The organism is Microbacterium sp. Leaf159 (assembly GCF_001423615.1).
In the GTDB taxonomy this organism is placed as follows: Bacteria; Actinomycetota; Actinomycetes; order Actinomycetales; family Microbacteriaceae; genus Microbacterium.
The window spans coordinates 2,459,867-2,553,346 of the sequence record NZ_LMOU01000001.1; the positions used below are offsets into that span (position 1 = coordinate 2,459,867).

Here is a 93,480-nt window from a genome sequence, read left to right on the forward strand (position 1 = left end):
TTAGCGCAACCGAGCAGCACGGAATAACTGCCGCCCAACCATCCAGCAGCTGTGGTCGCAGTCGGCCCAGAACGAAAATGGAACCGGCCCGCCAGTGCCGGACATCTCTCTATATGAGGTCCACTGATCTGGCTGCGATGCGGGAGCGATGCGTCGCGCTCATCGAGATCCACCACAAGAACCCCGAGGTCAGCCCCGTGTGGCTCGCGCAGGAGCTCTTCGTTTCCAGGCGGCAACTGGACCGAGCCTTCAGCGGCGAGCAAGGGGTGGCCGAAGTCCTGGCACGCCGTCGTCTGAGCCAGGTCGTGGTCATCGCGGCCCGCCATCCCTCGATTCCCATGTCTGCCATCGCAGAGCACTGCGGATACGGAACATACGAGACATTCCGGGCACAGTGCCACCGCTACCTGAACCGCACCCCCCGAGAAGCCCGCCGCGACCATCGACGAATCCTCGCCGTCTCCCTCGCCGCGTAGCCAGGCTCCGCTCCCTCGCGCCGCGTAGACTCGTCTGAGGTCAGGACATCGACCGTGACGTGTGAGGTGAGATCGTGTCGGAACCCGGTGGGCCGAGCGACGGCGAACTCCTTTTCCGCCTCTCGCGCGGCGACGAACCGGCCTATCGGATGCTGCACGACCGGCACCAGATGCCGGTGTTTCGGCTTTCGCTCGTGCTCATGCACACCAGCTGGGACGCGGAAGAAGTCGCGGCGACCGCGTTCTTCGAACTCTGGCGACGGCGTGACAAGGTCCGCATCGTCGACGGATCCGTCCTGCCATGGCTCTTGGCGACCACCTCTTTCGCGGCGAAGAACAGCTTGCGCTCACGCCGTCGATATCAACGACTGCTGCATCGGATCCCTCACGACGGAGCCGTTCCCGATCACGCAGACGAAGTCGCTCGCGCGATGGACTCACTCAAGATCACGGAGAACGTACGCGAGGCTCTGCGCGAGTTGAACCCGCGCGAAGCGAGTGTCGTGATCCTCTGCATCGTCCATGAGGTTCCGATCGCGGAAGCAGCCGTCGTTCTCGGCATTCCGGAGGGGACCGTCAAATCGCGATTGTCCCGCGTGAAGACGCGGCTACGCGGAGAACTGCATGAGTATGCTCCGAGATCAGAGGAGGCGAACGCATGAGTGACCGGATGCCGCACCACCGGGAAGTGCAAGACCTCCTCATCGAGCAGATGCGCCGCGATCTCGCGCGCCCCAATTGGTGGAAGACCATCTGGGGTCGCGTCACCGTCGCCGGCGGGATCCTCGCGGTAGCGGGAGCGGGCGTCGCTGCGGTCGTCCTCCTCGAGGAGCGCCCGGTCAGCGAGACCAGCGTCGTGCACTGTCTGGAAGGCCCGTACCGGAACCCCGACGGCACGCTGTCCGGTGCAGCGGCGAGTGTCGCCACACCGGACGGCGTCATCGCCATCGAGGATGCTGAAGCTCTCTGCACTCAGATGTGGGAGGGCGGGGCGTTCGCTGACAACGACGAGCTCTCCGCCTCCCCCACTCCGGGATCAGCGCCCTCTGAGTTCACGACCTGCGTCACCGACGAGGGTGAAGCCGCCGTCGTCCCCGGTCGAGTCGAGTGCTCGGTCCTCAGGCTGCATCCGTTCCAGGATTAGGCACGATCAGTCACCCCCAGGTCCCTGCGGGGCGGTAGACGATCGACGAGGTCTTGCCTGCCAGTGCCCCCATGGTCGCGCAGTAGGGCGTGCATGTCAGCTTGCCGCCGGTGTAGCTTGTGCCGTCGTACTGTGACGACCAGCAGTTGTTCAGGCCCTCGGCGGAGCGGACGTTGTTGTCCCATCCGGACACGATGCTCGGGAACCCGAATGTCACGCCGTAGCAACCGCTGCCGGCACCGTAATGAATGAGGGCGGAACCGGACCGAGACGCCCCCGTCCATGCCTTCCCGACGATGACGGTCGACGCTGCCGCGACCGCTGAACGCGACGACACTCCTGCGGATTGCACCTGCTCGAGGTCGCCCGGCGCACCGTCTTCGATGAACTGCTCCGCCTCCTCTACGGAGTCGAAGCAGGAGATCACCGTCGGGATCTGTTCGGGGACGGGCGCAGCGTCCGGGACAGCGACGCCGGCGACGGTGCATGCTGCGGGACCGTCGTCTGCTGCAGCCGCAACGGCAGACATGGGGGTGGCAAGTGAAAGCACCGCGACGAGTGCTGCGGATACGAACCAGGGGCGTGGGGACACGGGAAGCTCCTCCGATAGGGGTTGGATTCGCTTCGGTATGTCCAACCCGTGTTCGGGGGTTCCCGCGTCAGGGGAGAGAGCCGCGTGTTTACGCGGATGTAGAGAGAAAAGCTGTCGCGATGTCTGCGAATCGCAGGGTCGGATTCGCCGTCATTCGAACGGACGACGCTCGGACCGTCGAGGATCGTCGTCTGGCCCTGCGCGCTGCTTCAGGAGAGAGGTGCGGGCTGCAGTGACTCGCAGGCGGGGGCGATACCCGGGCGGTGTCCCTGGATGCCTCAGGCCTCGACGGGATACAGAAAAGGCCCGGTTTCACAAGTGAAACCGGGCCTTTGTCGCAAACAGTGTCGGGTGATTCTTACAAACACACCCTCTGTGCGCGAGGGGGGACTTGAACCCCCACGTCCATAAGGACACTGGCACCTGAAGCCAGCGCGTCTACCATTCCGCCACTCGCGCGAGTCTGTCGGGCTCCGAAGAACTCAACTTCCCAAAGATATCACGCGTTGCACCCCACGAAGAAACCGAGGCCGCGGCGGGCTCAGCATCCCCGGGAGGACTTTTGCCCCTGGGGAGGAGGATCACCCCGGATTCGTCCTCCCCAGACGCAGATCTCCTCCCGAACGGCGCACGAACCGCGCCCCCACGACCACGGCGAGACCCCACTACGAGGCGCCCGCACCCTCCCCCACTCCCCCGGAATCTCGGGGTTCTCCCGCCCTGCGAGGGCGTTCACCCAGAACACCTGGCTACGATGTCCCTACCGGTCGGCATGCCAGAGGAGCCCAGTGGGACTACTTGACAGCTTTGAGAAGGGTCTCGAGCGCGCTGTGAACAGCGCCTTCGCGAAGACCTTCCGCAGCGGCATCCAGCCCGTGGAGATCGCTTCTGCCCTTCGGCGCGAAGCGGACACCAAAGCGGCTGTGGTGAGCAGGGACCGCATCATCGCGCCCAACAGCTTCGTCGTGCGCCTGAGCACCGACGACGCCGACCGCATGCTGAGCCTCGGCGGGGCGCTCACAGACGAGCTGCACGCGCTCCTCACGAAGCACGCGAAGTCGCAGGGCTACAGCTTCTCGGGTCCGCTCTCCATCAATCTCGAGGGCGACGACAAGATCCCCACCGGCACGATCAACGTCAGCTCCGGCACGGTCGAGGGCCGCGTCAACTGGCAGGCCGTGATCGACGTCGACGGACGCCGCCACTCGCTGACCCGCGCCCGCACGGTCATCGGCCGGGGCACGGATGCCGACATCACCATCGCGGATGCCGGATCCAGCCGCAAGCACGTCGAAGTCCTCTGGGACGGCGAGCGCGCCATGATGCGCGACCTCGGCTCGACCAACGGCACCAAGGTGAACGGCGACAAGGTGCGTGAAGCCGCACTCCCCACCGACACCACCATCACCATCGGACGCACCGATCTGGTGTTCCGCATCGTTCCCGTCGCCTCTCCGTCACGCCCGCCGCGGCCGCGTGACGACGATGCGACCCGTGCGTTCGGAGCCCTCTCGTGAGCACTCCCAGTGAACTCGTCCTCCTTCTGCTGCGCATCGGCTTCCTGCTGCTGCTGTGGTTCTTCGTGTTCGGAGTCGTCTACTCGCTCCGGGCCGACCTGTTCGGCATGAAGGTGCGCAAGCTCCCGGCCGAGGCCGCTGCGGCGACTCCGGCGTCCGCGCCGGCACCGGCAGCCGCCCCCGCGGCATCGCGCCCCTCGTCGGCGAAGCCCAGCACCGGTCCCGCGACCGTCGCGACCGCCAAGCGGCTCGTGATCACCTCGGGCCCCAAGGCCGGGCTCGAGCTGCCTCTGGGCACCGACACCCTCACGATCGGCCGCTCGAGCGAGTCCGCCCTCGTGATCCGCGACGACTACACCTCCAGCCACCACGCACGTCTGCTGCTCCGGGGCGACAGCTGGGCCATCCAGGACCTCGACTCGACCAACGGCACGTTCGTCGCAGGTCAGCGGGTGACCGGCGGCCCGGTCGGCCTCGCTCTCGGCACCCCGATCAAGGTGGGCGCCACGACCTTCGAGCTGCGAGCCTGACCCCGGCATGGTCTTCGAAGGCTCGAGCGCCGCGATCTCCCATACCGGGAAGGTCCGCTCCAACAACCAGGACTCCGGGTACTCCGGCGCCAACCTCTTCGTCGTCGCCGACGGCATGGGCGGTCACGCCGGCGGTGACGTCGCCTCCAGCATCGCGATCCACCGGATGGAGCCGCTCGACCAGCCGTACACGTCGGTCGAAGACGCGCAGGCCTCGCTGCAGGCCGCAGCGACCACGGCTGCCGGCGATCTGATCCGCGCCGCGAAGGACCGCCCAGAGCTCGCGGGCCTCGGCACCACGCTGAGCGCGATCATCATGGTCGACGACTACGCGGTCATCGGCCACATCGGCGACTCGCGCATCTACCTCTACCGTGACGACGCGGTGACGCAGATCACCGCCGACCACACCTTCGTGCAGCGTCTCGTCGACTCGGGGCGCATCACGCCCGAAGAGGCCCGCTACCACCCGCGCCGTTCGGTGCTCATGCGCGTGCTCAGCGACATGGATGCCGATCCGGAGCTCGACAACTTCGTCATGCACACCCAGCCGGGCGACCGCTGGCTGCTGTGCTCCGACGGTCTCTCGGGAGTCGTCGACGAGGCGCACATCCTCAAGGCGATGCGAATGGGCATGGCCCCGGGGCGCACGGCCGACAACCTGCTGAAGCAGGCTCTCGACGGCGGAGCACCCGACAACGTCACCATCGTCCTCGTCGAGGTGGGCGGCCAGCACGCCATGCACTCGGGCACGGCGACGATCGTCGGCTCGGCCTCGAACCCCGCCAACGTCTCGGTGCCGCCGGTGCGCGCGCCGCGCGGCAACTGGCTGCACCCGGTGCGTCAGGCCGCGAACGAGCCCAGCCACTTCGAGCCGGCCCCCGAGTACCTCGAGGAACTCATCGAAGAGGATCGTCGGCGCGCCAAGCGTCGCCGCTTCGGATGGATCGCCGGGATGCTGGTCGTCCTCGCCATGCTCGTCTTCGCCGCCTTCGCCGCCTACAGCTGGACGCAGACCCGCTACTTCGTCGGCGCTGACGAAGACAGCGTCGTGATCTACCAGGGCGTGCAGCAGAACATCGGCCCGATCACCCTGTCGACTCCGCTGCGCGACACCGACATCCTGCTCGCGAACCTGCCTCCGTACCAGCGTGACTCGGTCGAGCGCACGATCACCGCCCGGTCGTTCTCCGACGCCGAGGCGATCGTCGCCAGGCTGCAGGCCGGCGCGGACCGCGTCATCGGCGAGACCCCGCTGCCCACTCCCCTGCCGACTCCGACGGAGGACGCAGGATGACCACCGACGTCACGGCCGACACAAGCGTCATCAAGGCGCTCAAGCGCATGCGGATGCCGCAGACACAGCGCAATCGCGAGTTCTGGCTGCTGCTGTTCGCCGTCGCGATCAGCGGTTCCGCACTCACCCTCGTGCAGCTCGGCTCCCTCGGCGTCATCGACCCGATGATCCTCGCGATCGGCGGCGGTCTGGCCGTTCTCGCCTTCGCCGTGCACTTCGTGCTGCGAGCCGTCGCCTCGGCCGCCGACCCGTTCCTGCTGCCCATCGCGACCCTGCTCACAGGCCTCGGCATCGCGATGATCTACCGCATCGACATCGCCAAGTCCCTCACGGGCTGGAACGCGTACTCGACGAAGCAGCTCGCCTGGACCGCCATCTCACTGGCCGGCGCCATCACCGTCGTGATCATGCTGCGCAACTACCGGGTGCTGTTCCGGTACACCTACATCTTCGGGCTCTCGGGAATCCTGCTGCTCCTGCTGCCGTTCGTCCCGGGCCTCCGCATCCCCGATGCGAACGCCGCTGTCTGGGTGTCGCTGGGTGGCATGTTCGCCTTCCAGCCGGGCGAGCTCGCCAAGATCTGCCTCGCGATCTTCTTCGCCGGCTACCTGGTGCGCACGCGAGAGAGCCTGACGTCGGTCGGCACGAAGTTCCTCGGCATCACATGGCCGCGCATGCGCGAGCTCGGGCCGGTGCTCGTGGTGTGGGCCATCTCGCTCGGCATCATCGTGATCCAGCGCGACCTCGGCACCGGAACGCTGATCTTCGGCATGTTCGTCGCGATGCTCTACGTCGCCACCGGCAAGACCAGCTGGGTGCTCATCGGTCTCGCGCTCGTCGCCGCCGGCGTCGCGGTCGCCACGCAGATCCTCAGCTACGTGCAGGGTCGTTTCGTGAACTGGCTGTTCCTCTTCGACCCCGACAAGGTCGACCCCGACGGCGCCGGATTCCAGCCCATGCAGGGCCTGTTCGGCCTCGCGCATGGCGGTCTGCTCGGCACCGGCTGGGGTCAGGGTCGCCCTGACGTGACGCCGCTCGCACACAGCGACTACATCATCACCAGCCTCGGCGAGGAGATCGGGCTGATCGGGCTCTTCGCCATCCTCTGCCTCTACATGGTGTTCGTGAGCCGCGGCGTGCGCATCGGACTCGCGGGGCAAGACGACTTCGGCAAGCTGCTCGGCATCGGCCTCTCGTTCACGATCGCCCTGCAGGTGTTCATCATGGTCGGCGGTGTGACCCGGGTCATCCCGCTCACCGGTCTGACCACCCCGTTCCTCGCCGCCGGCGGTTCCTCGCTCGTGGCCAACTGGCTGATCGTCGCGATCCTGCTGCGCATCTCCGACGGCGTCCGCAGCCAACCCAGGGCGGTGATCGGCTGACATGACCAAAGAACTCCGCCGTCTCAGCATCGTGATGCTGTTCATGTTCATCTCGCTCTTCGCAGCGACCAGCTGGATCCAGGTCGTCGAGGCCGATTCCCTCGCGCAGAACCCCAACAATCGCCGCACGCTGCTCGACAGCTACGAGATCCAGCGTGGATCGATCATCGTCGACGACGTCGCGATCGCCTCCTCGACCCCGTCGGACGACAAGTACCAGTTCCAGCGCGTCTACACGGATGCCTCCGTCTGGGCGCCCGTGACCGGGTACTTCAACCCCGCTCTGCAGTCGGCCACCGGCATCGAGCGGGCCATGAACGCCGACCTCTCCGGTACCGGATCGAGCGCGTTCTTCGCCGAGATCGAGCGGATCCTGTCGGGCCAGCCGCAGAGCGGATTCAGCGTCGAGCTGTCACTCGACACGGCGGCGCAGACCGCGGCGTACCAGGCCCTCGACGGACTCAACGGCGCGGTCGTGGCGATCGAGCCGAAGACCGGACGCATCCTCGCGATGGTGTCGACCCCCGGGTTCGACACGAACCAGCTCGCGACCCACGATGCGGATGCCGCGAACGCGACCTACGATCAGCTCGTCGACGACCCCACCAAACCTCTGTCGAACCGGGCGATCGCCGGCGACCTCAACCCTCCGGGGTCGACGTTCAAGCTCGTCGTGGCCGCCGCAGCATACGAGTCCGGCAACTGGACTCCCGACTCGACCCTGCCGAACCCCGCGCGCTACACGCTCCCCGGCTCCACGAACACCGTGGCGAACGCCTGGGGCGGCACATGCGGCAGCGGCGACACCGTGACGATCTCCGAGGCCATCCGACTGAGCTGCAACATTCCGATGGCCGAGCTCGCCGTCGAGCTCGGCGACGATGCGATCCGCGAGATGGCGGAGAAGTTCGGCTTCAACAAGAGTTTCTCGACGCCGCTGGAATCCACGCCGTCGAGCTACCCCCGGGCACTCGACGACGCGCAGACCGCGCTCACCGGCTTCGGTCAGGGACAGGTCACCGCGACGCCGCTGCAGATCGCGATGGTCGCGGCCGGAATCGCCAACGACGGCGTCGTCATGAACCCCCGTCTGGTCGACACCGTGATCGGCAACGACCTCTCGGTCGTCAGGGCGTACGACGACTCCGAGTTCGGCCGCGCGTTCGATGGCACGATCGCCGATCAGATCACGGCGTCCATGGTCGCCAGCGTCTCGAACGGGGCTGCGCAGGGTGCAAGAATAGACGGGGTCGATGTAGCCGGGAAGACCGGTACGACCGAGAACGGGAACAAGCCTTACACGTTGTGGTTCACCGGCTTCGCGCCGGCGAACGACCCCGAGGTGGCAGTAGCGGTCCTCGTCGAAGACGGCGGTGGACAAGGGCAGTCAGGATCCGGCGACACCATCGCCGCTCCGATTGCAAAGAAGGTCATAGAGGCGGTGCTGGGCAGATGAGACCGACGCAGGGTGTGTCGTTCGGTGGTCGCTACGAGCTGCAGTCGCGTATTGCGATCGGCGGCATGGGCGAGGTGTGGGAGGCGACGGATCACGTCATCGGACGCACCGTCGCCATCAAGATCCTCAAGGACGAGTACATGGGGGACCCCGGGTTCCTCGAGCGGTTCCGCGCTGAAGCGCGCCACGCCGCACTCGTGAACCACGAGGGCATCGCGAGCGTCTTCGACTACGGCGAGGAGAACGGCAGCGCCTACCTCGTCATGGAGCTCGTGCCCGGCGAGGCCCTGTCGACCGTCCTCGAACGCGACGGCGCGCTGAGCGCCGACAAGACGCTCGACATCGTCGCCCAGACGGCATCCGCTCTGCAGGCCGCCCACGCGGCCGGTCTCGTGCACCGTGACATCAAGCCGGGAAACCTGCTGATCACGCCCGACGGACGCGTGAAGATCACCGACTTCGGCATCGCCCGCATCGCCGACCAGGTGCCTCTGACGGCCACCGGCCAGGTCATGGGCACCGTGCAGTACCTCTCTCCGGAGCAGGCCTCAGGACACCCGGCCTCCCCCGCGACCGACACCTACTCGCTGGGAATCGTCGCGTACGAGTGCCTCGCGGGCAAGCGTCCGTTCACGGGTGAGTCGCAGGTCGCGATCGCGATGGCGCAGATCAACGAGCAGGCTCCGCCGTTGCCGCCGACCGTGCCGATCCCGGTGCAGAACCTCGTCATGGCGATGATCGCCAAGAAGCCGGCCGACCGGCCCTCGTCCTCCGCCACGGTGGCCCGCGCCGCCCAGGCGCTGCGACGCGGCGACCTGAACTCCGCGGCAATCGCCGTTCCGGCCATCGCGACCGGTGGTGTCGCCTCCGACGACGCCACCCGACTGCTCACGGCATCGGGCGACGACGGCACGACCCGCATCCTCCCCACGACGGCTCAGCTCCCCACGGGAGAAGAGGTCGACGAGGACGGCGAGAAGAAGAAGAAGNTCGTGCTCGGCGGAACCGTCTTCGCACTGATGAACCAGGGCGACGCCGACCCGAAGCCGACCGATTCGGCGACGACCAGCCAGACGCCGAAACCGACTCCGACCGAGACGCCGACGGAGGAGCCCGAGCAGGTGAACGTCGACGGCCTCGGCCTCGAGGGCATGCAGTGCGAGGCTGCGCGTACCGCTGCGGTCAACGCGGGCCTTCAGGCCGAGTGCGTGGTCGGCAACACCGTCGCCCCGAGCGCCAACCAGGTCGGGACCGTCGAATCGGTCACCCCCGGTGGGAATGTGCCTGAAGGGACGCTCCTCACCCTCACGACGTTCAAGGAGCAGGTCCAGGTCGGCAAGCCGACCGGAACGCCGACCATCGCGGGCACCGCGACCGAGGGCCAGCCCGTCACGCTCAACTGGCCGAGCTTCGAGTGCCCGTCCGGCACTCCGGCACGCTCCGCCTTCGAGGTGACGCTGACCAACGCGACGTTCTCGGGCGGCAACCCCGGCGAGTCCATCCGCAGCTTCGGTCCGAGCGTGCTGTCGACGCAGATCATCCCCGGCACCGCCGGGCAGAGCATCACAGCCACGTACCGCGTCTTCTGCGGAAGCGACATGCCGTCCGCGCAGTCCGACAGCATGCAGGGCGTGATCATCCTTCCGGCTGCGCCGACTGACGGCGAAGACGAAGGCTGATCCGCCGCACGCAACGTAGTCTGGGACAATTCATCAGGTCGTAATCAGGGGGTCAGTACGTGTCGACAGAGCAACGCGTTCTCGCGGGTCGCTACCGCGTCGACGAGCTCATCGGTCACGGTGGCATGGCGAAGGTGTACCGCGGGTACGACCTGACCCTCGGCCGCGCCGTCGCCATCAAGATCCTCGACCCCGAGCTCGCCCGCGACACCGCCTTCCGCACGCGCTTCCGTCTGGAGGCGCAGTCGGCATCCCGCATGTCGCACCCGTCGATCGTGCGGGTCTACGACGCGGGCGACCCGTCGACCACCGACAGCAGCACGGATGAGCCTCCGTACATCGTGATGGAGTTGATCAGCGGCACCCTGCTGAAGGACATCATCGCGAAGGGCCCCGTGCCCGTCGACGACGCCGTGCGCTACGTCGACGGCATCCTCGAGGCTCTCGACTACTCGCACCGCGCGGGCGTCGTGCACCGCGACATCAAGCCGGGCAACGTCATGGTCACCGACAAGGGCCAGGTCAAGGTCATGGACTTCGGCATCGCCCGAGCCGTGTCGGACTCGTCGTCCACGGTCGCCGAGACCACTCAGATCATCGGCACCGCCGCGTACTTCTCACCCGAGCAGGCGAAGGGCGAGCCCGTCGATGCACGGGCCGACCTCTATTCGACGGGTGTCGTGCTCTACGAGCTGCTCACGGGACGCCAGCCGTTCCGCGGCGAATCCCCCGTGGCCGTCGCCTACCAGCACGTCAGCGAGACCCCGATCCCGCCGACCGAGGTGAACGAGGACTCCCCCGGAGCCCTCGACCCGATCGTGCTGCGCGCCCTCGCCAAGGATCCGTACCAGCGGTATCCGGATGCTGCGCACTTCCGCGCCGCGCTCGACTCGGCGGTCTCGGGCCACGCGCCGAGCCGCAAGGAGCTCGGCGCTCTCACGAGCGAGCTCTACGGCCCCAGCCCGCGTGCGGCGCAGGAGACGGCCCGCTCGCTGCGGCAGCTCAGCACCGACACGACCATGGCGCGCACGCAGTCCGGTCCGCCTGTCGCCTGGATCTGGGCCGGTGTCGCACTGCTCGCCGTGCTGCTCGCATCCGTGCTCTTCTGGGTGTGGACGATCAGCATGCGTCCCGACGAGGTGCCGTCCAGCTCACGTGTCGTGCCGGACCTCGTCAACGTCTCATCCGAGCGCGCTCAAGAAGATCTGGGCAAGCTCGATCTGACGGCCAAGCTCGTGCTCGAGTCGAGCAGCGACATCGTCGAGGGCAACGTGATCCGCACCGATCCCGAAGGCGGAACGGCCGTCAGCGAGGGCGATTCCGTCACGGTCTACGTCTCGTCGGGCAAGGAGACGGTGGTGGTCCCCGTGTTGGAGGGCCTCTCACTGTCCGCGGCCAAGGATGCTCTGGCAGCCGCCGGGCTCCAACTCGGCACGGTGATACAACGCAACGACAAGGGTCTCGCGGCCGACACCGTCATGGAGGCCAGCGAGACCGCTGAGAGCGAGGTCGCGCCGAAGACGGTCGTGAACCTCGTCGTCGCGAGCGGTCGCGTGACGCTGACCGACGTCACCGGCTGGACGATGGAGGCCGCTCAGGCCGAGCTCGAACGCATCGGCCTGACCGCGAGCCCCGTCGAGCTGACCGACTGCTCGCCGACGAACCCGCCCACGGTGGCGTCGATGTCGGCCGCCCCCGGTGACGTGGCGATCGGGTCGACTGTCGAGCTGCGCTACTGCGTCGCCGCGGGCTGATCAGGCTCGCGACAGCGGATGCAGATCGGCTGAGCGCGCCACGGCATCACCGTCGCCGCACGACTCGAGCCAGTTGGCGAGCAGCCGGTAGCCACCCTCGGTGAGCACACTCTCGGGGTGGAACTGCACACCGAGGATGGGCAGCTCGGTATGGGCGAGCGCCATGACGGTTCCGCTCTCGGTGCGGGCGGTGACGACCACGTCGTCCGGGAGAGCCGATTCGGCGAGCGCGAGCGAGTGATAGCGTCCGACGGCGAACGGCGAGGGGATCCCTGTGAACAGCGCCGAGCCGTCGTGGGTGGCCTGCGACACCATGCCGTGCATCAGCTCAGGCGCCTCGGTCACCGGAGTGCCGAACGCCTCGCCGATCGCCTGGTGCCCGAGGCACACGCCGAGCAGCGGCATCCGGAGTCGCGCGGCGATGCGCACGGCGTCAAGCGACGCTCCGGCGTCTGCGGGCCTGCCGGGCCCCGGCGAGAGCAGGAGGGCCTCGAAGCCGGGGAGCATCTCTTCGAGCCCCGCGGCGTCCGTGGCATCCGCCTCGATCAGAGTGACGTCGGCGCCGAGCTCGCGGAGGTACCCGACGAGGGTGTGCACGAAGCTGTCATGGTTGTCCACGACGAGCACGCGGGTCATTCGAGGTCGACCTCACCCGGCGTGATCAGAGGGCTCACCCAGGGGAACACGAACCAGAACAGGCCGTAGAGCACGGCGGCGATCAGCACGAGCAGGAAGAAAAGCTTGAGCCACCACGGGCCGGGCAGCAGGCGCCAGAGTGCGGCGTACATGGGTCGTCTGGTTCCGTTCGGCTAGATCGACGGCGCAGCCGGCGGAGGGGGCGGGTCGGTGAGGGCCGCGGGCGGACCCTCGGCCCGGGGCTGGAAGCTCTCGTACACCCCGTAGGCGACGATGCGCTCGGCGAGCGAGTAGAGCGGGGAGCAGGCGGTCAGCGTGATGTACTTCTCGCCCGTCGCGACTCCGGGCATCTGCGGCACGTCGAGGAGCACCTCGGTCTGCGTGGGCTTGACGTATTCGAGTGTGCGGAAGCGGTAGGTGAACCAGCCGTCGGGCGTCTCGACGACGATCGCGTCGCCGACCTGCAGCTTGTCGAGCTGGTTGAACGGCTTGCCCCAGGTGGTGCGGTGGCCGGCCATGGCGAAGTTGCCGACCTCGCCGGGCATCTTCGAGTCCGTGTAGACGCCGATCCCGAGCTTGTCGAGCGTGCGGGCACGGCTGGTGCCGCCGTAGATCCCGACGTTGTACTCGGAGCCGAATCGCGGCACGTGCATCTGGCCCAGCAGCTGGGTGTCGGCCGGAGGCGCCGGGATCACCGGCTCGTACGTCGTCGTTCCGTCGTCGGCCTCGACGACCGGAGGCAGCTCGGGCGCCGGTCCACTCGCCCACTCCTGCGAGACCGCTGCACCCTCGTCGTTCTTCTGAGCGCTGATGATGATGTCGCCGATCCACATCTGCCACGCGACGAACAGGAGCACCAGCACGCCTGCGGTGAGCAGGAGCTCACCGAGCACGCTCGTGAAAGTGGCGCGCGATCGAGGGCGGCGGCGGTGTGCACGTCGCTCCCCCGAGACGACGGATGCAGTCATGGCGCGATCTTATCCCGCTGACCTGAAGTCCAGCCCTGGTCGCCCGATTTTCCGTGGGATATAGGACTTTTGGGTACACTGTGGGAATGGCACGCGACCGCAAGACCGAAGAACCCGAAGCTCCGCGCAGCGAAGGCGAAGCCGCGCCCAATGCCGTGTGGTTCAAGCCGGTGATGGTCGGCTTCATGCTGTTGGGTCTGGCGTGGATCCTCGTGTTCTACATCTCGGGCATGCAGTTCCCGATTCCAGGGCTCGACAACTGGAATCTCGCGATCGGCCTGGGCATCGCCCTGATCGGCTTCCTCATGACGACCCGCTGGCGCTGACGCCCGCTCCTCTTCTTGACAGAAGGCCCCCTCGCTTCGGCGAGGGGGCCTTCTGTTGTTCCACCGATGGGGAAGTTATCCACAGGTTATCCCCAACATGGGGAGAATTACACAGATGTTATTCACACCCGTTAACAACCCTGTTAACAACCCTTGATCAGGAGTAAACCGTCGTGATCAGGAATGGGGGCAGGAAGGCGACGATCAGAACCAGTGCCACGACGACGGCTGCGAGCAGCACAATCTGCAGTGTGCGCTGCGCTCGACGACGCGTGCGGGTGAGGATGAACGCGACGAGCGCGCCGACGATCACACCGCCGAGGTGCGCCTGCCAGGCGATGTTCTGTTGGAACACGAACCCGATGACGAAGTTGATGCCGAGGATCACCAGGATCCCGGTCACGTTCGCTCCGATGTGTCGGCCGATGATGAGCAGGGCGGCCATGAGGCCGAAGACCGCTCCGGAGGCGCCGACTGTGGCCCCCGACGGGTCGAGCACGGCGAGCGCGACCGAGCCGCCGAGGCCGCTGATCAGGTAGAGCGACAGGAATCGCACACGACCGAGCATGGGCTCGAGGCTCTGCCCCAGCATCCACAGGGCGAGCATGTTCAGAGCGAGATGCAGGAACCCGCCATGGGCGAAGACGGCCGTGAGAAGTCTCCACGGCTCGAAGGGGAGGAGCGAGAGATCGGGGTACAGGTACCTCGGCGCGAACAGCAGCTGCTGCGTGATGAGGTCACCGACACCGGGGATCAGCTGAAGCAGCCCGATGAACGACGTGACCGCCAGCAGCACATAGGTGACGATCGGCCGACCGCTGCGCACGGTGGCTGTCGCGGTGTTGCGCCCGCCCCAGCGGCGTTCGGCCTTCTTCTGGGCAGGGGTGCGGTTCTTGCGCTCTGCCGCCATGCACTCGGGGCAGATGACCCCGACGGCTGCCTGTGTCTGGCACTCGGGGCAGATGGTGCGCAGGCACCGCTGGCAGAGCACGAAGCTCTGCCGATCCGGATGCCGGTAGCAGAAGTTGTCGCGGTTGTCCGCGAACTCAGGCGTCGTCATCCGGATCGGCCAGCGTCGGCGTCAGGCCGCGACGATGTCGATCGACTGCAGCACGACGGGCTCGATCGGGCGGTCGCCCGCGGCGGTCGGCACGGCGGCGATGGTGTCGACGACGGCCTTGGAGGCGTCATCGGCGACCTCGCCGAAGATCGTGTGCTTTCCCTGGAGCCAGGGGGTGGGGTCGGTCGTGATGAAGAACTGCGATCCGTTGGTGCCCTCGGCCTTGCCGGTGATGGCGTTACGACGCAGGCCCGCGTTGGCCATGGCGAGGATGTAGGGCTCGTTGAAGTTGAGCTCCATGTTGATCTCGTCGTCGAAGTTGTAGCCGGGGCCGCCGACGCCCTGTCCGAGCGGGTCGCCGCCCTGGATCATGAAGTTGGGGATGATGCGGTGGAAGACCACGTCCGAGTAGAGCGCGCCCTCGCCCGGCTTGCCGGTGGCGGGGTCGGTCCAGGACTGGGTGCCGTCGGCCAGGCCGACGAAGTTCTTGACCGTCTTCGGAGCGTGGTCGCCGAAGAGGTTGATGACGATGTCACCGTGGTTGGTGTGCAGGGTTGCGACATGAGAAGCGTGAGCCATGCACTCATTCTCGCAGAGCTTCCCATGAGTTGGCCCGCCACTACCGCTGTTCAGCCCTCGGCGCAAGGGTTCGGCGATTCCCTCCCCCCATCCAGGGTCGCGTGGCAAGATGGGGAACCCGTACTCCAATCGACAGGAGAGCATCGTGAGCATCAGCCGCAAGCGGAAGAAGGAACTGCGTCGTCTTCAGGCCGACGCTAACCAGCTGTGGGAGAACCAGCAGGTCCTGGTCGGCCACGCCGCCGACGTCGCCCGCGAGGCCGGACGCCAGCTCGGCCACTTCGGCCGCGAGCAGGTCGGTCCTGTCGTGCAGGACACCTACAACCGTCGCGTCGCGCCGGTCGTCGACCGCGGAGTGCGCTTCGGCCACCACGTCGTCGATGACAAGGTCGTTCCGATCGTCGGCGGCGTCGTCGGCACCGCGCTCACCGCGTGGGACGTCGCGAACGCCAAGCGCGAGGGTGTCGTCAAGAAGGTCAAGAAGGCCACCCAGCCCGAGCCCAAGGGCCCGAGCGTCGGTTCGGTCATCGCCCTGATCCTCGGAGTCGCCGCCGCTGCGGGCGTCCTCTACGCCGCCTGGCAGGCACTGCGCGCCGATGACGAGCTCTGGGTCGCAGACGACCCGCTCTCCGCTCCCGACGCGTGACCTCGACATCGGAGTCCCCGGCCGCTGTGCCGGGTGATCTCCATGCTCGGGTGAGGGATGCCGCGGCTTCACGCGGCCTCGACATCGAGATCCGTGAGCGGCCCGCCGCTCGCAGTCTCTTCGAGGCCGCGGAGCTGCTCGGCATCCTTCCCTCCGGAATCGTGAAGACGCTCGTCGTCAAGCGATCCGACGACACCTACCTGTTCGCGCTGGTTCCAGGCGGCCGGTCGATCTCGTGGCCCAAGCTGCGTGCGGTCGTCGGTGTCAACAAGCTCCGTCTGCCCGAGCCCGATCTCGCCCTCGCGGCGACGGGCTACGAGCGCGGCACGATCGTCCCGATCGGCAGCACCACCGACTGGCCCGTGTTCGCCGACGAGACCATCGTCGGCCAGCGCATCGCGATGGGTGCCGGAGCACACGGGTACAGCCTGTTCGTCGACGCCGACGACCTCATCGCGGCCTACGGCGCGACCGTCGCCGACATCTCAGTGCCCGAAGAGCCCCGCGACTGACCTCTGTCGCGCGCTCTCGTCAGAGGATGCCGGCCATGCGCAGCGCGATGTCCACGAGTTTGACGCGTTGCAGCTCGGAGACCGACTTGCGGGTGAACCACTCCGCCATGTCGGTGGAGCCGTCGGTCTCGAAGCGCAGCTTGCCTCCGCTCACCGTCGCCCGATAGACGATGCGCAACGTGTGCAACGGCTGATCGGACGCGGTCACCCGCTGGCTCGCCGGGATCACCCGCGAGTGGATGCCGAGCAGCTCGCCGACCTTGACCGTGTATCCGGTCTCCTCACGGAGCTCCCGCCGAACCGCATCCTCCGGGGCCTCGCCGGGCTCCAGACCGCCGCCCGGCATGGTCCACGCGACTCGGCGCCCCTCGATCCAGCGCGCCAGAAGTATGCGTCCGTCGTCATCGGTGACGACCGCGTATGCCGCGACCCGCATGTCCATGCCCTCACCCTAACGCCACACCCCTGCCCTCACGCGACGTGTGTCGGCGGCCCGCACCGGACGTTCCAGGATCGATCAGGAATCGAGAAGCACTGCGGGCCACCGAATCCGTAGTGTGAGATCCATCGCAGATCACCCCGTGAAAGGAGTCGGCCATGGCTGACAAAGACAACAACTTCAGTGCCGAAGAACGCGAGGCCATGAAGGAGGCTGCTGCAGACAAGCGCAAGTCACGCTCGCGGGCGAAGAAGACCCCCGAAGAGGTGCGCGCCGAGGGTGTCGCCGATCTCGAGGCGGCCATCGCGAAGCTGCCCGATGACAAGGATCGCGAGCTGTCGGCGGCACTGCACGCGCTCGTGACCGAGGTCGCCCCCGAACTGCTGCCGCGCACCTATTACGGCATGCCGGCGTGGGGCAAGGACGGCAAGGTCCTCTGCTTCTTCCAGCCGGCGAGCAAATTCAAGGTGCGCTACGGCACTTTCGGTTTCGAGCCGATCTCGAACCTCGACGACGGCACCATGTGGCCGACCGCCTACGCACTGCTCGACCTCACTGCCGCGAACCGCGCCGTGCTCGCCGACCGCATCCGCCTCGCCGTGAGCTGAGACCCATTCACGGGTGGCGGTGCGCGCAGTAGCGTGGATGCTGTGAGCACACTGCCGTTCCCCGCCTCCGTGTACGCCGCCCGACTCGACCGCGCAGCATCCCTCGCCGCCGACGCCGGTCTCGATGGGATCATCGTGGGTCCTGGGCCCGACCTGCAGTATCTGGTCGGCGTCGAGGGTGACACGATCGAGCGGCTCACCACCCTGGTGCTCGGACCTGGTCTCGCACCCACGATCATCGTGCCGCGGATGGAGCTGGCGAAGGTGCGCAGCACCGCTGTCGGCGAGCTCGGTCTCGCCGTGTCGGACTGGGTCGACGGTGACAATCCGTACGACCTCGTGGCCGCAGCTCTCGGCGCCGTCTCCCGAGTCGGCGTCTCTGACGCCCTGCCCGCCCTGCACGTCATCCCACTCGCCGAGCGGATCGGTGTGCGCGTCGAGCTCGCGACTCCGGTGCTGCGCGAAAGCCGAATGATCAAGGATGCTGCCGAGATCGCTGAGCTGCGAAAGGCCGGCGCGGCGATCGACGCCGTGCACCGGCGCGTGCCCGAGTGGCTGCGCGCCGGGCGCACCGAGCGAGAGGTCGCCGCGGACATCGCCGAGGCGATCGTCGCCGAGGGCCATCGCACGGTGGAGTTCGTGATCGTCGGCTCGGGTCCGAACGGTGCAGATCCGCATCACGAGGTGTCGGACCGGGTGATCGACGACGGTGACATCGTGGTCGTCGACATCGGGGGTGCGGTGCCCAGCGGGTACAACTCCGACAGCACCAGGACCTATGCGGTCGGGACGCCCGACAGTGCCGCTGCCGAGCGGATCGCCGTGCTCGTGCGCGCGCAGCAGGCCGCCATCGATGCCGCTCGCCCCGGTGCGACGGCGGAGGAGGTGGATGCGGCGGCGCGCCAGGTCCTGACGGATGCCGGGCTCGGCGAGGCGTTCCTGCACCGCACCGGTCACGGCATCGGCGTCTCGGTGCACGAGGAACCCTACATCGCACCCGGCAACGACCTGGTGCTGCGCGAGGGCATGGCGTTCAGCATCGAACCCGGAATCTACTTCGCAGGGGAGTGGGGTGCGCGCATCGAGGATATCGTCGTCGTCACCGCCGACGGGTGCGAGCGGCTGAACGTCGCGCCGCACGACCTCAGAGCCGTCTGACGACACAGGAGTCAGCGAGTCAGCCCCGCAGCGCCGCCAGCGCCTCGTCCGCAGACACCAGATCAGCCATCGTCATCGGCTGCGGCGCGGCATCGACCGCCCGCTCCGCCGCGAGAGATGTCAATCGTCCGGTGGCCTCGGACTGGCCCCGTCCGCTCGCCTGCATCCGCGCGCCCGACTGCCGGGCCTGGACGATGATGTGCCAGGCATCACTGCCGACGTGCGGCGCCGCGGCGAGCGCGCCTCGGAGCACCGGCATCCTCCCGACGAGATCCAGGGCAGCGGTCATCGGCGCCGCGCCGAGCGTCAGATAGGTGCGGAATCCGCGATCACGGGTTCCGAGGAGCAGGTGGTCGGGGAAGTCTGCGCGCAGATACCGACGGCGCCGCCCGTCCGGACCCACAGCTCGCCTGCTCTCACGGAAGTTGCGCACACTCCCTCCTTCGGGTGGCCCGTAGAGGTCCGCGCCGACGAGTGCAGCGGTCCAGGCCACCGCAGCCGGCCCGTGCTTCTCTCCGGTGCCCAGCATCACGAAGATATCGATGTCGCCATCCGACTCGGCCGCGAGCGTGCGCGCGAGCACGGTGCTGAGCCCCGGCACGAGGCCGGCTCCGAGGACGACCGGCCCGCGCGCCGCCGCTCGCAGCGCGTCGAGGTACGAGCCGGTGGCGGAGATGTCGACCAGGGGGATGCCGTGCACGGCCGCCGCGAGATCTGCCCTCTCCACCCCTGATGCGTTGACGATCACGTCGTGATCGGCGGCGATCCGAGTCAGTGAGCGGAGGTCGCCGTGCAGGTCGATGCGCGCACCTCCGGCCTCGGCGCGACTGGCGGAGGTGACGTGGTGACCGTGCCTCTGCAGCTCTCGGCGGATCACGGAGCCCACCGCGCCGCGGGCTCCGAGCAGCAGAGCCCTCATCGGACCGGCTCGAGAATGTGCGCTGCGATCATGGTCTTCCTCCCTCGACGGCGGTGATCCGCCGACATCCATCGTGGTTCTGCGGAGAACCTGCCACCCCATCCGGTTGCGGATTCTGCAAAGATGACCGGATGGATGCCGAGATCGACGCGACGCTCGCCGCGATCGGCCCGCGTCTGCGTCAGCTGAGGCAGAACCGCGGGCTCACCCTGGTGGCCGTCGCCGCACTCACCGGACTCTCCGTCAGTGCGCTGTCGCGCATCGAGACCGGGCATCGCCAGCCCACGCTCGACGCGCTGATCCCCCTGGCGCGCGCATACGAGGTGACGCTCGATCACCTGATCGCCGCGCCGCAGACCGGGGATCCTCGTGTGCACCTCGAGCCGCGGCGTCTCGCGACCGGAGGTGTGGCGGTACCTCTGACCCGGCATCCGGGAGGGGTGCAGGTGTTCAAGCACGTGCTCGGACCGAGGGAGCCTGCGCTCGTGTCGCACCAGGGCCACGCATGGATCTACGTGCTCGCCGGCCGACTGCGGCTGCTGCTCGCGGGCGACGAGCACATGCTGCATCCGGGAGAGAATGTCGAGTTCGACGCCTCGACTCCGCACTGGTTCGGGCCCGCCGACGATCTCGCGGTCGAGATCCTGCATATGTTCGGTCCTGAGGGGCAGCGTCCTCTCACCCGCATCATCGACTGACCCGCCCCTCCGTGCTCGTCAAGACCCTGGAGAGGTAGGGCGCGACGGAGGCAGACTGCTCGCATGGCAGCAGACAGCGGCGCACCAGGTGGCGAGGAACCCGGTCCCGAGCGCACAGCCGACGGTCATCACGTGATCATCGACGGCAGGCGCTGGAGGGCCACAGACCCCTCGATCCCCGACGGATTCCGTCAGGAGCTGGTGGACGAGCTCATGGCGGCGCGGCGAGCGGTGAAGTCGTCGGAGGTCGATGCGAGGCGACGGGTGCACGACGCGAAGACCGCGCTCGGGGAGCGCGGGGCGCCATGGTGGGAGGACCGCACCGGTGACGATTTCGACGAACGCATCGCGGCTGTCATCCGATCTCTCACTCGAAAGCGCGAGCAGTCCTCGATCTGCCCGAGCGACGTCGCCCGCACGGTCGGCGGCAAGTCCTGGCGCTCGTTGATGACCGATGTCCGTCGGGTGGCCGCAGAGCTCGCCGACCGCGACGAGATCGTGGTCACCCAGAAGGGTGAACCCGTGAGCATCCGCGAGGCTCGCGGACCCGTGCGGATCGTTCACGGACCGAAGATCTGAACGATCTCCCCGTAGGCAGTCGTCCGCGGCGCCTTCAGTGCCGCACGACCGCGGCCCGACCACGGGTCGAGAGCGACACCGGTCGCGTGACTTCCAGCGGCCCGGCGGCAGCCATCGTGGTGACCGGATCGAGAGCCGCTCCCCTCCTGTGGACGATCCGCAGAAGCTCGGTGAACTGATCCGGCGGGAGGGACGGATGCTCCGGATGCCACTGGACACCCAAGAACGGCAGCGATTCGTGCTCGACAGCCTCGACGACGCCGTTGCGGGAATGGGCGATGGCGCGCAGTCCGCGCCCGAGCTCATCGACGGCCTGATGATGCGTGCAGAGCAGAGGTTGCCGGAGCCTCGGCGAGACTGCCCGGAGGTCGTTCAGATCTGTCGCGACGAAGGGATCGGCTCCCGTGCTGCGGTGCCCGCCGACGTGCTGATGGAGCGTGCCACCCAGCGCCACGTTGAGCAGCTGCATCCCCCGGCAGACCCCGAGCAGGGGGCGCCTCGATCGCACCGCCTCCATGACGACGGCGATCTGCGTGCGGTCCGCGCGGCGCTGGTAGGCGGTGTGCTGCGGACGGCGGTCGGACTGGCCGTAGAGCAGGGGCTCAATGTCGTCACCGCCGAGGAGCACGATGACATCCGCCTCACGCGACGCCCGTCTCAACTGCGGCTCTGGGGCCTCACCCGCGGCATGCAGCGATGCCGTCCAGCCCACCCGCTCGATCGCCGCGACGGCTGAGGCGTTGAGGCTGTCCAGGAGCGACTGATAGGCGGCTGCGGCCGCCTGACGTCGGGTGCGCACGTGGAAGAGGGCAACATGCACGCTCATGCTGCGACCCGGGGTGCGGTCATGGTGCTGATCCCTCCATCACGTACTGCTTACAGGTAACGCCCCGCGACAATCCCAGGTCAAATACGTTTTTCCCGTCGGATTGATAGCGATTTGCTCGCAATGCGCGCGTAACGCCGCGGTAATACATCGCACGTATCGTTCCGAGATGGAACTCCGTCAACTGCGCTACTTCATGGCGGTCGCCGACGAGCTCCACTTCGGGCGTGCAGCGCGACGGCTGCACATGTCGCAGCCGCCGCTGAGCGTGCAGATCGGTCGCCTCGAGCGAGAGGTCGGTCTGCCCCTGTTCGACCGCAGCACCCGACGGGTGACACTGACACCGGCCGGCCGCCACCTGCAGGAGCGCGCGAGGAGGATCCTCGACGAGGTCGACGCCGTGCGCGCCGAGATGCGCGACTACGTCGATGGGCTCGCCGGCCAGCTCACGGCCGGTTTCGTGAGCTCGGCGAACTACACGGTGCTCCCCGAGGTCGTGAGGCTGTTCCGATCGCGTCGTGACCGCGTCGCACTGTCTCTCGTCCCGCTCACGTCGGGGGAGCAGATCGACCGCCTGCGCGACGGCGCTCTCGATGTCGGCCTCGTGCGAGACGAGTTCCCGCGCTCGGGTGCGAACTCACCCGAGCTGATCGCCGAGGTCGTGTTCGAAGAGCGCCTCGTCCTGTGCGTGCCGATCGCCCATGCTCTCGCGACCCACTCCGAGGTGACCGCCGAGCAGGTGCTCGACGTGCCGATGATCGCCTACCCGCGCTCGCTCATGCCCGGATACGTCGATCGGGTGCACGAGGTGCTGGGGATCACCCCGGGTGCCATGCGGATCGCGGAGGAAGTCGTGCACCAGGAGACGGCGCTCGGTTTCGTCGCGGCGGGCGTCGGCGCGAGCATCCTGCCCGAATCGGTGCGCCAGGTGGTGCCACCGTCGATCGCCGTGATTCCGCTCGCCGGGTCGCCGACGACGCGGCTCCTGGCTGCCCGGCAGGTTCGAGCAGACGAGAGCGCGATCTGCGCGGCCTTCATCGAGTGCCTCCACGACGCGGCTGAGGCACTCACCACCGCTCGACCCGCCTGAGCAGCGAAGCTCAGAGCACGTCGTAATACCCGCTGTACGGGAAGTCGATGTCACCCGTGTCTCGAGGGTCGTACGCCACCGTCGAGACGCTGATGGCCACTCGTGTCGTCGGCGTGATGAGCACGCTCACCGCCCGGTTGCCGACGACGACGACATCCACGAATGTGCCGCCGATCCTCGCGGCGTCCTCGATGCGATGTCGGAGGTCTCCGACATCCTGGTCCTGGGCGAGCAGATAACTCGTCCCGTCGAAGACCACCTCTGTCTGGATCATCGTCTTCGCGTCGCTCATGCCCGGCACGCTACGCCGGGGCTCCCGACCTGAAAAGGGGGGTTGCGAACCGGCCGCTCCCGTGAGACGGGGTCGATGCGCAGCCTCGGAACATCGGGGGCCCTTCCTTTTCGTAGGTCGTCCGAGTTGTTAACAGATCCATCCACACCTGTGGAATCAGAAGTCAGTTCAGGCGCGCGGTCTCGGCCACCAGGTCGAGCCGATCGAGCAGCAGCTCACCGGCGCCTTCCATGACGGTGAACGCGTACGCCGTGACGACGATCGCGATCAGAGCGAAGAAGATCACGCCGGGGATGCTGCGGCGAGAGACCACCGTGATCACCAGTGCGGCCACCGCGCCGCCGATGGCGATCGTCTGCCCCGCGACGGTCGCGAATGCCATCCGGATCGCGCTGTCTGCCGTGAGGGGTCCGTAGCTGTTGAGCAGCGCCGAGATCACGAACGGGATCACGAACAGGCTCATGAGCAGCACGACCCGGCGACGCACGACCCACCGCGTTCGGCGGGTGGAGGATTCCGTCGTCGCGCGCACCGATGAGCTCATGCCGCGATCGTACCGTCACGCATCCAGCGAGCGGGGAGCCGATGGATCCGGTGCCGCCGCGGAGTTGTTAACACCCTTGTTAACAGGTGTGGAGAGGGGATCCGAGGTTGTTAACAGGGTTGTTAACACCTGTGGAATGGGGCTCCGACGATCTCGCAAGAGACGGAGAGACGAGTGCCCGGCAGAAACGAGAAGGCCCCGCACATGGCGGGGCCTTCTCGAACTGTCTCAACACAGTGTGGAGCCTAGGAGATTCGAACTCCTGACATCCTGCTTGCAAAGCAGGCGCTCTACCAACTGAGCTAAGGCCCCGTGAGGGAAATATTGAGTTGAGGAGTGGGCCCACCAGGACTTGAACCTGGGACCTCTTCATTATCAGTGAAGCGCTCTAACCGCCTGAGCTATGGGCCCGTCAACCTCCGAAACTTTACCGGAGATTTCCGGAATTACCCAATCGAGGGCGGGGACCCTCACGGATCCCCGCCCTCGAGTGCGATCAGCGGCCCGGACGGATCGTCACGCTGCCTGCGGAGAGCGACACATCGATCGCGCGGCGAGTGTCCGAGGACTGGTCGACCTTCGCGTCCAGCGAGCCCGCACTGACGTCCTGGGTGATCGAGTACGACTCGTCGGGAACTGTGAGATCGAGGGATCCTGCGCTCACATCGATCGTCGTCTGCGACGGCGCACGGCCCGTCAGCTCGACATTGAGGTCTCCGGCCGCGACGGTGAGATCGGCCCGGTCCACGCCGTCGAGCGTCGCGTCTGCGCGGCCGGCACTCATGTCGATGGTCAGACTGCTCGCGGCGCCCTCGACATCCAGCGCACCCGCGTTGACGGTGATGTCGAGGTCACCGAAGTCGCCCACCACGTCGAGGCTTCCGGCGTCGAGGGTCAGGTCGGCATCCAGCGCACCATCCCGCAGGCTCTCGGGGAGTGTGAGCACGGCCGACTGATCGTCTCCGAACCAGCTCCCGAACCACCAGCCGAACTCGAACTCGGGGCTGCGCACGACCAGGGAGTCGCCGTCCCGTTCGAGAGTCCACGCCGGACCACGGCTGTCGGTGACCGCGAGCTCCGCCTGGTCGACGTCGCCGAACTCGATGCGCATGTTGCCGGCATCCACGTCGAGGTCGATGCCCTGAATCCCCGAGGCGTCCTCGGACAGCACCGAATCCGTGCCCTCGGTCGACGATGCGACCAGACTGCCGGTCGCGGCGACCGCAGCGGTCGCTCCCGAGCCGAGCAGCGCCATGCCGCCCACCACCGCAGTGAGGATCATGACCGCGGTCGCCCCCGACGAGCGGCCCGTGTCACCGATTCCGGAAGCTGTGGGTGCCGGCGAAGGTGCCTGCACAGGTGCCTCCGGTGCGGAGGCCGGCGGGGGAGTGAGCGGGGTGTGCCCGCCCTGGAAGTCGTCGTTCGTGGTCATCGTCCCACTCCTGTCTGTCCGGTCGGCGTCGCGCCGCCCGTGTTCTCGATGTGCGCGAGCGCCGCCAGCACGCGTCGGTTGCCCGATTCGCCCTGCTCGAAGCCCAGCTTCTGGAAGATCGCGGTGATGTGCTTCTCGACGCTGGCCTCTGAGAGGAAGAGCAGTCCGGCGATCGCCTGGTTCGACTTGCCCTCGGCGATGAGCGCCAGCACGGTGCGCTCGCGTTCGGTGAGCCGCTGCATCCGATCGTCCCTGTTGCGTCGCGTGAGGAGCTGCGCCACGACCTCGGGGTCGAGCACGGTCGCCCCCTCGGAGATCCGCTGCACGGAACCGAGGAACTCCGAGACATCGGCCACGCGATCCTTGAGCAGGTAGCCGAGCGGGCCGCCCTGGGCTGCGATGAGATCCGAGGCGTAGCGCTCCTCGACGTACTGCGAGAGCACGAGCAGCGGAAGGGCGGGGTGCGTGGCGCGGAGTCCGAGAGCTGCACGGATCCCCTCGTCGGTGAACGTCGGCGGGAGCCGCACATCGAGGATGCAGAGCTCGGGATCGGTCTCGGCGACCGCCTCGACCAGGCCCTCGGTGTCGGGGAGGGCTGCGACCACCGTGTGGCCGGCATCCTCGAGCAGTCGCACGAGTCCCTCGCGCAGCAGGACCGAGTCCTCGCAGATCAGGATGCGCATGGCACGTTCACCTCCAGGCTGGTCGGTCCGCCCACGGGGCTCTCGAGGCGGAATGTCCCGCCGGCGGCGAGGATGCGGTTCGCGATGCCGTCGAGGCCCCCACCGGGCTGCACCTGAGCGCCGCCCATGCCGTTGTCCTCGACGCGGGCCCACAGAACCCCACCCTCACGCAGTCGCACGGTCACTCTGGCCTCGCTGGCACGGGAGTGCTTGGCGGCGTTGGTGAGGGACTCGGCGATCGAGAAGTAGACTGCTGCCTCTGCCTCACGGCTGCAGCGTCCGTCCATCCGCACATCGAGGTTCACGGGGATGTGCGACCGACCGGCCAGCGCCGACAGTGCCGCATCGAGACCACGGTCGTCGAGCACGGAGGCGTGGATGCCGCGGGCGAGCTGTCGCAGCTCGGTGATGGCGGCCTTGGTCGAGGTGTGCGCCTCGGCGATCAGCTCCTTCGCGGCATCCGGGTCGTTGTCGATCTTCTGCTGCGCGAGGCCCAGCGTCATGCCGACCGAGACGAGCCTCGGCTGGACACCGTCGTGCAGGTCGCGTTCGATGCGGGTGCGCTCCACGTCGGCGGCTCGAACCGCCCCCTCCCGCTGCGCGCTGCTGGTGCGCACACGCTCGGTGAGCTCAGCCTCGCGGCTGCGGATCACGATGGACAGCGAGAGCACCCGGTGCAGGAGAGCGAGGCCGATCATGCCCGCGAGGGACGCGGCGATGCCGAGGATGCCGATGAGCGGCGCCCAGGCGGCGTCGATACCGCCGCCACCGAAGGGGCCCATCACGGCGTCCGTTCCGGCGAGGGGAGCGAAGCTGATCACGATCGACCACACGAACGCCCAGGCGAGACGCAGCACGATCCAGCCCAGCACCGCGGTGATCGCGAAGTTCGCGAGCGCCCGCCACATGCGGCCGTCGATGGCCTGACGTCCGAGCGAACGCAGCCAGCCGACGAAGCCTGGCCGATCGCGCGGTCGCCACCGCAGAGGAGCGATCGGGGTCTTGTAGAGCGCACCGACGCGAGCGACCTCGAACCATCCGACACCGAAGAGGGCGTAGACGAATCCGACGAGGAGCACGACGCCGATGCCGGCGGCGAAGAGCAGGCCGAGGCCTGTGCCGAGGAGTCCGGAAAGGGTCGCGAAGATGAAGCCGCCGATGACCCCGATGCCCGCCAGATGCAGGATCGAGAGGAGGATGCGAAGCGGCGGCTTCGTGGCCGTCGCCGGTGGTGGCGTGGCAGTCTGTGTCGTCATGCTTCAAAGGTACGGCGGCCCCGATCGCGCCGACACCGAGGCAACCGGAGACCCGGCTTCGGGTTTTCCCGAACGCGCTGCGGCCGCGCTGCACGTGGGGGCGCGCGATGCCGACCGATCTGATTCACTGAGCCCATGAGTGCACACGCGGGCGAACCGCACGGAGCCGGACTCGGTCAGCGACTGAACTGGCTGCGCGCCGGGGTGCTGGGCGCGAACGACGGCATCGTCTCGGTCGCGTCGCTGGTCGTGGGTGTCGCCGGTGCCACGACCGACAACGCCGCCCTGCTCACCGCCGGCCTCGCGGGCCTCGTCGGCGGGGCCATCTCTATGGCGCTCGGAGAGTACGTCTCGGTGAGCAGTCAGCGCGACAGCGAGCGGGCGTTGATCTCGAAGGAGCGCGAAGAGCTGCGGACCATGCCCGAGACGGAGCTCGCCGAGCTCACCACCCTCTACCGAGAACGCGGACTCAGCGAGGAGACCGCGCGCACGGTGGCCGAGGAGCTCACAGCCCACGACGCCCTCGCCGCACACCTCGAGGTCGAACTCGGCATCGACCAGGACGACCTCGTGAACCCCTGGCATGCGGCGCTCTCGTCGGCGGTCGCCTTCACCCTCGGCGCGCTGCTCCCGCTGCTCGCCATCCTGCTCCCGCCGCCCGAGTGGCGGGTTCCGGTCACCTTCCTCACCGTGCTGTTCGCACTGGCCGTGACCGGCACGGTGTCCGCGAAGATCGGCGGTTCACCTCCCGCACGCGCGGCCGTCCGACTCGTCATCGGCGGAGGGCTCGCGCTGCTCGCGACCTGGCTGATCGGAACACTGCTCGGAACGACAGGCGTCGTATAGACGGAAGAGGGGCGGATGCAAGTCGCATCCGCCCCTCTTCGAATCCGGTGGATCAGTTCGACATGAAGCCGACGAGCAGTCCGCCCGTCACCTTCACGGCGACGTTGTAGATGCCGGCGATGACCGCGCCGAGCACCGTGAACACGATGAGGTTCAGGATCGAGACGACAGCCGCGAAGGCCATCACCTGCGGGAGCCCCGCCACCTCGGAGATGCGCACCGAGTTGTCGGTGATCGTGCCGATGAACTCGTCGGCCTGAGTGAGGATGCCGGTCGCCTGCAGCACGAGGTAGATCAGGAAGAACGACACCATCGTCACGATGGCGAGGGCGACGGCCCCCAGGAACGAGAGCTTCACGGCCGACCAGAAGTCGACGTAGACGAGGCGCAGGCGAACCTGCTTGCCGCCGGTCTTGCGCGTGGACTTCTTCGCCAGCTTGTCGGCTACTGTGCTCATGCGTCTGCTTCCTCAGGGTTCTCGTTCGTCTCGGGGGCGGTGGTCTCGGAGTCCACCTCAGCCTCATCCGATTCGTCTTCGTCGGTGAGGCCACGCTCACCGTTGCGGGCGATGGCGAGGATCCGGTCGGCTTCCGTCGTCCGTGCGAACACCACTCCCATGGTGTCGCGACCCTTGGCGGGCACCTCGGCCACGGCAGAGCGTACCACCTTGCCGCTGGACAGAACCACAAGGACCTCGTCGTCGGCCGAGACCATCAGACCACCCGCGAGAGTGCCCCGATCGTCGTGGAGCTTGGCCACCTTGATGCCGAAACCGCCGCGTCCCTGGACGCGATATTCCTCGACGGCGGTGCGCTTCGCGTAGCCGCCGTCCGTCACGACGAACACGAACTGACCCGGAGCTGCGACGGATGCCGACAGCAGGCTGTCGCCCTCACGGAACTTCATGCCCTTCACTCCGGCGGTCGCGCGTCCCATCGGGCGCAGCGCATCGTCGGTCGCACTGAACCGCACCGACATGCCCCGGCGGCTGATGAGGAGGATGTCGTCTTCGGCGTTGACCATGAGCGCCGAGACCAGTTCGTCCTCGTCGTTCAGGCGGATCGCGATGACGCCGCCCTGACGGTTGGTGTCGTAGGTGTCCAGACGCGTCTTCTTGACGAGTCCGTCGCGGGTCGCGAGCACGAGGTAGTCGGCGACCGCGTAGTCGCGGATGTCGAGCACCTGCGCGATGTTCTCGTCGGGCTGCAGAGCGAGGAGGTTCGCGACGTGCGTGCCCTTCGCGTCTCGGCCGGCCTCGGGGACCTCGTAGGTCTTCGAGCGGTAGACGCGACCCTTGTCTGTGAAGAACAGCAGCCAGTGGTGCGTCGTCGTCACGAAGAAGTGCTCGACGATGTCATCCGCTCGCAGCTGCGCGCCCTTGATGCCCTTGCCGCCGCGGTGCTGCGACCGGTAGTTGTCGCTGCGGGTGCGCTTGATGTATCCGGCGCGGGTGATGGTGACGACCATCTCCTCCTCAGCGATCAGGTCTTCCATCGAGACGTCGCCGTCGAAGCCGTGCAGGATGTGCGTGCGACGGTCATCGCCGAACCGCTCGACGATGCCGGTGAGCTCGTCACGGATGATGTCGCGCTGCAGCGACTCGTCGGCGAGGATCGCCTGGTACTCGCCGATGAGCCGCTCGAGCTCCGCGGCCTCGTCGAGGATCTTCTGACGCTCGAGAGCGGCCAGTCGGCGCAGCTGCATGTCGAGGATGGCCTGGGCCTGGATGTCGTCGATGTCGAGGAGCTTCTGCAGTCCCTCGTTCGCGTCCTGCGTGGTCTGCGATCGACGGATGAGGGCGATGACCTCGTCGAGCGCGTCGAGCGCCTTGAGGTACGCGCGCAGGATGTGCATGCGCGCCTCTGCCTTGGCGAGGCGGAAGCGCGTGCGTCGGACGATCACTTCGAGCTGGTGCGTGATCCAGTGCGTCACGAAGCCGTCGATCGCGAGCGTGCGCGGCACGCCGTCGACGATCGCGAGCATGTTCGCGCCGAAGTTCTCCTGCAGCTGCGTGTGCTTGTACAGGTTGTTCAGCACGACCTTCGCGACCGCGTCGCGCTTGAGCACGACCACGAGACGCTGACCCGTGCGGTCGGACGACTCGTCGCGGATGTCGGCGATGCCGGTGATCTTGCCGTCACGGGCGAGGTCGCCGATCTTCACCGCGACGTTGTCGGGGTTCACCTGGTACGGCAGCTCGGTGATCACGAGGCACGTGCGGCCCTGGATCTCCTCGACGTTGACGACCGCGCGCATCGTGATCGAGCCGCGACCCGTGCGGTACGCCTCCTGCACACCCTTGGTGCCGAGGATCTGCGCGCCGGTCGGGAAGTCAGGACCGGGGATGCGCTGGATCAGTCCCTCGAGCAGCTCCTCGCGGGGGAGGCCGGGGTTGTCGAGCGCCCAGAGCGCGGCGGCCGAGACCTCACGCAGGTTGTGTGGGGGGATGTTGGTCGCCATGCCGACCGCGATGCCGACGGATCCGTTGACGAGCAGATTCGGGAACCGCGCCGGCAGGACGGTCGGCTCCTGGGTCTGGCCGTCGTAGTTGTCGGTGAAGTCGACCGTGTCCTCTTCGATGTCGCGCACCATCTCGAGCGCGAGCGGGGCCATCTTGGTCTCGGTGTATCGGGGAGCAGCGGCGCCCATGTTGCCGGGTGAGCCGAAGTTGCCCTGGCCGAGGGCCAGCGGATACCGGAGCGACCACGGCTGCACGAGGCGCACGAGGGCGTCGTAGATCGCCGAGTCACCGTGCGGGTGGTACTGACCCATGACCTCGCCGACGACACGGGCGCACTTCGAGAACGACTTGTCGGGGCGGAATCCGCCGTCGTACATGCCGTAGATCACGCGGCGGTGCACGGGCTTGAGCCCATCGCGCACGTCGGGCAGTGCGCGGCCGACGATGACGGCCATCGCGTAGTCGAGGTAGCTGCGCTGCATCTCCGACTGCAGGTCGACCTGATCGATCTTGCCGTGGTCGTGTGCCGGCTCGGGGCGTACTTCGTCAGTCATGTGTGTTGTCGATTCCGGTCGTTGTCGAACGAATGCAGGCGCGGGGGACGCGTCAGATGTCGAGGAAGCGGACGTCCTTGGCGTTGCGCTGGATGAAGCTGCGTCGCGACTCGACGTCCTCACCCATCAGCACGCTGAAGATCTCGTCCGCGGCGGCGGCGTCCTCGATGGTCACCTGGCGGAGCGTCCGCGTGGTGTGGTCCATCGTGGTCTCCCACAGCTCCTTGGCGTTCATCTCGCCGAGACCCTTGTAGCGCTGAATGCCGGCGTCCTTCGGGATCCGCTTGCCATTCTCGAGTCCGTGCTTGAGCAGCGCATCGCGCTCGGCGTCGCTGAACACGTACTCGTGCGGCTGGTTGGTCCACTTGAGGCGGTAGAGCGGCGGCATCGCGAGGTAGACGAAACCGGCCTCGATGAGCCCGCGCATGTAACGGAACAGCAGCGTCAGCAGCAGCGTGGTGATGTGCTGGCCGTCGACGTCGGCATCCGCCATCAGCACGATCTTGTGATAGCGCGCCTTCTCGATGTCGAACTCTTCGCCGATGCCCGTGCCGAAGGCCTGGATCATCGCCTGGACCTCTTTGTTGCCCAGTGCCTTGTCGAGACGTGCGCGCTCGACGTTGAGGATCTTGCCTCGGAGCGCCAGGATCGCCTGCGTGTGCGGGTCACGGCCCTGCACCGCGGAGCCGCCGGCCGAGTCACCCTCGACGAGGAAGATCTCGCTGATCGACGGGTCCTTGCTGGTGCAGTCCTTGAGCTTGTCGGGCATGGCTGCCGACTCGAACACGCTCTTGCGACGAGCGGTCTCGCGCGCCTTGCGGGCCGCGAGACGGGCGGTCGCCGCATCGATCGCCTTGCGGATCACGTTCTTGGCCTGGATCGGGTTGCGACCGAACCAGTCGCCGAGCTGATCGCCGACGACCTTCTGCACGAAGGCTTTCGCTTCGGTGTTGCCCAGCTTGGTCTTGGTCTGACCCTCGAACTGGGGCTCGCCGAGCTTGATCGAGATGACGGCGGTGAGTCCTTCGCGCACGTCGTCGCCCGACAGGTTGTCGTCCTTCTCCTTGAGGAGGTTGTTCGCCCTGGCGTACTTGTTCACCAGCGTGGTGAGTGCCGCACGGAAGCCCTCTTCGTGCGTTCCACCCTCATGCGTGTTGATGGTGTTCGCATAGGTGAAGACGTTCTCGGTGTACGAGGTCGTCCACTGCATCGCGACCTCGAGCGAGATCTTGCGCTCGACGTCTTCCGACTCGAACGCGATGATCTCGTCGTTGACGACCTCGGCGTGGCGCACCTTGTTGAGGTACTCGACGTAGTCGACGAGGCCGCGCTCGTAGAAGAACACGTCGTTGGGCTGCGTGAGGGTCGCCTGACCCTCGACCTCGACCTCGTAGGCCGAGGCAGGGCGCTCGTCGGACAGCTCGATGCGGAGTCCCTTGTTGAGGAACGCCATCTGCTGGAAGCGCGTGCGCAGCGTGTCGTAGTCGAAGTCCGTGGTCTCGGTGAAGATCTCGGCATCCGGCCAGAAGGTGATCGCCGTTCCGGTCTCGTCGGTGGGCTCGCCCTTCTCCAGCTGCTGCTGGGGCGCACCGCCGTCGGCGAAGCTGTGCCGCCAGACGAAGCCCTTCTGCTTGACCTCGACGTCGAACCTGGTCGACAGGGCGTTCACGACCGAGGAGCCGACCCCGTGCAGTCCACCCGAGACGGCGTAGGCGCCGCCGCCGAACTTTCCACCGGCGTGCAGGATCGTCAGCACGACCTCGACGGTCGACTTCGTGGGGTCGGAGGAGTGCGGGTCGACGGGGATGCCGCGGCCGTTGTCGATCACGCGGACGCCGCCGTCTTCGAGCAGCGTCACGAAGATCGTGTCGGCGTACCCCGCGAGGGCCTCGTCGACGGAGTTGTCGACGATCTCGTAGACGAGGTGGTGCAGACCACGCGGCCCCGTGGATCCGATGTACATACCCGGGCGCTTGCGGACCGCTTCGAGACCCTCGAGGATCTGGATGGAGTCGGCACCGTACTCACCGGGCTGCTTCACCTTGGGCGAGATCTTGTTCTCGGTGCCGGGGGTCTCCCCGGTGGTGGATTCCGTCTCGTCAGCAGGGGATTCAGGCGTCATCAGAGGGCATTCTCCACATCGATATCACGAACTCCCAGTCTAGCGGCTTTTCGTGTCGATATGCGGCTCAGCGGCCACCTGTGGCCCTCTGAGCGTGTCGGACCCCATCTGTGGTGTCCTACCCGTAGGTATCGCGTGGGCCCCGTCCTGGAACGACTCTGGGACCCCATTTCCAAGAGGGTACGTCCGGTCCGATGAAGCGGAGGTTCTCGACACCGGCGTCGGGATACCGACGACCGATCTCGGTGAGGATCGTCCCGCGCATGTACTGGAGATTCTTCGCCCAGGCCGTCGAATCGCACTTCACGGTGAGCACTCCGCGCTCGAGCGAGACCGGCTCGGAGTGCTTCGCGGTGTCGGATCCGGCGAGGTCCGCCCACTGACGCACCAGGTCTTCACGGGCCAGAGTCTTCTGCCATCCGGAGTCCCGGCTGAGCTTGTCCAGCACTGCGCCGAGGGCTCCGGGGTCGCGTCCAGGGGTGAACGGAGCGTTGTCGTCGTCGGTGACGATGCGCCGCTTGCGCTTCCACGACTTCGAACTCGGGGCCAGGCCGCGAAGGCGCAGGTATGTGGCGACGGTCTCGGGTGTCTCGGGTGCCGGAACAGCTGCGACGTCAGTCATCGGCCACCTCCCTCTCGTCACTGATGGTTCCTGCCGAGATCCGCACCACATGGGCGTGCAGAACCTCGGGAATATCCTCCTCCACCGCCGCGGTCACCACCACCTGCTCGTAACCCGCCGTCAGCGCCGCGAGGCGCTGCCGACGATCGGCGTCGAGCTCGGCGAACACATCGTCGAGGATCAGCACGGGGTCGCCGGCCGGGGATTCACTGCGCAGCAGCTCGGCGGAGGCGAGGCGGAGGGCGAGCGCGACCGACCACGACTCGCCGTGGGAGGCATAGCCCTTGACCGGAAGACCGCGAACACGCAGCACCAGATCGTCGCGATGCGGCCCGGTGAGAGTGAGGCCGCGATCGAGTTCGTTCGACCGTTTCGCGAGCAGTGCCGCGTGGAACATCTCGGCGATGTCGCCCGAGGTCTCGGCCGGAGCATCCACTCCCTCTTCGGGATCCGCTCCACGCACCGAGAGCGCCCAGTCGAGCTGCGGACGGTGGTCTTCACCGGCGATCGCCGCGTAGGCCTCGGCCACCGGCTGCTGCAGATCGGTCGCCAGACGCTGTCGGGCGGTGATGATCTCGGCCCCGAGCGAGACCAGCTTGTCGTCCCACACGTCGAGCGTGCTGAGTCCTTCGCCCTTGATGCCGCGAGCACGGGCGGATTTGAGCAGGGCGTTGCGCTGCTTGAGCACGCGGTCATAGTCCGCGAGCACCGACGACATTCGCGGGGTGCGCTGGATGAGCAGCTGGTCGACGAAGCGTCGTCGCGCCGAAGGGTCGCCGCGGACGATCTGCAGATCTTCCGGAGCGAAGAGCACGACGTGCGCGTAACGGGGGAGTTCGTTGGTCTTCGACGGCGAGCCGTTGATGCGGGCCTTGTTGGACCCCTGCTTGTTGAGCTGCACCTCGACGAGCACTCGGCGCTCACCGTGTGACAGACGCGCACGGATGATCGCGAAGTCCTGCCCCTCGCGGACCATCGGCGCATCGGAGGAGACCCGGTGCGAACCCAGTGTCGCGAGGAAGACGACGGCCTCCGCGAGATTCGTCTTTCCCTGGCCGTTTCGGCCGACGAGGACGTTGGGTCCCTTGTGCAGGGCGAGATCAGCGGTCGCGTAATTGCGGAAATCGACCAGGCTCAGGTGTTCCACAATCACGGTGTCAGCCTACCTTCGGGGTCTGACATCGAACTCGCGGTCGGATGCTCGCGCAGTGGCGATCCTCTGAAGTCGCAGAGTGAGATCAGCGCAGCAGGAGGTTGGGCTGCAGCAGGTACTTGAACGAGTCGAGACCGGCCTGATCGACCGACGTCTGGCTCGTGATCAGCACGGGGCTGAGCTTGTTCGCGTTGTCGCTCGAGGTGAACGTGACGCGCACGAACTCGCTCTTCACGGCACCGAGCGCCTCGATGAGGTACTGCGGGTTGAGGCCGAGAGTGACGTCGTCACCGCCCGAGAGGATCGCATCGACCGACTCGGATGCCCGTGCATGCTCGCTGCCGGAGGCGTCCATGGTGACGCCGTCGCTCGAGAACGTGAAACGCAGAGGTGCTGCGCGGTCGAGAACGAGCGACACACGGCGGACGGCCTCGACGAGGTCCGCGGTGTTGACGACCGCGTAGTGCTCGGTCTGCTCGGGGAACAGGCGGCGGACCGGCGGGAAGTTGCCCTTGATCAGCAGCGACGTGACGGTCTTGTTGCCTGCCGTGAACGCGATGATCTCGCGGTCGCCGGCTCCCGAGAACGCGATCTGGATCGTGCCGGCGTGACCGAAGGTCTTTCCGACCTCGAGGAGCGTGCGGGCGGGGACCAGTGCGGTCGCCTCGACGGCTTCGCCGTCCCACGGGACGTCACGGAGCGAGACGCGGTAACGGTCTGTGGCGACCAGGCTCAGCGTGTGTCCGGAGACTGCGAGCTGCACACCGGTGAGCACCGGGGTGACGTCGTCGCGGGATGCGGCGAAGCCGACCTGAGCGATGGCGGTGCCGAAGTCGTCTGCAGGAACGACACCGGAGGAGCCGGAGACCTCGGGGATCGAGGGATATTCCTCGACCGGCATGGCCGCGAGTGTGAATCGGGCGGAGCCGCAGCTCACGGTGATGCTGCCGTCATCCTCGACGGCGATCTCGATCGGAGCATTCGGAAGTCGGCTGGCGATGTCTGAGAGGAGGCGCCCGTGAACCAGGATCGTGCCCGGTGTGTCGACGGTCGCTTCGATGGTCGTACGGGCCGAAGCCTCGTAGTCGAAGGCCGAGAGCGTGAGGCCGGAGCCGTCGGCTTCGATCAGGACTCCGGCGAGGATCGGCTGAGGATTGCGCTGCGGAAGCAGCTTGACGACGAACGAGACAGCCTCGCTGAAGACATCGCGGTTGACCTGAAACCTCACGGGTGCTCCCTTGTCGTCGTTCTGAGACGTGTCGTCATCGGTCCTGCCGGTGCAGGGCTTCCCATGCTAGCCCCACAGCAGGTCGGATCCCTACGGCCGGGGCGAAGCCCGGGCCTGTCGGAGTTTCCCCACCGTCTGGTGATCGGATCGCCCATGAATTGAATTAACTCCTTAACGGTGTTAACACCTGTGGATACTGTGGATAACTCGGTGGAAAGCAGACGCGAGTAGGGAACTACACGGTTGTCAGTTGTGGAATCCCTGAGGAATCCGCGGGTGGATGGGGTCTGCCGGTCGGAGCGCTCTCCCATAGTTATCCACAGGTTCGCCCGTTTCCCCCACATTCGTCCCGACCTGGAGGCGATCCATCCACAAGTTATCCACATGTGCAAACTGGCATCTATCCGAGCCTGTGGATGCTCCTCAGACGTACGAGAAGGGGGTCGCAGCGTCCCATCGGACCCTGCGACCCCCTTTTTCGAGGTGTCGTGCGCTCAGCGGCGACCGAGCTGCGTGGTGATCTCGGTCACCTGGTTGTAGATCGAACGGCGCTCCTTCATGAGCTCGCTGATCTTCTTGTAGGCGTACATGACCGTCGTGTGATCGCGATTGCCGAACAGCTGTCCGATCTTGGGCAGCGAGAGACTCGTGCGCTCTCGACACAGATACATCGCGATCTGTCGCGACGTCGCGATCTGCTGCGAGCGGCTCGAGCCGTACAGATCGTCGACGGTCAGCTTGAAGTACTGTGCGGTCGCCGTGATGATGTCCGTCGGCGAGATGATGTTGTCCTCGGCCGTGTCGATGATGTCGCGCAGCACCGTCTGGGCGAGGGAGATGTCGAGAGCCGAACGGTTCAGGCTCGCGAACGCCGAGACGCGGATCAGGGCACCTTCGAGTTCACGGATGTTCGAGGAGACGACGGTAGCGATGTACTCGAGTACCTCGTCGGGAATATGGAGCGCCTCACTCTGGGCCTTCTTGCGGAGGATCGCGATACGCGTCTCGAGGTCGGGTGCCTGCACGTCCGTGATCAGACCCCACTCGAACCGGCTGCGCATCCGATCCTCGAACCCGGTCAGGTGCTTCGGCGCGACGTCGCTCGTGATCACGACCTGCTTGTTGTGGTCGTGCAGCGTGTTGAAGGTGTGGAAGAAGGCTTCTTGGGTCTCGGCACGACCCTGGAGGAACTGGATGTCGTCGATCAGCAGGATGTCGACGTCGCGGTACCGCGCCTGGAAGGCGGCACCGCGGTTGTTCGCGATCGAGTTGATGAAGTCGTTCGTGAATTCCTCGCTCGAGACGTACCGGACCTTCACCCCTGCGTAGAGGGACTGGGCGTAGTCGCCGATCGCATGGAGGAGGTGGGTCTTCCCGAGACCCGAGTCTCCGTAGATGAAGAGAGGGTTGTATGCCTTGGCGGGTGCTTCGGCGACTGCGACCGCCGCAGCATGGGCGAAGCGGTTGGACTGGCCGATGACGAAGTTGTCGAAGGTGTACTTCGGGTTCAGGCGGGATTCGTGGCGCAGCTGCGTCGGCTGCTCCATGGGCGACTCGACCCGGATCTGCTCCTGGCGGCCGTAGTCGGCCACGGCGATCGGTGCGGTGGGCTGCTCGGCGAGTTCGTGGTTGACCACGACGCGATACGAGGTGACCTCCTGGCCGATGTGGGAGAGCGCCTCCATGATCGGCAGCCGAAGACGCTTGTTGATCTGCGCCGCGGTGAGGTCGTTGGGGACCTCCAGATAGAGCGTCGCTGACATCACGCCGGCGGGGACGGCGAGGCTGAGGAATCCCTGCAGCTGCGGAGTCACCCTGTCATCCGCCTCGAGCAGGTCCTGCACCGTGGTCCAGATCGGAACGTCGGGCTGGGCAGGTGATGACATGACGCTCCGTGCTGGGGATTCGGAGGGGCGTCGAGAATGGCGTCCCCCCTGTGGATAACTTCGGATGCCACGGTAGTCACCGCGGCTGGGAACGGCAACCTGCCTACGGGAATCCGCGCGCGTGTTGCGCATACGTGCACGCGACAGGTTGTGGATAATGGCTGTGCGGATCGTGCCGGAGGTCGAGGTCGAAGCGCGCAGATTTGCTCTGCGCGCCGTCAAGACGTACCCTTAATCGGTTGACTTATGCCTGAATGGCAGATCCCTATGTCTCCGGTCAAATCGATCCCGGTGGCAGCATTCCCGGAGTGATTTCATGAGCAAGCGCACTTACCAGCCCAACAACCGTCGTCGCGCCAAGAAGCACGGCTTCCGCCTTCGCATGCGCACCCGCGCCGGCCGTGCCATCCTCTCGGCTCGTCGCGCGAAGGGCCGCACCGAGCTCTCCGCGTAGACCGCTGTGCTCGCCCGCCCGTTTCGTGTGACCCGCGGGAGCGACTATCGACTGGTCGTTCGACGCGGATCCCGTTGTGGCGGAGCCAAGGTCGTCACCTCGATGCTGACGACGGGCGAGAGCAGAGCCGCGAGGTTCGGATTCATCATCAGCAAGCAGGTGGGCACCGCTGTGGTGCGCAACACCGTCCGTCGGCGACTCAAAGCCGTCTGTGCGGAGGCGCTTCCGCGGGTACCCGAGGGCACGGATGTCGTCATCCGTGCCCTTCCTGCGTCCGCGACCGCCAGCTACGCAGAGCTGAGTGCCGACGTGAACCGCTGCCTGGATCGTCTCGGGCAGGCGCGAGCATGACTGCTCTTCCCGCGTCGTCGATCGGCACCGGACACATGCGTGCAGGGGATCTGCTGCGCAGCGTCCCGTTGGCGCCGAGGAACGCTGTTCTCGGTTTCCTGGCCGGCTACCGCAGGGTGATCTCTCCGATGTATGGAGATGTCTGTGCCTACTACCCATCCTGTTCCGCTTACGCTGTAGGTGCGGTGCAACAGCACGGCGCCGTGCGGGGAACGATGCTCTCGGCATGGCGCATCCTCCGTTGCAACCCCTGGAGCCACGGCGGCGTCGATGACGTCCGTCCTCACGAACATTTCCGCTATGACCTGACCGCTCACGGTTTCGTCGTCCCTTCCCGAAAGGACTGATCGGTGGGTCTTGACCTTCTGCTCGCCAGCACCACCCCGTCGCCGGCGCCCGCCTCCGGCGGCTTCGACCTGATCGGAACCATCCTGTGGCCGCTCAAGTGGCTCGTCGAGATGGTGCTCGTCGCCTGGCACTGGCTGCTGACTGCGGTCGGTCTTCCTGCGGCATCCGGACTGACCTGGGTCCTGTCGATCGTCGGACTCGTCGTCGTCGTCCGTGCTGCTCTGATCCCGCTCTTCGTGAAGCAGATCAAGAGCCAGCGAAAGATGATGGAAATCGCTCCTGAGCTGCGAAAAGTTCAGGAGAAGTATCGAGGCAAGAAGGATCAGCTCTCTCGCGAGGCCATGAGCCGCGAGACCATGGGGCTGTACAAGAAGCACGGCACGACACCGATGTCGAGCTGTCTTCCGCTGCTGGTGCAGATGCCGATCTTCTTCTCGCTGTTCAGCGTGCTGAGCGACGTCTCGAAGCACCACAACCTCGGTGTCGGTGGCGTCGGGCTGCTGAATGCGGAGCTCACCGAGCAGTTCTACAACGCGGAGCTCTTCGGCGTCGCTTCTCTGCACGAGACGCTCGGCAACGCGGTGGACGCCGGCAACACCACCGCGATCGTCATTCTGGTCACGCTCGTCGTGCTCATGATCGCGTCGCAGTTCTTCACTCAGCTGCAGATCATCTCGAAGAACCTGTCGCCCGAGGCCAAGACCGGCCAGGCGTACCAGATGCAGAAGATCATGCTCTACATCCTTCCGCTGGGCTTCATCTTCTCGGGTATCTTCTTCCCGCTCGGCGTGGTCGTGTACTGGTTCATCTCGAACCTCTGGACGATGGGTCAGCAGTTCCTCGTCATCCGCGAGATGCCGACTCCCGGCTCTGAGGCTGCCAAGGCGCGCGAAGAGCGTCTGGCCCGCAAGGGCAAGGCGATCGACTCGTCGGGCAAGGTCGTTCCGATGGCCGCATACGAGGCAGAACAGCAGCGGATGCTCGAAGAGGTGGAGCGTGCGAAGGCACAGACTCCCAAGCGTCAGCAGCCCGTGGGCAAGAAGCGTTCGAAGAAGAAGGGGAGCGGTTCGTGACCGACAATGTGACTGAGATCGTGGAGCCCACGGTCGCCGAGCTGGAGAACGAGGGCGATGTCGCGGCCGACTACCTCGAAGAGCTCCTCGACATCGCCGACATCGATGGGGATCTGAACCTCGATGTGCGCCAGGGGCGTGCCTATGTCTCGGTAGAGGCAGAGGGCGATGGACTGGCGCTGCTTTCGGCTCCCGACACGGTGCAGGCTCTTCAGGAGCTGACGCGTCTGGCAGTGCAGAGCAAGACCGGTTCCTTCTCGCGTCTGATCCTCGACATCGGCGGATCGCGCGACACCCGTCGTCGCCAGCTCGAGACTCTGGTCAACGCCGCGGCTGCGAAGCTCGACGACGGTGCGACACAGGCTTCACTGCCTGCGATGTCGAGCTACGAGCGCAAGCTGGTGCACGATATTGCCGCTGACCAGGGACTTGTCTCGGAGTCGTACGGTGAGGGTGCCGACCGGCACACCGTGCTCCGACGTCGCTGACGTTCGCGTGAAGTATTGATCGGGTTGCTGTTGTGAGTGCTGTCGAGGTCGAGCCTGCTGTCGCCACTGAACTCTTCGGAGAGCGGATCCAGCTGGCGAGGCAGTTCACTGCGGCCCTTGCTGAGCATGGAGAAGAGCGCGGTCTCATCGGACCGCTCGAGCTTCCCCGACTGTGGACGAGGCACGTCTTGAACAGCGTGATCGCTGCGCCCTTGTTCCACGGCTCGGTTGCAGACATCGGCTCAGGGGCTGGCCTGCCTGGTATCGTCCTCGCGATCGCGAGACCTGATGTGAAGTGGACGCTCATCGAGCCGATGGAGCGTCGGGTGATCTGGCTGAACGAGCAGGTCGATGCGCTGGGTCTCGACAACGTCGAGGTGCTGCGAGCTCGTGCTGAAGATGCTCAGCGACCCGAGGGCTTCGACGTCGTGACGGCGCGCGCCGTGAGTGCCCTGAAGACTCTCATCCCGCTGACCGCTCCGCTCGTTCGTGACGGGGGAGAACTCATCCTGCTCAAGGGGATGAATGCGGCGAACGAGATCGACGCCGCACAGAAGCAGATCAAGAAGTTCCGTCTCACCGACGTCCGGGTCGAGGTTCTCGGTGAGGACGTGCTGCCCGAGTCGACCCGTGTCGTGCGGGCCGTGGTTCGCTAGGTAGCTCTCGCAGTCCTGGGCGTGGGTTCTTCACGCCTCCAGCTTTTCTGATGAGCGCGATTCATCGTCGGGTCCTGTAACGGTTGTTTATCCGCCGCACGAAGTGCGGTCATCGCGGTACCTGATCTCCGCATGGCTCAACGGTGGCGTCGCACTTCGCTGTGTGGTGCAGCGAGTCTCCCCGCGTGGCGTGGTCCCCGTTGACACCGAAGATGTTTCACGTGAAACGGGTTCCCCGAGGGCACGACTCTAGGTCTATAGGCGGGGCCGCGGTAGCGGGGCATCTGTGGTTGACGTCACGAGCAGCCAGCGCGCCGCGGGGTATGGGCGTGCGCCCGTTTCGCGCACGTGCGGACAGGTCACACCTATCTATAGAAGCGAGGCTCATGAAAATGATCTCGGCTTCTCGTGCGTGGGCGTCTGGGTGCCTGCGTGCCTGGGTGGCATGGGGTGAATGCTGCGATGTTTCACGTGAAACAGTCTGCGTCTGTCGAGATCGTGGAGTGGCGCTGGATGGTGCCCGGTGAGTGACGCAGGGACAGGCATGCCCGCTGCATCACTACTAGGTTGAGGAAGGATCCGGAGGCGCTTCGCTCGCTGCGTCATTGGAGACCCGGGGAAGTGTTTCACGTGAAACACCCATCTCTCCGCACGCCGGCCCGAATGGTGGAGATCGAGTCGTGTGCGCGAAGCGCAGCAAGTATCTCTGCTCATCGATGTTTCACGTGAAACGATCCGCGCGCTGCAGGAGATGCGTCTGCGAAGGTTCCTTGATTGCATGGCCCTTGATGTGGAGTCGTCTCTCCGCGTTGGCACCGTGGCTACCGTCCTTGCGGGGAGATGGAGAGGGCACTGCTGTCACCTGTAGGGGATATCGGGGCTGGAGTTGCTGGGGCTATTGGTGTGGCTGTGCTCGGTAGAGGTGTGGGGTGTGAGGTGTGGGGTTGGTGCGGGTTCGGGGCTGTGGTTGGTGTGTGGAGTCTGTCCCCTGGAAGTTGGTGAGGGGGTGTGCGCGTAGGTTCGTTGGTTTGCAGCGACATTGTGTGGTCGCTTGGAGCTAGGTGACGGCATAGACCTGCATGGGGCATGGGGCATGGGGCATGGGGCATGGGGCAGGGGACTTGGGGCGTGGGGCTTGGGGCTTGGGGCTTGGGGCTTGGGGCATGGGGCTTAGAGCCTGGGACCTGCTGCTTGTGCTTAGGGACTGGGTCTTTGTGCCGGGGACCTGCTGCTTGGTGCTTAGGGGCTGAGTCTCGGTGCCGGAGACCTGCTGCTTGGTGCTTGGGGAGTGGGGCTTGGTGCTTGGGGGCTGAGGGGATTGGGGGGATGTCGCCTCGGCTTGACCATCCACGCTTGCGCGGTGGAGGTTTGTGCGGTGGACCTTGAACCTTGGGATTCGCACCTGGGGCGTGAGTGGGGCCGGGACCTTCACCCCGGGGCGTTGGGTTGTGGGCCTGGATCCTGTCGGCCTCGGGCCGGTTGACGGGTAGCCGCGTCGGCCCAGTGTCGGTTCGTGTGTTGGCTGGAAGTGTGGACCGTGGCAGTCGGGCCTATGGCTGTGGCTGTGCCTGTGCGTGATAGGGGGACCGGACGCATGCTCCACACATGGGGCTGGGTTGGTTCTGGGTGGGGGACTGGGCCTTGGAGTCCGGACTCCTACACTCATGAGCGTGTGGCTGTGGCTGTGGCTGTGGCTGTGGCTGCGGCTGCGGCTGCGGCTGCGGGTTTGGCCTGTGGCTGGGAGCGGCGGGAAACTGGTGAGGAAGCAATGCGCTTAGGCGCGATAGAGACTCCCGAGTCAGACCCCCCTTCGGCGATCGGGACGGACGGCTGTGCTTTCAGCCCAGGATTCCTCTCGCCGGGCACGGTGACCCTCACGGTCGCCGACGACAAGGGCACGAAGCGATGCGGTGGAGGTGGGAGTCATCCTCGAAGCATCATGAGGAGACGAGCCGTGACCCCTTTCGACCCGCATCGATGTTTCACGTGAAACGCTGAGGTTCTCGGCACATTGGAGCCCCTCCAGGGCCGGGCGTTGTCATCGATAGACGTAGCAGGCATCTCTTAGCCGGTTGGGGGAGAGGAAGCCTGGTCACACGGCTAAACTCGACACCTTGCCTTCGTGGCCGACTGCCTCCCGTAGCGGTCTGTCGGCCATCGGCACGGCAGGGGCGCCAATAGTGCGACGATGTCCCATCGACTCATCTTCTTCAGTTCTCCCACGGGGTGATGAAGCGCATCTCCTGGGGTGAACGGATCGTGCGTGAAGGATGGAGGGCTCCACATCGATACTCGCCGAGGGGCCGCCTGGGGAAGCCGTGAAAGTGATAGGCATGATTGGGCCGAATCATCGCGTGGCAGTGATCATCACTCCTATGCCCTCCGACTGACCATCGCGAGCCGCATCTCGTGCAGTAGAAAGCTCGAGCGGGTGGCCGGCGACGGACGCCGGTCTACACTCGCGCATCGCGCGGGCTCACTCACGCATGACAGGGACCCTGATACCGGGCCAGAAAGCGTGTTTCACGTGAAACCTGAGGGCTATGTCGGCAGATCGTGAGTGGGGAGCGGGCGTGGGACTCCGCTTCCACAACCACAGTGACTATCCCGACGGCCCTCCAGGTACGACTCGACGACGTGTTTCACGTGAAACACGGATACCGTGGACGAATGCCCCGGGTTCTCATCACAGGAATGTCAGGCGTAGGGAAGTCGAGTGTTGTAGCCCTCCTGGGGGAGGGGGGAGTGCCGGCGATCGACACTGACTACGGGAGCTGGAAGACCCAGGACGGCCTGTGGGACGTGGACCGAATGACCGCACTACTTGAAGAATCCGGTGATCTCGTGGTGGCGGGGACCGTCGAGAACCAAGGCTACTTCTACGATCGCTTCGATCATGTGGTGCTGCTCTCGGCGCCTGAGGCGATCCTCCTCGAGCGCGTACAGGGGCGTGTGACGAATCCCTATGGTTCCACGGAGGGGGAGCGAAGCGAGATCCGTGAGAACCTTCGGTCGATCGAGCCCCTTCTGCGCCGAGGCGCAACACTCGAGATCGATGCGACAAGGCCGCTCGTCGACGTGGTGGGGGAGATCATGTCGCTCTTGCTCCCGTGAATGTTCCACGTGAAACATGGCGCTCAAGACTGCTCGAACACTGTCCTACCCGAGAAGCATCCGGAGCACGGCCGACAGTAAGCAACGTCCGCCACAGCGATTAGAGTGGAACACGGCCCCGAAAGGAGTGGATGTTTCACGTGAAACAGCCCGAAAAGGCATCACCGAAGGACTCCTTCGGGATGGATACGCCGCTCGCGCGGGAACTCGCGGACCTCTCAGCTCGCCGCAGAGTCCTCGAAGCAGTGAACATCGACTTCAGTGGGGATACCCGCATCCTGACGGTCTCGAACCAGAAGGGTGGGGTCGGCAAGACGACCAGCGCGGTCAACGTCGCATCCGCTCTCGCTGGCCTCGGTGCGAAGGTGCTCGTCGTCGACCTCGACCCCCAGGGGAATGCCTCCACAGCCCTGGGTGTACCGCACAATGCGGACACCCAGAGCATCTACGACGTCCTGATTGACGAAGTCCCACTCGCCGAGATCGTGCAGCAGAGCCCCGAGGACGTGAACCTCTTCTGCGCACCGAGCACGATCCACCTCGCCGGCGCGGAGATCGAGCTCGTGGCTCAGGTCGCACGAGAGCACCGCCTGCGCCGCGCGCTGGAGGAGTACCTGGTCGACAATCCGATGGACTTCGTGATCATCGACTGCCCGCCCTCGCTCGGTCTGCTCACGATCAACGCGTTCACCGCGGCGAACGAGGTCTTCATCCCTATCCAGTGCGAGTACTACGCACTGGAGGGACTGAGCCAGCTCCTCGGCAGCATCCAGATGATCCAGAAGCACCTGAATCCGGGGCTTCATCTGTCGACGATCCTCTTGACGATGTTCGACGGACGCACGCGGCTTGCTCAGCAGGTCGCTGACGAGGTCCGCACCCACTTCCCCGATCAGGTGCTCGACACCGTTATCCCGCGCTCCGTGCGGGTGTCGGAAGCGCCGAGTTTCGGTCAGACCGTGATCGCCTACGATGGGCAATCCGCCGGCGCTGTCGCCTACCGCGAGGCCGCCGTCGAGATCGCGTCGCGCACCGCGGCGCAGAGCAAGGAGAAATGATGGCGAAGCGCACTGGACTGGGCCGGGGCATCGGTGCCCTCATCCCCACCGCTGATCAGTCCGAGCGTCCCGTGGATGTCTTCTTCCCCGGCGCGAACCTGCGTCCGGCGACGGAGCAGACCAGCGATCAGCCCGCTGCAGAAGAGCTCGAGGTGGTCCCCGGCATCCACCTGATCCAGATCGACCCGCAGAAGATCATCCCGAACCCCCGGCAGCCGCGCACGCACTTCAACCCTGAAGACCTCGCTGAGCTCGTGCACAGCGTCCGGGAGTTCGGCGTGCTGCAGCCCGTCGTCGTCCGCAAGAACAGCGACGGCGAGTACGAGCTCATCATGGGGGAGCGGCGTACCCGTGCCGCTCGTGAGGCGGGCCTGGCAGCCATCCCCGCCGTCGTCCGTGAGACAGCCGATGAAGACCTCCTGCGCGACGCCCTTCTCGAGAACCTGCACCGCTCGGAGCTGAATCCTCTCGAGGAGGCATCCGCCTACCAGCAGCTGCTCGAGGACTTCGGGATCACTCAGGAGGAGCTCGCGACGCGCATCGGACGCTCCCGTCCGCAGATCAGCAACACGATCCGTCTGCTGAAGCTGCCTGTTCCCGTGCAGCAGCGCGTGGCTGCAGGAGTGCTGACGGCCGGTCACGCTCGAGCGATCCTCAGCCTCGACACCCCCGAGGCGATGCAGCGCCTCGCCGACAAGGTCGTCAACGAGGACCTCTCGGTGCGCGCGACCGAGGTCGCGGCGAAGACCGAGCCGGCCGCTCCCGGCCGCACGGCGAAGCCCACCCCCGGAGCCCGTCGCGCCTACCTCGACGAGGTGGCCGGCAATCTCGGCGACCGTCTGAACACACGCGTCAAGGTCTCACTCGGTGCGCGCAAAGGCCAGGTCATCATTGATTTCGCTTCGATCCAGGATCTGAACCGCATTCTCGAGGAGATCGGGCAATCGGGCTACGGATCGGCGTGATTCCGCCTCGTCGCGACTGAGCGGTCGTAGACTCGCGGCATCGCGACGATGAGAGGGATGCCATGTCCAAGCCACTGAATCCAGAGGGTGTCCGTCGCCGAGTCATAGCGGTCAGCATCGCCGCCGCGCTCGGTGGCTTCCTGTTCGGCTTCGACACGGCGGTGATCAACGGAGCGGTCGATGCTCTCGCGGGCACCGTCTCAGGTTTCGACCTCGGAGTCGGCCTCAAGGGCTTCGCGGTCTCATCGGCGCTCATCGGCTGTGCGGTGGGCGCCTGGTTCGCGGGCCCGATCGCGAACAAACGCGGTCGCATCCCGGTGATGGTCGTCGCGGCGGCGATGTTCTTCATCTCGGCCATCGGCTCGGGCCTGGCCTTCAGCGTGGTCGATCTCATCATCTGGCGTGTGATCGGCGGACTCGGCGTCGGTGCAGCATCCGTCATCGCCCCCGCGTACATCGCGGAGGTCTCACCGGCGGCGATCAGAGGCCGCCTCGGCTCACTGCAACAGCTCGCCATCGTCACCGGTATCTTCGCGGCTCTGCTGTCGGATGCCCTGCTCGCCAACCTCGCCGGAGCAGCCGATCAGCCGCTGTGGGGCCTCACCGCCTGGCGATGGATGTTCATGGTCGCTGCCATCCCCGCTCTCGTCTACGGGCTCATGTCTCTGAGGCTCCCCGAGTCTCCGAGGTACCTGGTGCGAAAAGGAGACATGAAACGCGCCGCAGAGGTGCTGGAGACTGTCACGGGTGCCGTCGATGTCGATGCGAAGATCAAGGAGATCACGAGCACGATCGACACGGAGCGCAAGGAGTCGCTGCGCGACCTCCGCGGCAGCCGTCTGGGCCTGAAGCCGATCGTCTGGGTCGGCATCCTGCTGTCGGTGTTCCAGCAGTTCGTCGGCATCAACGTGATCTTCTACTACTCGACGACGCTCTGGCAGTCCGTCGGTTTCGATGAGTCGAGCGCGCTGCTGACCTCCGTCATCACCTCGGTGACGAACATCGTGGTCACGATCGTGGCGATTCTGCTCGTCGACAAGATCGGCCGGCGCATCATGCTGCTCGTCGGATCTGTGGGCATGACCGTGACGCTCGGCCTGATGGCGCTGGCGTTCTCGTTCGGCACGTTGGATGCCGAGGGCACAGCCACGCTCCCCGATCCCTGGGCCACCGTGGCGCTGATCTGCGCGAACGGCTTCGTGGTGTTCTTCGGAGCGACCTGGGGCCCGCTCGTCTGGGTGCTTCTGGGAGAGATCTTCCCGAACTCGATCCGTGCGGGAGCCCTCGCGGTCGCTGCTGCGGCGCAGTGGGCGGCGAACTTCTTCATCTCGACGACGTTCCCGATCTTCGCCGACATCGGCCTCACTTTCGCCTACGGCTTCTACGCGTTCTTCGCGCTGCTGTCGTTCTTCTTCGTCTACTTCAAGGTTCCCGAGACCAAGGGCAAGGAGCTCGAGGAGATGACGGACGAGCTGAAGGTGGAGCGCCGAGGCACCCGCAAGGCCACGTAGGCTGGAAGCATGACCGAGTCCGTTCCCCGTCGCGCCAGCCTGGAAGTGCTGCGAGCAGAGGCGTCGGACGAGATCGCGGTGCTCATTCAGGAGCGTCTTCTCAGCGGAGAGGATCCCTGGGAGTTCATGGAGGAGCTGCCGAGCGTCGACGAGCTCGTGGTGTACCTGCTGAGGGCAGACAACATCACCGCGAACGACGGTGTGCGGCCCAACGCGGCTCGTCATTACCGGGTGCTGCGCCAGATCGCTCTGGAGTACCCCGAGCTCACACCGGCCGTGTGGGGCCTGCTTGACGAGAAGCAGCGCCACCGCCGCTGGGACCCCACGGTCGCCGACGCATCCTGAGGATTCCGTCGCGATGCCGAGGATGCTCCTCACCTACGATCCCGCCTGGGCGGGTCAGTTCACGCGCATCGCCTCGGAGATCGGCACTCTGACGGATGCCGACTGGCAGATCGAGCACATCGGATCGACCGCGGTCCCGGGGATGCGGGCGAAGCCCATCATCGACCTGGCCATCAGGATCCAGGACCTCCAGGACTTCGATGCGTACCTGCCCGCGCTGGAGGCCGGAGGATGGCGACGGGGGAGTGCGGTGCGCACGCATCCCGTCATGATCCGCGAGACCGACGGTGTCCGCACCGCGATCGCGCACTTCTTCGTCGCGGAGGACTGGGATGCGGCGAACCAGCGCATCCTCAGGGACTGGCTGCTCGCACACCCGGATGATGCGGATAGGTACTCGCATGCGAAGTGCGACGCTGTGGCGGCCGCGGCGCACGGGCAGTCGACGTACAACGCCGCGAAGACGCCGGCGATCCAGGAGATCGTCGACCGCGCTCGCGCGGCCCGGGGATTGCCCTCGGTGCCCGTGTACGACAAGTAGTCTCGGCGGCGGGACGGAACGGACACAGAAAAGGCCGCCACCTCCGAAGAGGTGACGGCCCTGAAGTCCTGATCAGCCGATGAAGGCTGCGAGGTCCTGCTCGAGGGCGGGCTTCGGCTTGGCGCCGATGATGGTCGTCTTGACCTCACCGCCCTGGAACACCTTCATCGCGGGGATGGAGGTGATCTGGTACTTCATCGCCAGCTGCGGGTTCTCGTCCACGTTCAGCTTGAGGATGGTGATCTTGTCGGGGTTGTCCGCCTGGATCTGGTCCAGAACGGGGGCGACCATGCGACACGGTCCGCACCACTCGGCCCAGAAGTCCACGAGGACGGGACCTTCGGCCTGCAGAACGTCCTGCTCCCAGGTCGCCTGGCTCGTAGCCTTTGCACTCATCAGAGTTCTCCTTGATTCGAGGTTCGCCTGCTACAACAGCGGGCGAGGTGAAACTGTTCCCGACCGCTCAGGCGGTGATGATCTCGGCGGCTTCCGCAGCCGGGAACTCGACGGAAGCATCCTCAAAATCCGCGAGGAAGTGCTCGGCATCCAGGGCCGCGACCGTGCCGGAGCCGGCTGCGGTGATCGCCTGACGGTAGGTCGGGTCGATCACGTCACCCGCGGCGAACACGCCGGGAACCGAGGTCTTCGACGAGCGGCCGTCGACCCAGATGGTTCCCTCGGCCGTGAGGTCGAGCTTGTCGTGCACGAGGTGCGTGCGCGGGTCGTTGCCGATCGCGATGAACAGACCGTCGAGGGCCAGATCGCTGAGCGTGCCGTCGACCGTGTTGCGCAGCTGGACGCCCGAGACGGAGTCGCCACCGAGGATCTCGGCGACCTCGCTGTTCCACACGAACTCGATCTTCTCGTTCGCGAACGCGCGCTCCTGCATGATCTTCGAGGCGCGCAGGGAGTCCTTGCGGTGGATGACGTAGACCTTCTCGGCGAAGCGGGTGAGGAACGTGGCCTCTTCCATCGCCGAGTCGCCGCCGCCGACGACCGCGATCGTCTTCTCACGGAAGAAGAAGCCGTCGCACGTGGCGCACCACGAGACTCCGTAGCCCGAGAGGCGCTCTTCGCCCTCGATGCCGAGCTTGCGGTACGCCGATCCCGTCGCGTAGATGAGCGACTGGGCCTCGTGCACGGTTCCGCTGCCGAGTGTGACCTTCTTGACGGGGCCGGCGAGATCGAGCTCGGTGACGTCATCGTAGACGACCTCGGTGCCGAACTTCTCGGCCTGCTCCTGGAACTTGGCCATGAGCTCGGGGCCCTGGATCCCCTCGGGGAAGCCCGGGTAGTTCTCGACCTCGGTGGTGTTCATCAGCTCTCCGCCGACCTCGACCGTGCTCGCGATGAGCAGCGGCTTGAGGTTCGCGCGCGCCGCGTAGATGGCGGCGGTGAATCCGGCAGGACCGGAACCGATGATGATGACCTGACGCATGTGCTCTCCGTCGTAGATGCTGAGACGCCGAAAGACGTTCGACTGCTTCAACCAATGGTAACCGCGGGACATTCCCGCGCGCGGATGCTCAGCGACCGGGCAGGAAGCGCCGCAGCATGGAGCCGGCGACCTTGAGCTCCGGTGCCCGGAGAAGGGCCAGGATGCCGATGTAGACGACGACCACGGCGACGCCGATGATGCACGTGCCGAGGGCGCCTTGGAGCTTGTCAGTGGTCGTCCAGCCGGTGGGACCGCCGAGTAGGAGGAAGACACCCCATCCCGCAAAACCGGCGGGGACGGCGGCGATCGCGAAGCGCAGGATGGCGGTCATCCACGTGCGGATCCGCAGCCCGCCGATCTTGCGGTGCAGGAGCCAGACGGCCACGACGGTCTGGATGGTGCTGGCGAGCGATTGACCGAGGGCGATGGTGGCTGCGAGCGACGTCACCTCGATGACGCCGGCCGCGAGCAGCCACTGGGCTCCGAGGGCGCTGAGGACGACCAGCGCGCACTGGAAGACCGTGAACCAGAAGGGCGTGCGGGTGTCGCCGTAGGCATAGAAGGTCCGCTGGACGATGAAGAGGATCGTGAGAGGCACCAGGCACACGAGGAAGCAGACCAGCACGAGCGCGGCCTCAGAGGCGTCGGAGGCCTGATTGGTGAAGACGCGGGACGCGGGGACGGATGCCGCGGCGACCGCTGCGACGGCGACGGCGATGAAGAAGAGCAGTGTTCGGATGCTCTTCGCGATGTCTCCGCGCACGTCCGCATCGCGTCCGGCCGCCGCGTGCTCGCTGATCTGCGTGAAGTACGGCGTTCCGATCGACAGCACGATGATCGAGTACGGGAGCATGAAGATGAGCCACGCGTACTGGAAGGTGGCGACCGATGCGCCCTCGCCGGATGCCTGGGTGAGGATCTGGGTCTGGACGAGGCCGGCGACGAGACTGGCGAGGGCCATGAGGAAGGTCCACCCGGCGAGCCGACCCACATTGCCCAGTCCCACCCCGCGCCACCGGAAGTCGGGCTTGAGGGCGAGCCCGGTGCGCCTCCAGAAGATCAGCAGGATCGCGGCCTGGATCAGGATGCCGAGGGTCGCCGTCCCCCCGAGAGCGGCGATCATCTCGGGAGTCCAGTCGGCGACTCGGGTGAGCGGTCCGCCGAATAGTGCACCCACGATGAGGAAGCCGACGATCGACACGATGTTGTTGACGACCGGCGCCCAGGTGAACGGGCCGAAGATCCGACGTGCGTTGAGTGCCTCACCGAGCAGCGCATACAGCCCGTAGAACAGGATCTGAGGCATGCACCAGTACGCGAATGCCGTCGCGAGGGCGAGGAACTCGGGAGATCCCTCCTTGCCGGCGTAGAGCCACACGAGCCACGGCGACGCGACGGTGGCGATGCCCGTGATCGCGACGAGCACGACGGTGCCGAGGGTGAAGAGCTTGGAGATGAAGGCGTTGCCGCCATCGGCGTCGGCCGTCGCCTTCACGATCTGCGGGATGATGACGGCCGTCAGAACGCCCACCGAGATCAGTGAGAACACGTTGTTCGGGAGTTGATTCGCGATCGCGAACGCATCGGCCGCGCCGGCTCCGACAGAGCCGATCACACCAACCAGAACGATCGTGCGCAGCAGACCCGTGACACGCGAGATCAGGGTTCCTGCGCCGATTAGCGCGCTCGCACGGCCGAGACTACTCATTCGACTCCTCGACGGCGTCCTTCTCCGTGCCCGCCTCACGGCGACGACGGCGGACGGTGCGGATGATGCCGAGACCGAGGAGCAGCACGATCAGACCGCCGAACACGGCGAGACCGATCGTCTCCCACTCGGCGCGCACAGACACGCGCACCGTCTCGGGCGTGCTGATCGGCACCCCGGTCGGGCTCGAGAGTTCCAGTTTCAGCGCGACCTCGCCGCTTCCGACCCTTGCCGAGACGGGGACCTTGACTCTGCTCGTGGTTCCCGGCTGGATCGTCGCGGGGGTCACCGGCTCGACCTCGAGACGAGGATCGCTCGGCTTGACGGACAGGTTGACGTTCACGGGCCAGGGCAGATCGTTGCGCACCGAGAACGGCAGGTCGGCGTTCGCCGACAGCAGCTGGATGGTGCTGGCCGGCGGGATGTCGACGGCCTCGAGGGTGTCGGTGGTCGCGGTGTTCACGTCGGCGACGGCGTCATCGAATCCGTCTTCGGTGAGGCCGACCGCTGTCGCCCGCATGATCTGGATGCGCTTGGGGCTCAGCAGCAGCTGGCGGTCATCGAGGATCGTCGCGAACTCTCCGAGCACGACCTCGCTGCCGAGCATCCGCTGCAGTGCCGTGGCGCGGGTCGCGTCCGGCTCCGTGGTGAGCGCAGCGGAGACGGCGGGGGTGGCCAGGATCTCCGCGAGCCCGAAGCCGAGGGTGTCGAACGAGGTGATCGTCTCGTTGAGCGCGTCGGCAGTGCGCGTCTCGTCACGGTCGAGCCCGACGAGAAGAGGCGCGGTCGGATTCGTCTGCGCGGAGAGCGCCAGGTGGGCACTCGCCTCGGCGAGAGACCGCTGACGGGCGACCTCGTCGTCTTCGCCTGCGGCGTCCGACAGGGCGGCGGATGCGGCCGCATCCGTGACGAGGGCCGTGCGCTCGCCGACCGTGGCATGGGCGTCGTCGGCTCCTCCGACAGCAGTCGACGACAGGACGGTGATGGCCTGGCCGCCCATGTATGCGGAGAAGGCGTCGAGGTCGGCGGCCGAGGCATCGCTGCGCGGCCACAGGATGCCCGGGGAGGCGCCCTGGATGACAGAGAGGTCTGCGTCATCCGGCAGTTCGGGGCCGTCGGTGGGCGCCGGTGTGGGCTCGGGGGTCGCGGTGGGCGTCGCTGCGGGAGTCTCATCCGGGAGCGTGAGGAAGTTGCTTGGGGCGAGGAACGGCGCGAGCGTCGTCGGCTGCAGGAGCTCGGGAAGACCGGCCTGGGCCTGCGTCGTGACATCTGCGTCGCCGAACTGCAGCGCGAAGCGCTCGTTGGGGAGGGCGTCGAGCTGACGCAGCCATTCGCGAGCGCTCTGAGGCGCGGCGGATCCGAGAGCCCTGATCGCCGCAGGGATCGACGGATCGATCGCGAGGATGGCCGAAGTACCGCGGACCCCCTCGAGCACCGCGGTGAGTGCACCGTCCGCAGCGGTGAGGACGGTGAGCTCCTCGGCCGTCAGAAGCGCGCCGCCGACCGGGGTCGCGGTGATCGGCACCATCAGGGCGATGGGCGGGTTCTCGGCAGCGGTGACGACGAGGACGGTCGTCGACGTCACGGATTCGGCGTCATCCTGAGCATCCGTCTGCGCCCCACTGAGCGTCGCACGCAGCGGGTACACGCCGGGCGCGAGGTCGCCGAGGGCCTCGGGCGGGATCACGAGGCTCGTCGTCACGGATGTTTCGGCGTCGACCGGCGCGGTCAGGTCTGCGCCGAGCTGGTCGAACCCTCCGGGGGCCTCGGAGTCGTCCAACCACGTCGTGACCGCTTCATCGTCGGCCAGGGGAGTGCGGTTGATCTCGACGGACACGCGTCCGGCGGACAGAGCCGACTTCGCGTCGTTCTGCACCGTCAGCGATGCCGTCGTCGCGCTTCCGGGCGAGACGGTGCCCCGCACGCCCGCAGACAGCAGCAGCTCGACCGCAGGGGTGTCGTCGGTCTCGGAGTCGCTGGCCGCGAACGCGTTTCCCGCGCCTGCACCGCACATGCCGAGAACGATCGCCGAGATGACGGATCCGCGTGCCAGGCGCTGCAGGCGCGTGCGGAGGCCGTTCTCGGGGGTGGTCGCGGTCATGAGAGTCTTCCTCGGACGCCGGTGATCTCAGGCGTCCGGCGAGTGCTGACCTTGTGATTCTAGGCGGCTGGCTGAATGAGAACCCTGAAGACGCGTAGAGTGACGGCCGTGTCCGCCACCCTCACGCCTGTTCCCGACCCGCTTCACAGCTCCGCGTTCGCCGCAGATCTCGACGCCGCCGACCTGCGCTCGGAGCCGCTGCGCCGCCTGTGGGGAGAAGAAGAGGACGACGCCTTGGCCCGCGGGATGCGCGAACCCATCCTGCGCGCGATCGCCGGTGACGACGGTGTGCTCGCGACCCTCGGTCGCCTCCTGGTGCTCGGGATGCCGCAGCCCGTGGCCCCGGTGGCCGCTGCGCTGCCGCGGCTCGGCGTCGATGGCCTGGTCGCTCTCGGCCTCGCGCGCATCGACGGCGATGCGGTCGTTCCCACCGCGCTGCTCCGGCCGCAGTCCTTCGTCGACGCAGACGGGATCGGCGAATGGTGGATCGCCAGCGATCTCGACGAGGTGGCGCTCGACGGCGCGCTGCCCGCTGACCACGTGCTCGGAGTGGGCGGGGCGTCTCGCACCCTCGCCGAGATCATCATGCCGATCGAGGTGGACCGAGCCCTCGATCTCGGCACCGGATGCGGCATCCAGGCACTCCTCGTCGCGCGCCATGCCGGTGCTGTCGTCGCCACCGACATCTCGGCACGGGCGCTCGCCTACGCCGAGTTGAACGCGCGGCTGAACGGCGTCTCGAACATCGAGTTCCGTCTCGGCAGCATGTTCGAGCCGGTCGACGGCGAGGCTTTCGACCTGATCGTGTCGAACCCTCCCTTCGTGATCACGCCTCGGGTCGAGGGAGTGCCCGAGTACGAGTACCGCGACGGCGGCCTCGTGGGCGACGCGCTGGTCGAGCAGTTCCTGCGCGCTGCTCCGTCGTTCCTCACCCCCGGCGGGGTCGCCCAGCTGCTCGGAAACTGGGAGTCGCGCGGAGCCCAGCGCGAGCTGACCGGCCGCGTCGGCCTCGATCGGGTCTCGTCCTGGGTGCCCGCCGACCTCGACCTGTGGGTCATCCAGCGCGAGGAGCTGTCTCCGCTCGGCTATGCGGAGCTGTGGATCCGCGACGGTGGCACGACCCCGCGAGATGCCGGTTTCACGCCGCTCCTCACCGCCTGGCTCGACGACTTCGCCGCACGAGGCGTCACCGCCGTCGGTTTCGGTTACATCCTGGTGCGGCGGCCTGCGGCATCCGGGCAGAGTGCACCGCTGCGTCGACTCGAGCGCCTGTCGCAGCCCGTGTCGAACGTCGGCGGGGCGCTGCGGTCGGCGCTCGCCGCCCACGACCTGCTCGTCGACGGCCTGCCGTCGACCCTGTTCACGGCCCCCGATGTCACCGAGGCTCGTCACCTGCTTCCCGGCAACGACGATCCCAGCATCATCGAGCTCCGTCAGGGCGGGGGCTTCGCGCGCACGATCACGGTCGACCCCGCGGTCGCCGCATTCGTCGGCGCGTGCGACGGAGATCTGACCGTGATGCAGATAGTCGCGGCGCTGGCCGACCTGTTCGAGGTGCCGCTCGTCGACCTGTGGGCCGACCTCGAGCCGCGCATCCGCCAACTCGTGCTCGACGGTCTGCTGGTGTCGGAGCAGTGATGAGGGAATACCCATCCGTGTCTATGCGTTCGAATACACCATGAAGGCTTTCGGATTCCTTTCGTTCGGGCACTACGCCGATGTCCCTGGCTCGGCGACCCGCACTGCGGGAGACATGCTGAAGCAGACCATCGAGATCGCGGAGGGCGCCGACGAGATCGGCGTCAACGGGGCATCCGTGCGGGTGCACCACTGGGCGCGTCAGGCTGCGTCTCCGATGCCGCTGCTGTCGGCCATGGCCGCACGCACCAAGCGCATCGAGGTCGGCACCGGCGTCATCGACATGCGGTACGAGAACCCGTTCCAGTTCGCCGAAGAGGCGGCGGCTCTCGACCTGATCGCAGACGGGCGGATCGCGCTCGGAGTGAGTCGTGGTTCACCCGAGACGGCGCTGCGCGGCTACGAGACCTTCGGCTTCCACGACGAGGAGGACCCCGAGCGCGGCAGCGTCATCGCTCGCGAGAAGTTCGACCTCTTCCTCCGCGCCATCGACGGAGAGGGTCTCGCTCCCGGCGACCCCCGTATGGTCGGGGCGGGACGCTACCTCGCGATCGAACCGCAGTCGCCGACTCTGCGCGACCACATCTGGTGGGGTTCTGGTTCCCGTGCCACGGCTGAGGAGACCGGACGCAAGGGGCTCAACATGATGAGCTCGACGCTTCTCACCGAGGCGACCGGCGTGCCGTTCCACCAGCTGCAGCGCGAGCAGATCGACCTGTTCCGCAGCGCCTACAAGGAGGCGGGTCACACGGGTACCCCCCGCGTGTCGGTCAGCCGGAGCGTCTTCCCGCTGGTGTCCGACATGGACAGGGCGTACTTCGGGCTGCGCAGCGAGGAGAACGCCGACCAGGTCGGCATCATCGACGGCTACCGCTCGACGTTCGGAAAGACCTATGCGGCCGAACCCGACGTGCTGATCCAGCAGTTGCTGGCGGACGAGGCGGTCATGTCGGCGGACACCCTGCTGCTGACCATCCCGAACCAGCTCGGCCCCGAATACAACCTGCATGTGCTCGAGTCGTTCGCGACCCACGTCGCCCCGGCGCTCGGCTGGAAGTCGAACACCGAGGGCCCCGTGCAGGGTGATCCGGTCTGAGAACCGGACCGTACTGAGGGACTGGAGAAGGGGCGGATGCGCGCAGCATCCGCCCCTTCTTCACGCCCGCGGACTCGTTCCCCGACCCTCGCCGTTGTCGCGATATGCCGATACGCTGGCCGCATGCGCGGGGCAAAGGGTGGACTTCTTGCAGGAGCGATCGTGCTGGTCGCAGCGCTCGTCGGTGCGATTCCGGCGGCGGCCGCCACCACGACCGCCTGGGCGACCTGGCAGCCTCTGACCGGAACGGGCGGCGCATACACGACCACCGTGCAGGTCGCGGCGCAGCCCGCCATCACTGCCACGATGACGAGCGACTCCCGCGCCGGCCAGGTGGGTGTCATCTCGGGCACGACCAACTGGCTCGCGCAGGGGACCCCGGTCGGAGCGAAGTACGGCTCGAGCATCAACCAGTCGTACGTGAACCTGCGGCCGAAGGCCGACAACGCCGCCAGCCCGTCGACGACCACCTACTCGTTCGCGAACCCCACTCCCGCTTCCGGCTGGACCTTCGTGCTCGGCGACATCGATGCCGACTCGGTGCGCATCCAGGCGATCGGCGCGAACGGGCAGGCGCTCACCGCGGCACAGCTCGGATTCCAGGGCGGCTTCAACTACTGCGCGCCCGGAGTCACGGGCAAGCCCTCGTGCACGGGCGACGCGGCGGACGTGCCCACCTGGGACGCGACGACCCAGACCCTCACCGGCAACGCCGCCGCCCTCGACACGAGCGGCGCGGCCGCCTGGTTCGAGCCCAACGTGCCGATCACCTCGCTGACCTTCTCGTTCACGCGCCGCTCCGGGTTCCCGGTGTACCAGACGTGGTTCGCGTCGATCGCGCGCGACATCACCGGCGTGGTCTCCGATGTCACCGATGTCGCGCAGCCGCTGCCGGGCGCGACCCTCACGCTGACCGACGCGAACGGCGACGTCGTCGCGACCACGATCAGCGGTGCGGACGGCAGCTACTCGTTCCCCGGCGTCGTCGCGACGAGCGGATACACGGTGAGGGTGACGGCTCCTGCCGGCATGATCCCCGAGGGCGCGACCTCAGCGGCTGTGGATCTCACGACCGCCGACGGCGTCGCAGATTTCACCGTGCGGGACATCATCCCCGTCGCTGTCTCCGGACGAGTCGTCGACAACGACGGCAACCCGGTGCCTGGCGCGACCGTGACGGTCGACGGAGGACAGACCACGACGACGGATGCTCAGGGCAACTACCTCTTCGACGAGGTCCCGGTGGGTCCTCACACCGTCGTCGTCACCCCGCCGCCCGGATACAGCACCACGGATCCGACCGAGCCGCTCGTGGTCCCGCCGGGCAGTGAGGTGCCGATCACCCTCGCGGACTTCGTGCTCGTCGAGAACCCCGACCTGACGGGAGCCGTGCGCGCGAACGGAGCGGGCGTCGCGGGCGTCACCGTGACCGCGACCGGCCCCGGCGGAACGACGCTCACGACCGTGACCGCCGCCGACGGCAGCTACACGTTCCCGCGTCTGCCCTCGGGCGACTACGAGATCACCGTCACGACGCCCGACGGCTACGTGGCCACGGGCGCGACCTCGCAGAGTGAGACCGTCGCGACGGCGGATGTGGCAGACGTCGACTTCGAGCTGGCCAGGCTCGGGGGGCTCTCCGGTGTCGTGCGCACCGACGGCGGCGCTCCGGTGGCCGGTGTGACCATCACCCTCACCACCGATGAGGGAGACCAGCAGCTCATCACGGATGCCGATGGCGCGTACGGCCTCGGCGGCCTTCCGCCCGGCACCTACACGCTGACGATCACGGCGCCGGCGGGCAGCACGATCGTCGGCCCGTCGACGCTCACGGTCGAGGTCACGGCCGCGGGCGAGACGTTCGTCGATCAGGACTTCACCCTCGCCGCGATCGTCGTCACCCCGACGGATCCGCCGACCACGACGCCGACGCCCTCCACGCCGCCGAGCACCGGCGGCGACCGCCTGCCCGGCACGGGGCTGGGACCGGAGACCTTCACGTGGGCCGTAGTGGGCGGAGCCGTGCTGGCGCTCGGAGCGGTGCTGTTCTTCGTCTCGCGTCGCCGCTCGCACCGCGACTGACCTCATGACCTGACCGATCAGGTCGGCCCGGAGGGGCGGGGGATGACGGCATCCCCCGCCCCTCCGCTGTCAGGAACCCTTCGCCGGGCCGAACAGCTGGTCGCCGTGCTCGTGCAGCAGCCGGTAGGCGTCGGCGAACGTCTCGGGCTCCGGTTCGCCCGGCGTGCCGTATTTCGCGATGAGCAGACCCAGCAGGCCGCGGGCCGGCGGGGTGAGCGGCTTCATCTGATCCGCTTCCCCCGGCTTCGGCTCGCGTTCCTCGGGGTTCGGCGGGGTGTAGGCGGGCGTCGTGACGGGCCAGTCGGCCGGGTGCCGCGGCTTGTCGAGGTTCACGGCGGTGAACAGCGTGTTCGCCGACTGATCTCGATCGTTGAGCGGCTTCAGGCCGTGCAGGCGGGAGAGGGTCGCGGTGACCGAGCCGTGGTGCATCTCGTCGTGCAGGATCGTGCCGCGCTTCGTGTAGGCAGAGATCGCGATGGCGGGCACCCGGCATCCGAGGCGATCGAAGGTGAAGCCCATCTCGCCGGCCTCGGTGTCCTTCGTCGGCTTGGTGGCGGCGGGTGGCGGCACGTGGTCGTAGCATCCGCCGTGCTCGTCGAACGTGATGAGCAGCAGGGTGTTGACCGCGTTCGAGCCCTTCGGCGACGCGCTGGTGCGAACGGCCTCATAGATGTCGTGGATGAGCCGGTCTCCGGCCCTGACATCGGAGATCGCGCTGTCGTATACGGCTTCGCCGTCGACCTCGCTCTCGCGAGGCGACCCGAAGGGCGGGTGGAAATCGTTGTGGTCGTAGACCATGCGCGGCTCGATGAACGCGTAGGCCGGCAGCGTGCCGTTCTTCGCATCCGCGTAGAAGTCCTCCATGGTGCCGAAGTGGTCGGTGCGCCAATACTTCTCGAGCACGGCGGCGTGCAGCATCCCGGTGAACGAGACGAGCTGCAGCTTGTCGATGTAGATCTTCCAGTTGACCTTCTCGTCTTCGAGACGGTTGAACACGGTGGGCGCCGCCGGGGCATCGAGCCACTTGCGGTATCCGCCTCCCGCCTGATTGGTGACGAAGCCGTGCGAGGTCGACGCGTGGAAGAACGACCGGTTGCAGAACGTCTGCGACGGCACCCCCGCGTACCAGTGGTCGAACACCGCGAACTCCGACGCGAGCGTGGACAGCACCGGAAGCATCTCGGGGGAGAACGAGCCCATGATGTGGGCCGCCTCCTCGGGCTGGGGCTCTGTGCCCTTGCGCAGGCGACGGAAGTTGATGATGTAGTCCTCGAGGAACCCCGACATCGTGGCCTTCTCGCCGTGGGTCGGGGCGTTGAAGGGCGCCGTCATCTGGTCGACGAAGAGGTCGGCGTTGTCCTTCGGGTCGACGGTGCCGAAGATCTGCGTGTTGACGTGCGGATACTCCTCGCCGGGATCCGGGTCGGGCAGGCTCATGATCCGGTCGGTGTCGCCGGTGTAGACGTGGGCGTCGACCACAGTGCCGTCGGACGCGGTATTGCTGTGCGTGCCGAAAGCGAGACCTTCGAACTTCTCGCCCGCAGGCAGCGTGTCCTTGGAGTAGAGGTATCCGAGCAGGTTGTCGAAGGAGCGGTTCTCGCCCATCACCACGACGAGGTGGTCGAAGCCCGGCTCGCTGCGCGGCGTCAGCGCGGCGAAGGGGTCGGGGTCGGATGCGAACCCGTTGCGGTGGGTGCCCACGTTCGCGCCGATCGCTGCACCGCCGGCACCGCCGACCACGACGCCTGCGAGAGCGGCGCCGCCCATCTTGAGGAACCCGCGCCGGGACGTGTCCGGTGCGGCGGGGGAGGAGTCCTGCTCGTCTGAGGCCACGTTGCCGATCCTAGGACGGGGGCGGCGCCCGGCGCACGGTTGCGGCATACCGGAATGGCGGGGTCCGGATCGGGGGGCAGGGGGGCAGCTCAGGTCGGGAGGGGGGTCGGTTGGCGGGCACAGCTTCGGAGAGCGCAGGCGACGCACCGGAAGTCAGGCGGATGCCGCGGCGCGCCGCGCCCAGCATCCGAAGCCGTGCCCGCGACGAAGGGCGCCGCCGGGACCGAAGCCCCGACGACGCCCGAACAGCGGATGCGGTCGACTACTCCGCGGTCTCGGTGCTGCCCGCGTGGCGGCGGCGCCGCATCGCGAACAGGCCGAGGCCGAGGGCGAGCAGCACGACGGCGCCGACGATGTACGGCGTGCTGTCGGCACCCGTCGTCGCGAGCGAGCCGTCGGTCGCGCCGCCCGACCCGCCCGGCGTGGTCGCTCCACCGCTCGCCGCTGCCGTGACGGTCACCGAGGACGTGACCTCGGTGCCGTCGGCGAGGATCACCGCGAGCGTGTGCGTTCCGGCCGGGGTGTTCGCCGGAATCGTCAGTGTGCGGCTGAACGCGCCGTCCGCATCGGCCGTGGCGGTGCCGAGGTCGACCGGGTCCGAGCGCAGCTCGAAGCGCAGCGCGGCATCCGCCTCGAATCCGCTCCCCGAGACGGTGAGCTTTCCTCCGGCGACCACGGATGCGGCACCCAGCGTGACCTCGGGCGCAGCAGGCTCCTCGATCACGGGCGGCGTGACGCCGGCCTCGGTGACCCACTTCTCACCGGCATCCGACTTCGTCACCGTGAAGGTGTCGTAGACAGAGCCGACGGGGAGGTCGGTCGTGGCATCCGGCTGCTTCTCCGCGAGGTACGAGCGGTAGACGAGCTGGTTCTTCGAGACGTCGATCACCTGGTACGTCGTCACGCCCTGACCGCGCAGCACCTGGGTCGCACCGTTGTTGGTCCAGACGTTCTTCTCGGGAGTCTCGAGCTCGTAGTGCTTCGCACCCGAGTTCGACACGACGTACACGGGGCCCGAGGTCATGCCGGGGGTCTCGGTCGTATCGGTGTTCACGTAGCCGCGTGCGTAGGTGTGGTCGTGACCCATGAGCACCAGGTCGATGTCGTTGCGCTGGAAGACCGGCAGCCACTCGGCGCGCAGCACCGGCTCGTCACGACCCTCGGATGCCGAGAACACCGGCTGGTGGAAGGTGACGACGTTCCACTTCGACGGGCTGTTCTGCAGCAGCAGGTCGAGCCAGGCCGCCTGGAAGCGGGTCCACAGCACGCCGATCTGCGCCGACGGGCACTCGGCACCCGTGCACGACGGAAGACCGGCAGGGGTCAGGAATGTGGTGTCGCGCGTCGCGTTCAGAGTGATGAAGCGCACACCCTGGTAGTCGGTGTAGTACGCGGTCTCGGCGGCGAACGACGACCAGTGATCGAAGAACGCGCGATACTGCTGCGCGACCTCGGAGTCGCCCTTCGCGAGGTCGGCCAGCTCGCCGATCGTGCTCGTCGACGGGTTGTTGTGCGGGTACTCGAATGCCGCCTTCCATGCGGTGAGCAGCTTGTCGCCCGAGTACTCGTGGTTTCCGGGGGCCGCCATCACGTTCGTGCGCACGGCGGAGTCCTCCATGCCCTTGAACCAGTTGAGCCACTCGTTCTCGTTGCTCGAGGTGTTGATCAGGTCGCCGGCGTGCACGGATCCGATCGATCGCGGGGCCTGCGCCTCGGCCTGCTTCACGACGCTCGGCCAGGTGGTGTCGAGGCCGATCTGGGCATCGCCGTAGTAGATGAACTGGAAGTCCGTGGCGCTCGGGTCTGCCGTGCGGAACTCGAACCAGTCGCTCCAACTGCCGGGAAGGCCCACGCGGTAGCGATAGGCGGTCGCAGGCGCGAGGCCGGTGACCGTCGCCGAGAAGTGCTTGTTCGGGTTGCCGTTGACGACCCCGGCGTCGTAGGCGTCGACGGTGCGGGTCTCGCCGCCGGCCGCCGGTGCGATCTCGACCTGGCCGGTCGTGTGCGAGGCGTCGCCCGCGAGCCACGAGAACGACTGCGACACGGCGGGCTGCTCGGTCGGGGTCAGGATCACGCGGGTCGGCGGAGCCACAACGGGCGAGCCGGGGTCGGATGCCTCGACAAGCGTGAGCGAGGACATGTCGAAGTAGATGTCCGAGCTCGACTCGCGGTCCTGGAACAGGGCGACGGCGATGTCGTTCGTGCCGTCGTGCAGCAGCTCGCCCTCGGCGCTGAACGTGCTGGTGAGCGGGTCGCCCCCGCTGTCGCCGGCGTACTCGACGTTGACGGTGTCGGTGATGCGGCCGTCGACGTAGCGCGCAACCTCTTCGCCGTTGATCCAGACGATGATCGCGTCGTCGTAGGTGATCGTGCTGCGCAGCGCCGCGACCTGCTCGGCCACGCCCGTCTCGAGCTCGAACGTCGTGCGGAAGAAGTAGGTGGGCACCGTGGGGGCCGCAGCTCCGTCGATGTAGTGGTTCAGCAGCGTCTTCGGGGTGACCGGGCCGACGGCCGCGAGCTTGCCGTTCTTCGCGCCGAACGAGCCGGGCGCCGACTTCCAGGCGCTGTCGTCGTAGTCGGGGAGGGTCCAGTCGCGGAGTGCGGCGGGTGCGGGCGACGGGTCGGATCCGTCGTCGAGGTATCGCCAGGTGGTGTCACCGGTGATGAGCGAGTCGGTCGGCACATCGGGCTCGCCGGCGGCGGTCGCGATGGGGGCGACGACGGCGCCGCCGAGCAGGGCGAAGACGGCGGCGGACGCGAGTCCGTAACGCCGCCACCGCACCGCAGGGGTGGGGGAGGTCATGAGTGTCCTTCGTGGGGTGGGGTTTCCGTGCTCAGCCGCACGGGGCCCGACCAGCCCATCGAAAGCGGATGACCTCGGGGTTGCCGCAGGACGACCGGAGGGTGAACGCCGCTACGGTGGGGGCATGAGCTATGCGGGGGAGTCGTCGATCGAGGCTCGCGTCCGGGCCGTCAACGCCGACTACGGCAGACGACAGACGCGGCTGTTCATCACGTTCGCGCTGATCGAGGGGCCGGTGCTTCTGCTGCTCGCCGTCGCGATCTACGGGTTCGAGGTCATCGACCCCGAGATCGGCATCTGGTTCATCGTCGCGGTCGCCGTGGTCGGGGGATTCCTGATGAGCGCGCTGCTCGTGCGGCTGATGCAGGCGCGAGTCCGCGCCATCGCCCAGGCCAAGGGCGAGAACCCGCTGTTCTGACCCCCGGTACGCTGGAACCCATGCTCAACATGGCTGACGGCCTCGACCGTCTCGGCGCGCTCGCCGAGAATCCGGTCGTCCGCACCCTCGCCGACGCGTTCGCGACGGCGGGCTTCGACCTCGCTGTCGTCGGCGGTCCCGTGCGCGACGCGCTGCTCGGCCGCCCCACGCACGACCTCGACTTCACCACGAACGCGCTGCCCGACGACATCCTGCGCATCGTCAAGCCGATCTCGACCGCTCAGTGGGACATCGGCCGTGCGTTCGGCACGATCGGCGCACGGGTGCAGGGCGAGCAGGTCGAGGTCACCACGTACCGGGCCGACAGCTACGACGGAGTGACCCGCAAGCCGACCGTCGAGTTCGGCGACACGATCGACGCCGATCTGCACCGCCGTGACTTCACGGTCAATGCGATGGCGCTGCTGGTTCCGTCGGTCAAGCTCGTCGACCCGACCGGGGGAGTCGAAGACCTCATCGCCGGAGTCCTCCGCACGCCGGCGGATCCGCAGGTCTCGTTCGGCGATGACCCGCTGCGGATGCTGCGCGCCGCGCGCTTCAGCGCCCAGCTGGGCTTCCGCATCGACGACGACACATTCGATGCGATCACCGAGCTCAAGACGACCCTCGAGATCGTGAGCCCGGAGCGCATCCAATCCGAACTCGTGCGCCTGATGCAGACCGAAGACCCCGTGCGCGGCATCCGCGTGCTGGTCGACACCGGCCTGATCGAGGAGTTCCTGCCCGAGGTCAGTGCTCTGCGACTCGAGGTCGATGAGCACCACCACCACAAGGACGTCTACGAGCACTCGCTCACGGTGCTCAGCCAGGCGATCTCGCTCGAGCAGTCGCGTAACCCCGGTGCCGAACCCGACGTCGCACTGCGCATCGCGGCGCTTCTGCACGACATCGGCAAGCCCCGTACCCGCAAGCTCGAAGACGGCGGGGTGGTCACCTTCCACCACCATGACGTCGTCGGCTCGCGCATGGCGCGCAAGCGTCTGCAGGCACTGCGGTTCGACACCGACACGACCGACGCCGTGTCGAAGCTGATCGAGCTGCATCTGCGATTCTTCGGATACGCCGAGGGAGCCTGGACGGATGCCGCAGTGCGCCGCTACGTCCGCGATGCGGGCGACCAGCTCGAGCGCCTGCACATCCTCACCCGTGCCGATGTGACCACTCGCAACAAGCGCAAGGCCGGTCGCCTCGCCTCGGCGTACGACGACATCGAGTCGCGCATCGCCGCCCTGCGCGAGCAGGAGGAGCTCGACTCCATCCGCCCCGAGCTCGACGGCAATCAGATCCAGCAGATCCTCGGCATCGCGCCCGGCCGCGAGGTCGGCGAGGCCTACAGGTTCCTGCTCGAACTGCGCCTCGATGAGGGAGTCATCGGAACGGATGCCTCCGAGCAGCGCCTCCGTGAGTGGTGGGCCGCCCGGGCCTGAGGACGGCTCGCTGCACCCTGTAGGCGCAGATGACACCTGCATGCTCAGATCGCCCATCTCGACCTGCATCCGTCATCTGAGCCTGCATCTGCGCACACGGCACCGGAATATCGCGGGTTCCGTCCGCGGCATCCGGCTCCTACACTGAGGTAACGCTCCACCATCGACGATCGGAGACGCTGTGGTTGCGTCGTGGCAGGTGTCACGTGACGGCCCACCTGAGGCCTCTCGTCTGCTGATCGAGCGTGCACATGAAGAGCTCATCGCCGGCAACCTCGACGATCACCGCCTGCAGCAGGTGCGCCCGCTCGTCCGTGAATCGTGGGTCCGGTCTTGGCGCGGTCGGGTGGGACCCGAGGCCGCACCGTCGATCGAACTCGTCACGGACGAGCTCGAGGCCTACCGGCTCGCCCACCCGCTGGCATCCGCGATGGACATGATCCGCGCGCTGCTGCTTCCCGGAACCCCGGAGGAATCCGGGGTCGTCATCGCCGTCGGCGATCAGGCCGGGCGCCTGCTGTGGATCGAAGGCGACCGCCAGCTGCAGTCGCTCACCGAGGGCATGGGATTCGTCGCCGGGGCGAACTGGGCGGAGGATGCCGTCGGCACCACCGCCCCCGGAACCGCCCTGACGCTCGGACAGTCCGTGCAGATCCGCGGTGCGGAGCACTACAACCGCCTGGTGCATCCGTGGTCGTGCACTGCGGCCCCCGTGCGCGACCCCGAGACGCAGCGGGTGCTCGGAGTGATCGACATCACCGGCGGAGACGAAGTCGTCTCGACCCAGGCCCGCCTTCTCGTCGATGCCACAGCGCGCGCTGTCGAATCCGAGCTGATGGTCGCCCGACTTCGGGCACGAAGCGAATCGCCCCGCCCGACGACGATCTCATCCCGGGCCAAACCGACCATCCGAGCGACGCTGCATGTGCTCGGCCGCGACAGGGCGCGGCTCGAGAGCGAGACCGAGCTCGAAGAGTCGGTGATCGAGCTCAGCGCCCGTCATGCGGCCATCCTGCTCATGCTCGCGGTGAACCGTCAGGGCCTGTCTGCCGAACGGCTGAGCGAACTCGTCTACGGACCGGAGGCATCCGCCGACACGCTGCGGCCCGAGATGGTGCGCCTGCGCAAAGTGCTCGAGAAGCACGCCCCCAGCCTCGTTCCCGAATCGCGACCGTACCGGTTGACGGTGCCCCTCGAGACCGATGCGCACGACGTACTCTCGCTGCTCGACCGAGGAGCCCATCGCGTCGCGCTCACCGCCTACCGGGGTCCGGTTCTGCCCGAGTCGACCTCGCCCGGTGTCGAGGAGCTCCGCGAGTCCGTCAGAGCAGCACTGCGCGAGGCGATGCTGTCGGAGGCGAGCCTCGACGTCCTGCTCGCCTACGCCGACATCCCGGAGGGGCAGAGGGATGCCGCAGCGCTCCGCCTCGCGCTCGAGATGCTCCCCGCCCGGTCGCCGAAACGCGCGGGACTGGTCGCACGGATCGAACGCATCGAAGAGGGCTGACCGGCTCGCAACCTCGCGCAACGTTGCGCATTCGGGCGCAACGTCCGCGGACGTACCGTCGGAGGACAGCCGCGCAGCACCGACGCCCGCGGCCCGTCGAAGGAGTCCCGATGACCATCGTCGAAGAAGACGTGTCCACCGCCCCCGCATCCTCCGCGTACGCCGCTCCCGGTCAGCCGGGCGCCGTCGCGACCTACCGTCCGCGGTACGGGCATTACATCGGCGGCGAGTTCGTGGATCCGGTCAAGGGCCAGTTCTTCGAGAACGTCAGCCCCGTCAACGGCAAACCGTTCACCGAGGTCGGCCGGGGAACGGTCGAGGACATCGACCGCGCGGTCGAGGTCGCCTGGAAGGCCTTCGCGAGCTGGGGCAAGACCAGCCCGGCAGAGCGTTCGGTGATCCTCAACAGGATCGCCGACCGTATCGAGCAGCACCTCGAGGAGATCGCCGTCGCCGAGACCTGGGAGAACGGCAAGCCGGTGCGCGAGACGCTCGCCGCCGACATCCCCCTCGCGGTCGATCACTTCCGCTACTTCGCCGGCGTGCTGCGGGCGCAGGAGGGCGGCATCAGCCAGCTCGACGAGAACACCGTCGCGTACCACTTCCACGAGCCGCTCGGTGTGGTCGGTCAGATCATCCCCTGGAACTTCCCGATCCTGATGGCCGTGTGGAAGCTCGCGCCCGCGCTCGCCGCAGGCAACTGCGTCGTCATCAAGCCCGCTGAGCAGACCCCGGCATCCCTGCTGTTCCTCTTCGACATCATCGGCGACCTGCTGCCGGCCGGTGTCGTGAACATCGTCAACGGCTTCGGCATCGAGGCGGGAGCACCGCTCGCGCAGCACAAGCGCATCCGCAAGGTCGCCTTCACGGGTGAGACCACGACGGGTCGCCTGATCATGCAGTACGCCTCGCAGAACCTCATCCCTGTGACGCTGGAGCTCGGAGGCAAGAGTCCGAACGTGTTCTTCGAGGACGTCGCGCGCGACACCGCCGACCCGTTCTACGACAAGGCGCTCGAGGGCTTCACGATGTTCGCGCTGAATCAGGGCGAGGTGTGCACCTGCCCGTCGCGGGCGCTCATCCAGCGGTCGATCTACGACGGGTTCCTCGCCGACGGGCTCGAGCGCGTCGGCAAGGTCGTGCAGGGCAACCCGCTCGACCCGGCCACGATGATCGGCGCGCAGGCGTCGAACGACCAACTGGAGAAGATCCTCAGCTACATCGACATCGGCAAGCAGGGTGGCGCCCGGCTGCTCACAGGTGGGGAGCGCGTCGATCTCGGCGGCGATCTCAGCGAGGGCTACTACGTCGCGCCGACCGTCTTCGAGGGCACGAACGACATGCGCATCTTCCAGGAGGAGATCTTCGGCCCTGTGCTCTCGGTCACCTCTTTCGACGACTTCGACGACGCGATCTCGATCGCGAACGACACGCTCTACGGACTCGGCGCCGGGGTGTGGAGCCGCAGCGGCGATACGGCCTATCGCGCCGGCCGGGCCATCGAGGCCGGTCGCGTCTGGACCAACACGTACCACCAGTACCCGGCCCACGCCGCGTTCGGCGGATACAAGCAGTCGGGCGTCGGTCGCGAGAACCACAAGATGATGCTCGACCACTACCAGCAGACCAAGAACCTCCTGGTCTCCTACGCAGAAGGCCCGATGGGCTTCTTCTGAGTTCGACCCCGGGCGGGCGCTGCACCCTCAGCGCCCGCCCGGAACCATCCGCCTCGCACCATCTGCAGGAAGGCACGGATCATGGTGAGCATCGGCACCTACCAGCGGGTCGACGTGACGGATGCCGCGGCATCCCTCGTCCGCGACCTCACCGTGCAGCACGGACCCCTGATGTTCCATCAGTCGGGCGGATGCTGCGACGGCTCCTCACCCATGTGCTATCCCGTGGGGATGTTCATCACCGGGCCGGGAGACGTGCTGCTGGGGGCGCTCGACGCGGGCCTCGATGCTCCGGTCGAGGTCTTCATGTCGGAGTCGCAGTTCGAGTACTGGAAATACACGCACCTCACCATCGACGTCGTGCCGGGGCGGGGTGCCGGCTTCTCGGTCGAGGGACCGACGGGCATGCGATTTCTGATCCGCTCCCGGATGCTGAACGACGCGGAGCTGGAGTACTTCGGCCTCGCGCCTTCGGCGGGCTGAGGGGCACCGACGGCGGTCAACGGCGGTCAGTACGTCATGCCCATCGCCGTTCTCACCTCGTCGAGCGTCTCGTTCGCGACTGACAGCGCGCGCTCGTTCCCTTCTCGCAGAACCGCAGCGGCGTCTGCGACGCTGAGACCGGCGCGACGAGCACGGTGGTCTGCGAGGAACTCGTTCACCGCCTCTGTGGTGAGGCGCTTGAGCGCTCCGGCTCCCGCGCCGCCGACCTCATGTGCGATCTCCTCCGGCGTGCGGTCGAGGACGACGGCGGCGGTCGCGAGCAGAGCCGATACGCCCGGCCGGTTCGTGGGGTCGTAGGTGATGACGCGCTCCGAATCGGTGGGAGCCCGCCTGATGGCGTCGGCGGTCTCGTCTGCGGACATCCCCAGTGCGATGGCGTTCCCATAGCTCTTCGACATCTTGCGGCCGTCGAGGCCGGGAAGCTCAGGGGTCTCGGTGACGAGCGCGGCAGGCTCGGGGAACACGCTGCCGTATCGCTCGTTGAAGCGACGGGCGATGGTGCGCGTCATCTCGACGTGCGGGAGGTTGTCCTTGCCCACCGGAACGAGGTTGCCCTTGCAGAAGAGGATGTCGGCCGCCTGATGGACGGGATAGGTGAGCAGCAGGCCGCTCAAGGTGCGACCGGACGCGGCGAGCTCGCTCTTGACCGTCGGGTTGCGATGCAGTTCTGCCTCGCTGACCAGGCTCAGGAAGGGGACGAGCAGCTGATTGAGTGCAGGAACGGCCGAGTGGGTGAAGGTCGTGGTCGAGGTCGGGTCCAGGCCGGCAGCGAGGTAATCGAGAACCGCGCCGTGCACGGCGCCCCGCACGTCGCCGGCCGAGTCGCGGTCGGTGATCACCTGGTAGTCGGCCAGGATGACGAACGTCTCGACACCCGCATCCTGCAGACGGACACGTTCACGGATGGTGCCGAAGTAGTGGCCGAGGTGCAGTCGTCCTGTGGGGCGCTCCCCGGTGAGAACGCGGTACCTCTCGGGATGCTGCTCGATCGCCTCCCGGAGGTCGGGCATGCGAGCGAGGGTTGCGGCGTACGAGTCCATGATCTGCTCCTGATTCGAGAGGAGCTGCACGGAACATGGATCCGCGAAGGGGTCGCGGGCTGCCGTGCAGCCCGCGCGTCAATGCGTTACGGCTGCTCGTGCAGCCACCACGACGAAACGGTGAAACGCATAGGTCGAGGATAGTGACGCGCGGCGCTCGATGCGACCGGCAGTGCGATTCCGCTGGTTACCATGGGCCGATGTGGTGGACGGATGAGGAGTGGGCCGAGCTCGTGGACCCGGAGCTCTGCGGCATGTGTGCCGACGCACATCTGCCGGAGAACGAGCACAGCATCCTGGTGGCCTCGACCGAGATGACTCACATCCGACTGGTGCGCAACCAGGCGCATCCCGGCTACACGGTGGTCATCCTCCGCGAGCATGTCACTGACCTCGGTCTGCTGGACGCCGGTCAGCTCAGCGAGTTCTGGCGCGATGTCCAGCGCGCAGGCCGTGCCGTCGCCACAGCATTCGACCCACGGAAGATCAACTACCTGGTGATGGGTCATCGGGCCCCGCATCTTCACTGCCATGTGTTCCCGCAGCATCTGGGGGATGACCCGTTGCAGAACGTGGACATCGCGGATGGCCCTGTGTATCTCGATGACGCGGAGCTGGATGCGTCAGCGTCCGCGTTGCGGAAAGCGTGGCAGACGAGCGCCTGATCCGACTCAGCGGGGCAGGCGCGGAACCGCGTCAACGAGAGCCTTCGTGTACGGTTCCTGCGGCGCATGCAGTACGGCGGACGTCGCCCCCTGCTCGACGACTCGACCGTTCTGCAGCACGACCGTGCGGTCGCACGCCGACGCGATCGCGGTGAGATCGTGCGACACCATCACGAGCGACAGGCCGTTCTCTCGACGCAGGCGGTCGAGCAGCTCGAGCACCTGCACGCGCGTCGTCACGTCGAGGGCGCTCACCGGCTCATCGGCGAGCAGCACGCGTGGGCGCGAGACCACGGCTCGGGCGATCGCGATGCGCTGACGCTGGCCGCCCGAGAACTCGTGCGGGTATCGGCGGGCGGTGTCGGCGGGAAGCCCGACCGACTCGAGGGCCTCGGCGATGCGGCGCTGCGCGTCTGCACCCGAGGCGAGGCCGAGTGAACGCAGGGGCTCGCCGATGATGCGGTCGATGCGCTGACGGGGGTCGAGCGACGAGTACGGATCCTGGAACACCGGCTGCACGCTCGCACGGAAGCGGCGCATCTGCGCACGGTCGCGCAGATTCAGGGGAGCGCCGTCGAACAGCACCTGCCCCTCGCGCGGCGCTGAGAGACCGAGCAGAAGCCGGAGGATGGTCGACTTGCCCGCGCCGGATTCGCCGACGAGGCCAAGCGAGTCGCCCTCGTCGAGATTCAGCGAGATGTCGTCGAGCACCCGCCGGGATCCATAGGAGAAACCGGCACTGCGCAGTTCGAGAAGACTCATGCGCCGGCCTCCTTCGCATCGAGGAACGCGTCGAGCGCGCGAGCGCTGTCGACCAGCATCCGCGTGTACGGCTCCGCCGGGCTCTGCAGCACCTGACCGACCGCACCCTCCTCCACGACGAGCCCGTCACGCAGCACGACGATGCGATCGACCATGCGCGACACGACGGCGAGGTCGTGGCTGATGAACAGCAGCGCCATGCCGCGCTCGGCGACGAGGCGCTCGAGCAGAGAGAGCACGGCATCCTGCACCGTGACATCGAGGGCCGTCGTCGGCTCATCCGCGATGAGCAGCTGCGGCTTGGCGGCGAGGGCGATCGCGATCGCCACGCGCTGGCGCTGGCCACCCGACAGCTCGTGCGGGTAGGCGCGGGCGAACCTCGGCTCCGACAGCGCCACCTCGTCGAGTGCAGCTGCGACGGCGGAACGCAGCTCGGCACCGCGCAGGCCGAGGTGCCGACGCAGCGGTTCGGCGATCTGGCGGCCGACCCGCATCAGCGGGTCGAGCGCGGTGAGCGGCTCCTGGAACACGACCTGGGCGACGGGGCCTCGGAGCGGGCGGAGGTCGGCATCGCGAGCACCGACGACCTGATGCCCGTCGAGCAGCACCGAGCCCGAGGCCACGAGCGCATCAGGCAGTAGGCCGGTGACCGCGAGCGAGGTGAGGGACTTGCCCGAACCTGATTCGCCGATCAGTCCCAGGCGCTCACCGGGCTCCAGCGAGAAGGAGACTTCGCGCACGAGGGCTCCTGCACCCGAGCGCACGGTGAGGCCGGCGACGTCGAGAATGCTCATCGGCTCCTCCTGCGGGTCGGGTCGGCGAGGTCGCGCAGGCCGTCGGCGAGGAAGTTGACTCCGAGCACGAGGGCGATGATCGCGACGCCGGGGGCGATGGCGCCGACGGGGGCGGTGAGTACCGTGCCCTGGGCCTCTTGCAGCATCCGACCCCACGAGGCGTTGGGCGGCGGCGCGCCGAGCCCGAGGTATGACAGGCTCGCCTCGGCGAGCACGGCGGCACCGAACTGCAGTGCGAGGCTGACGGCGAGGGTGGGCGCGATGTTGGGCAGCACGTGCTGGAAGACGATGCCGAGCACACTCGTGCCGCTCGTGCGCGCCGCGGTGATGTACTGCTCCTGGAGCACGCGACGGGCCAGGATGCGGGTGAGGCGAGCGACGACCGCCGACATCGCGAGACCGATCGCGAACACCGCCGACCACAGGGACGCCCCCTGGATCGCGACGACCAGCATGGCGAGCAGCAGCACCGGGAAGGCGATCACGACGTCGAGACCGGCCGAGAGGGTGTCGTCGACCCAGGGGCGCGAGAACGCGGCGATCAAGCCGATGATCGTGCCGAGGATCGCCGCGATCGCGACCGAGCAGATGCCGACGATCAGGGCGATCCGTGCACCCCACATGAGCTGCGAGAGCAGATCGCGGCCGAGTCGATCGGTGCCGAGCAGGTGCAGGCCGCTCGGTCCTTCGAGACGGCTTCCGCTGGTGTCGGCGAGCGGATAGGGCAACCAGAACAGCGATACCAGGGCGATGAGCACGATGATGCCGGTGAGGACGAGCCCGATGAGCAGGGTCGCCTTCGGCCGCCTCCGCACAGGGACGGAGTCGGTGATCAGCTGCTCGGCGACGCGGCTCATCGGTTGCCCGAGACGCTCGTGCGCAGGCGCGGATCGATCAGGCGCTGCACGATGTCGGCGGCGAACCCGACGAGCAGCACGAACAGCGTGCTGACGACGAGGACACCCTGGATCACCTGGAAGTCGTGCTGCTCGATGGCCGACAGCAGCAGGCTGCCGAGGCCGGGAAGAGTGAAGACGCTCTCGACGACGACCGCGCCGAGGAGGGTGGTGGACAGCTCGATGCCGAGGATCGCGACGACGGGCACCGAGCCGTTGCGCACGCCGTGACGCAGCAGCGCCTCGGACATTCCAGACCCGCCCGCTCGCGCTGTGCGCAGGTAGTCGCTGCCGATCACGTCGAGAGTGGCCGAGCGCACGTAGCGGCTGAGGGAGGCGCTCATGACGATCACGATCGTGATGATGGGCAGCGCGAGCGAGCGCAGCGCATCCGCCGGATCCTCCCAGTCGTCACGCGGGAACCCGCCGGAGGGCAGCAGGCCGAGCCCGAGTGCGAAGACCCAGACCAGCACGACGCCGACCCAGAAGACGGGAACCGCGACGCCCAGCTGGGCGAAGCCCGAGAGGGCGATGCCGTACCAGCGGTCGGACTTCACGGCGGCGGTGATGCCGATCGCGAGCGAGACCAGCAGGGCGACGGAGAAGGCGATGAGCGTGAGCGGGAGGGTCACGGCGAGGCGATCGGCGATGTCGGGTCCGACCGGACGCGAGCTCAGGAACGACTCACCGAGGTCGAATCGCAGCAGCTGACCGGCCCAGGTCGAGAACTGCTGGAGGAGTGGCTGATCGGAGCCGACCTGTGCACGGGCGGCGGCGATCTGCTCGGGGGTGGCGTTCACCGAGAGCAGGGCGTTCGCCGGGTCGCCGGGGAGCAGGCGCAGCAGCACGAAGATCGCGATCATCGCGACGACGAGCGACACCACGAGGAAGACGAAACGGCGGATCAGGTAAGCGAGCATGGCTGTTCAGGATGGGGAGGGGGATGCCGACGCGCGGCATCCCCCTCGCGCGTCAGGACTTGACGATGTCGTAGGCGAAGAACTGCGAGTTCAGGCCGTTGACCGGGTACCCGCTGAGGTCACTCGAGGCGACCACGATCTGCGGGTAGAGGTACAACCATACGCTCGCTGCATCCTCGGCGATCTTCTCGTTGACCTGCTTCAGCAGAGCGGTCTGCTCGTCGGTCGTGGCGGCCTGCTCGGCCTCGGCGACCCACTGCTGCACGTCGGCGTCGTTGTAGCCCCAGTAGAAGTCGGGGTTGCCGTACCAGACCACGTCGCGGTCGTTCACGTGCTCCTGCAGGGTGGCCTCGAAGTCCTGCTCCTTGAACACCTTCGTGTACCACTCGTCGGCGCTGATCGTGTTGATCTCGACCGTGATGCCGACCTCGGCGAGCTGCGACTGCAGGAACTCCGCCACGGCGGGGTGCGGGTCGTAGCTGGGGGTGTCGAGCGTGAACGTGAAGCCGTCGGCGTAGCCGGCCTGGGCGAGCAGATCCTTCGAGAGCTCGACGTCGTACGGGTTCACGGTCGTGAGGTCCTCGTACCAGGGGTCGGTCGGGGGCACCATCGAGCCGATGAGCGTGCCGTAGTCGCCCCAGATGGACTCGAGGAGCTTCTGGGTGTCGACGGCCGAGTAGATCGCCTTGCGCACGAGTGCGTTGTCGAAGGGGGCGACGCGGTCGTTGAACGCGAGCAGCTCCTTCGTGGTCGAGGTGCCCTCGCTCACGACGTAGTCGTCGGAGTCGAACTGCGTCAGCGAGTCGGGGCTCTGGACGCTGGTGATCACGTCGATCTCGCCGGTGACCAGCGCGTTGTTCTCGGCCGTGGCGTCGGTGAAGTACGTGTAGACGACCTCGGCGTTCGTGGCGGGCTCACCCCAGTAGTCGTCCCAGCGCTCGAGCGTCAGGGTCGAGCCCTTCTTCCACTCGTCGAGCGTGTAGGGGCCCGTGCCGTCTTCCTTGCCGGTGATGTCGCCGGCCTCGTCGTTGACGATCCAGACGTAGCTGAGGTTGTAGAGGAACGAGATCGACCGCTGCGACAGCGTGAAGACGACGGTCTGGTCGTCGGGCGTCGCGATGTCGGCGATGGTCTTGAAGCTCGACTTGCGGGCAGACACCGAGTCCTCGGCGGTGACGGCCTCGATGCTCGACTTGACGTCGGCGGAGGTCAGCGGGTCACCCGAGTGGAACGTCACGTCGTCGCGCAGCGTGATCGTGTAGGTGAGGCCGTCGTCGGAGACCTGGGCGTCTTCGGCGAGAAGGGGCTCGACCTCGCCGCCATCGGTCAGGCGGTAGAGGCCCTCGTAGACGTTGCCGGTCAGCGCCTCGGTCACACCCTGGCCGCCACCCTGCGTGTTGCTCAGGTTGGTGGGCTCGTACAGCGACCCGATGAAGATGGTGGCGTCTTCGCTCGCGGCGTCGTCGGTGGCGCCCGACGCGCAGCCGGCCACGAGGGCGAGCGTGGCGACGGCGCCGAGCGCGCCGAGGATGCGGGTTCTTCTCATGAGTACTCCAGGGTGAGAGTGTGCGGCGTCACGCCGCGTAGATGTCGAAGCCGTCGCGGAAGACGACGTTCTTCTCGCCTGCTCGGATAGGCAGGGGGAAGCGGTTGGATGCCGGAGGCAGCGGGCAGTTGTACTGGGCGCTGAATCCGCACGGAGGCACGAAGGCCCGGTTGAAGTCGAGCACGACGGTGCCCTCGTCATCACGCAGCTGCACGAACAGGAAGCGTCCGGAGCCGTAGCTCTCGGAGCCGTTCGTCTCGTCGCCGAACACGAGCAGCAACGTGCCGCCGTCGTCGAATGCGGCGAGGTCGTACTCGCGGCCGTCGAGCTCGAAGCGGATGTCGCCGGGGACGACGAGATCGCGCGTGCCTCCGTTGTCGCGGATGTGCTCGAACGACACCCGGCGGTCGCCGGACACCGGGGTGAAGTGACCCTCGAGAACCCACGCGGGGTCGTACTCGTATGTGTCGATGCGGTCGAAGGCGCGGATGGCGGGTGACTCGGCATCCCACACGCGCAGCCCGTGCTCGGCCTCGCCGGTCTCGATGTTCGTGCGCTGGATCGGCGTCACGGTCACCGTGTCGGGTGCCGCCTGCTGCTCGGCATCCAGATCGGGCAGGTCTCCCGTCCAGCGGGTCTCGATCAGCGCGAGGTTGCCCGTCGCGGACGTGACGGAGGCGCGGCGCTCGGCCTGCCAGTGGGTGTGATCTTCGCGTTCAGACATCACCTTCCATTCTCTTGCATGCAGACGGAGGTGGGGCCGCGGCCGTCACTCGGAGTAATGCCCGGGAAGAGACGCGCGTCGCCATGCACGAATGCAGCCGCCTGGAGAGCCTTTCGGCCCGCATTTCGTGCATCGTTCCGCGGGATTCGACCGGTTCGGTCGACTCTCTCCGACGCAATGGAATGCAACGTATGCCGGTATACCATTACTCATATACGCGCAGAGTCGTCAGTCCCCAGCTGACCCGCGCGTGGACGGCTCAGCCGTCCTGCGGAGGGAGAGTCAGATCTTCTTCTGATCCCGAGGGGGGATGGGGTGGGAGCGCTGATCCCCAGTCAGCACCCACCCCCACAACCTGCCCTCGGGGGTTCCGCTCAGAAGGATCTGGACCAGAACCAGAACGCCGCGAAGCCGATCACGATCACGAACGGCAGCCACGGGAAGCTCCGCTTGAGGCGTCGTCCCTCGTGCGCGACCCCGGGTGGTGGCGAGAGCAGGCCCACCGGCGGTGCGAACGGGAGCCGCTCGGCCGCGGGCTGCGCTGCGGCGGCAGGAGCGACGGATGCCGGCCCGCTGGGGTTCTCGAGCAGCAGCCGCTCGTCACGCCAGCGCGCCCACTGATCGAACTTGGTGATCAGGGCGCCGACGGCTCCGAACAGCCACGCCCAGGTCGCCGGGTCGAGAGTCGACACCTTGCGCTGCGTGTACAGGAAGACCCAGTCGTCGACGATCTCGACGTCGAGCTCTGCGGCGTTGTCGATGAACCGCGCCATGATGTCGGGCGTGAACAGATAGAGGGCGTCGCGTTCGTATCCCTCGGGGCAGTACAGCGTGAAGTACTGGTCGAAGTCCCCCTCGAGCGACAGGCGCTGCTCCCGCTGGAACGAGGCGGGCAGGTTCGACCCGAAGCCGTTGTTGCCCTTCGCGTCGAGCACGATGTTCGGCAGCGGCACGTCGAGCTTCACGGCGACGTAGCCCCAGCGGTAGGTCGTCGAGTTCTTCCCCGACCGCACCGTGTACTGGTAGTTGCCGAACTCGACGAAACGGGGCTTCGTGCCCCGAACCAGGTCGGTCGACATGCGCGAGTTCCCCAGGCTGAAGATCATGCCGGGCAGCGCCGGGGAGGCGATCTTGCCCTCGTACGACATTCCGTTCGCCTGGGCGAAGCGGTTGAGGCGGTAGCGGGTGACGCGCGCACGGCGCCAGCCGATCACGGCACCGATGACGAGGATCACGCCTACACCGCCGAAGAGGAGCACGCCGACGCCGGCGAAGCCCGATCCGCCGGGGCTCGTGGCCATGCTCCCGATCGTCGCCACGAGGATCGGGACTCCGATCAGGGCCATGATGCCGACGATCACGATGGCGATGATCGTGGATGCCGTCATGCCGGTGGCGCCACGCGCGCGCAGCTCGGCGTTGAACGCGCTGACCGCCTTCGGGTCGACCGGATCCGTGAGCGGCGCGGCGTCGAACGACGGTCCAGAGCTCGGCTGCGGGGCGCTCATCGGTTCACCTCGTCTGCGTCCCAGGTCAGGTCGGCGTTCTCGGGGATCGGAAAAGCCTCGAGGCGCTCGTCGGCGCAGATCGCGGCGACGAGCTCGGCGGAGCCCGCGACGATGGTCGAGTCGTAGTCGATCTCGCTCACGAGAGTCCACGCGTGGTCGTCCGGCCACAGGATCGTCGGGCTCTGCGCCGACGGTGGGAAGCCGTGGTCCTCGCCCGGACGGTCGCGCCAAGGTGCGTCGAGCACCCAGTCCGCGCGGGCGAAGTCGCTGACGGCCCCGCGGAACAGCACGTGGTCGCGCCCGGGGAGGCGGAACCGCGGCCCCTCCGAGATCTCGCGCGACAGGATGCCCTCCTGCCAGGTCGGCTTGCGGAAGGCGTTGTTCAGAGGATTGCGGATGCTGCGGTCGAGCATCGCCTGATGGTTCGGGTCATCGCTGAACGTGAGGAAGTCACGCGAGGGGCCGTGGCCGAGGAATCCGACCAGACCACCTCGACCCTCCCAGAGCGCCGCGAAGCCGGCATCCGGGGTCGTGGTGTGGGCGGCGAGGTGCGCCGCGATGATCGCAAGCGTCTCGGGCGCGATCTCTCCCTCGACCGGACCGGTGAACTCGCGACCGTCGGGGGAGAGCCTGAGGTTCCAGTCACCGTCGGGCGGAGTGCGCACGATGCGCTGCCACTGGGCCAGGGGGTGCAGCGTGGTTCCGAAGGCGGATGCCGTCTCGGCCCACGTCGCGGGCTCGTCGACGTACTGGTCGCGCAGGCGAAGATGCTCGGCCTCGGACATCCTCTCGTATTCCTCGAAAGTGGGCACCGGGCGGTCGGGGAGCGAACGGACGATCGCAGGATGCATGATGCGGGCGTAGGCCGGGAAGCCGTGCGGCACGACCGCGTGCATCGTCCCGTTCCAGGGATCGTCGAGCCGCTCGCGCAGCCAGTCGCCGGCCGAGGTGTCAGACATCCAATGCATGCGACCCACGGTACCTGCGAGGAATCGCTTCACCGGGGGGCGCGGCGAAGGGGCCAGAATATGCGGAGGAGTGCGCGATTCGTCGCAGGCGGACGCGTGGAACGAGACGGTTCGGGAGGGCGTCCGATGATCGATGGTGTCTCTGTGGTGTCCGGCGAACGGGTCTTCCGTCGGCATCCCGCGCGGGCCGTGGTGAGTGCGATCCTGCTCTCGGCGGCCCTGTCGGCTGCGGCGCTCTTCATCCTCCCGCAGTTCCTGCCACGTCGGATGGACCTCTCGACCCGCGGCACGATCGTGCTGGTGGTCGCGATCGTGCTGACGTTGGTGACCTTCGTGTCGATCCTCTGGCTGCGCAACACCCGCATCGTCGTCCGCGCGGACAGCGTCGAGGTCGGTCGCCCGGGGAGCCGCGAGGTGTTCGACCGCGCGACCACCGCGTTCCGGTCGAAGATCACCGAGCACCGCACCAACGGGATCCGCAGCGGCATCACCCGCGCCCTGATCATCCACAACGGCGGCCGGGAGATCACGGTCGAGCTCGCCGGCTTCACCCGCTCGACGTTCAACGATCTGATGGCGATGCTCAATCCGATCGCTCCGCCGCCCACCGCGGACCCCGTCGCCGCGGCCCGGGAGCGCGCGCAGCTGCCCTCGTCCTTCACGGTCGATTCGTCGGGTGAACGTCGACTCGCGCACGGGCTGATGATCGGAGCCGTGGCGCTGCTCATCGTCACTGCGCTCGTCGGCGCGCTCGCCGCCTCGCCCGGCTTCCTCGACGGCGAGCTCTCCGCACTGGTGCTGCTGGTGCCGTTCGCCGGCGTCGCCGGCATCGGGCTCGCGATCGGGGCGATCCAGCGCGGGCGCGTGCTGAAGGCGATCCCCGCTCGCATCACGGTGAGTCACCACGGCATCCGCTTCGACGACGTCGAGCTGCCTTTCGCGCAACTGACCCGCATCTGGCTGACCCCGTCGGGCTATCCGGTGCGGCGCATCCGGTTCGAACGGACGGCCGGCCGCGCGACTGTGCACGTGCTGGGTTCGCCGCGCGTGCAGATGACTCCGGAGTACACGGCGTTCCTGCTCGCGGTGCGGGCCGAGACCGCTCAACATCCCGAGTTGCTCCGCCTCGACCTCGAATGAGAGGTCAGACGAAACGATGCCGCCGATGAGCGCCGCCGCCGTTTCGTCTTGCATCGTTCACCGCGCGAGCGGCCGCGCCAGACGGTTGACGGGCGGTTCTGAGCCCTGCCGAGACGCCCTCCATAATCGGATCATGACGTCCCCCGCATCCATCCCCTCGCTCGACGGCCGCCGCTTCACGATGGTCTCCTCGACCACCTCGGTCGTCGATGCCGACGCCCCCAGCGAGTTCGTCTACCGAGAGAAGGACGGCGCGATCTGGGGTGACTACTCGGGCGACACCGTGACCTTCGGCCGCTTCGTCGGCACCCGCACCGGCGACACCATCTGGGTCTCCTTCGTGCACGTGCTCGTCTCCGACGGCACCGTCGTGACCGGAGACGGCGAGAGCCAGCTCGAGCTGACAGACGACGGACGCATCCGCCTGGTCGAGCACTACGAGATGCACGGACTGCCGCAGCTCAGCGTCTGCGAAGAGCCCGTCGCCGCCTGAAGCCCAGCGCTTCCTCTCGCTCCGCTCGCTCAGCGAGCGGGATGTCAGCGCGGAGGAAGCGTGTCGCGACCCGGCGTCGCGGGCGTCCAGCGGGTCATGCCCAGCGGCGTCGCCAGGTCACGCTCGGGGAGATCGCTCGGCAGCAGATAGGCGCGACGGATCACTTCGTCGAGCACCACGACGCTGACGACCGTGCGCACCTCGGGGAGCTGCGCGATCACGCCCGTCGTGAATTCGTGCACACCGCTGACGTCGACGGCGCGGATCAAGAGCATCGCGTCGTGCTCGCCGGTCGTGATGGCGCACCACTCGATGTCGGGCATCTCGAGCACGCTCTCGCGGAACGACGCCCAGGCCTGCGGGTGCACGGTCACGAACACGAGGGCGCCGATCGAGAGGCCGGCCTTGGACTGGTCGACGCGAGCGCTGAAGCCCGTGATGACTCCGTCCTGCATGAGCGATTCGACACGCGTGTAGGCGTTCGCCCTCGAGATGCCGACCGTTTCGGCGAGCGCAGCGATCGAGATGCGACCGTTATCACGGAGCGTCTCGAGGATTCTGTATCCGATGTCGTCCAATGGGGCGGCACTTCGTCCAGCTTGCTTCACTGCTTCGTCGGTCTTCGTGGACACAATGCTCCTCACGTGCGAGCTCTCTGGCAGACCGTGATCGTGATCTGCATCATCGCTGGACACATCGTCCCATATGATGCGAATCTGATCACCGGTCGTCCACCCGGTGTCGACCGAACCCGAAGAACTCCTCGCCCTTGGAGGCCCACATGTCGTCACGTCGCAGCACGTCCGTCATCGCGATCGGAGCCGTCGCGCTCTTCGCCCTCGCAGGTTGCTCCGGTGGCAACTCCGCGAACAACGGAGGTGAGTCCTCGGGCTCGGATTCGCTCGTCATCGACACCGCGTTCTCGATCGAGACCGCCGACCCGGGTCACACCTACGACCCGACCGGCAACATGATCGCGAAGGCCCTGTACGAGACCCTCGTCGACTTCGAGGGCTCCGACGTCTCGACCCCGGTGCCCGGCCTCGCTTCGTGGGAGCAGAACGACGAGGCGACCGAGTTCACCTTCACGCTCGAGGGCGACCGCGTCTTCTCCGACGGCTCGCCGATCGAGGCCAAGGACGTCGTCTTCACCCTGCAGCGCATCCAGGGCATGGAAGACGCCAAGCCGAACTTCCTCCTGGGCGGCCTGACCATCACCGAGGTCGACGAGAAGACGATCTCGATCACCTCTGAGACCCCGCTGCTGCAGCTGCCGGCTATCCTCGCGAACCCGGCTCTCGGCATCGTGAACTCCGATGTCGTGATCGAGAACGGCGGCGCGACCGACGGCTCCGACAGCGCGCAGAAGTTCCTCGACGGCACTTCCGCGGGTTCGGGTCCTTTCGTGCTCGACACCCTCGACCTCTCGTCGCAGGTCGTGCTGACCAAGAGCGACGAGTACAACGGCGACGAAGAGGCCGCATACGGCCGCGTCGTCGTGCGCAACGTCTCGGAGAGCGCCACCCAGCTCGCGAACCTCAAGGGCGGCGACTCGATGGTCGCCATGGACCTCAACGGCGACCAGGTCTCGGGCCTCGGCGACGGACTGAACGTCGAGTCCGTGCCGTCGGGTCAGACCATCTTCCTGCTGCTCAACCAGTCCGAGGCCGTCGCGGGTGACCTCGCGAACGTCAAGATCGCCGAGGCGATCCGCTACGCCCTCGACTACGACGCGCTGCTCGAGCTCGCGGGTGCCGGCGCCGTTCAGGCGACCGGCGTCATCCCGCCCGGATTCGAGGGCGCCCTCGACAGCGGTGTGGAGCAGGACCTCGAGAAGTCGAAGGCCGCTCTCGCCGAGGCCGGTTACACGGGTCAGACGCTGAAGCTGCAGTTCCCGAACGACTACCCGGTCGGAGGCGTGGAATTCACCCCGCTCGCCGAGCGCGTGCAGGCCCAGCTCGAGGATGCCGGGATCACGGTCGAACTCGCTCCGGCGCCCTTCGCCACCGAGCTCGACGCCTACGTCAACGGCACCGAGGGCTTCGGCCTGTGGTTCTGGGGTCCGGACTACGCCGACTCCGCGAACTTCCTTCCGTTCGCGCCCGGCCTGAAGGTCGGTCTGCGCGCCGGATGGTCGGCTGAGGCGAACCCCGAGATCGCCGGCATCGCAGCCGGTGCCGCAGCCGCGACCGACGAGGCGCAGCGCAGCGAGGCCTTCACCTCGTTCGCCGAGGCGATGCAGGCCGAGGGTCCCTTCGTGCCGCTGATCGTCCCCGGTCGCAACATCGCCACGGCTGATGCCGTCACCGGCGCCGTGTACAACTCGGTGTGGGAGATGGACATCGCCGAGATCACCCCCGCCGGCTGAGCGGGAGCTGACTCATGACGACGGTGGCCGTGCGACGGCAGGCACAGCGTCGCAGGTCACCGCTCGTCGGATACCTGCTGCGCCGGATCGGCACTTCGCTGCTCCTGCTCGTGGGGGTCACGATCGTGACCTTCGCGCTGACGAACCTCGTGCCCGGCGACCCCGTATCGGCGGCGCTGGGTGAGGGGGCATCCCAGAACCCCGCGACGCGCGAGGCGTTCATCAAGGAGCACGGCCTCGACCAGCCGCTGTTCGTGCAGTACTTCATCTACATGGGGAACCTCCTCCGCGGAGACCTCGGCACGTCGCTGGTGACCGGTCGCCCGGTCACCAGCGACCTGGCCACCGCGGTGCCGGCGACGATCGAGATCGCGATCGGCGCCATCATCCTCAGCCTCGCGGTCAGCGTCGTGCTCGGCACGCTCGCCGCCTACCGTCGGGGGCTCGTCACCGATCAGGTGATCCGGATCGTGACGCTGATCGGCCTGAGCGTGCCGACCTTCTGGCTCGCGCTGGTCAGCTTCTACGTGTTCTTCCTCGAGCTGCGCATCGCGCCCGGATCCGGTCGCATCTCGCCGTCGATCACCCCGCCGCCCCGCATCACCGGGCTCTACACGGTCGACTACCTGCTCAACGGCGACGGCGTCGGGTTCGCGGATGCTCTCGCGCACCTCGCCCTTCCGGTGATGGTGCTCTCGCTCGTGACGATCGGTCTGCTGACCCGCTTCATCCGCACCTCGGTGCTCGAGGTGCTCGGCAGCGACTACGTGCGCGCGGCCAGGGCGAAGGGCCTTCCGGCGATGCGCGTGATCCTCGACTACGTGCTCCGCGGAGCATCCCTCCCGATCCTCACCGTCGTCGGCGTCGCCTTCGGATCCCTGCTGTCGGGCACCGTGCTCGTCGAGTCCGTGTTCGCGTGGCCGGGGCTCGGCACCTACGCCTACAACTCGGCGGCGAACCTCGACCTCCCCGGCATCATGGGCGTGGGTCTCGTCGTCGGATTCATCTACCTCCTCATCAACTTCGTCGTCGATCTGCTCTACGGCGTCCTCGACCCGAGAGTGAGGATCGCATGAGCCGCATCGACTCGGCATCCGGCCCCTGGCGGTTCCGGTTCCGCTGGCCGCGCGCCTGGCGTACGCCCCTCGGCGTGATCGGCACCGTGATCGCCGGAGCGTGGATCATCGTCGCCTTCACCGCGCAGTGGTGGGTGCCCTACGGCCCCAACGCGCAGGTGCTCCCTCGTCTGCAGGAGCCGGGCATCGACACCCTGCTCGGCACCGACGGCAACGGCCGCGACATCTTCTCGCGCCTGATGACGGGTGCGACCGTGAGCCTCCCGCTCGCGCTCATGCTCGTGATCGCCGCGATGATCATCGGCACCGTGATCGGGGCCGTCGCCGGCTACTTCGGCGGATGGGTCGACGAGACCCTGATGCGCATCACCGACCTCTTCATGGCGTTCCCCACCGTCATCCTCGCGATGGTGGTGGCAGCCTCGCTCGGCCCGTCGCTGTTCAACGCGGTGATCGCGGCGATCGTCGTCTCGTGGCCGCAGTACTCGCGAGTCACCCGCAGCATCGTGCTCGGCCTCCGCGGACAGAACTACGTGATCGCCGGCCGCCTGCTCGGGCATTCGCCGCTGCGGACCCTGTTCGTCGACATCCTGCCGAACATCGCCGGCCCCGTGCTGGTGCTCGCGACGCTCGACATCGGCGCGGCGATCCTGCTGCTCTCGGGCCTCTCGTTCCTGGGCCTCGGCGCGCAGCCCCCGACCGCCGAGTGGGGATCCATGATCTCCGCGGCCATGCAGAACTTCGACGCCTGGTGGCTCGGGGTATTCCCGGGGCTCGCGATCCTCACCGTGGTGCTCGCCTTCAACTTCCTGGGTGACGCGATGCGCGACATCCTCGACCCGACGGCCGAGGTCACGCACGAGAAGCAGGCTGACCACGCGGCCTCCGCGAAGGGGGTGGCAGCATGAGCGGCGCACCCGCACTGAGCATCCGTGACCTGACGATCGACATAGGTCGACCGCTCGTGCACGGCATCTCGCTCGATCTCGAGGCCGGTCGCATCCACGGCCTCGCCGGAGAATCCGGATCGGGCAAGACGCTCACCTCACTCGCCGTGCTCGGACTCCTGCCCCGGCAGGCGCGCACCGGCGGTTCGATCACGCTCGCGGGGGAGGAGCTGGTCGGCATGCGTCGCCGGGCCCTCAACCGCATCCGGGGCACGCGCATCGCGATGATCTTCCAGGACCCGTCGGCGTCGCTGCACCCGCAGCTGCCGATCGGCCGCCAGCTCACCGACCACATGCGCGTGCACCTCGGTCTGCGCGGCGAGGCGGCGAAGGCCAGGGCCATCGAGCTGCTCGAGACGGTGCAGGTGCCGAATCCGGATGCTGCGCTGAAGCGCTACCCGCACCAGTTCTCGGGCGGTCAGCGCCAGCGCATCGCGATCGCCTGCGCTCTCGCGTGCGACCCCGAGGTGCTGCTGGCCGATGAGCCGACGACCGCGCTCGACGTCACGGTGCAGGCCGGCATCCTGCGGCTGCTGCGCGACCTCGCGACCGAGCGCAACCTCGCCGTGCTGCTCGTCACGCACGACCTGGGTGTCATGAGCGCCATCGCCGACGAGGTCGCCGTGATGAAGAACGGGCAGATCGTCGAGCGGGCCGACCGCGAGACGCTGTTCCGCGACCCCCAGCACGAGTACACCCGCACGCTGCTCGCCGCGTTGCCGGGGTCGAAGCTCGAGATCGCGGATGCCGATGTCGCTGTCCTGGATCCCGTGCTGACGGATGCTGAGCTGTCGGATGCTGAGCTGTCGGCTGCTGCGGAGGAGGCCCGAGATGAGTGAAATCGCCGTCCTCGATGCGAGGGACGTGGTCGTCCGGTACCCCGGCAGCCCGCCGGTCGTGGCCGTCGATGGAGTCTCGCTTACCGTCGCGCCGGGTGAGACCGTGGCGCTGGTCGGAGAATCCGGCAGTGGCAAGTCGAGCCTCGCCCGCGCGGTCGTGGGCATCGAGAAGCTCGCCGGGGGAGAGGTGCGCTTCCGTGATGCACCCGTGACACCGCTCGGCATCCGCCGACGTAACGTGGCGCTCACCGGCATCCAGATGGTGTTCCAGGACCCGTCGACGTCGCTGAACCCGCGCCGTCGTGTGGGAGACCAGATCGCCGACGGCATCGCCACGGCGCGTGCTCGCGGCGCTGAGGGCTCGACCGTCGCGGAGTGGCTCGAGCGGGTCGGGCTGCCGACCGAGGTCGCCACACGGTTCCCGCATCAGTTCTCGGGCGGACAGAAGCAGCGCCTCGCGATCGCCAGGGCGCTCGCGGCCCGACCGTCACTGCTCGTCGCCGACGAGCCGATCTCGGCACTGGACGCGTCGACCCAGACCAGCGTCGCCGGTCTCATGCGCGACCTCGTCGCCGAATCCGGTGCGGGGATGCTGTTCATCTCGCACGACCTCGCGGTCGTCCGCCGCATCGCCGACCGCACCTTCGTGATGTTCGCCGGTCGGGTGCTCGAAGCGGGGGCCACCGACCGCGTGTGGTCTGCGCCGCAGCATCCGTACACCCAGGCGCTGCTCGCCGCGATCCCCGAGCCCGACGGTGCCGGCCGCATCCCGATCGCGCCGTCGACGAACGAGCGCACGGTCTGGTCGGAGATCGCCCCCGTCATCGACTGAGCCGCATCGTCGGTCGCTCGGTCGCTCGGTCGATCGGTCGCTCGGTCGCTCGCCCTCTCGCGCGCTCATTCGGGAGGAGAACCGCGCTTCGGAAGGATGCCTGTGGCTCAAAGCTCCTCCCGACAGCGAGTTCTCCTCCCGAGGGGGCGACCGGATGCATGCCCAGCGGGGTTCTGGATAAGCTTAGGCAACCCTTATCTGAGCGAACAGGTTCCTCCATGCCCCTCTCCCGCACGAAGGCGCTCGGCGCCCTCCTCGCCGCCGTCGTCTCCGCGGCCGCACTCACCTCCTGCGCCCCCGCGGCCGAGAACACCGACGGCGCTCCCGCGGTCGACTCCGACGCGTTCCCGGTCACGGTCGAGCACGCCTACGGCGACACGACGATCCCCGAGCAGCCGCAGCGCGTCGTGACCGTCGGCGTCACCGAGCAGGACACCCTCTGGGCGCTCGGGGTCAAGCCCGTCGGCGTCACCGAGTGGTACGGCGGCTACGACTTCGCCTCCTGGCCCTGGGCAGACGAGGCCCGCGGCGACGCGGAGCCCGAGGTCCTCACCACCAGCGACGGACTCGACTTCGAGGCGATCGCGCTGCTCGACCCCGACCTGATCATCGGCACCAACGCGGGTCTGACCGAAGAGGACTACGACCGCCTCTCGGACATCGCGCCGACCGTCGCCCACTCGGGCGACTACTCGATGTACTTCGAGCCCTGGGACGTGCAGACCCTGCAGATCGGCGAGGCCGTCGGACTGAAGGACGAGGCGCAGCAGCTCGTCGACGACATCGACGCACAGTTCGCGGAGGCCGCCGAGGCTCACCCGGAGTTCGCCGGAAAGTCGATCGTCTTCCTGCAGAACGCGATCTACGACGGCGCAGCGATCGCCTATCAGGACGGCCTGAGCACCGATTTCCTCACGGATCTCGGCTTCACGATCCCCTCGGAGATCGACGCCTACGCACCCGAGGACAGCTCGGGCGGACAGGCCAACATCCCGGTCGAGAACCTCGACGTGCTGAACGCCGCCGACGTGCTCATCTGGGGAACCGAATCGGATGACGACATCACCGCTCTCGAGGACGAGCCGTTCGTCACCGCGATCGGTGCGATGCAGAACAAGTCGGTGGTCTACACCGACGGCATCACCGCCGGCGCGATCTACTTCACCTCGGCACTGAGCCTTCCCTACGTGCTCGACGCTCTCGTCCCCGCCCTCGCGGATGCTGTGGCAGGCAACGGACCGGCGCGCACCGCCGAGTGACCGCACTCGCACGCACGAGCCGCGATCCGCACCGGGTGTCCACCGGGCGGGTCGCGCTCGTCGTCGTGCTCGCGGCGTTCGCACTGCTCGCGACGGCGCTCATCGGCCTGACGGTCGGTACGAAGATGGTCGGACTCGACACCGCCGTCGACGCGATCCTGCGGTTCGACGGCAGCGATCTGCAGCTCGTCGTGCGGGAATCGCGCATCCCCCGCACCGTGCTCGGTCTCGTCGTCGGTCTCGCGTTGGGCGCCGCGGGCGCCGTGATGCAGGGCCTCACCCGCAACGCCCTCGCCGATCCCGGCACCCTGGGGGTCAACGCCGGAGCGTCCGTGGCCGTCGCGATCGCGGTCGCCGCCCTCGGCATCCACGACTTCCCGCACCTCATGGTGTTCGCACTCGTCGGAGCACTCGTGGCGACCATCGGAGTGGTGCTGCTCGGAGCCGCGGGCGGCGGCAGCCCCGTGACCCTGGTGCTGTCAGGCGTCGCGCTCGCCGCGGTGCTCGGTGGAATCACAACGGCACTCGTGCTGCTGAACCCGACCGCCTTCCTGCAGATGCGCAGCTGGGAATCGGGTGCCCTCGCCGGCCGAGACCTCTCGATCCTCATCGCCGCCGGACCCATGATCGCCCTCGGGCTCGTCGTCGCCCTGCTGATGACGCGCAGCCTCGACGTGCTCGCCCTCGGCGACGAGACGGCCGCGGCGCTCGGCGTCAAGATCGGTTTGCTGCGCACCGCGGCCGTCATCGCCGTGACGCTGCTCGCAGGAACGGCGACCGCGATCGCCGGTCCGATCGCGTTCCTCGGTCTCGCGGCTCCCCATATCGCCCGTGGAGTCGTCGGCGCCTCGCAGAAGGCGATCGTGCCGCTCGCTGCCGTGATCGGTGCGATCGTCGTCGTGCTCGGCGACGTCATCGGCCGCGTGATCATCGCGCCCCAGGAGGTGCCGGTCGGCATCGTGATGGCCTTCGTCGCGGCTCCGTTCCTGATCTGGATCGGCCGCCGCAAGAATCCGGTGCAGCTGTGAGCGCCGACACCCGCACGTTCCTGCGGCAGGCACGCCGCACCCTCGACCGCCGGGGACGCATCGCGATGGGCATCCTCATCGCGGCGCTCGTCGTGTCGTTCGTGGCAGGTCTGTCGATCGGCGACACCGTGCTCTCGCCGATCAGGGTCATCCAGGCTCTGTTCGAGATCGACGGAGGCATCCGCATGGTCGTGGTCGACTGGCGGCTGCCGCGCGCGCTCGCCGCGGTGTTCTTCGGGGCGGCGCTGGCGCTCTCGGGAACCGTCTTCCAGACGATCACGCGCAACCCGCTCGGCAGTCCCGACGTGATCGGACTGACGACCGGTGCCTACACGGGCGCCCTGATCGTGATGACCAGCGGCAGCGGGTCGGGATTCGCGGTCGCGATCGGCGCGATCCTCGGCGGTTTCGCCACGGCAGCACTGGTCGCCCTGCTGATCGCCGGACGCGGAGCACTCGGATACCGCATAGTGATCGTCGGCATCGGCGTGAGCGCGGTGCTGGCGGCGGTCAATGCCTGGATGCTGCTGCGCGCCCGACGCGAGGTGGCGATATCCGCCGCGATCTGGGATGCCGGAACGCTGAACGGCGTCGGATGGAATCAGGCTCTGGTGCCGATCCTCGTGGTCAGCGTACTGATCGTCGTGCTGGTGTGCGTGCGGCGCGGACTCTGGCTCGTCGAGCTCGGCGACGACATCGGCGCGAGTCTCGGCGGGCGCATGGGGGCCACCAAGGCCGGACTCGTCGCGATCGCGGTCGGACTCACGGGTGTGGTCACCGCCGTCATCGGACCCGTCGCGTTCATCGCGCTCGCTGCGCCCCACCTCGCCCGTCTCATCGTCAAGAACGGCCCGGCACACCTGGTCGCCACCGCGCTGATGGGAGCGACCCTGCTCTCGCTCGCCGACATCATCGCGCAGAACGCCGTGCCGAAGCACGCGCTGCCGGTCGGGGTGGTCACACTCGTGCTCGGCGGTGCGTACCTGATCTACCTCGTCATACGCACGGCTCGTCGCCCGGTGTGAGTGCGCATCCGCATCCGCATCCGCATCCGCATCCCGCACCCGCACCCGCATCCGCATCGCACGCTCGGGAGGAGAACTGCGCCAGGGGAGGATGCCTGTGGCTCATCGCTCCTCCCGAGGGCGGGTTCTCCTCCCGAGGCGTCGGCCCGAGCCGCGGCAGATCCCGCCTCAGGCACCGGAACGCACTGCGGGCCGAGGCGATCGCCCCGGCCCGCAGTGTCTGCTCGTGGATCAGAGCGGTGCGACGATGTCCTGCTCGACGTCCCACTCGGTGATCTCCAGCGAGGTCTCGATGGTCTGGCCGGCGGCCTCGGTGGTGCCGGTGGTGGCGAGCACCACGTAGTCGCTCGTGACCTCGAAGGTCACGTCGACGGCCACGCCCTGCGCCTCGGAGGTGCCGGTCAGGAGGTAGACGTCCTGACCCAGGCGCGTGCCCGTGCCGGTGACGGTGAACTCGCCGGTGAGAGCGCCCGCGGCGGTCGCGGGGTCGGTGTCGGCGGCGGTCTGCGCACCGCTGCTGAGGGCGGCGATGATCGGGTCGCTCGAGTTGGGGTCGGCGACCTGCCACTCGCTCGTCGAGCTCTTGACCCAGGCGTCGTCACCGATCACGATGAGCGATCCCATCGGCGTGATGGTCTCGACGGCATCCGTTCCGGGGTTGTACCGGGCGGTCGTGTCCATGCCCAGGATGCTGGTCTTGGCGGCGTAGCCGGCGGTGTCGGTCATCGCCTCGGTGATGCAGGTGCCGAGAGCTGCGCCGTCGACTGTCGCGCCTTCGGACAGCTCGGGGCAGTCGGACTCGGGCGCGGTGGTCTCCTCCGCAGCCGCGGTGGGCTTGTCTTCGGCAGGCTCGTCAGAACCTGCGGTACATCCGGTCAGCACTACGGCGGCGGCGAGCATGACGCCGACACCCCACTTGTTCACGCGCATGGCGTTTCCCCCTTCGGTCGTCGTCGTGCCTGTCGGCACGCACGAATACCAGCATGCCAACTCCGGGGCGATGCGTGTGGAGGCGGCCCGAAGTTTTCTCCGCTAGACTGTCAAGGTTGTCTGCCATCAGGCACCCACTCGGGTGGCTCGGCGGATGACGTGCACACACCCTCCTGCTTCCGGGAAAGTCCCGGAAGCCGTTCTAGTCCGAAGGAGGTGGGTAAGTGACGCACCAGTACGAACTCATGGTCATTCTGACCCCCGAGATCGACGAGCGCCAGGTCGCCCCTACGCTCGACAAGTTCCTGAAGGTCATCACCAACGATGGTGGCTCGATTGACAAGGTCGACATCTGGGGCAAGCGCCGTCTGGCTTACGAGATCCAGAAGAAGAACGAGGGCATCTACGCCGTCGTCAACTTCACCGCCACCAGCGAGGCCACGCAGGAGCTCGACCGTCAGCTGAAGCTGAACGAGCAGATCATGCGTACGAAGGTCCTTCGCTCTGAGGAAGCTCAGGCGATGGTCGCTTCGGAGGCCAAGCGCTCTGAAGAGAAGGCTGCCCGCAAGGCGGCCAAGGCTGCGAAGGCCTGAGTCCGATGGCCGGCGAAACAGTCATCACCGTGGTGGGAAACCTCACGGCCGACCCCGAGCTGCGCTACACGCAGAACGGACTGCCGGTGGCGAACTTCACCATCGCTTCGACGCCTCGGAACTTCGATCGCGCCGCCAACGAGTGGAAGGACGGCGAAGCGCTGTTCCTCCGCGCGTCGGTCTGGCGTGAGTTCGCCGAGCACGTGGCGGGTTCGCTGACCAAGGGAATGCGCGTCATGGCGCAGGGCCGTCTGCGTCAGCGCTCCTACCAGGACCGCGAGGGCAACCAGCGCACCGCGATCGAGCTGGAGGTCGACGAGATCGGCCCCTCGCTTCGGTACGCGACTGCACAGGTCACCCGTGCGGCCTCGACCGGTGGCGGCGGCGGTGGCGGCGGACAGTCGCGCCCCGCTCAGCAGCAGCAGGTGTCGGAGGAGCCGTGGTCAACGCCCGGCTCGTCGACCAGCGCAGATGCCTGGAGCACTCCGGGCAGCTTCGGTGACGACACCCCCTTCTGAAACAGGATCTCCGGATGCTTCGGCATCTGTCTCAAAACTAAGGAAAAACAATGGCTGGAAAGTCGAGCGGCGACCGCCGCAAGCCGCGGAAGGGTGGCAAGCCCACCGCTCCCGCGAAGTCGATCCGGGTCGGAGTCATCGATTACAAGGATGTCTCCACCCTCCGTAAGTTCGTCTCGGAGCGCGGCAAGATCCGTGCCCGTCGTATCACCGGTGTTTCGGTGCAGGAGCAGCGTCTGATCGCCACGGCGATCAAGAACGCACGCGAAATGGCACTCCTGCCCTACGCTGGCGCCGGCCGGTAAGGGGTAACGAGATGGCAAAGCTGATTCTCACGAACGAGGTCGCCGGGCTTGGTAGTGCCGGTGACGTGGTCGAGGTCAAGAACGGGTTCGCCCGCAACTACCTCATCCCCCAGGGCTTCGCTACGGCGTGGACCCGCGGTGGCGAAAAGCAGGTCGCTTCGATCCAGGCTGCTCGTCAGGCGCGTGCGATCCACGACCGCGACGAGGCTGTGGCCCTGAAGAACTCCCTCGAGGGCACCAAGGTGCGCCTGGCCGTCAAGGCCGGCAACGAGGGTCGCCTCTTCGGTTCGGTCAAGACCGATCACATCGCGGATGCTGTCGCAGCCGCGGGTCTCGGCTCGATCGACAAGCGCAAGGTGCACATCCCGTCGGCGATCAAGACGACCGGTGAGCACGAGGCCACGGTTCGTCTGCACGACGACGTGACCGCAGTCATCACGCTGCAGGTCGTCGCCGCCAAGTAAGGCGCGACGCTCTCGAACGCCCTCTGTCCTTCGGGACAGGGGGCGTTCTGCGTACCCGGTGGAGTCATGAGGGCACGACGGATGCCCCACGCTGGGGACGCGGGGCATCCGTGAACTGTGCGGCATCGCAGACCGCGGGCTGGGCTGGGGACCCTTGCTCACCGCGTCACGGGATCCGCACACCGACGGTGCCGCATCTCCTCCCCCGAGGATGACGACACCGCCGGGGTCTGGGCTATGCCGTCACGTGGCGACGGCGCAGCATCCCGGCTCCGAGGAGAAGCAGGAGTGCGGCCACCGCGGCGTATCCGAGCGAGGACGAGCCGCCGGTGGCGGCGAGTCCCTGCGCGGATCCGGCCGCGGTCACCGCACCGCCGCTGGTGAGCGCCGCAGTGAACGTCGCACCGGCTTCCGTGCCCTGGTTCGTTCCCGGGCCGGTGCCCGGGTCCGTTCCGGGGTTCGTACCCGGATCCGTTCCGGGATCTGTTCCCGGGTCCGTTCCCGGAGTGGTGCCCGGGGTCGTCACCGTGCTCTCGCCGACCACGGCGATGGCGTTGCCACCGATCGTGATCGGAAGGGCGATCGGTGCCGTGACCTGGGTGCCGCCGAGGATGCCGTCGTCACCGGTGGTGGTGCCGCCGGTCGAGCCGCCTGCAGTGGGTGCGGTGGTGCCGGTTCCGCCGGTGATGGCGCTGTCTCCGAGGACGGAGATGGCGTTGCCGGTGGCGGTCACG

General features: G+C 67.3%; 91 protein-coding genes, 3 tRNA genes and 2 pseudogenes. 54 read left to right on the top strand and 42 right to left on the bottom strand.

Annotated elements, in window-relative coordinates:
* Nucleotides 1-77: 77 nt before the first annotated feature.
* The 3 genes from ASF80_RS11590 to ASF80_RS11600 all read left to right on the top strand — a co-directional run bounded on the left by ASF80_RS11590 (nucleotide 78) and on the right by ASF80_RS11600 (nucleotide 1,620).
* A complete protein-coding gene (locus tag ASF80_RS11590) occupies nucleotides 78-476 on the top strand; it encodes a helix-turn-helix domain-containing protein (RefSeq protein ID WP_082488291.1) in 399 nt (132 codons plus the stop codon).
* Between the two features lie 149 nt (nucleotides 477-625).
* Nucleotides 626-1,138, top strand: a complete 513-nt coding sequence (locus tag ASF80_RS11595) for an RNA polymerase sigma factor (protein WP_056310906.1) — start codon at nucleotides 626-628, stop codon at nucleotides 1,136-1,138.
* Complete coding sequence (locus tag ASF80_RS11600) at nucleotides 1,135-1,620, top strand: hypothetical protein (RefSeq protein ID WP_157521045.1); 486 nt, start codon at nucleotides 1,135-1,137, stop codon at nucleotides 1,618-1,620. The genes ASF80_RS11595 and ASF80_RS11600 overlap by 4 nt, the downstream gene beginning before the upstream one ends.
* Before the next feature lie 10 nt (nucleotides 1,621-1,630).
* Here the strand turns inward: ASF80_RS11600 and ASF80_RS11605 are convergent, their stop codons facing one another.
* Entirely contained in the window at nucleotides 1,631-2,212 is a 582-nt protein-coding gene (locus ASF80_RS11605; RefSeq protein ID WP_157521046.1) for a hypothetical protein, read from the bottom strand.
* Nucleotides 2,213-2,588: 376 nt separating this feature from the next.
* Nucleotides 2,589-2,671, bottom strand: a tRNA-Leu gene (locus ASF80_RS11610).
* 329 nt (nucleotides 2,672-3,000) lie between these two features.
* Between ASF80_RS11610 and ASF80_RS11615 the strand changes: the two genes are divergently transcribed.
* The 7 genes from ASF80_RS11615 (at nucleotide 3,001) to pknB (ending at nucleotide 11,827) form a co-directional block, all read left to right on the top strand.
* Nucleotides 3,001-3,729, top strand: coding sequence for an FhaA domain-containing protein (locus ASF80_RS11615; RefSeq protein WP_056310912.1), 729 nt, complete (start codon nucleotides 3,001-3,003; stop codon nucleotides 3,727-3,729).
* Complete coding sequence (locus ASF80_RS11620; protein WP_056310914.1) at nucleotides 3,726-4,259, top strand: FHA domain-containing protein; 534 nt, start codon at nucleotides 3,726-3,728, stop codon at nucleotides 4,257-4,259. The genes ASF80_RS11615 and ASF80_RS11620 overlap by 4 nt, the downstream gene beginning before the upstream one ends.
* 7 nt (nucleotides 4,260-4,266) lie before the next feature.
* The gene (locus ASF80_RS11625; RefSeq protein WP_056310916.1) at nucleotides 4,267-5,556 is read left to right on the top strand and encodes a PP2C family protein-serine/threonine phosphatase; all 1,290 of its coding nucleotides are present in this window, start codon (nucleotides 4,267-4,269) and stop codon (nucleotides 5,554-5,556) included.
* Entirely contained in the window at nucleotides 5,553-6,938 is a 1,386-nt protein-coding gene (locus ASF80_RS11630; RefSeq protein WP_056310918.1) for an FtsW/RodA/SpoVE family cell cycle protein, read from the top strand. Before ASF80_RS11625 ends, ASF80_RS11630 begins: the two co-directional genes overlap by 4 nt.
* 1 nt (nucleotide 6,939) lies before the next feature.
* Nucleotides 6,940-8,394 (top strand): peptidoglycan D,D-transpeptidase FtsI family protein, encoded by a 1,455-nt coding sequence (locus ASF80_RS11635; protein ID WP_056310920.1) that lies wholly within the window; start codon nucleotides 6,940-6,942, stop codon nucleotides 8,392-8,394.
* Nucleotides 8,391-9,383, top strand: a 993-nt coding sequence (locus tag ASF80_RS19365) for a serine/threonine-protein kinase (RefSeq protein ID WP_235559952.1), incomplete at its 3' end; no start/stop codon positions are given. The genes ASF80_RS11635 and ASF80_RS19365, both read left to right, overlap by 4 nt.
* 749 nt (nucleotides 9,384-10,132) lie before the next feature.
* Entirely contained in the window at nucleotides 10,133-11,827 is a 1,695-nt protein-coding gene (gene pknB / locus ASF80_RS11645; RefSeq protein ID WP_056310922.1) for a Stk1 family PASTA domain-containing Ser/Thr kinase, read from the top strand.
* Here the strand turns inward: pknB and ASF80_RS11650 are convergent, their stop codons facing one another.
* The 3 genes from ASF80_RS11650 to ASF80_RS11655 are packed head-to-tail and all read right to left on the bottom strand — an operon-like array spanning nucleotide 11,828 to nucleotide 13,431.
* Nucleotides 11,828-12,463 (bottom strand): anthranilate synthase component II, encoded by a 636-nt coding sequence (locus tag ASF80_RS11650; protein ID WP_056310924.1) that lies wholly within the window; start codon nucleotides 12,461-12,463, stop codon nucleotides 11,828-11,830. It lies immediately after the preceding gene.
* The gene (locus ASF80_RS19120) at nucleotides 12,460-12,615 is read right to left on the bottom strand and encodes a hypothetical protein (protein ID WP_042541024.1); all 156 of its coding nucleotides are present in this window, start codon (nucleotides 12,613-12,615) and stop codon (nucleotides 12,460-12,462) included. The genes ASF80_RS11650 and ASF80_RS19120 overlap by 4 nt, the downstream gene beginning before the upstream one ends.
* Before the next feature lie 21 nt (nucleotides 12,616-12,636).
* Nucleotides 12,637-13,431, bottom strand: a complete 795-nt coding sequence (locus tag ASF80_RS11655) for a class E sortase (protein ID WP_056310926.1) — start codon at nucleotides 13,429-13,431, stop codon at nucleotides 12,637-12,639.
* Between the two features lie 86 nt (nucleotides 13,432-13,517).
* Here ASF80_RS11655 and ASF80_RS11660 point away from each other — a divergent pair, with 86 nt between their 5' ends.
* On the top strand, nucleotides 13,518-13,757 hold the full coding sequence (locus ASF80_RS11660) for a cell division protein CrgA (protein ID WP_056310927.1): 240 nt from the start codon (nucleotides 13,518-13,520) through the stop codon (nucleotides 13,755-13,757).
* A gap of 157 nt (nucleotides 13,758-13,914) precedes the next feature.
* Here the strand turns inward: ASF80_RS11660 and ASF80_RS11665 are convergent, their stop codons facing one another.
* Both ASF80_RS11665 and ASF80_RS11670 read right to left on the bottom strand, forming a co-directional pair.
* Complete coding sequence (locus tag ASF80_RS11665) at nucleotides 13,915-14,817, bottom strand: rhomboid family intramembrane serine protease (protein ID WP_056310929.1); 903 nt, start codon at nucleotides 14,815-14,817, stop codon at nucleotides 13,915-13,917.
* 21 nt (nucleotides 14,818-14,838) lie between these two features.
* A complete protein-coding gene (locus ASF80_RS11670) occupies nucleotides 14,839-15,396 on the bottom strand; it encodes a peptidylprolyl isomerase (RefSeq protein ID WP_056310931.1) in 558 nt (185 codons plus the stop codon).
* Nucleotides 15,397-15,541: 145 nt separating this feature from the next.
* Between ASF80_RS11670 and ASF80_RS11675 the strand changes: the two genes are divergently transcribed.
* Nucleotides 15,542-16,042 carry a hypothetical protein gene (locus ASF80_RS11675; RefSeq protein ID WP_056312058.1) on the top strand — a complete coding sequence of 167 codons (501 nt, stop codon included), beginning with the start codon at nucleotides 15,542-15,544 and terminating at the stop codon, nucleotides 16,040-16,042.
* Nucleotides 16,043-16,092: 50 nt separating this feature from the next.
* Complete coding sequence (locus ASF80_RS11680; protein ID WP_200934808.1) at nucleotides 16,093-16,554, top strand: aminoacyl-tRNA deacylase; 462 nt, start codon at nucleotides 16,093-16,095, stop codon at nucleotides 16,552-16,554.
* Nucleotides 16,555-16,573: 19 nt separating this feature from the next.
* Here the strand turns inward: ASF80_RS11680 and ASF80_RS11685 are convergent, their stop codons facing one another.
* On the bottom strand, nucleotides 16,574-16,996 hold the full coding sequence (locus ASF80_RS11685) for an NUDIX hydrolase (protein ID WP_056310932.1): 423 nt from the start codon (nucleotides 16,994-16,996) through the stop codon (nucleotides 16,574-16,576).
* A gap of 155 nt (nucleotides 16,997-17,151) precedes the next feature.
* On the opposite strand from ASF80_RS11685, the gene ASF80_RS11690 reads away from it, so the two are divergent.
* Nucleotides 17,152-17,601, top strand: a complete 450-nt coding sequence (locus ASF80_RS11690; RefSeq protein ID WP_056310934.1) for a DUF1801 domain-containing protein — start codon at nucleotides 17,152-17,154, stop codon at nucleotides 17,599-17,601.
* A gap of 42 nt (nucleotides 17,602-17,643) precedes the next feature.
* Nucleotides 17,644-18,759: a M24 family metallopeptidase gene (locus ASF80_RS11695; RefSeq protein WP_056310936.1), complete on the top strand. Its 1,116-nt coding sequence runs from the start codon at nucleotides 17,644-17,646 to the stop codon at nucleotides 18,757-18,759.
* 19 nt (nucleotides 18,760-18,778) lie between these two features.
* On the opposite strand, the gene ASF80_RS11700 is transcribed toward ASF80_RS11695, so the two are convergent.
* Nucleotides 18,779-19,678 (bottom strand): saccharopine dehydrogenase, encoded by a 900-nt coding sequence (locus tag ASF80_RS11700; protein WP_056310938.1) that lies wholly within the window; start codon nucleotides 19,676-19,678, stop codon nucleotides 18,779-18,781.
* 131 nt (nucleotides 19,679-19,809) lie between these two features.
* Between ASF80_RS11700 and ASF80_RS11705 the strand changes: the two genes are divergently transcribed.
* Together ASF80_RS11705 and ASF80_RS11710 are read left to right on the top strand one after the other, a co-directional pair.
* Nucleotides 19,810-20,376: a helix-turn-helix transcriptional regulator gene (locus ASF80_RS11705; protein WP_056310940.1), complete on the top strand. Its 567-nt coding sequence runs from the start codon at nucleotides 19,810-19,812 to the stop codon at nucleotides 20,374-20,376.
* A gap of 63 nt (nucleotides 20,377-20,439) precedes the next feature.
* Nucleotides 20,440-20,955, top strand: coding sequence for a DUF3253 domain-containing protein (locus ASF80_RS11710; RefSeq protein ID WP_056310942.1), 516 nt, complete (start codon nucleotides 20,440-20,442; stop codon nucleotides 20,953-20,955).
* Between the two features lie 34 nt (nucleotides 20,956-20,989).
* Here ASF80_RS11710 and ASF80_RS11715 read toward each other — a convergent pair whose 3' ends face one another.
* Nucleotides 20,990-21,781, bottom strand: a complete 792-nt coding sequence (locus tag ASF80_RS11715) for a gamma-glutamyl-gamma-aminobutyrate hydrolase family protein (protein ID WP_056310945.1) — start codon at nucleotides 21,779-21,781, stop codon at nucleotides 20,990-20,992.
* A 169-nt stretch (nucleotides 21,782-21,950) separates the two neighbouring features.
* Here ASF80_RS11715 and ASF80_RS11720 point away from each other — a divergent pair, with 169 nt between their 5' ends.
* The gene (locus ASF80_RS11720; RefSeq protein ID WP_056310947.1) at nucleotides 21,951-22,871 is read left to right on the top strand and encodes a LysR family transcriptional regulator; all 921 of its coding nucleotides are present in this window, start codon (nucleotides 21,951-21,953) and stop codon (nucleotides 22,869-22,871) included.
* 10 nt (nucleotides 22,872-22,881) lie between these two features.
* Here ASF80_RS11720 and ASF80_RS11725 read toward each other — a convergent pair whose 3' ends face one another.
* The 7 genes from ASF80_RS11725 to ASF80_RS11755 form a co-directional block, all read right to left on the bottom strand.
* Nucleotides 22,882-23,163 (bottom strand): hypothetical protein, encoded by a 282-nt coding sequence (locus ASF80_RS11725; RefSeq protein ID WP_056310949.1) that lies wholly within the window; start codon nucleotides 23,161-23,163, stop codon nucleotides 22,882-22,884.
* 163 nt (nucleotides 23,164-23,326) lie between these two features.
* Nucleotides 23,327-23,707, bottom strand: coding sequence for a hypothetical protein (locus ASF80_RS11730; protein WP_056310951.1), 381 nt, complete (start codon nucleotides 23,705-23,707; stop codon nucleotides 23,327-23,329).
* 239 nt (nucleotides 23,708-23,946) lie between these two features.
* A tRNA-Ala gene (locus ASF80_RS11735) sits at nucleotides 23,947-24,019 on the bottom strand.
* A 25-nt stretch (nucleotides 24,020-24,044) separates the two neighbouring features.
* A tRNA-Ile gene (locus tag ASF80_RS11740) sits at nucleotides 24,045-24,118 on the bottom strand.
* 85 nt (nucleotides 24,119-24,203) lie between these two features.
* Nucleotides 24,204-25,139: a DUF4097 family beta strand repeat-containing protein gene (locus tag ASF80_RS11745; RefSeq protein WP_082488293.1), complete on the bottom strand. Its 936-nt coding sequence runs from the start codon at nucleotides 25,137-25,139 to the stop codon at nucleotides 24,204-24,206.
* Nucleotides 25,136-25,822: a LuxR C-terminal-related transcriptional regulator gene (locus ASF80_RS11750; RefSeq protein WP_056310953.1), complete on the bottom strand. Its 687-nt coding sequence runs from the start codon at nucleotides 25,820-25,822 to the stop codon at nucleotides 25,136-25,138. Before ASF80_RS11750 ends, ASF80_RS11745 begins: the two co-directional genes overlap by 4 nt.
* Nucleotides 25,810-27,078, bottom strand: coding sequence for a sensor histidine kinase (locus ASF80_RS11755; RefSeq protein ID WP_056310955.1), 1,269 nt, complete (start codon nucleotides 27,076-27,078; stop codon nucleotides 25,810-25,812). The genes ASF80_RS11750 and ASF80_RS11755 overlap by 13 nt, the downstream gene beginning before the upstream one ends.
* A gap of 135 nt (nucleotides 27,079-27,213) precedes the next feature.
* Between ASF80_RS11755 and ASF80_RS11760 the strand changes: the two genes are divergently transcribed.
* The gene (locus ASF80_RS11760; protein WP_056310957.1) at nucleotides 27,214-27,924 is read left to right on the top strand and encodes a VIT family protein; all 711 of its coding nucleotides are present in this window, start codon (nucleotides 27,214-27,216) and stop codon (nucleotides 27,922-27,924) included.
* A gap of 52 nt (nucleotides 27,925-27,976) precedes the next feature.
* Here the strand turns inward: ASF80_RS11760 and ASF80_RS11765 are convergent, their stop codons facing one another.
* The 7 genes and pseudogenes from ASF80_RS11765 to dnaA all read right to left on the bottom strand — a co-directional run.
* Nucleotides 27,977-28,381 (bottom strand): DUF3566 domain-containing protein, encoded by a 405-nt coding sequence (locus ASF80_RS11765; protein ID WP_056310959.1) that lies wholly within the window; start codon nucleotides 28,379-28,381, stop codon nucleotides 27,977-27,979.
* Nucleotides 28,378-30,939: a DNA gyrase subunit A gene (gyrA, locus tag ASF80_RS11770; RefSeq protein WP_056310961.1), complete on the bottom strand. Its 2,562-nt coding sequence runs from the start codon at nucleotides 30,937-30,939 to the stop codon at nucleotides 28,378-28,380. The genes ASF80_RS11765 and gyrA overlap by 4 nt, the downstream gene beginning before the upstream one ends.
* A 52-nt stretch (nucleotides 30,940-30,991) precedes the next feature.
* On the bottom strand, nucleotides 30,992-33,061 hold the full coding sequence (gyrB, locus tag ASF80_RS11775; RefSeq protein WP_200934776.1) for a DNA topoisomerase (ATP-hydrolyzing) subunit B: 2,070 nt from the start codon (nucleotides 33,059-33,061) through the stop codon (nucleotides 30,992-30,994).
* Nucleotides 33,062-33,179: 118 nt separating this feature from the next.
* The gene (locus ASF80_RS11780) at nucleotides 33,180-33,683 is read right to left on the bottom strand and encodes a DUF721 domain-containing protein (protein ID WP_056310963.1); all 504 of its coding nucleotides are present in this window, start codon (nucleotides 33,681-33,683) and stop codon (nucleotides 33,180-33,182) included.
* Nucleotides 33,676-34,836: a DNA replication/repair protein RecF gene (recF, locus tag ASF80_RS11785; RefSeq protein ID WP_056310964.1), complete on the bottom strand. Its 1,161-nt coding sequence runs from the start codon at nucleotides 34,834-34,836 to the stop codon at nucleotides 33,676-33,678. Before recF ends, ASF80_RS11780 begins: the two co-directional genes overlap by 8 nt.
* Before the next feature lie 85 nt (nucleotides 34,837-34,921).
* On the bottom strand, nucleotides 34,922-36,064 hold the full coding sequence (dnaN, locus tag ASF80_RS11790) for a DNA polymerase III subunit beta (RefSeq protein ID WP_056310966.1): 1,143 nt from the start codon (nucleotides 36,062-36,064) through the stop codon (nucleotides 34,922-34,924).
* A 494-nt stretch (nucleotides 36,065-36,558) separates the two neighbouring features.
* Nucleotides 36,559-37,833, bottom strand: a pseudogene (gene dnaA, locus ASF80_RS11795) (chromosomal replication initiator protein DnaA); the annotation flags it as partial.
* Between the two features lie 433 nt (nucleotides 37,834-38,266).
* Between dnaA and rpmH the strand changes: the two are divergent.
* The 12 genes and pseudogenes from rpmH to ASF80_RS11850 all read left to right on the top strand — a co-directional run bounded on the left by rpmH (nucleotide 38,267) and on the right by ASF80_RS11850 (nucleotide 48,854).
* The gene (rpmH, locus tag ASF80_RS11800) at nucleotides 38,267-38,404 is read left to right on the top strand and encodes a 50S ribosomal protein L34 (protein ID WP_056310970.1); all 138 of its coding nucleotides are present in this window, start codon (nucleotides 38,267-38,269) and stop codon (nucleotides 38,402-38,404) included.
* Nucleotides 38,405-38,431: 27 nt separating this feature from the next.
* Entirely contained in the window at nucleotides 38,432-38,755 is a 324-nt protein-coding gene (gene rnpA, locus ASF80_RS11805; RefSeq protein WP_235559953.1) for a ribonuclease P protein component, read from the top strand.
* Nucleotides 38,752-39,102: a membrane protein insertion efficiency factor YidD gene (gene yidD, locus ASF80_RS18765; RefSeq protein WP_082488294.1), complete on the top strand. Its 351-nt coding sequence runs from the start codon at nucleotides 38,752-38,754 to the stop codon at nucleotides 39,100-39,102. The genes rnpA and yidD overlap by 4 nt, the downstream gene beginning before the upstream one ends.
* A gap of 3 nt (nucleotides 39,103-39,105) precedes the next feature.
* A complete protein-coding gene (yidC, locus tag ASF80_RS11810; RefSeq protein WP_056310974.1) occupies nucleotides 39,106-40,176 on the top strand; it encodes a membrane protein insertase YidC in 1,071 nt (356 codons plus the stop codon).
* On the top strand, nucleotides 40,173-40,664 hold the full coding sequence (locus ASF80_RS11815; protein ID WP_056310976.1) for a protein jag: 492 nt from the start codon (nucleotides 40,173-40,175) through the stop codon (nucleotides 40,662-40,664). The genes yidC and ASF80_RS11815 overlap by 4 nt, the downstream gene beginning before the upstream one ends.
* Nucleotides 40,665-40,696: 32 nt before the next feature.
* Nucleotides 40,697-41,320 carry a 16S rRNA (guanine(527)-N(7))-methyltransferase RsmG gene (gene rsmG, locus ASF80_RS11820; protein WP_056310978.1) on the top strand — a complete coding sequence of 208 codons (624 nt, stop codon included), beginning with the start codon at nucleotides 40,697-40,699 and terminating at the stop codon, nucleotides 41,318-41,320.
* A gap of 2,670 nt (nucleotides 41,321-43,990) precedes the next feature.
* Nucleotides 43,991-44,434 carry an AAA family ATPase gene (locus ASF80_RS11825; RefSeq protein WP_056310981.1) on the top strand — a complete coding sequence of 148 codons (444 nt, stop codon included), beginning with the start codon at nucleotides 43,991-43,993 and terminating at the stop codon, nucleotides 44,432-44,434.
* A gap of 182 nt (nucleotides 44,435-44,616) precedes the next feature.
* Nucleotides 44,617-45,492, top strand: coding sequence for a ParA family protein (locus ASF80_RS11830; protein ID WP_200934809.1), 876 nt, complete (start codon nucleotides 44,617-44,619; stop codon nucleotides 45,490-45,492).
* Nucleotides 45,492-46,457, top strand: coding sequence for a ParB/RepB/Spo0J family partition protein (locus ASF80_RS11835; protein ID WP_082488296.1), 966 nt, complete (start codon nucleotides 45,492-45,494; stop codon nucleotides 46,455-46,457). The genes ASF80_RS11830 and ASF80_RS11835 overlap by 1 nt, the downstream gene beginning before the upstream one ends.
* 59 nt (nucleotides 46,458-46,516) lie before the next feature.
* A pseudogene (locus ASF80_RS11840) lies at nucleotides 46,517-47,968 on the top strand (sugar porter family MFS transporter); the annotation flags it as partial.
* A gap of 9 nt (nucleotides 47,969-47,977) precedes the next feature.
* The gene (locus ASF80_RS11845; RefSeq protein WP_056310989.1) at nucleotides 47,978-48,313 is read left to right on the top strand and encodes a hypothetical protein; all 336 of its coding nucleotides are present in this window, start codon (nucleotides 47,978-47,980) and stop codon (nucleotides 48,311-48,313) included.
* A 13-nt stretch (nucleotides 48,314-48,326) separates the two neighbouring features.
* Nucleotides 48,327-48,854, top strand: a complete 528-nt coding sequence (locus tag ASF80_RS11850; protein WP_056310990.1) for a GrpB family protein — start codon at nucleotides 48,327-48,329, stop codon at nucleotides 48,852-48,854.
* Between the two features lie 72 nt (nucleotides 48,855-48,926).
* On the opposite strand, the gene trxA is transcribed toward ASF80_RS11850, so the two are convergent.
* From trxA to ASF80_RS11870, 4 genes are all read right to left on the bottom strand, one after another.
* Nucleotides 48,927-49,250: a thioredoxin gene (trxA, locus tag ASF80_RS11855; RefSeq protein ID WP_042541543.1), complete on the bottom strand. Its 324-nt coding sequence runs from the start codon at nucleotides 49,248-49,250 to the stop codon at nucleotides 48,927-48,929.
* Between the two features lie 67 nt (nucleotides 49,251-49,317).
* A complete protein-coding gene (gene trxB / locus ASF80_RS11860; protein WP_056312066.1) occupies nucleotides 49,318-50,292 on the bottom strand; it encodes a thioredoxin-disulfide reductase in 975 nt (324 codons plus the stop codon).
* An 88-nt stretch (nucleotides 50,293-50,380) separates the two neighbouring features.
* On the bottom strand, nucleotides 50,381-52,000 hold the full coding sequence (murJ, locus tag ASF80_RS11865) for a murein biosynthesis integral membrane protein MurJ (RefSeq protein ID WP_056310993.1): 1,620 nt from the start codon (nucleotides 51,998-52,000) through the stop codon (nucleotides 50,381-50,383).
* Nucleotides 51,993-54,101, bottom strand: coding sequence for a DUF6049 family protein (locus ASF80_RS11870; RefSeq protein ID WP_056310995.1), 2,109 nt, complete (start codon nucleotides 54,099-54,101; stop codon nucleotides 51,993-51,995). The genes murJ and ASF80_RS11870 overlap by 8 nt, the downstream gene beginning before the upstream one ends.
* 75 nt (nucleotides 54,102-54,176) lie before the next feature.
* On the opposite strand from ASF80_RS11870, the gene ASF80_RS11875 reads away from it, so the two are divergent.
* The 3 genes from ASF80_RS11875 to ASF80_RS11885 all read left to right on the top strand — a co-directional run bounded on the left by ASF80_RS11875 (nucleotide 54,177) and on the right by ASF80_RS11885 (nucleotide 58,917).
* A complete protein-coding gene (locus ASF80_RS11875; RefSeq protein WP_056310997.1) occupies nucleotides 54,177-55,739 on the top strand; it encodes a methyltransferase in 1,563 nt (520 codons plus the stop codon).
* Between the two features lie 40 nt (nucleotides 55,740-55,779).
* A complete protein-coding gene (locus ASF80_RS11880) occupies nucleotides 55,780-56,835 on the top strand; it encodes an LLM class flavin-dependent oxidoreductase (protein WP_056310999.1) in 1,056 nt (351 codons plus the stop codon).
* A gap of 123 nt (nucleotides 56,836-56,958) precedes the next feature.
* Nucleotides 56,959-58,917: a collagen binding domain-containing protein gene (locus ASF80_RS11885; RefSeq protein ID WP_056311001.1), complete on the top strand. Its 1,959-nt coding sequence runs from the start codon at nucleotides 56,959-56,961 to the stop codon at nucleotides 58,915-58,917.
* A gap of 69 nt (nucleotides 58,918-58,986) precedes the next feature.
* Here ASF80_RS11885 and ASF80_RS11890 read toward each other — a convergent pair whose 3' ends face one another.
* Entirely contained in the window at nucleotides 58,987-60,750 is a 1,764-nt protein-coding gene (locus tag ASF80_RS11890; protein ID WP_235559955.1) for an alkaline phosphatase family protein, read from the bottom strand.
* 262 nt (nucleotides 60,751-61,012) lie between these two features.
* On the bottom strand, nucleotides 61,013-63,553 hold the full coding sequence (locus ASF80_RS11895) for a purple acid phosphatase family protein (RefSeq protein ID WP_056311006.1): 2,541 nt from the start codon (nucleotides 63,551-63,553) through the stop codon (nucleotides 61,013-61,015).
* A gap of 124 nt (nucleotides 63,554-63,677) precedes the next feature.
* On the opposite strand from ASF80_RS11895, the gene ASF80_RS11900 reads away from it, so the two are divergent.
* From ASF80_RS11900 to ASF80_RS11920, 5 genes are all read left to right on the top strand, one after another.
* Nucleotides 63,678-63,971: a hypothetical protein gene (locus ASF80_RS11900; RefSeq protein WP_056311008.1), complete on the top strand. Its 294-nt coding sequence runs from the start codon at nucleotides 63,678-63,680 to the stop codon at nucleotides 63,969-63,971.
* Nucleotides 63,972-63,991: 20 nt separating this feature from the next.
* Nucleotides 63,992-65,419 carry a CCA tRNA nucleotidyltransferase gene (locus ASF80_RS11905; protein ID WP_056311010.1) on the top strand — a complete coding sequence of 476 codons (1,428 nt, stop codon included), beginning with the start codon at nucleotides 63,992-63,994 and terminating at the stop codon, nucleotides 65,417-65,419.
* A gap of 181 nt (nucleotides 65,420-65,600) precedes the next feature.
* Complete coding sequence (locus ASF80_RS11910; protein ID WP_056311011.1) at nucleotides 65,601-66,926, top strand: GAF domain-containing protein; 1,326 nt, start codon at nucleotides 65,601-65,603, stop codon at nucleotides 66,924-66,926.
* A 110-nt stretch (nucleotides 66,927-67,036) separates the two neighbouring features.
* The gene (locus ASF80_RS11915; RefSeq protein WP_056311013.1) at nucleotides 67,037-68,602 is read left to right on the top strand and encodes an aldehyde dehydrogenase family protein; all 1,566 of its coding nucleotides are present in this window, start codon (nucleotides 67,037-67,039) and stop codon (nucleotides 68,600-68,602) included.
* Nucleotides 68,603-68,683: 81 nt separating this feature from the next.
* The gene (locus tag ASF80_RS11920; protein WP_082488297.1) at nucleotides 68,684-69,085 is read left to right on the top strand and encodes a DUF779 domain-containing protein; all 402 of its coding nucleotides are present in this window, start codon (nucleotides 68,684-68,686) and stop codon (nucleotides 69,083-69,085) included.
* A 26-nt stretch (nucleotides 69,086-69,111) separates the two neighbouring features.
* On the opposite strand, the gene trpS is transcribed toward ASF80_RS11920, so the two are convergent.
* Nucleotides 69,112-70,146 (bottom strand): tryptophan--tRNA ligase, encoded by a 1,035-nt coding sequence (trpS, locus tag ASF80_RS11925; protein WP_056312070.1) that lies wholly within the window; start codon nucleotides 70,144-70,146, stop codon nucleotides 69,112-69,114.
* Nucleotides 70,147-70,346: 200 nt separating this feature from the next.
* On the opposite strand from trpS, the gene ASF80_RS11930 reads away from it, so the two are divergent.
* Entirely contained in the window at nucleotides 70,347-70,811 is a 465-nt protein-coding gene (locus tag ASF80_RS11930; protein WP_056311015.1) for an HIT family protein, read from the top strand.
* A 6-nt stretch (nucleotides 70,812-70,817) separates the two neighbouring features.
* Here ASF80_RS11930 and ASF80_RS11935 read toward each other — a convergent pair whose 3' ends face one another.
* From ASF80_RS11935 to ASF80_RS11970, 8 genes are all read right to left on the bottom strand, one after another.
* Nucleotides 70,818-71,573 carry an ABC transporter ATP-binding protein gene (locus ASF80_RS11935; RefSeq protein WP_056311017.1) on the bottom strand — a complete coding sequence of 252 codons (756 nt, stop codon included), beginning with the start codon at nucleotides 71,571-71,573 and terminating at the stop codon, nucleotides 70,818-70,820.
* Entirely contained in the window at nucleotides 71,570-72,367 is a 798-nt protein-coding gene (locus ASF80_RS11940; protein ID WP_056311019.1) for an ATP-binding cassette domain-containing protein, read from the bottom strand. The genes ASF80_RS11935 and ASF80_RS11940 overlap by 4 nt, the downstream gene beginning before the upstream one ends.
* Nucleotides 72,364-73,224 (bottom strand): ABC transporter permease, encoded by an 861-nt coding sequence (locus tag ASF80_RS11945; RefSeq protein WP_056311021.1) that lies wholly within the window; start codon nucleotides 73,222-73,224, stop codon nucleotides 72,364-72,366. The genes ASF80_RS11940 and ASF80_RS11945 overlap by 4 nt, the downstream gene beginning before the upstream one ends.
* On the bottom strand, nucleotides 73,221-74,183 hold the full coding sequence (locus ASF80_RS11950; protein ID WP_056311024.1) for an ABC transporter permease: 963 nt from the start codon (nucleotides 74,181-74,183) through the stop codon (nucleotides 73,221-73,223). The genes ASF80_RS11945 and ASF80_RS11950 overlap by 4 nt, the downstream gene beginning before the upstream one ends.
* Before the next feature lie 52 nt (nucleotides 74,184-74,235).
* Nucleotides 74,236-75,729 carry an ABC transporter substrate-binding protein gene (locus ASF80_RS11955; RefSeq protein ID WP_056311026.1) on the bottom strand — a complete coding sequence of 498 codons (1,494 nt, stop codon included), beginning with the start codon at nucleotides 75,727-75,729 and terminating at the stop codon, nucleotides 74,236-74,238.
* Between the two features lie 28 nt (nucleotides 75,730-75,757).
* A complete protein-coding gene (locus ASF80_RS11960; RefSeq protein WP_056311028.1) occupies nucleotides 75,758-76,453 on the bottom strand; it encodes a DUF1684 domain-containing protein in 696 nt (231 codons plus the stop codon).
* 374 nt (nucleotides 76,454-76,827) lie between these two features.
* Nucleotides 76,828-77,961: a hypothetical protein gene (locus tag ASF80_RS11965; RefSeq protein ID WP_056311030.1), complete on the bottom strand. Its 1,134-nt coding sequence runs from the start codon at nucleotides 77,959-77,961 to the stop codon at nucleotides 76,828-76,830.
* Nucleotides 77,958-78,920 carry a hypothetical protein gene (locus ASF80_RS11970; protein WP_235559956.1) on the bottom strand — a complete coding sequence of 321 codons (963 nt, stop codon included), beginning with the start codon at nucleotides 78,918-78,920 and terminating at the stop codon, nucleotides 77,958-77,960. Before ASF80_RS11970 ends, ASF80_RS11965 begins: the two co-directional genes overlap by 4 nt.
* Before the next feature lie 135 nt (nucleotides 78,921-79,055).
* Here ASF80_RS11970 and ASF80_RS11975 point away from each other — a divergent pair, with 135 nt between their 5' ends.
* Both ASF80_RS11975 and ASF80_RS11980 read left to right on the top strand, forming a co-directional pair.
* Nucleotides 79,056-80,069: a hypothetical protein gene (locus ASF80_RS11975; RefSeq protein ID WP_056311035.1), complete on the top strand. Its 1,014-nt coding sequence runs from the start codon at nucleotides 79,056-79,058 to the stop codon at nucleotides 80,067-80,069.
* A gap of 133 nt (nucleotides 80,070-80,202) precedes the next feature.
* A complete protein-coding gene (locus tag ASF80_RS11980) occupies nucleotides 80,203-80,562 on the top strand; it encodes a hypothetical protein (protein WP_235559957.1) in 360 nt (119 codons plus the stop codon).
* A gap of 44 nt (nucleotides 80,563-80,606) precedes the next feature.
* Here the strand turns inward: ASF80_RS11980 and ASF80_RS11985 are convergent, their stop codons facing one another.
* Nucleotides 80,607-81,194, bottom strand: a complete 588-nt coding sequence (locus ASF80_RS11985) for an Lrp/AsnC family transcriptional regulator (protein WP_235559958.1) — start codon at nucleotides 81,192-81,194, stop codon at nucleotides 80,607-80,609.
* Between the two features lie 149 nt (nucleotides 81,195-81,343).
* Between ASF80_RS11985 and ASF80_RS11990 the strand changes: the two genes are divergently transcribed.
* The 8 genes from ASF80_RS11990 to ASF80_RS12025 all read left to right on the top strand — a co-directional run bounded on the left by ASF80_RS11990 (nucleotide 81,344) and on the right by ASF80_RS12025 (nucleotide 89,936).
* On the top strand, nucleotides 81,344-82,930 hold the full coding sequence (locus ASF80_RS11990) for an ABC transporter substrate-binding protein (RefSeq protein WP_056311039.1): 1,587 nt from the start codon (nucleotides 81,344-81,346) through the stop codon (nucleotides 82,928-82,930).
* Nucleotides 82,931-82,944: 14 nt separating this feature from the next.
* The gene (locus tag ASF80_RS11995) at nucleotides 82,945-84,006 is read left to right on the top strand and encodes an ABC transporter permease (RefSeq protein ID WP_056311041.1); all 1,062 of its coding nucleotides are present in this window, start codon (nucleotides 82,945-82,947) and stop codon (nucleotides 84,004-84,006) included.
* Nucleotides 84,003-84,914, top strand: a complete 912-nt coding sequence (locus tag ASF80_RS12000) for an ABC transporter permease (RefSeq protein WP_056311043.1) — start codon at nucleotides 84,003-84,005, stop codon at nucleotides 84,912-84,914. The genes ASF80_RS11995 and ASF80_RS12000 overlap by 4 nt, the downstream gene beginning before the upstream one ends.
* Nucleotides 84,911-85,792, top strand: a complete 882-nt coding sequence (locus tag ASF80_RS12005) for an ABC transporter ATP-binding protein (RefSeq protein WP_082488299.1) — start codon at nucleotides 84,911-84,913, stop codon at nucleotides 85,790-85,792. The genes ASF80_RS12000 and ASF80_RS12005 overlap by 4 nt, the downstream gene beginning before the upstream one ends.
* Nucleotides 85,785-86,624: an ABC transporter ATP-binding protein gene (locus tag ASF80_RS12010; RefSeq protein WP_056311045.1), complete on the top strand. Its 840-nt coding sequence runs from the start codon at nucleotides 85,785-85,787 to the stop codon at nucleotides 86,622-86,624. Before ASF80_RS12005 ends, ASF80_RS12010 begins: the two co-directional genes overlap by 8 nt.
* A gap of 218 nt (nucleotides 86,625-86,842) precedes the next feature.
* Nucleotides 86,843-87,883 (top strand): iron-siderophore ABC transporter substrate-binding protein, encoded by a 1,041-nt coding sequence (locus ASF80_RS12015; RefSeq protein ID WP_056311047.1) that lies wholly within the window; start codon nucleotides 86,843-86,845, stop codon nucleotides 87,881-87,883.
* Entirely contained in the window at nucleotides 87,880-88,911 is a 1,032-nt protein-coding gene (locus tag ASF80_RS12020; RefSeq protein WP_082488300.1) for a FecCD family ABC transporter permease, read from the top strand. The genes ASF80_RS12015 and ASF80_RS12020 overlap by 4 nt, the downstream gene beginning before the upstream one ends.
* Entirely contained in the window at nucleotides 88,908-89,936 is a 1,029-nt protein-coding gene (locus ASF80_RS12025; RefSeq protein WP_200934778.1) for a FecCD family ABC transporter permease, read from the top strand. The genes ASF80_RS12020 and ASF80_RS12025 overlap by 4 nt, the downstream gene beginning before the upstream one ends.
* 231 nt (nucleotides 89,937-90,167) lie before the next feature.
* On the opposite strand, the gene ASF80_RS12030 is transcribed toward ASF80_RS12025, so the two are convergent.
* The gene (locus ASF80_RS12030; RefSeq protein WP_056311049.1) at nucleotides 90,168-90,866 is read right to left on the bottom strand and encodes a hypothetical protein; all 699 of its coding nucleotides are present in this window, start codon (nucleotides 90,864-90,866) and stop codon (nucleotides 90,168-90,170) included.
* A 224-nt stretch (nucleotides 90,867-91,090) separates the two neighbouring features.
* Between ASF80_RS12030 and rpsF the strand changes: the two genes are divergently transcribed.
* The 4 genes from rpsF to rplI are packed head-to-tail and all read left to right on the top strand — an operon-like array spanning nucleotide 91,091 to nucleotide 92,746.
* Nucleotides 91,091-91,459 (top strand): 30S ribosomal protein S6, encoded by a 369-nt coding sequence (gene rpsF / locus ASF80_RS12035; protein WP_029264265.1) that lies wholly within the window; start codon nucleotides 91,091-91,093, stop codon nucleotides 91,457-91,459.
* A 5-nt stretch (nucleotides 91,460-91,464) separates the two neighbouring features.
* Nucleotides 91,465-91,977: a single-stranded DNA-binding protein gene (locus ASF80_RS12040; RefSeq protein WP_056311050.1), complete on the top strand. Its 513-nt coding sequence runs from the start codon at nucleotides 91,465-91,467 to the stop codon at nucleotides 91,975-91,977.
* Nucleotides 91,978-92,027: 50 nt separating this feature from the next.
* On the top strand, nucleotides 92,028-92,282 hold the full coding sequence (gene rpsR / locus ASF80_RS12045; protein ID WP_042541518.1) for a 30S ribosomal protein S18: 255 nt from the start codon (nucleotides 92,028-92,030) through the stop codon (nucleotides 92,280-92,282).
* An 11-nt stretch (nucleotides 92,283-92,293) separates the two neighbouring features.
* Complete coding sequence (gene rplI / locus ASF80_RS12050; RefSeq protein WP_056311051.1) at nucleotides 92,294-92,746, top strand: 50S ribosomal protein L9; 453 nt, start codon at nucleotides 92,294-92,296, stop codon at nucleotides 92,744-92,746.
* 235 nt (nucleotides 92,747-92,981) lie between these two features.
* Here rplI and ASF80_RS19375 read toward each other — a convergent pair.
* The coding region (locus tag ASF80_RS19375) for a chaplin family protein (protein ID WP_235559959.1) at nucleotides 92,982-93,480 on the bottom strand (499 nt) is incomplete at its 5' end.

Coding starts and splice junctions, on each gene's coding strand:
- ASF80_RS11590 (WP_082488291.1), top strand. CDS start 78: ATGGAACCGGCCCGCCAGTGCCGGACATCTCTCTATATGAGGTCCACT.
- ASF80_RS11595 (WP_056310906.1), top strand. CDS start 626: ATGCTGCACGACCGGCACCAGATGCCGGTGTTTCGGCTTTCGCTCGTG.
- ASF80_RS11600 (WP_157521045.1), top strand. CDS start 1,135: ATGAGTGACCGGATGCCGCACCACCGGGAAGTGCAAGACCTCCTCATC.
- ASF80_RS11625 (WP_056310916.1), top strand. CDS start 4,267: ATGGTCTTCGAAGGCTCGAGCGCCGCGATCTCCCATACCGGGAAGGTC.
- ASF80_RS11630 (WP_056310918.1), top strand. CDS start 5,553: ATGACCACCGACGTCACGGCCGACACAAGCGTCATCAAGGCGCTCAAG.
- ASF80_RS11635 (WP_056310920.1), top strand. CDS start 6,940: ATGACCAAAGAACTCCGCCGTCTCAGCATCGTGATGCTGTTCATGTTC.
- ASF80_RS11650 (WP_056310924.1), bottom strand. CDS start 12,463: ATGACCCGCGTGCTCGTCGTGGACAACCATGACAGCTTCGTGCACACC.
- ASF80_RS19120 (WP_042541024.1), bottom strand. CDS start 12,615: ATGTACGCCGCACTCTGGCGCCTGCTGCCCGGCCCGTGGTGGCTCAAG.
- ASF80_RS11655 (WP_056310926.1), bottom strand. CDS start 13,431: ATGACTGCATCCGTCGTCTCGGGGGAGCGACGTGCACACCGCCGCCGC.
- ASF80_RS11660 (WP_056310927.1), top strand. CDS start 13,518: ATGGCACGCGACCGCAAGACCGAAGAACCCGAAGCTCCGCGCAGCGAA.
- ASF80_RS11665 (WP_056310929.1), bottom strand. CDS start 14,817: ATGACGACGCCTGAGTTCGCGGACAACCGCGACAACTTCTGCTACCGG.
- ASF80_RS11670 (WP_056310931.1), bottom strand. CDS start 15,396: ATGGCTCACGCTTCTCATGTCGCAACCCTGCACACCAACCACGGTGAC.
- ASF80_RS11685 (WP_056310932.1), bottom strand. CDS start 16,996: ATGGACATGCGGGTCGCGGCATACGCGGTCGTCACCGATGACGACGGA.
- ASF80_RS11690 (WP_056310934.1), top strand. CDS start 17,152: ATGGCTGACAAAGACAACAACTTCAGTGCCGAAGAACGCGAGGCCATG.
- ASF80_RS11700 (WP_056310938.1), bottom strand. CDS start 19,678: ATGAGGGCTCTGCTGCTCGGAGCCCGCGGCGCGGTGGGCTCCGTGATC.
- ASF80_RS11705 (WP_056310940.1), top strand. CDS start 19,810: ATGGATGCCGAGATCGACGCGACGCTCGCCGCGATCGGCCCGCGTCTG.
- ASF80_RS11710 (WP_056310942.1), top strand. CDS start 20,440: ATGGCAGCAGACAGCGGCGCACCAGGTGGCGAGGAACCCGGTCCCGAG.
- ASF80_RS11715 (WP_056310945.1), bottom strand. CDS start 21,781: ATGAGCGTGCATGTTGCCCTCTTCCACGTGCGCACCCGACGTCAGGCG.
- ASF80_RS11720 (WP_056310947.1), top strand. CDS start 21,951: ATGGAACTCCGTCAACTGCGCTACTTCATGGCGGTCGCCGACGAGCTC.
- ASF80_RS11725 (WP_056310949.1), bottom strand. CDS start 23,163: ATGAGCGACGCGAAGACGATGATCCAGACAGAGGTGGTCTTCGACGGG.
- ASF80_RS11730 (WP_056310951.1), bottom strand. CDS start 23,707: ATGAGCTCATCGGTGCGCGCGACGACGGAATCCTCCACCCGCCGAACG.
- ASF80_RS11745 (WP_082488293.1), bottom strand. CDS start 25,139: ATGACCACGAACGACGACTTCCAGGGCGGGCACACCCCGCTCACTCCC.
- ASF80_RS11750 (WP_056310953.1), bottom strand. CDS start 25,822: ATGCGCATCCTGATCTGCGAGGACTCGGTCCTGCTGCGCGAGGGACTC.
- ASF80_RS11755 (WP_056310955.1), bottom strand. CDS start 27,078: ATGACGACACAGACTGCCACGCCACCACCGGCGACGGCCACGAAGCCG.
- ASF80_RS11760 (WP_056310957.1), top strand. CDS start 27,214: ATGAGTGCACACGCGGGCGAACCGCACGGAGCCGGACTCGGTCAGCGA.
- ASF80_RS11765 (WP_056310959.1), bottom strand. CDS start 28,381: ATGAGCACAGTAGCCGACAAGCTGGCGAAGAAGTCCACGCGCAAGACC.
- gyrA (WP_056310961.1), bottom strand. CDS start 30,939: ATGACTGACGAAGTACGCCCCGAGCCGGCACACGACCACGGCAAGATC.
- gyrB (WP_200934776.1), bottom strand. CDS start 33,061: ATGACGCCTGAATCCCCTGCTGACGAGACGGAATCCACCACCGGGGAG.
- ASF80_RS11780 (WP_056310963.1), bottom strand. CDS start 33,683: ATGACTGACGTCGCAGCTGTTCCGGCACCCGAGACACCCGAGACCGTC.
- rpmH (WP_056310970.1), top strand. CDS start 38,267: ATGAGCAAGCGCACTTACCAGCCCAACAACCGTCGTCGCGCCAAGAAG.
- yidD (WP_082488294.1), top strand. CDS start 38,752: ATGACTGCTCTTCCCGCGTCGTCGATCGGCACCGGACACATGCGTGCA.
- ASF80_RS11825 (WP_056310981.1), top strand. CDS start 43,991: ATGCCCCGGGTTCTCATCACAGGAATGTCAGGCGTAGGGAAGTCGAGT.
- ASF80_RS11830 (WP_200934809.1), top strand. CDS start 44,617: ATGGATACGCCGCTCGCGCGGGAACTCGCGGACCTCTCAGCTCGCCGC.
- ASF80_RS11835 (WP_082488296.1), top strand. CDS start 45,492: ATGGCGAAGCGCACTGGACTGGGCCGGGGCATCGGTGCCCTCATCCCC.
- ASF80_RS11845 (WP_056310989.1), top strand. CDS start 47,978: ATGACCGAGTCCGTTCCCCGTCGCGCCAGCCTGGAAGTGCTGCGAGCA.
- ASF80_RS11850 (WP_056310990.1), top strand. CDS start 48,327: ATGCCGAGGATGCTCCTCACCTACGATCCCGCCTGGGCGGGTCAGTTC.
- trxA (WP_042541543.1), bottom strand. CDS start 49,250: ATGAGTGCAAAGGCTACGAGCCAGGCGACCTGGGAGCAGGACGTTCTG.
- trxB (WP_056312066.1), bottom strand. CDS start 50,292: ATGCGTCAGGTCATCATCATCGGTTCCGGTCCTGCCGGATTCACCGCC.
- murJ (WP_056310993.1), bottom strand. CDS start 52,000: ATGAGTAGTCTCGGCCGTGCGAGCGCGCTAATCGGCGCAGGAACCCTG.
- ASF80_RS11870 (WP_056310995.1), bottom strand. CDS start 54,101: ATGACCGCGACCACCCCCGAGAACGGCCTCCGCACGCGCCTGCAGCGC.
- ASF80_RS11875 (WP_056310997.1), top strand. CDS start 54,177: ATGAGAACCCTGAAGACGCGTAGAGTGACGGCCGTGTCCGCCACCCTC.
- ASF80_RS11880 (WP_056310999.1), top strand. CDS start 55,780: ATGAAGGCTTTCGGATTCCTTTCGTTCGGGCACTACGCCGATGTCCCT.
- ASF80_RS11885 (WP_056311001.1), top strand. CDS start 56,959: ATGCGCGGGGCAAAGGGTGGACTTCTTGCAGGAGCGATCGTGCTGGTC.
- ASF80_RS11895 (WP_056311006.1), bottom strand. CDS start 63,553: ATGACCTCCCCCACCCCTGCGGTGCGGTGGCGGCGTTACGGACTCGCG.
- ASF80_RS11900 (WP_056311008.1), top strand. CDS start 63,678: ATGAGCTATGCGGGGGAGTCGTCGATCGAGGCTCGCGTCCGGGCCGTC.
- ASF80_RS11905 (WP_056311010.1), top strand. CDS start 63,992: ATGCTCAACATGGCTGACGGCCTCGACCGTCTCGGCGCGCTCGCCGAG.
- ASF80_RS11915 (WP_056311013.1), top strand. CDS start 67,037: ATGACCATCGTCGAAGAAGACGTGTCCACCGCCCCCGCATCCTCCGCG.
- ASF80_RS11920 (WP_082488297.1), top strand. CDS start 68,684: ATGGTGAGCATCGGCACCTACCAGCGGGTCGACGTGACGGATGCCGCG.
- trpS (WP_056312070.1), bottom strand. CDS start 70,146: ATGGACTCGTACGCCGCAACCCTCGCTCGCATGCCCGACCTCCGGGAG.
- ASF80_RS11930 (WP_056311015.1), top strand. CDS start 70,347: ATGTGGTGGACGGATGAGGAGTGGGCCGAGCTCGTGGACCCGGAGCTC.
- ASF80_RS11935 (WP_056311017.1), bottom strand. CDS start 71,573: ATGAGTCTTCTCGAACTGCGCAGTGCCGGTTTCTCCTATGGATCCCGG.
- ASF80_RS11940 (WP_056311019.1), bottom strand. CDS start 72,367: ATGAGCATTCTCGACGTCGCCGGCCTCACCGTGCGCTCGGGTGCAGGA.
- ASF80_RS11945 (WP_056311021.1), bottom strand. CDS start 73,224: ATGAGCCGCGTCGCCGAGCAGCTGATCACCGACTCCGTCCCTGTGCGG.
- ASF80_RS11950 (WP_056311024.1), bottom strand. CDS start 74,183: ATGCTCGCTTACCTGATCCGCCGTTTCGTCTTCCTCGTGGTGTCGCTC.
- ASF80_RS11955 (WP_056311026.1), bottom strand. CDS start 75,729: ATGAGAAGAACCCGCATCCTCGGCGCGCTCGGCGCCGTCGCCACGCTC.
- ASF80_RS11960 (WP_056311028.1), bottom strand. CDS start 76,453: ATGTCTGAACGCGAAGATCACACCCACTGGCAGGCCGAGCGCCGCGCC.
- ASF80_RS11965 (WP_056311030.1), bottom strand. CDS start 77,961: ATGAGCGCCCCGCAGCCGAGCTCTGGACCGTCGTTCGACGCCGCGCCG.
- ASF80_RS11970 (WP_235559956.1), bottom strand. CDS start 78,920: ATGTCTGACACCTCGGCCGGCGACTGGCTGCGCGAGCGGCTCGACGAT.
- ASF80_RS11975 (WP_056311035.1), top strand. CDS start 79,056: ATGATCGATGGTGTCTCTGTGGTGTCCGGCGAACGGGTCTTCCGTCGG.
- ASF80_RS11980 (WP_235559957.1), top strand. CDS start 80,203: ATGACGTCCCCCGCATCCATCCCCTCGCTCGACGGCCGCCGCTTCACG.
- ASF80_RS11990 (WP_056311039.1), top strand. CDS start 81,344: ATGTCGTCACGTCGCAGCACGTCCGTCATCGCGATCGGAGCCGTCGCG.
- ASF80_RS11995 (WP_056311041.1), top strand. CDS start 82,945: ATGACGACGGTGGCCGTGCGACGGCAGGCACAGCGTCGCAGGTCACCG.
- ASF80_RS12000 (WP_056311043.1), top strand. CDS start 84,003: ATGAGCCGCATCGACTCGGCATCCGGCCCCTGGCGGTTCCGGTTCCGC.
- ASF80_RS12005 (WP_082488299.1), top strand. CDS start 84,911: ATGAGCGGCGCACCCGCACTGAGCATCCGTGACCTGACGATCGACATA.
- ASF80_RS12010 (WP_056311045.1), top strand. CDS start 85,785: ATGAGTGAAATCGCCGTCCTCGATGCGAGGGACGTGGTCGTCCGGTAC.
- ASF80_RS12015 (WP_056311047.1), top strand. CDS start 86,843: ATGCCCCTCTCCCGCACGAAGGCGCTCGGCGCCCTCCTCGCCGCCGTC.
- ASF80_RS12030 (WP_056311049.1), bottom strand. CDS start 90,866: ATGCGCGTGAACAAGTGGGGTGTCGGCGTCATGCTCGCCGCCGCCGTA.
- ASF80_RS12040 (WP_056311050.1), top strand. CDS start 91,465: ATGGCCGGCGAAACAGTCATCACCGTGGTGGGAAACCTCACGGCCGAC.
- rpsR (WP_042541518.1), top strand. CDS start 92,028: ATGGCTGGAAAGTCGAGCGGCGACCGCCGCAAGCCGCGGAAGGGTGGC.
- rplI (WP_056311051.1), top strand. CDS start 92,294: ATGGCAAAGCTGATTCTCACGAACGAGGTCGCCGGGCTTGGTAGTGCC.